Below are 113354 nucleotides of genomic sequence, written 5' to 3'. Positions count from 1 at the left end.
AAAAAGTTGCTGCAAGAAGGAGATAGAAGAGCTCATGAACTGAATGACTTAGTCGATGAATTGCTTCGCGGGGAAGAATCGTGGTTACGTCCGAGCGCTGTATATCAATTCTTTCCTGCACAAAGTGAAAATCAAGATGTTTTAATTTATGATCCAGAAGATCAGGGTCGTGTATTAGAACGCTTTACATTCCCAAGACAAGGAAAAGCACCGCATCGCACGCTTGGTGATTATTTGCGCCCAGTTGGAGATGAAATGGATTATGTTGCTTTTCTAGCTGTAACGGTTGGGAAAGGTGTCCGTGCCGTAGCAGAAAAGTGGAAAGAACAAGGCGATTACTTGCGTAGCCATGCGATTCAATCACTTGCGCTGGAACTTGCAGAAGGATTAGCTGAAAAAACACATATGCTCATCCGTGATCGCTGGGGATTTCCAGATTCACCAAATATGACGATGGAAGAGCGGTTCCGCACAAAATATCAAGGAATTCGCGTTTCTTTTGGTTATCCTGCGTGTCCAGAGCTTGCTGATCAAGAAAAGTTATTCCGGTTGCTTCGCTCTGAAGAAATTGGAATTTCCTTAACGGAAGGGTTTATGATGGAACCAGAGGCTTCTGTATCGGCTATGGTGTTTGCTCATCCAGAAGCACGTTATTTCAGTGTGTTATAATTAAAAGTAAAACTTTTACTAAAAGGAGACATAGACATACTGTGAAGACGATTATATTTACAGGCGGAGGTTCTGCTGGTCACGTTACGCCGAACTTAGCACTTATACCACATTTTCAAAAGAGCGGTTGGAAGGTGTGTTATATTGGTTCACATAATGGAATCGAAAAGACGATTATTGAAAAAGAAGGGATTTCTTATTATGGAATAGCGAGCGGAAAGCTTCGCCGTTATTTTGATTTAAAAAATATAAAAGACCCCTTTCTTGTTATGAAAGGGGTTATGGATGCGTATTTCCTTATTCGAAAGTTAAAACCGGATGTTATTTTTTCAAAAGGCGGCTTTGTGTCTGTACCAGTTGTAATTGGAGCGTGGCTAAACCGTGTTCCTGTTTTTTTACACGAGTCTGATATGACGCCTGGACTTGCAAATAAAGTTGCTCTTCGCTTTGCTTCGAAAATATTTGTTACGTTTGAAGAAGCGAAAAAACATTTACCGAAAGAAAAAACAGTATTTACTGGTTCACCTGTGCGAGAAGAGGTATTGCAGGGAAGTCGAAACAAAGGACTGCAATTTTTACGATTCACTGCATCAAAACCAGTTATTACGGTTATGGGAGGCAGCTTAGGAGCACGACGCATTAATGAAGCAGTACGCGGTGCGTTACCGAACCTCCTGCAAAACTATCAAATTGTTCATTTGTGCGGGAAAGGCAATATTGACGAAAAACTTGAGAATACACCGGGATACAAGCAATTTGAATATGTTCACGATGAACTTCCTGATATATTAGCGGCAACGGATATTGTCATTTCTCGTGCAGGATCCAATGCTATTTTTGAGTTTCTAACATTACAAAAGCCAATGTTATTAATTCCTCTTCCAAAATCTTCGAGCCGAGGAGATCAAATTTTAAATGCGCAGTCTTTTGAAAAACAAGGATATGGACGTGTGTTATTTGAAGAAGACATAACAGAAACGTTGCTAATTGAACATGTAGAAGAACTGTATAAAAATCGTTTGCAGTATAAAAGATCGATGCAGCAATATAACGGACAAGAAGCTTTGCAAACGATTATTGATTATGTAACGAAAGCATGATTTCATAGAAATCATGCTTTTGGAGCTGTTTGGAAAGCTGTTAACACCTTTTTTGCTTAATCTAATTCGCCTATAAACCATATTTCTTTGTCATTGTAATCAGGGTGAGTAAAAATTTCTGTATATCCTTTTACTTGTAATTCTTTAGGTATATGTAAGCCGAATTCTTTTTCGATATCGCGTTCTTGTGGTAATGAAATCCACTGTGGTCCATCCATGTATCTACGTAGAAAGCCTTCAAAAAATCGTTCTATCCCTTGTTTGCTAAATACAATTAAGATATGAGAAGTGTGTAAGTTAGGAAAAGAGACACCAAAATAAATACGATATTCTTTTTCAGTCACAGTTTTTAGATGGATTAAATGTTCTACTCGATTGATTGCTGTCTGTAAATAAAATCGTTTAATTGAGTTTGAATTACATTTTGCATGCATATAAGAAGGATTGAAGGGAAGATGAATAGACCAGCAACCTAAAGCAGAATGGTCGTTAGCATTTGGTAAAGAGCTTGTATGTATAGTCGTATACTTAAGGAAATTTCGGAATGCGCGCCTTAGACCACGGGTTTTCTTTTTTGAGTCATTGTTCCAAATCGATTGTTTCAAAGTAACACCTCGTAAACAATATTTTCTAGTTAAGCTGAAAATTCGAGTGGGAATGCTATTTGTTACTATAATAGCAGAAATTGGAGAATATCAGGAAAAATTTTCTTAAAAAATGAATAAACTAATAGTATGATGTAGTTAATTGGAAATTAGACCAATTATAGGTGCGTTACTATTTTAGCAGCATGATTAGAGGGGGGAGAGAATGAAACAGGATTTAAACAAAAAAATAGAAGCTCTAGAAACGGCAATTGATACAATGCAGGAGACGCTCTATGAGTTAAGAGCACAGCAAAGAGCAATGGACGAAGAAAGAGTTCAACAAGTAAAGGCACCAATTGAGAAGAAACAAGAAATTAGTATCCCTGTGCAAAATGTACGACAGGAAGAAAGAGTCATTAGCAAAGAAAGTGTGAAGGAACCGGAGATAAAGCAGGTAGATATATCTGCATTTAAGCCTGAACCATTTGACATTATAAAATTTTGTCAAACATGGCTACCACGTATTTTCGTTGCCATTATGCTGCTTGGGGTAATTTGGCTATTTAAAGCGGGAGTAGATGCAGGATTACTTACTCCAGCAATTCGTATTGTATTTGGCGTAGCATTATCAGTTGTTTTGTATTATGTAGGTGATATACAAATAAAAAAAGAACGTCAAGCGTTAGGTTTAGTATTAGCTGGAGGAAGTATTACAGGTATTGTTTTAACGACATTCGCTGCGCACTATTTGTATCATTTCTTTCCGGCAAGCATTGCATTTATATTCAACATTATTTGGATTATCCTCGGTATCTATTTAGCTAAGCGATATCAATCAGAGTATCTCGCTATATTTGTATCTGTAGGAGCCTTTTTTGTACCGTTCTTATTAAATAGTACGACACCTAATTCTTACATCTTCTTTGGATATGAAACAGTGTTAACGATTAGTTTATTATGGTATGCGTATAAAAATCGCTATCAATATTTATATATGGTATCTTACTCTGTTTCTGTACTTGTAACGTTTGTCTTTTTTGTAATTATGACCGTGTTACTAGGGAATTTACAGGTACAATTAACAATCATTTATGGATTAATTCATATTCTGCTTTTCTTGCATATGTTTATTGATCGAAGTTTTATTTATCAACCTAGAATGGCTTTGTTTAGTGCCAATGCAATCTTCTTTATTATGGCAATTGCGAAAATCCCGGATTTTACAACATGGGGATTGTTAATGAGTACAATAGTACACACTGTAATGTTTGTAACTGACTATATGAAAAATAAAAAATCGTCATTTACAGATCTTTTATTTGGTTTTGCGATGGGGTCGTTTAGTTTAGCGATTTTATATGAATTTAGTTTAGTAAATGGAGCAATTGTATTGATGTTACAAGGTTTTTTAGGTATTGTTACTTCTGCGAAATTAAAACAAGAAATCAAGTTTTATATCAGTGCGGTTATTTATGTAATCGGTATGTTGCAAACGCTTGTTAGTCCATTTGAGACATTCATGTCAGCAGCTTTTGTAGCCCATCTCATTTTAGTTGGAACATTTTATTATGGAATGATGAAAGTGAAACCAATGTTGCAACATTTTGGGAAATATGTGTATTCGATTACGTTATATGGCTTTATGATGCTTGTATTTATTACGATTACTAGAATAGGAGAGGTTCTTTCAACAGACGGAAGTATTATCAGTGTATTTGTCTCTCTTCTATGGATGATATATGCTTTAGTTTCAGTTTGGTTTGGACGTAATAGAGGAATGAATGAAATATTATACGCTGGATTAGTTGTGTTAGTTGTGACAGTTATTAAGTTATTCTTCTTAGATTTACCAGAAGTATCAATGATGATTCGTGCAGTATTATTCTTACTTATTGGTGGGCTAGGGATTGTTATTTCTAGAATGTTTTTCTCGAAAGAAAAAGGTGAGTAGTAAAAAAAGCAATCCATTTAGGATTGCTTTTTAAGATAGAGATAAAAGCACACTTTATGTTACAATAGCATAGATTTGACAGGGGAATTCTAATTGTTGATGCGTGTAAATATGGATGAGATTAGGAGTGACTACATTGGGGCTAAGTCTCTATGAAAATATTGCTCTAGTTGTTTGTTTAATATTGTATATTGGTAGTATTATAGTTTATATGGGACGGAACTTTTCACAAGAACGCAAATTAGAACAATCAGAAATTACAGCTGAATTAGATATGTTAAATGATAAGATGAATAAAAAAGCAAAAAAAGAGTCGTAAATGTCTTTTTTTAAAAAATTTTCCTGCCTATTTTTATATATGAAAGAGAGAGGTAGTATGAAATTTTACATCGCTTCAACATTTACAAATAAACAAATTGTCCGCCTTGTAGCAGATAAACTGAAGCAAGCAGGGTGGATTCATACATATGATTGGACAAAAAATGAAAAAGCAACAAATAGATTAGAATTACAAAGTATTGGACAAGCAGAAAAACAAGCTGTACGAGACGCAGACGTTTTTCTGCTTTTATTAAATGGAGGAAAAGGAAGTCATACCGAATTCGGTATGGCGCTTGCTTGGGAAAAGAAAATATTTGTATATAGAGGAAACAGTCCTTTGGATACAACGTTTTACCATTTACCGGAAGTGCATATAGTTGAAGGAAGTATAGAAGAATGTATAGAAGAAGTGTTAGGTGTTTCACAAGTTTGATTTTAGTTGCCACAAAATATATATTTAAAAATAAAGGATGTATAAAAGGAGCTATAAAACATGCATTTAGAACAAGGATGGAAAACGAATTTCTTAACAGTTGTACAGCAAAGTGAATATAAGAAAGGTGCAACTTTAGCACAATTACTATTTGAAGATGGGGAAGAAGTAGAAGAACTTGTTGATGATTATGGATATGAAGAGATTATTAATCGTGAACATGATGAGGAATTAGAAGAGATTTTAGGTGAAGACTTATTTTATGAACTTGAGCGTAACGTCTTTCTATCATCGCAGTCAAAAGAGAAGTTCATCTCTTTTATAAATGGACTAGGATTTCAGTTATTAGACTACATTGTGTTATTAGAATCAGAATTTCGTGTAGATAGTGCGATGTTTTTATCTGATACAATCAAGAAAATGGAGAAACGTTTTCCAAAATTCCCTTATGTAGAAGGTAGCCAAACAATTTTTGAGATGACATTAGAAGAAGCGATTGAGTTAATAGAAAATGTGTCGGGTCTTCAGATTAAAGACAATATGAATGTATAAAAAGAACGTGCTTGGCACGTTCTTTTTTATAGAATAATTGTATGTTTTGCGTTTGTATATTGCTTTTCAATGATTGCATTTAATCGCTCAACCTTTCGGATGCAAGATTGTATATGCTTCTCGACTTCTTGCAATTCTGTAAGGTGATGCGTTTCAATAGGATGAATTTGTAAGCTGAATTTTTCAAATTGAGCACTATATGTGATTTCTGCATAACCACTCATAATATCTGCCCTGTTTTGAAACAGATATTGTTTTGTTTTTTCGCAATATGTTACATTTTGAAATCCATATGATTGTAAAGTTTCGATGATTTTTGTAATTGTTACTGTATTCATTGTTTTTCCTCTTTAAGAAATTCGACTTAATCTCGCTATTTGCGGGCATTAAGCTCTCCACATTAAGACTGTGAGAAAGCCAAAATGATTGTTAAGAATAAATGCTGGTAAAAAACGATGCATGAAATTGATCATTAATGGAGCAGCCTTTTGATGACAAATTGACTGTATTAGTATAACATGAGCCTATTCAAGAAAGCGCTATCAATTTATTTTGAACATGAATTTTTATGTGTATTTTATAAAATTAAAATAAATGAAAAATAATTGTAATAAAGTAAAAAAATAGAGGACTCTTTCGTTGTTTCATCATATACATAGATAAGTAGAGCAAATGAAAGAGGTGAAGATGTTGAACTTTGATATTACAGGACAAAAAGCATATGTAAAAGATGGACCGTATCGAAATCAAATAGGGACCATAAAACGAAATAGCACGGAGAACGGTGCAAAATATGTGATTGTAATTGACGGCATGGATATTGATATTGAATTAAAAGATATTGTTTTAATTGATGTAGATGTTCGGCAATTTCATGATTGGTGTGAAGAGCAAGGTTATTTGTGAAATAAAAGATGTGGATGGTATTGAACACGCTTAAAATAGCGTGTTTTTTATTTATGCTGTAAGTATTATGATCTTTGATAAAAAATCTGAATTAATATCAGAATTAATTGACTATTAAGGTGTGGTGTAATAAATTATATGGTATAAAATGGTTATAGGTGTTGGGAGTAGTAAATTTATTTAAGATATCGCAGTTTAATATGCCTTATTAATAGGGAATCGTTTATGAAAAATCTTTAAATTGATATTACTACTGCTTTCTGCATTGCTTTCTCAACTTTGTTTTACTTTATTTCATTTTCCAAGTTGGATTACAATTCAAAAGACCCCAATGATGTTGATTATTGTGACATTTTTAAATGTATTGATGTGTGGTATCCTTTATCTTTTTGCATATATTAGAACAAGGAATTTATATGTGCCGATATTTATACATTTGTTATTCAACTTCCATACTCCTTTATTTCTCCCTCCACCAAGTATGTCTTTAGAATTATCTAGTTTAGTTCAGTTTTATAGTGTATTAATTTTGATATTTTGGCCGAAATTATTTAAACAAGAGAAAGTTGATTTTGAATCAGAAGAATTATTGGTTTTGGATAAAAAGAACATAAAATCTTTTTAATAAGTTGATGTAGTGAGGCTAGAACATATAATTTTCATTTTACCTACCATCTAAAAATTAGATGGTTTCTGTCATTATAAGAAAAACAAGAAAAACACCCTGGCAATCCAGGGTGTTTTCTTATAATGCAACTTCTTCAGTTTTATCGACTGCTTCATTGTACGTATTTACATCTAACTCTCCAAGCCATTTGCTAGAAATAAGACCAGCTGTCATAGAGCCGCTCACGTTTAAAGCTGTGCGTCCCATATCAATTAATGGTTCAACAGAGATTAATAGAGCGACAATTTCAATCGGCAAGTTCAGAGTAGAAAGTACGATAAGTGCTGCAAATGTCGCTCCGCCTCCGACACCAGCAACGCCGAATGAACTAATTGCAACAACAGCGATTAACGTTAAGATAAATTGCGGCTGCAGCGGGTCGATGCCAACAGTTGGCGCAACCATCATGGCAAGCATAGCAGGATAAATACCTGCGCATCCGTTTTGACCAATTGATACACCAAAGGAAGCAGCGAAGTTTGCAATTCCTTCTGAAACACCGAGCTTTTCTTTTTGCGCTTCAATATTTAACGGCATCGTACCTGCACTTGAACGTGATGTAAACGCAAATGTTAAAACGGGGAATGCTTTTTTCAAATATTGCACTGGGTTTAAACCAGAAAGAGCGATCAGTAATAAGTGAATAATAAACATAACAATAAGTGCTACATAAGATGCCAATACAAAATTACCAAGTTTTAAAATAGCTTGCACGTCACTTCCTGAAACGGTTTTTGCCATAAGAGCAAGTACGCCGTATGGAGTAAGACGTAAAATTAATGTGACCATACGCATGACGACAGCATATACGGCATCTAGCATATTCTTAAATTGTTCTGCTTGTTCTGGATATTTCTTTTTCACTCCTAAGAAGGCAATCCCAATTAATGCGGCAAAAATAACAACAGAAATGGTTGATGTTGGACGAGCACCTGTTAAATCTAGAAATGGATTTACAGGAAGTAGTTCCAATAATTTTTGCGGAATCGGTGTTTGCTCAATAGAAGTAAATTTTTCTTGTACTAATTTTAAGCGAGCTGTTTCTGCGCTGCCTTGCTGTAAGCCCGTTGCTTGTAAGTCAAAACCAGCACTTGCAGCAATTCCGACTGCAGCGGCAATTCCAGTTGTAAGAAGTAAAATGCCAATAATAAGACCGCTAATTTTCCCGAGATTATTAGTTAGTTTTAATTTTGTAAACGCTGAAATAATTGAAACTAAAATAAGCGGCATAACGATCATTTGTAATAACTTAACATAACCACTTCCAATTAAGTTAAACCAATTATTAGATTGGATGATGACCTCGGAAGTTGGTTTATAAAAAAGTTGTAAAATAAGTCCAAATATAATTCCGAGTCCGAGTGCGGTAAATACACGTTTATTAAAAGAAAGGTGTTTCCGTTGCATATAATACAATACACCGAGTAATAGGAGCATAATGATGACGTTTATGCTAACTAACAATGTACTCATACTGTTTTCCCCCTTCAAATCTGTTACAAATAAATATATTCCAATAAAACCTATAAGTCAACTATGAAATGGGGAGGGTATAAAAAAAGATGGCATATATGCCATCTTAATGTCCAATTCCTGGTGTAAGAAGGAATGTCGTATAGTATGTAAACCCAATGAAGAAGACTGTTAAATATGCGCCAAATACATAAATGTACATACGCTCTGTTAATTTTAAATAACTTAAAAGTACAAAAAATCCTGTTTGTCCTAAAAATAATAGTGCTGTCCCATACATATCCCCTAAATAAAACATTACGGAAAAAATACCAGTCCAAAAGCCGAGAACGCGAAACATGCGCTCCATCCCATTCCCCTCCCTTTGTATGAACTCAATACTCTCCTTAATTATAATGCACTTTTCTAACTATTGTAAACATTTACAAAATAATAAGAAGCCAGTATAATCTGGCTTCTTATTTTACACATGAAGATGATAATTACAAGACTTACAACCTGTTTCGAACATATTATCATTATGTGTTAATTCCATGTTCGGAAATAGAACTTCAAAGATCCCTTTCATCATATCGACATGCATGTTACAAACTTCTTTTGGATGATGAATGGCAACTTCTTTAAATGGGCAATTGTATACGTCATAGAAAATTTTTGATCCATCGGTGCTTAGTTCAAATTCTGGAGATAAGCCCGCTGTTGTTAAAGCCTCTTTGGCAATTTGTACTTTTTGTTCAACCGTTAATTCATTTTCATTAATGTTTAAGCGATTTAGCTGTTGTTCCATTAATTCTTTACCAAACTTTTTACCCGTTTCATAAAGTGCTTTCTCACCAACTTCACCTAAGCTAAGTAATGTATTGCAAGCAATTTGTGCTAACAATTGATAATCGCGAAACGGAAATTGCAGTTGAATGACATCATCTGATAAGACATATAACCGGCTAGGTCTGCCGCCTTTACCTGTTTTTTTTGTTTCCGATTTTAACATATTTACATCTTCTAGCTTTGAAAGATGTAAACGCGCAACATTCGGATGAATATCAAATTCGTCAGCAATTTCTTGTACGGTTACCTCAGCGTGTTTTTGAGAAATATATTTATAAATATAATAGCGTGTTGGATCAGAAAGTACGTTTGTAATTTTTAAAGCTTGTTCCATGAGAATCGCCACCTTTATCGGTTTATCTGAGATAACAATATTATAATATAGATAACGTTGTATAACATGTTTTTGGGCAATGATTCATTAATTGTTCATAAATTCACAAACTTTCTTGGTATAAAAAATCAGAAAATATCTCCATGAAAATAGAAAATTTGCCATTTTTCTTTTCATGATGGTCATGATATATAAAGAGTGAGGAGGCGATAACAGTGAATGCTGTCGAACAATTTGCCGACACAATTATGAAAGAAGCATGTAGGTTGCGGGCATCAGATCTTCATATTGTGCCGCGTCATGAAGATGCTGTTGTACAATTGCGTATTGGAAAAGATTTAGTAACAAAGCATCATACTTCAAAAGAATTTTGTGACCGACTTGTATCACACTTTAAGTTTTTAGCAGCTATGGATATTGGTGAAAGGAGAAAGCCGCAAAATGGTGCATTGCAGATGAAAGTTGATGATGAGGAGGTATATTTACGCCTTTCTACTTTGCCAACTGTGCATCATGAAAGTCTCGTAATTCGGTTGCACTTACAAACTGCGGTACCGAACCTCTCTCATCTTTCATTATTCCCAAATTCCGCAAAAATACTTCTCTCTTTTTTACATCATTCGCACGGGTTAATTATTTTCACAGGACCGACAGGATCGGGGAAAACGACAACGATGTACGCTCTTTTAGAAGTAGCAAAGAAGGAACAGACTCGCCGCATTGTGACACTAGAAGATCCAGTGGAAAAGAAAAAAGATGGACTATTACAAATTCAAATTAATGAAAAAGCGGGTATTACGTATGCAACTGGATTAAAAGCGATTTTACGCCATGACCCAGATATTATTTTAGTAGGAGAAATCCGAGATGAAGAAACAGCAAAGGTGGCGGTTCGAGCAAGTTTGACGGGACATTTAGTTATGACAACATTGCATACGAATGATGCAAAGAGTGCAGTGCTACGTTTAATGGATTATGGTATTTCACTCTTAGAAATTGAACAATCTCTACTAGCAGTAGCAGCGCAGCGACTCGTGGAATTAAAATGTCCATTTTGCAAAGGGAAATGTTCGCCGTTATGTAAAAAAATGCGTCACGTACGCCGAGCGAGCATTTATGAACTATTGTACGGTGATGAATTGAAAGAAGTCATCTATGAAGCAAATGGAAAACAAGCAACGTACCAATATACAACGATCCAAGATGAATTAAGAAAAGGGTATGCACTAGGATTTATTGAAGAAGATGTTTATGTTTAAGAAAGAAAAGTGGCGGTTACATGAACAAGCATTGCTGCTGCGAAGGCTTGGCGAACTTTTAGAGAAAGGATACTCTTTATTACATGCATTAGAGTTTTTACATTTTCACTTAACCCCGCGTAAGCAAATACAGCTTCAAGATGCTGCTGAAGAATTTAAAAAGGGAAGCAGCTTACATGATGTATTTTATAAACTTGCATTTCATCCCGATATTTTAAGTTATTTATTTTATGCAGAGCAGCATGGTGACATTGCCTTTGCCTTGCAGCAAGGGAGCTCACTCCTTGGCAGAAAAGATAAACATCAAAAAAATATGATGAAAGTGCTGCGCTATCCATTTGTTCTTTCTTTGTTTTTATTAGGTATTCTCCTTGTATTTAACCTAGTTCTTCTTCCACAGTTCTCTACTTTATACCGTTCACTCCGCGGATCATCTACTTCATTTACAGACAGTATTTTAACAGTTATTCAAGCACTTCCGTATGTTATGGGAGGCGTTGTTGTTGCAATTGGCACTGCAGTACTCATCTATATGCTGTATGTAAAAAGGTTGCATCCGGTTACGAGAATGGATATTTGTATGAGAGTGCCTCTTATAAAAATGTTTTTTAAATTAACGAACTCACACTATTTTGCAATTCAATTAAGCGGCCTTTTACAAGGTGGGTTATCTATATTAGAAGCGCTAACGTTAATGAAGGAGCAAAAGCATCATTTGTTTTTTCAATGTGAAGCTCTCAAAATACAGGAGTTATTAACGGTAGGTGAACATCTAGATTCTATTATGATGAATCGTTCGTATTATGAACAGGAGCTCGCTTACATTATTAAACATGGACAAGCAAATGGAAATTTAGCAACTGAGCTTGCCGACTATAGTGAAATGACAGTAGAAAAAATCGAAGAGAAAATTAATCGTATTTTATTTGTTATACAGCCCCTTTTGTTTGCATGTATCGGAATGGTTGTTGTGCTTATGTATTTAGCGATGATTATGCCAATGTTTCAAATGATGGATTCTATTTAGGAGGCGAGTTCCGTGAAAAATGAAAAAGGCTTTACACTGTTAGAAATGTTGCTTGTTATGGTTGTCATTTCTGTGTTACTACTGCTTATTATTCCAAATGTAGTAAATCAACGTTCTTCTGTACAAGGAAAGGGATGTGATGCCTTTGTAAAATCAGTTGAATCACAAGTACAAGCATATCAATTAGAATATAATAAAATCCCAACAGTGGATGATTTATATACGGGAAAGTATATTACATCTAAAACTTGTCCAAAAGGGGAGAGTATTACAATTGATACTGCAAATGGAGAGGTTAAAGTTGTAGGGAAATCGTGAAGAAAAATGGTTTTACTCTATTAGAAATGCTCATCGTATTAAGTGCTATTTCTACTTTAAGTGTAGTAACGTATTTTAATTTAACGTCGATTTATGAAAAACAAAAGATGAATCAGTTTATGCAGCAGTTTTCTCAAGACATCCTTTTCATGCAACAAGTAGCGATGAGCCGCCATAACCGTCACACATTACGGTGGTTTCCTAATCAAGCTTCGTATACCATTACATCGTCAGGAGAAACAAATCCTGTTCTCGTTCGTTACTATCCATCTGATATACAGGTGAATGTAAACACATTCCCTAATCCAATGAGTTACGGGCCGGACGGTAATATTAATAGAGGCGGAACAATTATTATTTCTTATAAATCCAAAACGTACCATGTTGTATTTCAACTTGGGAGAGGAAGATTTACGTATTATGAAGTGTGACAAAGGTTCGGTTATGCTAGAAATTCTTGTGTCTCTTAGTTTATTAATGATGGCGGTTTCGCTTTTGCTTCCGCAAACGCTTCTTATTATGCAGGAAAGAAAAAATATCCAGTTAAGGTACAAAGCGCAGCTACTTTTGAAAGAAGCGGCAGCAGTATATATGTATGATCATATCGTTTCGCCAGTAATCGAAAAGCGATATGAACATACGGTATACACAATTCAATGGAAGAGCGAAAAGGTGTGCGTAATGTGGAAAGATAGTAAACAGCGTGAGAATGAACGGTGTCGTTATGTTAAAAAATAAACAAGCCGGGTTTACGTTATTAGAAGTTATGATATGTTTTCTGTTTGTATCTGTATTTTTTCTTCTTCTCCCGCGTCTTCAAGTCCTCTTTATAGAACCTCCGTACCCTAAACAAATTACGAATTGGGAATGGAACGTTTTTTTAGAGCAAGTGCAAATTGAGTTTCGTGATGTAGAGGAAGGAAATAGTGGAGAAGGGAAAGTGGTTTTCAAAACAAAGGCAGGAGAACATATCACATATGTTAAGTCTGGAAATAATGTTGTTCGGAAAGTAAATGGAGCAGGACACGAAGTTCTTTTACAAAAAGTAGAGGGCATTTCTTATCAATTAGCAGCTCATACATTAATGATACGTGTACAGGATATAAGCGGTAAAGTATACGATGGTGTTGTGACCCGTTATTCTGCTGTTGAGGTGAAAGGATGAAATCGGAAAGTGGATTTACAATGCCGGGAACAATGATCCTCCTATTTTTACTCATGTCTTTTTTTCTATATGAGACGAGTATATTTTTATCAGATCAAAAATTTTATACAGAAGCAGAAGAATTATTTATATTAGAAGAAATAATGAACCAAGCTGTTGTAGATGTGAAACAAGAATTAAAAGCCCCAATGGGAAAACGAGAATTTTTTTATACGTATGAAACAGGAGAAGCAAAGGGAGATTACACAATGGTAGACGGGAATGCTTTTATTACTTTACAATGTACGACAAAACGAAAGCGCGCAAGTAAAGTTAGCTTTCGTTATAATATAAATAACGAAGCGATTACGAATTGGCAAGAGGAGAGAGGATGACATGCAAACATTATATATAACAGGTTTTATGGGATCGGGGAAAACAACAGTTGGTAAAGCGTTAAGCAGTGCACTTCATATGACGGTTATTGATACAGATCAATGTATTGAAGAAAAGACAAAGAAACTGATTCGGGATATCTTTTCAGAAGAAGGAGAAGATGAGTTTCGAAAGTATGAAAGTGAAATGCTGCAATCATTACCGACACATGATTGTATTATTACAACTGGAGGAGGAATCGTTGAAAAAGCGGAGAATCGAAAGTGGATGAAAGAACATGGAACTGTAATTTATTTGTACTGTGATCCATATGTCATTGCGGAACGAATTGCTGGGGATACAACAAGACCGTTATTTCAAAAAGAGAATATCCAATCGTTTATCGAGAAATTTGAAAAGCGCCAAGCTTATTATGAAGAAGCAACGGTGAAGATCGACACGACAAATAAAAGTATTGAAGCAATTGTTCAAGAAATTCAAGGGCTGATTAATAAATAAAAAAGTGGACATACTAATCTAGTAGAGGTGATAGATATGTCTACAAATGATTATATAAGATATGTCACACAACAATTTGTATCGTATATGGATGCTCCAAAAGAGGACCGAAAACAAAAACGGCAACAGCGCCGTGAAGAGAGAGAACCATTTTTAAATCGTTGGTTTGGTATGTTACCGGTAAGTGCTGCAATCTTTTATCGTCAAATGAAGAAAAAGAAATCGAGTTAAGTATTGCCATGGAATCATTTACAACTAGAAAAGGGTTTCATGTCATAGTACAATTTCTACGGCAAGTTGAACACGCCGTATATTCGGCAATATGACCTAGAAAAGAAGCTCCCCTGCTTACAAGCAGTGGAGCTTCTTTTTTATGCGTTAAACTTCAGCTTCAGTCACCTGTTTAATTTTATTACTAATCCAAAGGAACCCAGCTCCAATTCCTATTGAAATGCACCAACCAACTCCTGTCATAATCGCTTTCATTTCTCCATATCCGTCTACTCCAAATTTAGAAATCATATAGATCTTAATACCGCTAAGTACAATAAATTGTAAGCCAAAAAAGAAAGTAAAGTATTGGAACGATGAAAAGAGGCGTGGGTCACGATATAACAATTGCGATTTCTTTCGATCATCCCCTTGCAATGCAGCAAGGTCAGCTGCGAAATATAGCATGAGGGGTTGTTTGATAAAAATAGTACATATCACAACAATACCAAGTACAATGTGATAGTACACGTCGTTCCATAACATTTTTTCAGCTGAGCCGGAAAGTAAATCTACGCTTGTATTTACAATCATCGTAATGAGGATAAAAAAGCCGGTCACATGAAATTGCCGTTCTTTCTTAAAACAATACAGTGTATAAAAAATGCCCGGCACAGAAGAAAGGAGCATGGCATAATATGCATCCATATATTGTTTGCCGAATTTCCAAATAACAAATGGAAAGATGAGATAAAAAATAATATCGTAGATAGCTTTTTTGTTTTGTTTCATTGAACTCCTCCTTTTTTGTATTGTACAATAAAATTTCTGAATATTAAACTTGTTTATATAATGATTAAAACGCTTTCATTTTTTTAGGTTTGTTCACAAAATTGTCTAAAATACACTTTGATACTATGGTAATGTTGCTTTATAATGGAACTAAACATCTATACATGCATACATTAATTGTGAAATAAATAACATATTGAGTTTATATAAATGTAAACGTTATCAAAGGAGAGGTGGTACAAATGAGTAAATTTTTCTTCGATCAAAATCCTGCAACACTTGAGGATGGAAGATTAATAGAATATGCAGAAACGATTTATGGAAAGGGCGGCCGTTCTGTATTAGAGAACTTAGTTTTAAAGGCATCTATTCGACTGCGCGATCGTTATCCTCATAAGTCAGATGAGCAGATTTCTTACCTTGTGAATCAAGAGTTGCATGATATGTTTCAAAAATATGTGTAAGGAGAGGGAATTCCCTCTCCTTATTTTTTGTATAAGGGGAATGTTGATTGCGAAAACTAATGCCGAAGTATATACGAGTGGGGTGAACAAAATGAGTAACGGAGCAGGCGGTTCAAAGAAGAATAAAGAAACGGATGCAAATCATGTAAGTGCAAAAGATAGAGAATATCAAAAGAGAATGACAAAGATTCATCAGCAAGAACATAACGATGGCCGAAAATATAATGGGAAAATCTAAAACGAACTGTTACTGTCTAACATAAAAAAGCTCCTTGTAGAAGGAGTTTTTTTACGTTAGAAAATGATTCGCTGTTACATAAAAGAGGCCACCGTTTATAATTTGCATCGTAATGCGCGGCTCATATTGTTCTTGCAAGGCTCGTTTTTCTATTTCGTAGCTTTCTGGTAATTCATCACTTTCTTCGTAAAAACGGTTTAATAGTTGTAAATCGTGATTCCAACGAATATTTGCTTCTTCAGCCCATGAGTGATCGTCTGATGCAATGATACGTTTCATAGCTTCTTCAATTCTAGTTAGCCCGCTTTGCGGTTTAATAATTGGCGTTAATGTAAAGCAAAAATCAGGGATTTTTGGTGTAAGACGAAGCGCTGTTAATGCCTCGTGAAAATTTGCAATCATCGCACCGGAAATAAGGTGAATCCCAATGGAATGCAGCATATCTTTTTTTCGATCACACTGATAGGAGACCTTTATATTGACGCCAAGCCAAGGGTGAAGTGGAGTGTTTGTTTTTCCATTCGAGTGTACATCTTCAAATAAACGAATATAAGCACCTAATTCTTTCGTTGCTTGAAAAATTTGATGTAAGCGCGGAGAACCGTAGTGAATGAACTCGCCTTCTTGCTCCTCATGTTTTGCATCAGTAATGAATGTAAGACGCATCGGATTTGGTATCCCGCCCGTTTTCTCAAGATAATGCCAGTAAAATGGGCGGTTCATCAGTAGTTTGTCCATTTCAATCGTTAATTGAACGTCTAATAAATGAGGAAAACGCTGCAAAATTTCACAGCCGTTTGCCTCAAAAAAACAATGTAAATAATGATGAATTTCATTTTGCTGCATAGCCATGCACCCCGGCATCATTTCGTTTGGCAAATTCAATAATAGACGTTAAATTTTCCATTTTAATTCGGATTTCCCCTTCGTTTTTGGAATGAGCAAAAATATCATGAATGTGTGCATCGATATTTTTCATATTAATTCTTGTTAAAATTTCATCTAAATCACCAATGACGCGCTCAAATAAGTCAATTTTTTCATACAACAGTTTTAAAATATGTTCTTCTACTGTATGTTTCGTTGCCAAATTATAAATATGAACGTCATGCTTTTGCCCAAGGCGATGAATCCGTCCAATTCTTTGTTCAAGGCGCATCGGATTCCAAGGAAGATCATAGTTGATCATGTAATTACAAAATTGTAGATTAATGCCTTCACCGCCTGCTTCTGTCGCAATTAATACTTGGGCATGGTTTTGAAATAGTTCTTTCATCCAATCTTTTTTACCACGTTTAAATCCGCCGCGAAATGGTACAGACGAGATGCCGTGCTGCTTTAAAAACCATTGTAAATACATTTGAGAAGCACGGTATTCTGTAAAAATGACAACTTTATCATTAATTTCTTTTATGATTTCTAATGCTTTATTTGCTTTTGAATTAGCGGAAATACCATTAATTTTCTCCATTAACACGTCTATGTATGGATCTACTGTATACTGCTCATTTTCTTTTTGCCGCTTTTCTACATGTTTTTTGAGTGAGAAATAAACAGCTTCGCGGCTGCTACATGCTTCGCGTTTTAATGTTAACGCAGAAAATGCTGAGGTAAATACATCTTGTCTTTTCCATCCTTCAATTGCATTGTATAAAGCTTTTTCTTGTTCATTGAAGTCGACAAAGAGCGTATGAACGTGTCGTTTTGGCCATTCGATGCCAGTGTCGTGTCGTCGATTCCGTACCATTACTTTATTAATGAGTTCTTTTAAATGTTCATCTGTTTCAGCTGTGCGATTTTTTGAAGCGTAATATTCTTCAAAATTAGATTGGTTGCCAAGATGGCCGGGTTTTAATAACGAGACAAGATTAAAGATTTCATCAATGCGATTTTGAACAGGTGTTGCGGTAAGTAATAAACAAAATTTTTTCTTTAATAGTTGCGCAAATTCATAGTTTTTCGTTTTGTTGTTTTTTAGTTTATGTGCTTCATCAATAATAATGAGGTCATATTCTAAATTTAAAACGATATCACGATGCGGAGAGCGCTTTGCTGTATCGATAGATGATACAATAACGTCAGCTTGCTCCCAGGAATAACTTTTTCGCTGCATGGCGGCTGGAATGAAAAATTTTGTATTTAGTTCATAGGCCCATTGTGAAACGAGAGATGCAGGTACAAGAATAAGTACTTTTTTCACAAGTCCGCGCACCATATATTCTTTTAAAATAAGTCCAGCTTCAATTGTTTTTCCAAGACCAACTTCATCTGCTAAGATTGCTTTTCCGTTCATTTGTTCAATGACAGTTTGCGCTACTTCTAACTGATGAGGAAGTGGCGTGAAATTAGGTAAATGCTTAGGCGCCTGTAGCCCGTCAAATGTTGGAATGAGAAGGGACTGTTCAGTTTGATATGCGAGATGAAATAGTTCCCAGTTTGTCCACGGACCATCTTCTTCTATTCGTTTTAAGAAGTTTTCTTGCCAAGAACGTTCTATTGAAATTTCGACATTCATGGATTATATCTCACCTTCTATAAATTCTAAATTATTTTTTTAGCTAGAATATTGATGAAACGACTCGAAAAATGTTAGGATAATGGTGTGAAATGTGTGGAATCTTTCGTATTTTATCCAAGAAAGCACTTTTTTATTTACGCTTTCATAAAAAAATAGAGCGAGATTCCGTATATCCCATCTTTTCAGTATTGAAAATGTTTAGAAATGGGAAGCCAACTTTTATTGATTTGTCTTAGAAAGCGTAAGGGGGAGAGAACATGATTACGTTACAACGTACACCGCTATTTGATGTATACGCGAAGTATGGTGGGAAAACAATTGATTTTGGTGGTTGGGAATTGCCAGTTCAATTTTCAAGCATTAAAGAAGAACATGAAGCTGTTCGTACAGAAGCAGGTCTTTTTGATGTTTCTCACATGGGAGAAGTAGAAGTAAAAGGTGCAGATAGTTTAGCATTTTTACAACGTGTAGTTACAAACGATGTCTCTATCTTAAAGGTAGGCGGAGCACAATATACGGCAATGTGTTACGAAAATGGTGGTACAGTAGATGACTTATTAATCTACAAACGCGGCGAAGAAGACTATTTACTAGTAATCAATGCATCAAACATTGATAAAGATTATGAGTGGTTAGTTTCTCATGTAAGCGGCGATGTGCAAGTAGTCAACGTTTCTAGTGAAATTGCACAACTTGCAATTCAAGGACCAAAAGCAGAGGGCATTTTACAAAAAGTTGTATCAGAAGATTTGAAAGAAATTAAGTTCTTTAAATTTAAAGATAATGTTCTTGTAGATGGTGTAGAAGCACTTGTATCTCGTACTGGTTATACAGGTGAAGATGGATTTGAAATTTACTGTAAGAGCGAAGAGGCTGCAAAGCTTTGGGGAAAACTTCTTGAAGTAGGCGAAGAAGACGGCTTAAAACCATGTGGCTTAGGAGCGCGTGATACACTTCGTTTTGAAGCAACACTACCTCTTTATGGTCAAGAGTTATCAAAAGATATTACACCAATTGAAGCTGGAATTGGTTTTGCAGTAAAACCAAATAAAGAAATGGACTTCTTTGGAAAAGAAACGTTAAAGGAACAAAAAGAAAACGGTGCACCTCGTAAATTAGTCGGCATCGAAGTAATTGAACGTGGTATCCCGCGCACGCATTACCCAGTATATGTGGGCGAAGAAAAAATCGGGGAAGTTACAAGTGGTACACAATCTCCAACGTTAAAGAAAAGTATCGGTTTAGCGTTAATTGATGTGAAATATGCAGCAGTTGATACAGAAGTGGAAATTGAAATTCGTAATAAACGCGTCAAAGCAGTTGTTGTTCCAACACCATTTTATAAACGTTCAAAGTAACGGGGAGAGGGGAAAATTTCATGTTGCATCGTTATCTTCCAATGACAGAAGAAGACAAAAAAGAAATGTTACAAGCGATCGGCGTTCAAACGATTGATGAGTTATTTTCTGATATTCCAGAAAGCGTTCGTTTCCAAGGAAATTTAAATATTAAACAAGCAAAATCAGAACCAGAACTTTTAAAAGAACTGTCTGAGCTTGCTGGTAAAAATGCAAACTTAAAAGACTACGCTTCTTTCTTAGGAGCAGGTGTATATGATCATTATGCGCCAGTAATTGTAGATCATGTTCTTTCTCGTTCAGAATTTTATACAGCTTATACACCGTACCAACCAGAAATTTCACAAGGGGAATTACAAGCAATCTTTGAATTCCAAACAATGATTTGTGAACTAACAGGTATGGATGTAGCAAACTCTTCTATGTATGACGGAGGTACATCGTTAGCAGAAGCGGCAATGCTAGCAGCGGGTCATACTCGTAAAAAGAAAATTCTTGTTTCTAAAGCAGTTCATCCGGAATCAAGAGCAGTTCTTGAAACATATGCAAAAGGTCAACACCTTGAGGTTGTTGAAGTTGATTATAAAGATGGTGTAACAGATTTAGACGTATTACAAAGCGAAGTGGATGATACAGTAGCTTGCGTAATCGTTCAATATCCAAACTTCTTTGGACAAGTAGAGAAACTAGCTGATATTGAGAAAATCGTTCATCAGCAAAAATCATTATTCATCGTGTCTTCTAATCCATTATCATTAGGAGCATTAACACCGCCTGGTAAATTTGGTGCGGATGTTGTTGTAGGCGATGCACAGCCATTTGGTATTCCAACACAGTTTGGCGGCCCGCACTGCGGTTATTTTGCAACGACGAAAGCATTTATGCGTAAAATTCCAGGACGCCTTGTTGGACAAACAGTGGATTCTGAAGGACAACGTGGTTTCGTATTAACGCTGCAAGCACGTGAGCAACATATTCGCCGTGATAAAGCGACGTCTAATATTTGTTCAAACCAAGCGTTAAACGCATTAGCAGCTTCTGTTGCAATGACAGCACTTGGAAAACAAGGTGTGAAGGAAATGGCACGTCAAAACGTTTCTAAAGCACAATATGCAAAACGTCAACTTGAAGCAAAAGGCTTTACAGTAACATTTGCTGGACCGTTCTTCAATGAATTTGTTGTAGATTGCAAACGTCCAGTACAAGAAGTAAATGATGCATTGTTAGCAAAAAATATCATCGGTGGTTACGACCTTGGTCGTGATTATAAAGAACTTACAAATCATATGCTTCTAGCTGTAACAGAGTTACGCACAAAAGAAGAAATTGACACACTTGTAAACGAAATGGGGGCTATCCAATGAAGAACCAAGATCAAGCACTTATTTTTGAGATGAGTAGAGAAGGACGCATAGGATATAGCTTACCCCAATTAGATGTAGAAGAAGTAAAATTAGAAGACGTATTTGAGAGCGAGTATATTCGCACGGAAGATGCAGAGCTTCCTGAAGTATCAGAACTTGATATTATGCGCCATTACACAGCACTTTCAAACCGTAATCACGGTGTTGATTCTGGATTCTATCCATTAGGATCTTGTACGATGAAGTACAATCCGAAAATTAATGAAAATGTAGCGCGTTTCCCTGGCTTTGCACATGTTCATCCGCTTCAAGATGAAAAGACAGTGCAAGGTGCAATGGAATTAATGTATGACTTACAAGAGCATTTAAAAGAAATTACAGGTATGGATACTGTAACGCTTCAACCAGCAGCAGGAGCGCACGGTGAATGGACAGGATTAATGTTAATTCGTGCATATCACGAAGCAAATGGCGATTTTAAACGTACGAAAGTAATCGTTCCTGACTCTGCTCACGGAACAAACCCAGCTTCTGCAACAGTAGCAGGGTTTGAGACGATTACAGTACAATCTAACGAAAATGGTCTTGTTGATTTAGAAGACTTAAAGCGTGTTGTGAACGAAGAAACAGCAGCGCTTATGTTAACAAACCCCAATACACTTGGTCTATTTGAAGAGAACATTTTAGAAATGGCAGAAATCGTCCATAATGCAGGCGGTAAATTGTACTATGACGGTGCAAACTTAAATGCGGTATTAAGTCAAGCTCGACCAGGGGATATGGGATTTGACGTTGTGCATTTAAACCTTCATAAAACATTTACAGGTCCGCATGGCGGCGGTGGTCCAGGTTCTGGTCCAGTAGGTGTAAAAGCAGATTTAATTCCGTTTTTACCAAAGCCAATTTTAGAGAAAACAGAGAGCGGTTACCACTTTAATTACGATCGTCCACAAGCAATCGGACGCGTAAAACCGTTCTATGGTAACTTTGGTATTAATGTTCGTGCGTATACGTATATTCGTTCTATGGGGCCAGATGGACTTCGTGCAGTAACAGAATATGCAGTATTAAACGCGAACTATATGATGAGAAGATTAGCTCCATTCTACGATCTTCCATTTGACAGACATTGTAAACATGAATTTGTTTTATCTGGTCGTCGTCAAAAGAAACTTGGCGTACGTACGCTTGATATTGCAAAACGTCTGCTTGATTTCGGCTACCATCCACCAACAATTTACTTCCCATTAAATGTGGAAGAATGTATTATGATTGAGCCGACAGAAACAGAATCAAAGGAAACATTAGATGGATTTATCGATACGATGATTCAAATCGCAAAAGAAGTGGAAGAAAACCCAGAGGTGGTTCAAGAAGCGCCGCATACAACAGTAATTAAGCGTCTTGATGAAACAATGGCAGCACGTAAGCCGATTTTACGCTATCAAAAACCATCTATGGTACAAGTTTAATAATTAATAATAATTTGTAGAGAACTCGCTATATGCGAGTTCTTTTTATATATAAATACAAATTGAAAAACTGACAGAAAAGCATTTTTTTAAATGGGCGAGAGGGACTAGCCGTGCATAGGAGCGGTCAGGGCCTTTTTTTACCACATGCGAAGTGAAAACAAGGAGAGAAAGCAAAGTGCATGCTTCTTTTTTCTTCGTAGCAGCGACTTATATGTTGAAAAATCAAAATAGATTTATATATTATGACCAAAAATGTCATTACCTAAAAAAGATGTTACAAAATCGCAGGTTTTATGTAAGATTGGAGAATTATCACACTTTCTCAACATTTTTGTTGAAAAAGTCCCTTTGATAAAAGTGTGTATTTTTGTTAGAATTTTATTGAAATTAAAGTAAATGGGAAGCAGAAATGTCAATTTTTCATACATATGTGAACGAATGAACAAGGGGATGAAAAAGATGGGCTATAAGCGTTGTAGGATGGTGTACCATTTAGAAAATGGTGATATGATTAAGGATATTAAAGAGTTTTATTACCAAGATACAGAAAAAATGTTAGAGAGAGTGAAGCATCACGTATTAGATAACAAGAGTGTAACAGCAATTGATAGTAAAGGAACACTTATTCCAATTGCTTGTCATGATATTGTGAAAGTTGAGTTAGATCATTTACAGGAAAGTTAGCCTTGAGTCGTAGGGGATAATTCGTTACAATAAATGAGTAATTAGAGAGGAGTTCGTTATGGGTAGTAAAAGACATTTCTATATGTTTATTGTTGCGTTTTTACTTGTTGCAGCATTAACGGTATATTTAATTATTGATAGCCATTGGTATAACACAGTACATCCAGCATTTCTTATTTTTATGTATGTTGGAATTGCGATTGTAAGCTTTGGTATGAGAGATGAGATGTTAAATCGCTTTGAGAAGTGATACATATATGAAAGACCAACAGGGAATTGTTGGTCTTTTTTTGTTGCCAAAAATAGAGAAGTGTGTATATACTGTATATATAAGATATGTACAGTATATACACACTGTGGAGGTAAATATGAATATTATTATTTCAAACTCTTCACCAGATCCTATTTATGAACAGATTAGTAAACAGCTTCGGCAGCTAATTTTAAATGGGAATTTACAAGGTGGAGAGCAATTACCGTCTATCCGAAGTTTAGCGAAGGAATTACAAATTAGCGTCATTACGACGAAACGAGCGTATGAAGAGCTTGAAAAAGAAGGGTATATTGAGACAGTTGCTGGAAAAGGGACGTATGTTTCTGTGCAAAATAATGAGCTCATACGAGAACAAAGGTTGCGATTGTTGGAAAGTAAAGCTGAAGAAGTAGTAAATGAAAGTAAACTTCTCCAGCTGTCTCTTGAAGAGTTGCAGCATATGATTGCGTTTCTATATAAGGGGGAATAAGACACATGCTAGAATTAAAAAATGTTTGTAAAGACTATCAAGGTTTTTCTATCCGAAATGTAAATTTTAAACTGCCACGCGGATATATTATGGGGTTTATTGGAGCAAACGGATCAGGAAAAAGTACTACAATTAAAATGATTATGAATTTAGTAAAACGAAATAGTGGTGAAATTTATATTTTCGGTAAGGACAATCAAAAACATGAAAAAAAAGTAAAGCAAAATATCGGCTTTGTATACGATGAAAATCATTACTATGAAGATTTAACGTGTGAACAAATGAAACGGATTGTTGCCCCGTTATATAAAAAGTGGGATGAAGCACAATATGAATCTTATATGGAACGATTGCAAGTTCCGAAAAACAAAAAGATTAAACAGCTATCAAAAGGAATGAAAATGAAATATGCCATCGCAATGGCGCTGTCACATCATGCTGAGCTTATCATTATGGACGAACCAACAGCAGGGTTAGATCCGGTTGTCCGAAGCGAGCTGCTTGATATATTGCAAGAAATTGTAATGGAAGAGGAAATATCCGTGTTATTTTCTACACACATTACAACGGATTTAGAAGGAATTGCCGATTATATTACATTTATCAATGAAGGTGAAATCATATTTACTGGAGAGAAAGACGAACTACTGGAGAATTACATCATCGTAAAAGGAAGCAATGATTTGTTAGACGAAGAAGGAAAAGAACTGTTTATCGGTTTAAGAAAAAATAAATATGGATTTGAAGGATTGGCGCGTGATAAACAGGCAGTTGTAGATTGGTTCGGCCAAGAAGTTGTATTGGAAAAGCCGACGCTTGATGAGATTATCGTGTATACGGCGAAGGGGAGAAAGAGAAATGCGTCAGCTTGTATTTAAAGACTTGTATTTTCTACGCACCATGTGGATATTTTGTTTGGTGTTTTCGGCTTGCTTGTTTATAACGAATCCATCTGATCCAACCGTTTTTTCTGCAAGCTGTTTAATATCAGTAATGGTATCTCTTCAGTTGTCCATAGCAGCGGATGAAAAGAATGGCAGTGAAAAAATCATTGCTAGTTTACCAATAGACTGGAATAATATTGTTACTTCAAAATATATAACTTTTATAATTGTAACAATTATAGCGATTGTACTAACAACAACAGTCGTTTGGAGCATGAGAGGAATGACTGTAATTGAAGATATTCGTGTATACCATCCTTATTTCTATATCGAACTCAAGTGGTATACAGTGCTAAGAAGTATTATAACGCCTTTTACATACATTGCATTATTCTTACCTGTTTATTATGGAACTGACTCAAAAATTATCCGAGGTATATGTGCAATAGGATTAATTATACCTACTACGCTTATACCGTTATTTGTTATAGATGGAGGAGAAAATCGTGTGGAGGATTCATTTGGTGATTGGATCATGAATCTGTCACATGTAGGCATATGCATGGTGGGGTTATTCGGGTTGGCAGTTATGTATATTGCTTCTATGTTTATTGCAATAAAATTATATGAAAAAAGAGATATATAAAGGAGAGAAGGGATTATGCGACAGTTAGTTTGGAAGGATTTTTTCTTACAACGAAAAGTTTTTTTTCTTTATCTTATATTGCCAATTTATTGTGCATTAAAACAATCTGTTGACCCGTTTCAGATTGCGGTCGTTTGTTTTGCTACTTGTAGCTTATTGATATTTGTACCATTACAGGTTGAAGATAAAAATGAAACAGATAAATTATTAATTAGTTTTCCATTTGTTAGAAAAGATATTGTCATTGCGAAATATATATCGACAATTCTCTTTATTGGATGCGGGATAATTACCACTTTAATCATTGCTATTTTACCTAAATTTTTGTTAGGTAAAGCTATAAATATTCCATGGTATGCAATTTTTATAGGTGTCTTTCTCTCGGCTCTTTATGCAATTATGCTATTTCCTTTGAAGTATGGAGGGAGCAAACAAATAGTTACTATTTTTAATGTGGTTGTTATGTTTCCGCTAATCGGCTTGTTGGGGTTAATGTGTAATGTTCTTGGTGAGGAAAGGCTCATGTTAATGTTTTTTCACTCTTCAAATCTTATGTTTATCATAAGTATGTTAAGTATTGGAGTATGTATTGTGTATTTTGTTTCTATGTTTTGTTCTATTTCGTTTTTTCAAGATAGGGAATTTTAAAAGAGTAGGCTGAAGATGAATAAGGAAAAGTGTTATTTTTCTCCGTTTTCAGTATAATATATAGATTTTCAATAGAAATTGTAGGAGAAGATGGGTAATTCTATAATCTTTAATAAATATTTAGAGTTAATGAATAAACAAGGTTATTTTGAAATACCTTTTGACAGATTAAGGACTGAATGTATTTAGTTTATGCTACGAATGATTGTTAATCTTTTTATTAGTATTAATAACATTTGACTTTGTTGATAAAAAATTAGAGGTCTAAGGGAGGAAGAATTATTGGGGAATGTAGTAGTGAAATTAGAAAATGTTCATAAAAAAATAGGTAGTGCTGAAATTATTCGTGGGCTTTCTTTTGAAGTACAGGAAGGGGAAGTATACGGCTTTTTGGGACCGAATGGGAGCGGGAAGACGACGACAATTCGGATGATGACAGGGCTGATTTCAGTAACGGAAGGCGATATTACAATTTGTGGTCATAGTATACGTAATGATCGTGAAAAGGCGTTAGAGAACATTGGAGCGATTGTAGAAAACCCAGAACTATATGAATATATGACGGGAATGCAAAATTTAAAGCATTTTGCGAATATGGCCGTTACGCCAATTCGTAAAGAACGAATTGCTGAGATTGTAAAGCTTGTTGAATTAGAACATGCAATTCATAAAAAGGTAAAAATATATTCACTTGGTATGAAACAACGTTTAGGGATTGCACAAGCACTATTACATAATCCGAAAATTTTAATTTTAGATGAGCCGACAAATGGTTTAGATCCAGCAGGAATTCGTCAAATTCGCGATTACTTACAGCGTTTAGCAAAAGAAGAGAACATTGCAGTCATTGTCTCCAGTCACTTATTAAGTGAGATTGAGCTGATGTGTGATCGTGTCGTTATTATTAAGGATGGACAATTTGTACAAGAATATAGTTTACGTGAACAAGTAAAAAGCGACGATAAAATTGTAGTAGCGTTTGAAGTGGATCAAGTAGAGAAAGCGGATGAGCTGATAAAAGGAACCGTACAAGAAAAGAAAATTATTGCATCTGTCATGAAAGAAGAAATTCCGCAGCTTGTGAAAAAATTAGTGTATGCTGATATTCGCGTGTACAGTGTAGCAGTTCAAAATAAATCATTAGAAGATGAATTTTTAGCAATCACAGGGGGAGTGAAAGCATAATGATGAAATTAATCCAAAATGAATTTTTAAAGTTACATGCGAAAAAGGGTATGTATATTTTGTTAGGATTCCTAGCGATATTAGAAATTGCAGGGGTAGCTATTATAAAATGGACTCTGCCTGAAATGAAAATGGAAGGGTTTATTATGTTTGCAGAGCAAAATATAGGATTGATTGCGAAATTTGCGACGGTTTTTGGAATTACGTTAGCATCTCGCACAATTACAGAAGAATTTCAAAAGGGGACAATTAAACAATTATTAATTCGTCCAAGAAAGCGCATTACAATATTATTTTCAAAGTACATTGCAGTTCTTTTAGCTATTTTTTTTGTATGTATTACTTCTTTACTTACAGCAATGTTAATTGGTTTTATTGCCTTTGGCGGAGGCATTGGAGAGGTAACTTTTGCGATTTTATTAAAAAGTTTTAGCTATAATATGTTGCCAATATTATTTTATCCAACAATTACATTGGTATTAGCTAATATTTTTAGAAAATCAATTTTACCACTAGTTATTACACTCTTCTTCTTTTTTCTAGAAGGAACGTTCGAAATGTTAGTATCCCAATTTGCCCAAGGGGTAGCAAAGTATGTTGTAATGTTTCATCTAAATTTAAATGTGTATGATAGTAATGAATTTCTCAATCAAGGAGCAAAACCGATGTTTGCAGAATTTACATTTACAACTTCATTGTTATTTGTTTTAGCTCATTTTGTTGTTTTACTCGTTATTTCAAGTGCATTGTTTCAAAGGCGCGATGTTTTATAAAAGAAAATAAATTACTCGCTAACCTATTCGGTACTGTTTTCGTGACGACAGGAAATGTAATTAGAAAAAAAGAAAATTATACGTTATAGAAGGTGTCTCATCTTGAGACACCTTCTTCAATGCAACAAACTATGCATAACAATTTTATAAACCGACACAACACTCGGTGAGTAAACAGGTACGTTATATGTATGTAAGAGGAAACTAAAAAACACAACAAACATAATAAAGACGAAAAATAGCAGTAAAATCTGCTTATGTACAGAAATTTGCATATGATCAGCTCCTTTTTTCGTAGTATGTCCAAAGAAGGAAATCATATGAAAAAAAGACAGTTACTTCTTGTTTGAAGAACTGTCTTTTGAAAAGAGCTTATTCCATAGTTTTGCAATACTCCAAATGATAATAATCCCAACCGAAGTGACCTCAAGAGCCATGTTAGGCAGAAGCATGAGGATTGCCAATGCTTTATGAAATAAACATTCTGCAATATGGAATATATATGAATCCATTTTCATTTTTCGACATATTAGATTGCGGCTATGCAAAAGGAGCCTGCACTTGCTTTCTCCCTTTGTTTTACCTTGCATGTGGCAGGAAAGAGAACTGACCGCTTCTATGCATGGCCAGATGCTCTCGCCCATTTAAAAAAATGCTTTTTTGTCATTTTTTCATAAAGTAACTGAGTAGTTACAATTTGGATTTATATAGCTTGCATTCATCTCGTTAACTCATTAATTTTAACCCAACTGCACCGCACAAGATGCAGCTTAAGAAAGCAAGGCGGCGCCAATCAGCGGATTCGCGGAAAATGAGTATACCAAGTAGTGCACTTCCCGCAGTTCCGATTCCAGTCCAAATTGCGTAAGCCGTTCCCATTGGAAGTGTATCCATTGCGAGGGATAAGAAGAAGAAACTTACACCGAAGTTGGCAATTAACATCAGTTTTGGTGTCCAGCCTTTTTTTTCATTGGCTATCTTCATAAAGATAACACCGGTAACTTCACAAATACCAGCAATAATTAAATATACCCATGCCATGTTATGCGGCCTCCTTCTGTTCTTCTTCACCTGTTACTCGTTTTAAACCGATAACACCTACGAAAATTAATCCAATAAATAAGATTTTTATTATTGAAAATGGTTCACCAAATATAAAGATTTCTGTTAGTACAATACCTCCAGCTCCAATGCCTGTGAATACAGCATATACCGTTCCAACAGGAAGCTTTGCATAAGCTTTAAATAAAAGGAAAAAGCTTACAGCAATTGCAAGTGCAACACCAACCCATTCTATTGGTGTTGTGGCATGTTTTAAACCAATTACCCAAACAATTTCAATGAGTCCTGCGATAACAACATAAATCCATTCCATCATTCATTCTCCTTCCTACCAGTCGTTAGGCTTAGGGCAAGAAAATGACGTATTGCTTGTGCAATCCGTCAGCTTGATAATCCTCGCCAAAATACTTTCCAAGATGCGTATAATCGATTTTCAAATGGTTGTATTCCAGCAAATAAAAATTCAACCATTAATCCGTCAAGTAAACATAAATAAGCTGCAACAGCTTCTGTAACTTCAATGCCGCAAAATACTTTCTTTTCTTGTGCCTGTTCAAATATAGGTACTAAAAGCTGCCCGATGCTTTCGATGTATGCATTTGCTTTTTCGACAATTTGTTCGCGAAAGGCATCTGGTGGAAAAAATGAAGTGCGTAACCAAAACATAGCTTCAATACTTTCTTGAAAGCGATGACCATAATCTTTAAGAAGATGAAATAAAAAATCTCCAAAGGGAGTTTCTTCTGACTTCTGCACATACTGTTTAAAGAATGCAAGATCCTTTTGTAAAGATTCTTCTAAGCAAATAAAATAGAGCTCTTCTTTTCCTTTAAAATGCGCATATATGGACGGTTTCTTAATGCCAACTTCCCCGGCAATGTTTGCTAGTGAAGTGCCTTCATAGCCATAGCGTGCAAAGTGTGAAAGTGCAACAGATTTAATACGGTTTGCTGTCATGTTCATCCCCTACCTACCGTTCGTTAGTTTAAGTGTAAAATAAAACAAGGATATAGTCAAGAAGGGCAATCATCCAAAATGAATAAAAGCTCCAGTAATAGGAGCTTTTACACTGTTCCTCGTTCAATGAGACGAAACGGTAACTCTTCAGAAGTCCCTGTAATTTGTTCTTGTTGTACTTGTTCATAAAATAGTGAAAAAGCACGATTTCCCATTGCTAAGCCTGGGTTTTCAATCGTTGTTATCTCTAACGCTTCAGAAATAGGATGGTTATCAAATCCTAAGATTGCTAAATCTTCTGGTACTCGCAGTCCCTGTTTTTTCGCTTCTGTTAATAATCCCGAAGCAACTTGATCGCTTGCGGCAAAAAGAGCGGTAGGGCGATTTTTCATCGTTAGTATGCTTTGAATGACATTTGCACCATCTTGAATAGTGTAGCATTGATAAAACTGCCAGTCTGTATGCGATCGTTTACCTGCTGCATGTAGAGTATCAAAGAATGCTTGCTCACGCTGCTTCGTACTCACGCTTTTTTTACGTGCTAAACAAAATCCAATCCGTTCGTGTCCATTTTGTAATAAATATTCTGTTCCAATCCGAAAGCCATCGTAATGATTCACATAGACAGACGATATAAGTGGATGCAACAGTTTTTCGCACGAGATGATCGGTGCAAATTTTGCATAAGGTTCAATGGCTTCCCATGGGCTCGTTCGGGAGCAAATAATCATGCCATCAAATTGTTTCATTTTCATCATTTCAAGGACACGCATTTCTTCAATGCTGTCGTAGTTAGTTTGACAGAGATTAATGCGGTACCCAGCTTCAAGTGCTTTCGTTCCAATCCCTTCAATAATTGTACTAAAGTACGGCAGATTAATAAAAGGAAGCATGACACCAATTGTATGTGTTTTTCCTTTTAGAAGATGCACCGCATTTACATTTTTTGCGTAATTCAATTCTTCAACAGTTTCTAGAACGCGTTGTCGTTTTTCTTCACTGACATATGGATGCTCATTTAAGACGCGTGAAACAGTCGTAACGGAGACCCCAGCCGTTTTCGCGATTTGTTTTATATTTACCATATGTTTCACCTCTATTTCTATTATACAAGAAAAGGAGAAAAGAAATAGAGGTGAAACTCTTGACATGAAAAGCGTTTCATAATCTATCTTGTTAATAACGCTTTTGCTATTCGCGTAACGATTAAATTCGGCGTGAGAATAGGGAAGCGTTTTTGTCAAATTGTGTGAGATAAAAGGGGAAAGTTTTCAAAGGTAGAGCGGTAGGAAAAGGAGAATATGAACATAACATACGAAAGCCTGAAAAGAGAATGTTGAGAAAGGGCGGATACAAGTTGAAAAAACGAATGATATGTTTCGTATTTTCTAGTCTGGTGTTAAGTGCATGTTCTTTTCAGCAAACGATGGTCGAAGAAAAAAAGTTTGCGGCAGATTTAGAGGCAAGTGAAGATATGATGTCTGATCCAATGCCGGTACAGTCTGTAAAAAACGTTCTTCCTTTTTCTTTTTACACACCATCATTTTTACCATATGAATCAACAGATAATCCAAAAGCAGTAGTTCGAAAAATGGGAGATAAGCGGATTGCTCTTGATATTAAATATGAACGGCAAGAAAAAGGCCTGCGGGATTATATTGAATTAACAGTTGCAAACTTTTCATACAATTTTCCTTATAGCGTAGAACAAAATCGTTTTCAGGAGAAAGTAAAACTTGCAAATGGTATAACGGCCTACTTTAAAAATAGTAACGAAGAAGTGGACGGAGAAGATATGGCAACGCTCACATGGAAAGAAAAGAATGTGGAGTATCAGTTGCTTTATCGAAATGTTCGTGATCAAAATAGTGAAGATGTCAAACAAAATTTAGTATATGTTGCGAGTAAAATGCAATAGCTAGCTTGTGTTCGACAAGCTAGCTATTTATTATGAGTTTTTCTTTTTCACTTTACCAGACCAAGTTTTAAAGCCGCCTTGTAACTGATAAAATTCTTTAAAGCCGTGTTTCTTTAAAAATTGTGCTGCACGGCCTGTTCGGAAACCGTTTTGGCAATACATATAAATCGGTTGATCGGTACGAAGTTCTTTGTAACGAAGACGTATTTGGGAAATCGGAATATTGCGCGCTCCTAAAATGTGACCAGCATTATATTCGTCCGCTTCACGAATATCGATAAGCTGTGCTTTACGGTACCCAGCGCGAAATTCTTCTTCTGAGAGTGTTTTAATTAGTTTTTTCTGATAGAAATACATCCATACAGAATAGCCGATGAATCCTACAGTTATGGCTAGTAAAATAATAACATTTGTTGACACGATTATATCGCTCCCTTTTTCTTATCCTACCCTCCATATTATAATGCCCATATGTATTTATGCAACAAGTTCATTTTATCTTAGAAGAAATTTCGTATTCTTTCACAAATTTTATCGAATTTGATAGACTAGAGGATGTGAAAAAAATTAGTTATATGAGGTGTGGGATGGAAAAGGAAAAATGGTGTTATATAAATTCCGGTAAATGCTCTCCGGCGTTTAATATGGCGTTAGATGAATGTTTGTTAAATTGGCAAAGTGAAAAGAAAATGCCGCCAACAATTCGCTTTTATGAATGGGAAGTTCCGACGTTAACAGTCGGTTATTTTCAGCGTGTTTCAAAAGAAATTGATATGGATGCAGTACATAGTAATGGTTTTGGTTTTGTACGTCGTCAAACAGGTGGACGAGGCGTTCTTCATGATAAAGAATTAACGTATAGTGTTATTGTGTCTGAAGAGCATCCAAACATGCCAAAAACAGTTACAGAAGCATATCGCGTTATTTCACAAGGATTATTAGATGGATTTAAAGCGTTAGGTTTAGACGCATATTTCGCAGTACCAAAAACAGCTGAAGAGCGCGATAATTTGAAAAACCCACGTTCAGCAGTTTGTTTTGATGCTCCGTCATGGTATGAAATTGTTGTAGAAGGGCGCAAAATTGCTGGAAGTGCACAAACGAGGCAAAAAGGCGTTATTTTACAGCACGGTTCCATTCCGTTAGACATCGATTTAGATATGCTGTATGATTTGTTCCTGTTTCCAAATGAACGTGTGAAAGAACGCATGAAAAAAATGTTCTCTTCAAAAGCAATTGCAATTAATGAATTAACGGATCGTACTTTTACTATTCAGCAACTTATCGATGCATTCCATATTGGGTTTGAAAAAGGATTAAATGTGGAACTTGTACCGTATGAATTAACAGAAGAACAACTTCATGAAGTGCAAACATTAGCAAAAGAAAAGTATGAAAGTGATGAATGGAATTACAAGAAATAAGGAGATGGATAGCCATCTCCTTTTTTATATGAATGAGAACTTTCCAGCGGGGAAAGCTTTGTTATTTACAATAAGTTCAATACTTTTTCCACTTTAATTCCTTTTTGCTTTAATGAACGCAAACGGTTTACAACATCCATAATTTCTGCATCGAATGCTACCGATATTCCTTGTTTTTGTAACTCATTTTTTAAGTTCTCGATAGAATCATCAACGTCCATCCCAAGTTCATAATCTTGACATACATCTATAGCTTGTTTTACAAGACGAACATATTTTTCCTGTAATTCAGAATTTTGTTGATTTGTCACAGGTTGTTTAACTGAAGGTGTTGGCTTCGCTGTAGTTGATACAGTTGCCTCTTTTTGTACTGTAGTTGGTGCCACTACTTCTTTTTGTACAGGTTTTGGTGTAGTTTTAACTACAGGTTCTGGACGCACCGGTTTTGGAATTGGTGCTTGTGTAGGTGCGACATTGCTAACTGGTTTTGTTACAGGCGTCACTTCTTTTGAAGTTTCAACAATTGTTTCTTTCTTCGGAGTTGGCGTTTCGACAACGGATAATGTATTGTCTTCTAATTCTGCCATTTCTTCTTTTGTTTCTTTACTCCACATCACGCGTTCAATTTGCAGTGAAACATTGTTTTTGTTCATGGCGCTTAAAGTCACTTTTCCAACTTCAGCATTGCCAGTAAAATCGACAATTTTATAAATAACGCTCTTGTTCCAATCTACTTTTCCGCTCAAAAATAATTCTTCGTTACATTTTGGCGTTAAGCCCTCGATTTTAATTTCTGCGTTTACACCGTTTTCACTGTATACCATAATTAGCGAAGCATTTACATCTTCATCTGCTAACATTAGTTCACGTACCATTTTGCCGGTGCGTACTTGCGTTTTCTTCTTAAGTGACATCAAATTTCCCCTCTCAAAAATTCAGTAATAATAAAAAAATCGTATAACGAAAAATAATTGCTCACGAAGAAATATGATACCGATAATAAAAGCATCACGTCAACAATTTACTTTAATTATTTTGCATTTTTCTTTTTTGTTTATGAAATTTTTTAATTTGTAAATTTAGACAAACGAAAAAACAGCCCTCTGAAGAGCTGTTAAAATTCAGAAATCTTATATAATAATTTATAAATAATATAAAATAAAACAGCAATTAAAGTACTTTGCCAAACTGTTAAATTGTAGGAGAGGTAAGAATTTTGTTTAAAGTATATATTTGAGAATACAGATAAAGAAAATGGTATTGCAATTGTTAAACCAAGTGTAATTTTTTGTTTCCAAGATGATAATATTGTGAAAGAATAACGTCTTAACAGGAAAAGTGTTAAAAAAACGCCAATTGTTAAGATGCTAGCAGACAATATAGTTCCAGGAATACTAAATGGAATCGTTGGTTTATTCGTATTTGTAAAAAGAATCTGTATGCATGTAACAAATGTATCATATCCAAATTGGATAGCTAATAATAAACTAACTGCAAAACCAATAACCGTAAATTTCTCCAAAGAAGTTTGGTGTTGAGAGGCGATAATTAATTCATCACAATAAGCTTTTAAATCTTTTCCAAAAATATCGTAAGCATTTCTCCCTTGTTTTTGTGCTTCTAAAAGGTGATCTAATATTTCTAATAATAGTTCTTCCATCTGTTTTTGTGGAACACTAGTTAAACGTAAATATATGAGCATATCTCCATAAGTAACTTCGTTTTCAGGTGTGAGAAGCTCGCGTTTTTTATTGTTCAATTCGACCATATCTTTCGCCTTCATCTATTTCACTCTCCCTTTAACAAATCATTTACTGTGGTTGATACCATATCCCAGCTTTTTTTAAATTCCTCCAGCTGTTCAAATCCTTTTTTTGTCACGTGATAATATTTACGCTTCGGTCCAAGGCTGGAGGCTTTTAATGTCCCTTCAATGAGCTTTTCTTTTTGCATGCGTAACAATAGGGGATAGATACTCCCTTCACTTACGAATGTAAAGCCGTGTTGATGTAATTTTGTACTGAGTTCGTATCCATACACTTCTTCTTGTGAAATGATATATAAAATACACCCTTCCAGCACACCTTTTAACATTTGACTGTGCATTATGTTAGCACCTCCAGGTAACTTGCTGTGCAAGATAGTTGTAATTTGGATTATAGCATCCAGTAACTTGCCTTGCAAGTTACTAAAGCGGGTAACCAGCAAAAAAGTAATTCAGCAGCGTTATCCAAATACAAAGCGCGATACGGAATTGGAAAATATGTTAATCCAAAAGATGAGGCAACGAGATTAGAAGAAACAATTAGAGATTATATTTATTAATATTTGTAAATTCATTTTTTTCATATAGACTGTTACTATACAAACAGGGCAGGAGCCTGCACGTGGCAGGAAAAGGCTCTGACCACTCCTATGCATCGCCAGTTCCTCTCGCCCATTAAAAAAATGCTTTTCTGCCTTTTTTATAAAGTAACTGAGTAGTTACTGACGTGGGTTCTTTTATGTGTTGCGGAAAATGAGGTCGTTTATCCCCTTGTCACAACATCCTTTCTGTTGTATCATTTTATTGATTGCTTAGTGCGGAATTTATAAACTGAATTGGATGGAGGAAAACGATGCCTACTCCTAGTATGGAAGATTATATCGAACAAATTTATTTGCTGATTGAAGAAAAGGGATATGCCCGTGTATCTGATATTGCGGAAGCGCTTAGTGTACATCCATCCTCTGTAACAAAAATGGTCCAAAAACTTGATAAAGATGAATATCTAATTTATGAAAAATATAGAGGGCTTGTATTAACAACAAAAGGGAAAAAGATTGGTAAGCGCCTTGTTTATCGTCATGAATTGTTAGAGCAGTTTATGCGTATTATCGGTGTAGATGAAAGTAAAATTTATAATGATGTAGAAGGAATTGAGCATCATTTAAGCTGGGAAGCTATCGATCGTATCGGCGATTTAGTGCAGTATTTTGAGCAAGATAAGCAACGCATTGAAAAGCTTCGTAGTGTGCAAAAGACAAATGAAGAACAAGCACAGTAATTGAATGTATTGAATAAAAAAGAAAGACCACACTTCTTAAAAAGAAGCGCGGTCTTTCTTTTTGCCTTTTTTACCTTCAATAACTGTTAAATGAGATTGCTTTCTTTTTCGTTTTAGGAAGGAAGTATTTTCTTTCTTTCCTTTCGTATCGGAAGCATTTTTCTTTAACAAATTGTTACTTAGGGGTGCTACATTTTGTTTTCCGTATTTTCGGTTCGATTGTTTCGCAGCACGTTTGTAGGAAGATTGTGAGTTATTAGCTGAACTGCTCGAACTTGTAAGCATTTTATAAAGTAAATAAAAGACTCCAACAACACCGAGTATGATCATAATGTTTTTTACAACTCCCATTGGGTCTTCAATTGTGAATGATACAAGGTTAAATATTGCCAATCCAACAATTACAACAAATAGAGCGAACATAAAAGAGCGACCGTTCATAAGGAACACCTCCTAAAATGAAAGATATTTTAATTAGTTTATTAACGAAAGGTTACGGAATTGAATAACATTACGAAAAAGTTATTGCTGTTTACCTTCTAGACGCAGTAGTTCTTCAAATGATGCAATTGCTACTTCAACTTGATCATCTGTTGGTTCTTTCGTTGTTAATAGCTGAAGCCATAAGCCAGGATACCCTAATGCACGGAGCACTGGAATACCTCGTAAGCGGTTTGTAAATTGCAACACTTCAAATGAAATACCTAGCACTACAGGAATGAGCAAAATACGATTTACAACGCGAACCCAAAGAGGATCGGTTGGAACGAGAAAATATACAAACATTCCGATAATAACAGTAAATAAAATAAAGCTGCTGCCGCACCGATAATGGAGACGAGTTTGTTTTTGTACGTTTTTTACTGTCAATGGAAGATTGTTTTCATAGGCGTTAATTACTTTATGTTCTGCTCCGTGATATTGAAACACACGTTTAATAAGTGGAGTCAATGAAACAAAATAAATGTAACTAAGCAATAACATAAGTTTAATAATACTCTCAACAATGATTTGCCCTGCATGAGATGGAAAAACAGGTCTTGTTAGTTCTGCTAAAAGTGCAGGAGCTGCCGTGAAAATCACCTTTCCGAAGATAAAGGATAAAACACCGACTGCTGCAACGCTAAGTATCATCGTTAACTTCGACTGCTCTTCTTTTTTCTGAGCGAATTGTGCATCCTCTGAAGGGTCTACATCAAAGCGTTCTGAAGCAAAATTTAAATGCTTTGCTCCGTTTGCACTTGCATCAATAATTGCTGCGATTCCGCGTAGAAATGGAATTTTTTTAAACATAGATGATACTTTATTACGAACGCGAGGTAATCGATAAAATTCGATAGATTTATCTTTACGACGAATCGCTGTAACAGTATATTCTCTACCGCCAAACATAACTCCTTCTACTACCGCTTGACCGCCGTAGATTTGTTTTGTCTTCTCTGTCATGTCAACACCAACCCGTATTTGTTTCTCTCTTATCAGAAAAGAGGTAGCGACTCTAGGTGATGTCATTATATTGTATGACATCACTACAGTTTCCTTTATTTTATCGACAAAAGTGCACTTCTGACAAGGAAAATCAGCAGGTTAGGCAGACATTTTCTATTCTTTTTATAGACAAATTTCGCAGTATTTAAACATGCTTTAAATAAGTTTCGGACATACTAGTAGGCGGAGGTGTGGATGTGAAACAAGAACAATCTGTCACGAAAAAAATTATCCAAATTGGTGTGTTTGGAGGTTTGTTTTGGGGAGCTGTTTGGTATTTTCTCCATATTTTTTCTTTTACTGCCCTGGGACCTAATTATTTGTTGCTTCCGTTTGCGTTAGGGGATTGGAAAGAAGGGGTATGGGGTAACATAGCTGCTATTATATGTATGGGGATACTTTCAATTCTTGTGGCATTTATATATAAAGCCGTTTTGAGTAAATTTGAAGGTCTAATTCCAGGTATTATATATGGGCTTTTGTGGTGGGGATTATTATTCTTTGTAATTGCTCCTGTTGCACCAGTTATAAAAAGTATGATGAAAATGCCAAAGGAAACAATTGTAACGACAGCGTGTATTTTTATTTTATATGGTGTTTTTATCGCATACTCCGTTTCATTTGAGGTGAATAACAATAATACTAGTAAAACGGATGAGTAAAAGACAAACTATTCAAATAAGTAAGAGGTATGGTAAAATATTATATAGACATTTTTTTTATTAAGGAGTTAGATATATGGAGAAGTTGCTCCTCGTTAACGGTCCTAATTTAAACCGTCTTGGTGTGCGAGAGGTTAATGTATATGGTACGGGGACGTTAGCGTCGTTAGAAACAGATATGAAGCAACAGGCAGGACATTTGGGAGTGGGGCTAGAGTGTTTCCAATCTAATCATGAAGGTGCCATTATTGATATTATTCATGAGGCTGAGGGTACATATAAAGGAATCATTCTAAATCCAGGAGCATTTACGCATTATAGCTATGCAATTCGTGATGCAATTGCGAGTGTTTCCATTCCTGTTATTGAGGTACATATTTCAAATATTCACCAGCGCGAATCGTTTCGCCACGTGTCTGTTACAGCACCAGTCACAGCGGGACAAATTGTAGGATTCGGTTTGTATGGTTATCATTTAGCGTTACTTGCATTAGTGGAGAAAATTCGGGAGGCGTAATTCATGGAGAAACTTACAAAATTAAGAAGTGCATTTGGAGAAGCGGGTATTGATGGTATTTTATTAACGAATCAACATAGCCGTAGATATATGACAAACTTTACAGGAACAGCAGGCGTTGTATTAATTTCAAACGAACGCGCTTTATTTATTACAGATTTCCGTTACGTCGAACAAGCACAAAAACAAACGGCTGGTTATGAAATCGTACAGCATACAGGTACGATTATTGAAGAAGTTGCCAAACAAGTAAAAGACTTAGGAATTCAAAAGCTTGGCTTTGAGCAAGATACTCTTACATACAGTTCTTATACGGCGTATAAAGGAGAAGTTGATGCAGAATTTGTTGCAACTTCTGGTATTGTAGAAAAGTTACGCTTGATTAAGACTGATTCAGAGATTAAGATATTAAAGGAAGCTGCACAGATTGCAGATGCTGCCTTTGAACATATTCTATCATTTATTCGCCCGGGAGTATCTGAGATTGAAGTGTCAAATGAACTTGAATTTTTTATGAGAAAGCAAGGAGCAACCTCGTCTTCGTTTGATATTATCGTTGCTTCGGGACTTCGTTCAGCATTGCCGCACGGCGTGGCATCTGAAAAATTGATAGAAAAGGGAGATTTTGTTACATTAGACTTCGGTGCTTACTATAAAGGATATTGTTCCGATATTACTCGCACAATTGCAGTAGGTGAGCCGTCTGATAAGTTAAAGGCAATTTATAATATCGTATTAGAAGCACAATTACGTGGTGTAAACGGTATTAAAGCAGGTTTAACTGGTCGTGAAGCAGATGCATTAACACGTGACTACATAACTGAAAAAGGATACGGTGAGTATTTCGGGCATTCTACAGGTCATGGAATTGGTCTTGAAATTCATGAAGCACCAAGTTTAGCATTCCGCTCTGAAACGGTACTTGAGCCAGGAATGGCAGTCACTGTAGAACCGGGAATTTATATTCCAAATGTAGGCGGAGTTCGCATTGAGGATGATATTATAGTAACAACTGAAGGTAATGAAGTGTTAACTAAATCTCCAAAAGAACTTATCATTTTGTAATACACAGGAGGATTTTTTGCATGATTTCAGTAAATGATTTTCGTACAGGATTAACAATTGCGGTGGACAACGGCCTATGGCAGGTTATCGATTTCCAACACGTAAAACCAGGTAAAGGTGCTGCGTTCGTTCGTTCTAAATTACGTAATCTTCGCACAGGGTCTGTTCAAGAAAAAACATTCCGTGCTGGTGAAAAAGTAGAAAAAGCGCATATCGAAAACCGTCGTATGCAATATTTATATGCAAGCGGTGAAGCTCATGTATTCATGGATAACGGAACATACGAGCAAATCGAACTTGGTGAAAAGCAAATCGAACATGAATTAAAATTCTTGAAAGAAAACATGGAAGTAGCAATCATGACATACCAAAGCGAAGTACTTGGTGTAGAACTTCCAAACACTGTTGAGTTAAAAGTTGTTGAAACTGAGCCAGGTATTAAAGGTGATACAGCTTCTAACGTAACAAAACCAGCTAAATTAGAAACTGGTCTAGTTGTACAAGTACCGATCTTCATTAATGAAGGTGAAATGCTTATTATTAACACAGGAGAATCAAAATACGTTTCTCGTGCGTAATAAAAAGAACACTCGTGGAATTGATAATCCACGAGTGTTTTTTTATGTGAAATAAGGTAGGTAATAAATGACAGTAATAATAAAGCTAATAGTAAGTAGCAGAAGAGTCCCTGTCATATAGGGATTCATTCGGATTTGAAAAGGTGTTATTTCTCCGCTGTTAACCCCCGACAAATTTTTTGTAATGGTACGATCTATATTCGCGTTTCGGTTCATATTTAAAAGAAAAAGCCATGTGAGACCGAAAATGGCCAAACTTCCTAAAAAGAAACTTTCCATAAATGTCCAATTAACAAATTTGGCAAATAAGAAAATAATAGCCACTTCTATAATAAGTGTAAGTATTGTTTTTAGAATCTTCATAAAGTTCTCCTTTTTGTTTAAATATAACATATTTTTACAAAAAATAACTTTATTTTATTTGATGATTAAAAAATTCCTTTTTCACTTCTGAAATAGACAACCTGTGCATATGGTTGTACAAACGTACTCTTTCATCTTGTTTAACAGGATATATGTGTGCTGTTAGGACGGTGTAAGGATAACGAGAGAAGGTGAGAGGATGAAACAGTGGCTAGCGGCATTTGAAACGTCTGTGCTCGTAATGGCGCTTCTTCGAATTTTCTCGGGAAGTATGGAAATTTTCGCCGCTTTGCTTATGTTGTATTTCAATGATGCCAAAAAAGCTTTGTTTGTAAATGGCATGCTTGCATTTGTTGGCCCAACGGTTTTAATTGTAACGATGTCAATTGGAATTGCGAGCGTTACGAATGAAATTTCTTTTTTGAAATTATTTTTTTTGGCGCTTGGAATTGGCTGTATTTTTATTGCGGTATTGAAATAGCGATGTGATGGGGAGAGAGCTATGAAAGAAGTATTAGAGATGTTGCCAAAGCAGATCGAACATTTTATACAAGATTATAAAGAATGTGACGGATTGGAAGAAATACGAATTCGGATCGGAAGGCCGCTTGAATGTATTGCGCGCGGAGAAGTGCATTTTTATAACTATATTGTGACGAGAGAAGACGCAGCCTATTTGCTGAATAAGCTGAGTCAATATTCACTTTATACGATGGAAGAAGAGTTAAAGCGAGGGTATGTTACACTGCGCGGAGGACATCGCGTTGGTTTAGCGGGCAAAGTCATTATGGAAAAGGGCGCAGTGAAAATGATTCGAGATGTGGCGTCATTTAATGTCCGAATTGCTCGGCAAAAAAAGGGGATTGCTGATCCGCTTATACCATATTTATATGAGAAGCATTGGCTGAATACAATGATTATCGGTCCGCCGCAAACAGGAAAAACAACATTGCTGCGTGATGTAGCACGCCTTATGAGTGCAGGTGTTCCGAGGCAACAGATTCCATCTTCTAAAGTTGGTATTGTAGATGAAAGATCAGAAATTGCGGGGTGCGTGAAAGGTGTGCCGCAATATGAGTTTGGAACAAGAGTGGATGTACTAGATGCATGCCCAAAAGCAGAAGGTATGATGATGATGATTCGCTCGATGAGCCCCGATATATTAATTGTTGACGAAATTGGCCGGCCAGAAGATAGTGAAGCAATTATGGAAGCTGTTCATGCTGGTGTTCAATTGTTTACGAGTGTGCATGGACAAGGATATGAAGATGTACTGAAACGACCTTCGTTAAGAAAAATTATAGAACTTGGCGTATTTGAACGCTTTATCGAGCTTTCCAAAATAAAAGGACCAGGAACGATTATGAATATGAAGGATGGCAGCGGAAAATCAATTCGCCGCGGAGAGAAGGTGCTGAGCGTATGATTAAATTTTTTGGTGCGGCACTTATTGTGGCTGTATCAACATTTTTTGGCTTTTCATATGCGAAGAAATATAGTGAACGTCCTCGTCAATTACGGCTGTTAAAGGCAGCGCTGCAATCACTTGAGGCGGAAATTATGTATGGACATACCCCGTTGTCAGAGGCGGCGGCACGTCTTGTAAAACAAATGCCAAAGCCTTTGAACTGGTTGTTTCATAGTTTTCATGAACGATTAGAAAGAGGAGAGCAGACGGTTCGGGAAGCGTGGATGGATAGTTTACAAGAAAATTGGAAACTTACAGCATTAAAGCAAACAGAATATGAGATTTTACAGCAATTTGGAGAAACGCTAGGGCAACATGATCGTGAGTCACAGCAAAAGCATATTCGCTTATGTATTACACATTTAGAGAGAGAAGAAGGAGAAGCAAAGGAAATGCAAATTCAGTACGAAAAGATGATGAAAAGTTTAGGAGTATTAGCAGGCTTACTTATCGTAATTTTACTGTTGTAAGGGGGAAAGGTGATGTCGATTGACGTTGGATTAATCTTTCAAATTGCTGGAATTGGTATTATATTAGCCTTCATTCATACTGTGCTGAAAGAACTAAAGCGGGAAGATATTGCCAACTGGGTGATTCTCGTTGGCTTTATCGTAATTTTATTCCAAGTTGCCTTTTTAATTAACAATTTATTTGACAAGATTAAAAGCGTCTTTCTTTTTCAGTAAAGGGGGCGATTCGAATCGAAATATTACAAATTGTAGGGCTAGGGCTCGTAGCGACTTTTTTGGCTGCAGTATTGAATCAGCATAAATCGAGTGTAACTTCATTGTTTGTTGTATTTGTTAGTAGCGTTATGTTTTTACTTGTAATTGATCAAATTCATTCTATTTTAACGATGATTGAGCGTATTGCAAATGAAGCGAAAGTGAGCAATGTGTATGTGGAAACGCTGCTGAAAATTATTGGGATTGCTTATATTGCAGAATTCGGTGCACAAATTACGAAAGATGCAGGGCAAGGAGCAATCGCTTCAAAAATTGAATTAGCGGGAAAAATTTTAATTTTAGTGATGGCGATTCCGATATTAACGGTTGTAATTGAAACGATTCTCGGTTTTTTACCAACCGGATAAAGGAGGGATGAATTGTGCGCCCATTTGGAATAAAGCTTTTATTTGCTTTTTTCCTCTTTTTTTCTTTTCCAATTATCGTACAAGCTTCTCCTGTAGAACAAAATGTCGTAGATGAACAGCTAGGAAAGCTTGGGATAGAGGATGTAAAGAAATATTGGGATGACCTTGTTGCGAAGTACGGCGGATATTTACCGGAAAGCCAAAAAGGAAGTTTTACGGAGTTTGTTAAAGGGGAAAAAGAGTTTTCGATTAAAGAGTGGATGATTGGATTACTAAAGTATTTATTTCATGAATTAGTAGCGAACGGAAAGCTGCTTGGGACACTCATTATGCTTACTATTTTCAGTGCGCTTTTGCAGTCGCTTCAATCTGCTTTTGCAAAAAGCAGCGTCGGGAAAATAGCGGATGCTGTTGTATATATGGTACTTATCGTCTTTGCTTTAAACAGTTTCTACGTTGTTATGACGTACACAAGAGACACCATTCAAACAATGATCGATTTCATTTTAGCACTCCTTCCAATTTTGTTGGCGCTTATTGCGACAGGAGGCGGTGTTGTATCTGTTTCTTTCTTTCATCCAATTATTGTTTTTCTTATGAATACAAGCGGGATGCTTATGAATTATATCGTTTTACCGCTTCTGCTCCTTGCTACAATTTTAAGTATTGTCAGTACAATGAGCGATCAATATAAAGTTACAAAATTGTCCAAGATGCTGCAAAATGTTAGCGTTAGCATCATTGGGATTTTTTTAACAATCTTTCTTGGAGTGCTTTCAGTGCAGGGGACGACAACGGCGGTTGCAGATGGAATTGCTGTGAAAACAGCAAAGTTTGTAACGGGGAACTTTATCCCAGTTGTCGGCCGAATGTTTACTGAAGCAGCAGACACTGTACTTAGTGCATCGGCTTTATTAAAAAATACAGTAGGGATTGTTGGGGTTGTCATTTTATTACTTATCGTTGCTTTTCCTGCGATTCAAATTTTCTGCATTGCATTCATTTATAAATTTGCGGCAGCAGTGCTGCAACCTGTTGGTGGAGGAACAATTATTCAATGCCTGGATATTATCGGAAGAAGTATTATATACGTGTTTGCTTGTCTGGCTATTGTATCATTTATGTTTTTTCTAAGTATCACGATTGTTATCGCAGCTGGAAATATTACGTTAATGATGCGTTAGGAGTTGAGAAGGTTGCAATTTGTCGTAGAGTGGATTCGAAATATAATTGTGTTTCTCTTATTAGCAACGATGCTTCATATGTTACTTCCTAATTCAAATTTACAAAAGTATGTCAAATTTGTTGTAAGTTTGCTTCTAGTCGTTCTCATCTTAACCCCCTTATTTAAATTATTTCAAACAGATATTCAAGATGTGATTGCTAATGCTAGTCAGGACAAGTATATAGCAAATGGATCAATAGAAAATCAAATTAATGAAAAGAAAAAAGAAATACAAGCCTCACAACGTGCATATATTTTAGAACAGATGGCTGTCCAAATGAAAAAACAAGTTGGAAAAGAACTAGAAGAACAATATGGTATGGCCGTTACGAGTTTACAGATAAAAGTACCAGAAGACAAAAAGGAAGTGAAATCCCAGCAGGATATTCAGTCTGTTGTTGTATCGCTTCAGGCAAATGAACGAAGTCGAAAAGGAGCTATTGAAACGATCCAAAAAGTAGAAGTTAATGCGAAAGAACCTCAAAAGACGTCAGAACAAAATGCAGCCGAAATGAAACAATTTTTCTCAAACAAATGGCAATTAGAAGAGAACAAAATTAAGGTTCAGATGGAAGGGGGGATAGGGAAAGGAAATGAATAATAAATTTCAATTTCTGCGCAACTTTTTTAAAGGAAACGAAAAAGACGAGAAAGAGAAAAAAATATCTGCAAAATTTTTAATCATTTTACTCGTACTTGGGATTATTCTTATGTTTTCTAGTAACTTTTTCCAGGTAAAAAAACCAGAAGTACCTGTTCTCAAATCGCAAACTGAACAAGTAAATGATGTACCGACATTTGGACAAAAGAATAGCGATAGTAAATCTATTATTGATAAATATGAAAAAGAATATGAACAGCAATTAAAAGAAGCATTAGAAAGTGTTGTAGGTGTAAAAGATGTAACAATTGAAGTTAATCTCGATTCATCAGAAGAAAAAATACTTGATAAAAATACAGTGAAGCGATCGCAAACGACAGATGAAACAGATAAAGAAGGTGGAAAGCGCAAAGTTGAAGATGAATCGACTGATAAAAAAACAGTGATTGTACGCCAAGGTGATAAAGAAGCTCCGATTGTGCTCCGAGAAGATAAGCCGAAAGTTCGCGGTATTCTTGTTGTAGCGAGAGGAGTGGATAATTTACAAGTGAAACAGATGGTGATAGAAGCTGTTACGCGAATGTTAGAAGTTCCAAGTCACCGTGTAGCTGTCTTACCAAAAAAGAATTAGGGAGGAAATAAAGTGTTAAAAAAACAAACAGTTTGGTTATTAACAATGCTAAGTTTGGTTATTGTACTTTCGGTTTACTATGTGATGACGCCAGATAATAAAACTAGGGAAGTGGCAACATCGTTAGGAGAGGGAACAAAGGAGAAGCAAGGATCTGAAAAGGAAACTAGTAAAAAAGAAACAGGTAAAAAAGAAGGGAAAGTAACGAGTCATTCTGCAAGTGATGATAGTTTCACAGCACTTCGTTTAAAAATGGAGGATCAGCGCAGTGAAGTGAAAGAAAAATTACAAGACGTAATGAACTCAACAAACGCTTCTGCTGAAGAGAGAAATAAAGCAAAAAATGAATTTGATGCATTGACTGATTTAGCGGCAAAAGAAACGTTATTGGAAACCTTAATTAAATCAGAAGGCGGCTATAAAGATACGCTTGTACGTAAAGATGGAACTGATATTAAAGTAACAGTAAAAGCAGCAAAACTTTCCGCAAAAGAAGCAAATAAAATTATACAGCTTGTAAAAAGTGAGACGGGTTTAATGGCAGATGTTCGATATGAAATAGCAAAGTAAAAAGCTATCGATTTTTTCGATAGCTTTTTTTATCTACTAGAAGTTCATCAAGCAATTGTAGTTCCGCTTCTGTTGTTTTAATAGGAGAAATTTGTTGTGAATGAAAAATCATTGGTTCTTGACGACGGCGGTTACTTTGTCCGCATTTCATATGAATACAGAGTGCTGCGCCCCAAATAATAACAGCTGGTAGAAAGAGAATAAGCCAAATGTTCATATCTCACACCTCACTGTGTATGATTCTATTTTTACGATACTATTTTTATATGAAGGGAATATGAAGTGGATGTAAATAAACTTCAAGTATTTAGTAAAAAATATAAATAAATGAAAATAAAAACCCTTTTCTTTTTCGAGGGGCGAGAGCGTCTGGCCGTGCATAGAAGCGGTCAGGGCTTTTTCCTGCCACGCGCTAGATTTAAAACAAAGGGAGTAAGCGAGAGAAGGTCATGTTTTGTTCTGCATAGCCACGACCTATATGTTGAAAAAACAATATGGATTTATATAAATGTAAATTGAAAATCAACATCCCCCCTTTTTTTAGGGGAGGGCGAGAGCGTCTGGCCGCGCATAGGAGCGGTCATGTTATATTCTGCATAGTTACGATTTGTGTGTTAAAAAATCAGAATGGATTCATATAAATGAAGGGGATGAGGGTATTTTTTAGGAAGTGGTCTTGCCAATTTTGAGTGAAACTTGGTATTATTACTAGGTAGTAAAATGGCATACTGTTATTTTCACAGGAATTTTCATACATCATACAGAGGAAATAAAATTGGAATGTTAAAAATATTTATCGTAAGATGAGTATATATATAAATACATTTTGATTTTCCAACATAATAAGTCACTGTAATGTAAAACAAAAGTAACCAGCACTTGTCTTTTCTCTTTGTTTTCATATTGCACGTGGCAGGAAAGGGATCTGACCGCCTCTATGCATGGCCAGGTGCTCTTGCCTAATTAAAAAAGTGGTCTTTATATAGGTTTTTCAACTTGTATTTATATAGTATGAAACTTCATAGTAGTTTTTCATTAACAGTACGAGAAGAAATTTATGATGGACTGTTTTAGCTCATTAAGTAAGTCGTATTACTGATTAATGATTTGAGCTGTTACAACAGGAAAAACAAGTATATAGGAGTGGATTTTACATGTTTAAAATTCAAGAAGTTCGTGAGTTAATTAAGTTAATTGATGATTCTAATATTGATGAATTCGAATACAAAAAAGATGGTACGACAATTAAGATGAAAAAACGTGGTAATGAAGTAATTGCTGTACAGCCTGCCACAGCAGTGCAAAAAGCTGTACAAGCTGTAGCGCAAGAAGTAGTTGCTGCACCAGCTCAAGTTGAAGCTCCAAAGCAAGAAGAGAAACAAGCATTACAAGATGAGAACTTATTAAAAATTACTTCTCCGATGGTTGGAACGTTCTATGCATCTCCATCACCAGATGCCTCGGCATATGTAAATGTAGGAGATCGCGTAACAGAAGGGAAAATTGTTTGTATCGTAGAAGCAATGAAACTCTTTAATGAAATTGAAGCGGAAGTGAATGGAGAAATCGTTGAAATTCTTGTGAATAACGGTCAGCTTGTTGAATATGGACAACCGCTATTTCTTGTAAAAGCATAATAAGGGAGTCTGGAATCATGATTAAAAAAGTATTAATTGCGAACCGTGGGGAAATTGCGGTACGAATTATTCGTGCTTGCAAAGAAATGAATATTGAAACAGTTGCAATTTATTCTGAAGCAGATAAAGAAGCGCTTCATGTACAAATTGCGGATGAAGCATACTGCGTTGGTCCAACCGTATCAAAGGAAAGTTATTTAAACTTAACAAATATTATTAGCGTTGCAAAATTAACAGGTTGTGATGCAATTCACCCTGGATATGGATTTTTAGCTGAAAATGCTGATTTTGCAGAGCTTTGCCGTGAATGTAACTTGATTTTTATCGGTCCAAGTCCAGAAGCTATTTCAAAAATGGGCACAAAAGACGTTGCACGTGATACAATGAAGGAAGCAGGGGTTCCGATTGTACCGGGTTCACAAGGCATTATTAAAAATATCGAAGAAGCAGTAGCACTTGCGGAGAATATTGGATATCCTGTTATTATTAAAGCAACAGCGGGCGGCGGCGGAAAGGGAATTCGCGTTGCACGTACAGAAGAAGAGCTTGTAAAAGGAATTCAAATTACACAGCAAGAAGCAAGTACCGCTTTTGGAAACCCTGGTGTATACTTAGAAAAGTATGTTGAAGATTTCCGTCATGTAGAAATTCAAGTGATGGCAGATAATCATGGTAACGTCATTCATTTAGGAGAGCGTGATTGTACAATTCAGCGTCGTTTGCAAAAATTGTTAGAAGAGTCACCATCTCCAGCTTTAGATGCTACTATCCGTCAACAAATGGGAGCAGCAGCAGTAAAAGCAGCAGCAGCAGTAGATTATACAGGCGCTGGCACAGTTGAGTTTATTTACGAATATAAAACGAAAAATTTCTATTTCATGGAAATGAATACGCGAATTCAAGTTGAGCATCCTGTAACTGAAATGGTAACAGGAGTAGACCTTATTAAAGAGCAAATTCGTGTCGCATCAGGAGAGCAGTTATCACTACAGCAAGAAGAAGTACAATTTAACGGTTGGGCAATTGAGTGCCGAATTAATGCGGAAAACCCTGCCAAAAACTTTATGCCATCTCCAGGAAAGGTAGAAATGTATTTACCGCCAGGAGGATTCGGTATTCGCGTCGATTCAGCTGTATATCCTGGGTATACGATTCCGCCTTATTACGATTCGATGGTTGCAAAGCTTATTGTTTATGGGAAAACACGTGAAGAAGCAATTGCGAAAATGAAACGAGCGTTAAGTGAATTCGTCATTGAGGGTGTACATACGACGATCCCGTTTCATTTACAACTTCTTGACCACCCTGAATTTGTACAAGGTGAATTTAATACGAAGTTTTTAGAACAGCATGATTTAACGGCGCACTGATACATTTAAAGGAGGTTTTTTTCATGGCTGAACATATGTTAGACATGGGACAAGATACAACTCTTGGGAAAGTAGAAATCGCACCGGAAGTAATTGAAGTAATCGCAGGTATTGCTGCTTCTGAAGTAGAAGGTGTAGCAGCAATGCGTGGTAACTTTGCAACGGATGTTGTTGAGAAGTTAGGAAAGAAAAATCATGGAAAAGGCGTAAAAGTAGAATTAGCAAATGATGATATTATCGTTGATGTATACGTATTAATGTACTTTGGTGTAGCAATTCCAGTTGTTGCACAAAACATTCAAGATAATATTCGTCAAGCGCTGTTTACAATGACAGGCCTTGAACCGAAAGAAATAAACGTTCATATCGTTGGTGTAACATTTGAGACACCAAAGACAGAAATCGAGCCAGTGTAATACTGAAAAAGGTGCCTTGTAATTCAGGCACCTTTTTTATCGTCTGTATTCTTCATGTTTAAACAGAAAGATATTATATTATTTAAAAAAATGAAAAAATAATAAATGTAAACTTGTGTTTTTGGAAATAACGTACATTGTGGTATGATATGGAACTTGAAGTTAATCTTTTTATTATTTTTCCGTTAGGGAACTCGTGTATGAAACGATAAATTGTGGTATTATCATTGTATTATAAGATTGAAAGCTGGGCAAAAATTATAAAGAATAAGTAATTCGATGGCTTATAAATTATAATAATATAACAAAACATAAGAAAGACTTGAAGCACAAAGGAGAGTTACAATGAAACGTAGGACGGCTAGAGAAAGAGCGATGCAGGCACTCTATCAAATGGATATTACAGGAGACTACAATCCGAAAGCAGCAGTAGAAAACACACTTGAAGAAGGCGAAAATACAAATGAATTTTTAGAAGCACTTGTCTGCGGATGTGTGGAGCATAAAGAAGCAATTGATGAGCTCATTCGTCAAAATTTAAAAAAGTGGAAATTAGAACGCATTAGCATTGTTGACCGCAGTATTTTACGAATTGCTGTGTATGAAATGAAGTACATGGAAGATATTCCACATAACGTAACTATTAATGAGGCAATTGAAATTGCAAAAGCATATGGGGATGAGGAATCTCGTCGTTTTATTAACGGCGTTTTATCTAGCATACAGTAAAACTTTCTTGGGCGTGGAAGTTTCATCATAGCTTAAGAAAGCTCTTACTGATTGAGCTTTTACGGGCAGTTATCTTTCATCTTTATTCTTTCATTTTTAGAATGTTAATGTGGAAGCTATACTGCCCGTTAGAGCGGGAGAAAAAGTAGCTTTGTCATTTTTAAAGGGGGAATTTTGATATGGTAGCAGTAATCATCAAAGGAAATGAAGTAGCAGAGAAAAAGAGAGCACAGTTAAAAGAGAAAGTTGCAGAACTAAAAAAACAAGGAATTGTACCAGGGCTAGCTGTTATTTTAGTCGGGGACGATCCGGCTTCTCATTCGTATGTAAAAGGGAAAGAAAAAGGCTGCGAACAAGTTGGGATTTATTCTGAGTTAATTACATTTCCAGATTCCATTACACAAGATCGTTTATTAGCGGAAATTGACCGTTTAAATAATGATGATCGTATTCATGGTATTTTAGTGCAATTACCGTTGCCAAACCATATTGAAGAGAAAGCTATCATTGAAAAAATTTCTCCTGAGAAAGATGTGGATGGTTTCCACCCAATTAGTATTGGTCGTATGATGACAGGACAAGATACGTTCCTTCCATGTACGCCGCACGGTATTTTAGAACTAGTAAAAGAAACAAACCTTGATATTACAGGGAAACACGTTGTTGTTATCGGACGAAGTAATATTGTTGGAAAACCAGTAGGACAACTGTTTTTAAATGAGAATGCAACAGTGACGTATTGTCATTCAAAAACAGCGAATATAAAAGAATTAACGAAGTTAGCGGATATTTTAATTGTTGCAGTTGGAAGAGCGAAAATGGTAACAGCTGATTACGTAAAAGAAGGCGCAGTTGTAATTGATGTCGGAGTAAACCGTTTAGAAACAGGAAAACTATGCGGTGATGTTGATTTCGACGATGTCTTAAACGTTGCAAGTCACATTACACCAGTACCGAAAGGTGTAGGCCCAATGACGATTACAATGCTATTAGAAAATACAGTATTATCTGCACAGCGCGCAGGTGTTGTTTGTAAATAATTGCATGGCGGCTATGAGGTGAGAGAGATGGAAAAGCAATATTTAACCGTTACAGCGTTAACTCGTTATATGAAAACTAAAATAGAGTATGACCCTCATCTACAGTCTGTTTGGTTAAAAGGAGAAATTTCAAATTTTAAATATCATAGCCGCGGTCATATGTATTTCACATTAAAAGATGAAAATGCAAGAATTGCTGCGGTTATGTTTGCGAGTCATAATCGCAATATAAAGTTCAGACCAGAAGACGGGATGAAAGTACTTGTAAAAGGTAAAATATCTGTTTATGAAGCAAGTGGTTCATACCAAATCTATATTCAAGATATGCAGCCAGATGGAGTAGGGAATCTTCATTTAGCGTATGAGCAATTAAAAACTCGTTTAGAAGAAGAAGGGCTGTTCTCACAAGTATATAAACGAACAATTCCTGCTTATCCAACAACAATTGGTGTGATAACCTCACCAACGGGTGCGGCAATTCGTGATATTATGACGACAATTGCCCGCCGTTATCCGATTGGAAAAGTAATTGTATTTCCAGTACTAGTACAAGGGGAGTTTGCAGCTCCCTCAATTGTACAAGCTATCGAAAAGGCGAATGAAATGCATGCTATCGATGTGTTAATTGTTGGGCGCGGCGGAGGCTCAATAGAAGAACTATGGGCGTTTAATGAAGAAACAGTAGCCCGGGCAATTTTTGCGAGTCAAATCCCAATCATTTCTGCTGTGGGCCATGAAACAGATTTTACAATTGCAGATTTTGTTGCGGACTTAAGAGCTCCAACGCCAACAGCGGCAGCTGAACTGGCAGTTCCTCACATTCTTGAATTAGAAGAAAAAGTGATGCAGCGTACACTTCGCTTGACGCGAGTGATGCGTGAGATGTTGAACTCTAAGCAGGAACATTTGCAAGCATTACAAAAATCATATGCGTTTCGCTATCCAAAGCAATTGTATGAGCAAAAGGAAGAACAATTGGATCGTACAATTGATAAGTTGATACAAACGAAAGAGCGATACATAGAAAAGAAGACGAATCAACTTCAACAATTGTCATTTTATTTAGGTAAGCATCATCCCGCGCAAAAAATTGAACAAACGAAGCTTACGTTAGACACATTGCAAAAGCAATTGCAACGTGAAATGCAGTCTCTATTGCAAGGAAAAGAGTTTGCTTTTACAAGAGCGATAGAGAAGTTAGAAACGTTAAGTCCGCTTAGAGTGATGATGCGAGGCTACGGTCTTGTTTATAATAATGAGAAACAGGTCCTAAAAAGCATAAAAGAAATTGAGCTTGGAGATGAAGTTACAGTGCATATTCAAGATGGTGTACTAGACTGTAATGTATGGGGAATAGAGGAGCGTGAACTAGGCGATGGAAAATAAAGTGAGCTTTGAAGAGGCGATTGCAAAGCTTGAACAAATTGTTTCCAAGCTCGAACAAGGTGATGTTCCGCTTGAAGAAGCAATTTCGTATTTCAAAGAAGGTATGGAACTTTCTAAACTGTGCGATGAAAAATTAAAAGATGTGCAAGAACAAATGGCTGTCATACTTGGTGAAAATGGTGAACTGCGTCCGTTTTCTACTTTAGGAGAGGAAGTATAATGACGCATTTAACTTTTGATGCTTTTATGAAAGAAAGTAAAGCATTAGTAGAAGAAAATCTTGTGCGTTACGCAAATGCCTTACAATGTCCAAGGGTACTTCGTGAGGCCATGATGTATTCATTAGAAGCGGGCGGAAAGCGTCTCCGTCCGTTACTTTTATTTGCGACGCTGCAAGCGTTTGGAAAAGATAGAGAATTAGGGATAGGTACAGCTTGCGCATTAGAAATGATTCATACATATTCTTTAATTCATGATGATTTACCTTGTATGGATGATGATGACTTACGCCGCGGGAAACCAACAAATCATAAAGTGTTTGGTGAGGCGATGGCAGTACTAGCTGGTGACGGGTTGTTAACGTATGCATTCCAAGTTGTAACAGAGCAAGACAATAAAGAAATTACTTCTGAAACAAAACTACGCATCGCACTAGAACTCGCTAAAGCAGCAGGACCAGAAGGAATGGTTGGTGGACAAGTTGCGGATATGGAAGCGGAAGGAAAGCAATTAAACCTTCGTGAGTTAGAATATATTCATAAGAATAAAACCGGACGTTTATTAGAATTTGCCGTATTAGCTGGCGCGTTATTATCAGGAGCTACGGCTATGCAACAAGAAAAACTACTTGCCTTTGCGAAGTATGTCGGACTTGCTTTTCAAATTCGTGATGATATTCTAGATGTAGAAGGAATAGAAGAAGAGATTGGGAAACCGGTCGGAAGCGATATGACAAATGAAAAAAGTACATATACAACGTTATTTACAGTAGAGGAAGCGAAGCAAATTTTAGAAGAAACAATTACGAAAGCAAAAGAGGCTATTTCTTCTTTACAATTACAAGATGAATATTTGTTAGTAATTTGTGATTTAATTGCAAAGCGCAACCACTAGTATAAGAATGTTTTCATTTGTTGAGCCATTTAAGATTTTATGGTATAAATGTAGACAAAGGTTTTTCTTTTCTTTTTTTGGCAAAAATATACGTAGATTACATTGCCGTTATCACTTTGTGTTAGCGGCTCTTTTTTCATCGTATAAAGTGAAACTTCCATCAGTGGGGGTCTTACTGCCCACGAATAGCGGGATAAAATAAAGAATATGCTTGATTTTTGTAATACAATTAAGTGCAACTATATTTTACGGATGTATAGTAGTTGACAAGATGACAGATTATGAAACGAAAGTGAGTGATCCTGGTGGATCTGACGCAAATTCAAAATCCTAGTTTTTTGAAGGATATGTCTATAAGCGAACTAGAAGCATTAAGCGAAGATATTCGAAAGTTTTTGATTGAAGAGCTTTCTCAAACAGGTGGACATATTGCTCCAAATCTAGGTGTAGTAGAACTCACAATTGCTTTGCATAAAGTATTCGATAGTCCAAGAGATAAATTTTTATGGGATGTAGGACATCAATCCTATGTACATAAAATTTTAACGGGGCGTGCAAAGGAATTTGGCACATTAAGACAATATAAGGGTTTATGTGGTTTTCCGAAGCGTTGTGAAAGTGAACATGATGTATGGGAAACAGGACATAGCTCTACTTCCTTATCTGCTGCCATGGGAATGGCGCTTGCTCGTGACTTAAAGAAAACGAAAGAGTACATTGTTCCTATTATTGGTGATGGTGCATTAACAGGTGGCATGGCGCTTGAAGCGCTTAATCATATTGGACATGAACAAACAGATATGACAGTTATTTTAAATGATAATGAAATGTCGATTGCACCAAACGTTGGTGCATTGCATAACGTACTTGGACGTTTACGTACAGCAGGGAAATATCAGTGGGTAAAAGATGAGCTAGAGTACTTATTAAAGAAAATTCCAGCTGTCGGTGGTAAAGTAGCTGCAACTGCCGAAAAAGTAAAAGATAGCTTGAAATATTTACTTGTTTCGGGTGTGTTTTTTGAAGAATTAGGCTTCACCTATTTAGGGCCTGTTGATGGGCATGATTATGAAAGTTTATTTGAAAATCTTCAATACGCCAAGAAAACGAAAGGCCCTGTTCTTGTTCATGTCATTACGAAAAAAGGAAAAGGCTATAAGCCAGCTGAAAGTGATGTAATTGGAACTTGGCATGGTACAGGACCGTACAAAATTGAGTCTGGTGATTTTGTGAAGCCGAAAGAAGCTGCACCGGCATGGAGTTCAGTTGTTAGTGAAGCAGTTCGTAAATTAGCGAAGAATGATCAGCGTATCGTTGCTGTGACGCCAGCAATGCCGGTTGGATCAAAGCTTGAAAAATTCGCAAAAGAATTTCCGAATCGTATGTTTGATGTAGGGATTGCTGAACAACATGCGGTAACAATGGCAGCTGGTTTAGCAACGCAGGGCATGAAGCCGTTTTTAGCGATCTATTCTACATTTTTACAACGCGCTTATGATCAAGTTGTTCACGACGTATGTCGTCAAAATTTAAATGTCTTTTTTGGGATTGATCGAGCGGGATTAGTAGGAGCTGACGGAGAAACACATCAAGGTATATTTGATATTGCATTTTTACGTCATCTTCCAAATATTGTTTTGATGATGCCGAAAGATGAAAATGAAGGTCAACATATGGTATATACAGCAATCAATTACGAAGATGGACCAATTGCACTTCGTTTCGCACGTGGAAATGGACTTGGTGTGCCTATGGATGAAGAGTTTAAAGAAATTCCGATCGGTACATGGGAAACACTTCGCGAAGGATCACAAGCGGCGATTCTAACATTTGGTACGACAATTCCGATGGCCATGGAAGCAGCAGAGTCACTTGAAAAGAAAGGGATTTCTGTAAAGGTTGTAAATGCTCGTTTTATTAAGCCGATGGACGAAGCATACTTGCATGAACTATTAGGAAAGAATATGCCGATTTTAACAATTGAAGAGGCGTGCTTAATTGGAGGATTTGGTTCTGGTGTGTTAGAGTTTGCTAGTGAACATGGATATCATAATGCGCTAATTGAGTGTATGGGTATTCCAGATCATTTCATCGAACACGGTAGCGTTTCTAAGCTTCTTGAAGAAATTGGTTTAACAACAGAAGATGTTGTTGAACGTATTTGTACAATGATTCCATTAAAACAAAAAAGGGCGTAACAAATGAGCGGAAAAAAAGAACGAGTAGATGTACTATTAGTAGAACGAGGACTTGTTGAAACAAGAGAAAAAGCAAAGCGTGCCGTTATGGCAGGTCTTGTATATGCAAATGAGATGCGTTTAGATAAACCTGGTGAAAAAATACCGCAAGATACAGAGCTAACATTAAAAGGACAAGTAATGCGCTATGTAAGCCGTGGTGGATATAAGTTAGAAAAGGCGTTAGAGACGTTTCATATAGATTTGCAAGATAAGGTTATGCTGGATATTGGTTCATCAACGGGTGGATTTACGGATTGTGCTTTGCAAAATGGTGCAAAGCTATCATACGCTTTAGATGTAGGGTACAACCAACTTGCATGGAAATTAAGACAGGACGAGCGTGTTGTCGTAATGGAACGGACGAATTTTCGTTATGTAACACCTGCTGATTTGCAGAAAGGCTTACCACAATTCGCAAGCATTGATGTATCATTTATATCTTTAAAATTAATTTTACCTGTATTGAAAACGATGTTAACACCTGGTGGGGATGTTGCAGCGCTTATTAAGCCGCAATTTGAAGCTGGACGGGAGCAAGTCGGGAAAAAGGGAATTGTTCGAGACCGTAAAGTACATGAAGCAGTTATAGAAATGATTGTCGATTTTGCGCTAGCAGAAGGGTACGATGTTCAAAACTTAACATTTTCTCCAATTACAGGTGGAGATGGAAACATTGAATTTTTAATACATTTAAAATGGTATGGTGAGCGTGAACAAGGGGAAAATCAATCTCCGGTTCGAGCGGAGGAAGTTGTGACGGAAGCTCACGAAGCCTTGAAGCAAAAAGGAAAAGAGGAATAACAATTGTTGTTCCTCTTTTTGCTCATATAGAAAGTTAGAATTGTATAACGATTGTAAAAACAATTATGTACAAGTAGCCGATTATGCGTTAACATAAATAAGTGAAGTATAACTATGGTAAAACTACGGTAAGAGATAGTGCGAGGTGCAAAAATATGAATAAAGGGCAGCGCCATATTAAAATTCGAGAAATTATAGCAAATAAAGAAATTGAAACACAAGACGAGCTAGTGGATATTTTACGTAATGAAGGTTTTAATGTAACACAAGCGACGGTATCGCGAGATATTAAAGAATTACATTTAGTAAAGGTACCGCTTCATGATGGACGCTATAAATATAGCTTACCAGCTGATCAACGTTTTAACCCACTTCAAAAATTAAAACGCAATCTTGTTGATTCGTTTGTTAAATTAGATACAGCTGGGCATATGCTTGTGTTAAAGACATTGCCGGGTAATGCACATGCTCTCGGTGCGCTGATTGATCATTTAGAATGGGATGAAATCATTGGCACAATTTGCGGTGATGATACGTGTTTAATTATTTGTCGTACACCTGAAGATACAGGGGTTGTATCGAATCGCTTTTTAAATATGCTGTAACAAAAAAGAATCTTGTTTGCTTTTTTACTCAAAAGAGTAAAAAGTAGACAAGATATTTTTGTTATAGAGGCATAAAAATCTCAGAATAGCATGTGAAATTGTGAATTTCTAGATAGGAATGTCATTATTGTTACATTGACCGTAAAAACAAATGTTTGGTACAATGAAGCAGGTTACATAACATATTCTTCATCAAAAAGAAGTAATGGAAGAATGTATATGTGAATAGTTTAAGCCTCCCGTGCGGAGTGTGAATGAAATAACGAGGTGAATGGGGCATTGTTATCGGAATTATCGATTAGAAACTTTGCTATTATAGAATCATTAAACATTTCTTTTCAAAAAGGGCTCACGGTTTTAAGTGGTGAAACGGGCGCAGGGAAATCCATCATTATTGATGCGATTAGTCTTCTTGTTGGGGGACGCGGCTCAGCGGAATTTGTACGCTATGGGACAGATAAAGCTGAAATTGAAGGTTTATTTTATATTGAAGATGAACAGCATCCTTGTGTTATGAAAGCGGAAGAACTTGATATTGAAATTGAAGATGGCATGATTATTTTAAAACGAGATATCTCTGTGAATGGAAAAAGTGTATGCCGCGTCAATGGAAAGCTTGTTACATTAAGTACGTTAAAGGAAATTGGAAAAACACTTGTTGATATTCATGGGCAGCATGAAACGCAGGATTTGATGAATGAAGATCGTCATTTATTTATGCTGGATCATTTTGAGGGAGATCATATTTTAGTTCAGTTAGAAAAGTATCAAAATGGGTATAGGGAATATGAGCAATTAAAAAAACAATTGAACTCTTTAACAGAGAATGAACAACAAATGGCGCATCGTCTAGATTTAATTCAATTTCAACATGAAGAGATTCGAAATGCGGATTTGAAAATAGATGAAGAGCAAAATTTATTAGAAGAACGATTGAAGATTTCAAACTTCGAAAAGATTTATAAGGCATTGGGGGATTCATATCGTTCTTTAACAGAAGAACGTTCTGGTTTAGATCATGTTCGAAATGCAATGAATCAAATGGAGAGTATTACGGATTTGGATACTGCATATCAAGAGAACTACGATGCGATTGCCAATAGTTATTATTTATTAGAAGAAGTAGCTTATCAGCTCCGCGAAAAGTTAGATATGATGGAATATGATCCCAATCGTTTAGATGAAATTGAAACACGTTTAAATGAAATTCGTATGTTAAAGCGCAAATATGGAAATACTGTAGAAGAGATTTTAGCGTATGCGGATGAAATTGAAAAAGAGATATTTACGATTGAAAATAAAGATGTACACATTGAAACGACGAAAAAGAAACTAAAAGAAATCGAACAGCTTATAGTGAAAGAGGCGACGTTACTAAGTGATATGCGCCATAATCTTGCGAATCGATTAACAACGGCTATTCATCAAGAATTAAAAGAGCTATACATGGAAAAAACAAAATTTGAAGTAATGATAAAGAAAAAAGAAGGAACAATTGACGATCCTCTTGTTGAGGGAGCTCCTGTCAAAATGACGCAAGTTGGGTATGACAATGTAGAATTTTATATTTCCACGAATCCAGGAGAACCGTTAAAGCCACTTTCTAAAGTAGCTTCGGGAGGGGAATTATCCCGTATTATTTTAGCGTTAAAGAGTATTTTCTCTAAACATCAAGGAGTTGCCTCTGTTATTTTCGATGAGGTAGACACTGGGGTAAGCGGGCGTGTTGCGCAGGCGATTGCAGAAAAAATTTATCGTGTTTCTGTCAATTCGCAAGTGTTATGTATTACGCATTTACCACAAGTCGCATCCATGGCAGATGCTCATTTATTTATTCGTAAACAAATTGCGAATGAACGCACAGTTACATCTGTTACTGTACTCAGTCAAAATGAAAAAGTAACAGAAATTGCTCGTATGATTTCTGGTGTGGAAATTACGGACTTAACGACAGAGCATGCAAGAGAGTTGCTCTCACAGGCGCATCGTTTTAAACAAGCAGCAGAAGCTATCCAATAATGGGTAGCTTTTTTGTTAACAACAATGATTTCTTAATTCTTCCGGTTATAAAGAGATGATAGCAAGGAGACATTAAATAATGAAGCCGCTTGGCTGAATGTGGGTTAGGAGCGAGGAGAGTGAAAAGATTGAAATTAGAGCAATTTCGAAAAATCATAGGGATCTGTCTCCTTGTTTCACTTGTTTTTATCGGGTGTTATAAACCGATTCGTGAGTTTATTTCATTTCCAAAGCAACTTGTTATATTTCAAAATCAAGATTCAAAAGTATCTTCTTTGCCTGTATTTCAAACAAAATCAACTGATGAAACGATATTTACGATTGCTTCTGGGCGTGCTAGTGAAAAAAACATTTCAGTAAATGCGCATCAAAGCGGTGAAGCTGATATGGTTTATGAGCTTGCAGGATTACCTGTGAAAAAAGTAAATGTGAAAGTGCTGAAAGATTTTAAAGTAATTCCGGGCGGGCAATCAATTGGTGTGAAATTAAATGCAAAAGGGGTACTTGTTGTAGGACACCATTTAATTCAAACAGAAAAAGGAAAAGTATCTCCAGGTGAGCTTGCAGGTGTACAAGTAGGGGATATGATTACTGAAATAAATGGCAAGACAATTGAACGAATGAGTGATATTGCACCATTTATTCATAACAGCGGGAAAACGGGAGAATCGCTTAATCTTGTTTTGTTAAGAGATGGAAAATATATTCGAACAAAATTAACTCCGCAAAAAGATGGTGGAGAACAGTCGTATCGAATTGGATTATACATTCGCGACTCAGCTGCAGGTATTGGAACAATGACATTTATTCATCCAGAATCAATGAAATACGGTGCGCTTGGTCATGTAATTTCTGATAACGATACGAAAAAACCAATTCAAGTTGAAGATGGACAAATTGTTCGTTCGACAGTAACATCTATTGAACGTGGTAGCAATGGAGATCCTGGTGAAAAATTAGCAAGATTTTCACCAGATCATGAAGTTATTGGTAATATTACAACGAATAGTCCCTTTGGTATTTTTGGTAAATTAAATACAGAAATGAAAAATGGGATTATGGATGAATCGCTTCCGATTGCCCTTTCTCATCAAGTGAAAGAAGGGCCTGCGAAAATTTTGACAGTTATTGATCAAGACAAAGTGGAATCGTTCGATATAGAAATTATGAGTACAGTTCCGCAAAAATTTCCTGCCACAAAAGGAATGGTTGTAAAGATTACAGATAAACGCTTGTTAGAAAAGACAGGTGGAATCGTCCAAGGCATGAGTGGTAGTCCTATTGTACAAGATGGAAAATTAGTTGGGGCTGTAACACACGTATTCGTCAATGATCCTACATCTGGATATGGTGTTCATATTGAGTGGATGCTACATGAAGCAGGGATTAATATTTATACAGATCAGAAAAAAGCAAGCTGAACTTGTATTCAGCTTGTTTTTTTTGTTACCTTTAAATGTGGAAGAGAGAAGAAGAAATCTCATTATTGATAATAATTTTTCTTGTAAAGCCGTTGAAATGTTACAAAAGTTTCGCAACGGGTGTTTTTTGTTGTAAAATAAAAGTAGAGTATGTATATTCAGCTGTAATCATATGATGGAATATGTAAAAGAACACTAAGAAATGGACGATAAAAATGTTTTTTTGTGATTTTTTCGGAATTTAAGAAAGTTTTAAAGGGGATTTTCACATAATTGTCGAACAATTCATGTAGCCTAGAAGGTAATACTTTATGCCGGGAGAAACCATTAGTAGGGAGGAAAAGGTGTGGAGAAAATTAAAGTGTGTCTCGTGGATGATAATAAAGAACTTGTATCGATGTTAGAGAGTTATGTTGCTGCTCAGGATGATATGGAAGTGATTGGGATAGCGTATAATGGTCAAGAGTGTTTAAATTTATTAAAAGAGAGACAACCGGATGTACTTGTTCTCGATATTATTATGCCACATTTAGATGGTCTCGCAGTACTAGAAAAAATGCGTCATATTGATCGTTTTAAACAGCCGAATGTTATTATGTTAACAGCATTTGGACAAGAGGATGTGACGAAAAAAGCTGTTGATTTGGGGGCGTCATATTTTATCTTAAAACCATTTGATATGGAAAATTTAACAAGTCATATTCGTCAAGTTAGCGGAAAATCAAGCTCTACCATTAAACGACCGCTATCGGCTTTTCGTTCTGTAACAACGTCTGATGGAAAACCGAAAAATTTAGATGCAAGCATTACGAGTATCATTCATGAAATTGGCGTACCAGCTCATATTAAAGGATATATGTATTTGCGCGAAGCGATTTCTATGGTCTATAACGACATTGAACTGCTTGGATCAATTACAAAAGTACTATATCCAGACATTGCAAAGAAATATAATACAACAGCGAGCCGTGTGGAACGTGCAATTCGTCATGCGATTGAAGTTGCGTGGAGCCGCGGGAATATCGAATCCATTTCTTCTTTATTCGGCTATACAGTATCTATGTCAAAAGCAAAGCCGACGAATTCAGAATTTATTGCGATGGTTGCGGATAAGTTAAGGCTTGAACATAAGGCGAGTTAATCACCGGTTAAATTAAAAACCTTCTAGCTATTGAAATTTTTATTCCAATAGCTAGAAGGTTTTTGTTGTATGAATAACTTTCAGATGAATGTTGAAAACTTTTTACTCTATTGTGATGCAAAGCATTTAAGTATGAAAACAATTCGGTCATATGACCAAACATTGAAGTTGTTTGCTACGTATTTAGAAGGGGAATTAAAAGAAATACTAATCACCAAAGTATTGACCTGGTTGCTAGTCTAGAAAAATTAGCTTCGTTCTAATGGTTTTTTACGTTCTGCAAGGAATGTGAAAGGGATAAAAAGTCTTATATTAATGAGGTGGGGGGAATCTTGTACCATCTAACAAAGAGGGAATGTCTAAAGGAAGACAGGTCACTGTTACAGAACATATTTTAGGTGGGTATCGTAAAGGTGGAAAAAACAATAGTCCATATACGAGTTTTTCTATAAATAACAGTCCAAGGATAGAATACTTAAGTGTTATAGGTCATTGTCGTAATGAATGGAAGGTTATATATGTAAGTAGCTTCGGATCTTATAAGAAAAGCCCTGTACATAACAGGACTGCCTATTCTTTCTCTTGATTTTGTTTTTCTAATTCAACAAGTTTTTGAATTAAAATATGCTGAGGCATATGCATAAGTTGTTCAAGTGGAACGCCGAGAGCTTTAGATAACTTAATAGCTGTCTCTGGTGAAAGTTGTAATGGTCTCATAGAAGTACCTCCTTTTTTGGTATATAAATCCAAATTAAAAAACGACATAAAATTATTCTTTTTCGGTGGGTGAGAGCATCTGACCATGTATAGAAGCGGTCAGTGTCTTTTCGAAACAAAGAGTGAAAGCGGGTACAGGCTCTTCGGTGTAGCCGCAGTCCATATGTCGAAAAATTAAAATGGATTCATATAGTATAACATAAAGTGAAATAAGCCTTAGTGTAGAGACAACGATAGTAGTGCTCATATAATTATGTAAATGCCAGTTGAAAAAAACATTGCTAAATTTACAAGTTGCAACGATTTTTGGATAACTTTTACAGTGAAATGAAATTTGAGGTGAGAAGATGACGCTTATTTTTGGGCACCGCGGAGCTGCAGGGACGTATCCGGAAAATACGATGGTTTCTTTTCGCGCGGCGGAGAAATTTGGGGCTGATGGGATTGAATTAGATGTGCAGTTCACAAAAGATAACAAAATTGTTGTTATTCATGATGAGACGGTAAATCGAACGACGAATGGAAAAGGTGCTGTTCGAAATTTTTTATATACAGATTTACGTGCGCTAGATGCGAGTTATACATTTTATGATAAGGTCGGTGTGCAGTCCATTCCTTTGTTGGGAGAAGTGTTAGAGTGGCTGAAAACAAACAACCTTTTTCTTAATATTGAATTTAAGAATAATAAGGTGCCGTACCATGGTTTAGAAGAAGAGGTAATTACTCTTATTCGAAAATATAGTCTGGAGGAGCGAGTGATTCTATCTTCCTTTAATCATCATAGTATGAAAAAGTGTCATATGATGGCTCCTGATATTGAGACGGCGATTTTATACAAGGAAGGCTTGCATAGCCCGTGGGCTTATGCGAAAAAGATGGGGGCGAGTGCTATCCATCCAAACTATCGGTATATTTCGGATGGAATTGTAGAATTAACGATGGCAAATGGTGTATTTGTGCGTCCGTATACAATTAATGATGAGGAAGCGATAAGAAAGTTTTTGAAGATGAATGTGACAGCTATTATTACAGACTATCCAGAGCGGGTAAAAATGATCTTGCAAGGTGCAAAATGAGTCCTTTCTATATGAAGGGACTCATTTTTTTATCCCGCTATTTGCAGTAAGTCCCCTCCTTGGGATTGAAAGAGAAGATAAGGGGAGAAGTGGTGGATCCCCACTGATGGAAATTTCGATTTACTTTCGAAATCGAGCTTGTACTTTATTGCGTTTTCGGTCGCGATATAAAACGAAGCCACCAAAGATGTAAAAGCCAATTGCAAAACAGAGTACTCCAATTAAAAATTGTAACCACAATGCAGGGATTGGAGAGCAAAGAATACCAAAGACAGTATCTCTCATCAGTTTAATGCCTACTACAGCTAGCGAGATAGGGAGAACTGCTAATAGGAGAGCGAGATAACGTTGCATAAGGAAGACTCCTTTTCAGACAATTTAGTATATACAAAATGATGTTACAATTCGTGTCCGTTTGTCAAGAGGTTTTGGAAGAAGTAAGATAGAGGTGTGAAAAATTTTGCAGAGATGCTGCGGGAGGATTGGTAGCATATGAAACAAAAAGCGTTAATTATTGGAGCGGGTGCTGGGGGGAGTGCAATTCTAGGTCTGCTGCAAAAATCGAATATATTTGAAGTAGTTGCAATTGTGGATATTGATGAAAAGGCAAAAGGGATTCAACTTGCAAAGAGCCTTTATATTTCTACCGGGAGTAACTGGGAAGTGTTTATATGTGAGGATGTTGATGTCATCTTTGATATGACAGATGATTATAGTGTGTACGAAAAGGTTTTAGCGAAGAAAAAAGAGGATGTACTGCTTGTCCCGGGGAATGTTGCGAATATTGTTGTAAAGCTTGCGCATGAAAAAGAAATGTTGATTGGGAAATTAAGAGATCAAACGCAGCAGCGAGATCTTATTTTAAATTCGACGCATGATGGTATGATTGTTGTTGATCAAGAAGGGCATGTATTATTGTTCAATAAAAGTGCGGAACGGATGACGGGATACAAAAGAGAAGAAGTTGTTAATAAATATATTTTAGAAGTGATTCCAACAAGTAAGTTGCTTCGGATTATTCGTACGAAACAAATTGAGATTAATCAAGAATTAACATTAGATAATGGGAAAAAAATTATTTCAACGCGTATTCCGATTTTAAATGAAATTGGAGAGGTACAAGGGGCGTTTGCGGTTTTTAAAGATATTACTGAAATTGTAAATTTGGCCGAAGAAGTAACGGATTTAAAGGAAATTCAAACATTGCTAGAAGCGATTATCCATTCTTCTGAAGAAGCAATTTCTGTTGTTGATGAACAAGGGCGAGGGCTTGTTATAAATCCAGCTTATACAAAATTAACAGGTCTTTCAGAAGAAGATATTATTGGTAAGCCAGCGACAACAGATATTGTAGAAGGAGAAAGTATGCATATGAAGGTGCTGCGGACGCGCCGGGCAGTACGTGGTATTCATATGAAGATTGGGCAAAAAAAGAGAGATGTTATTGTAAATGTAGCGCCGGTTATTGTTGATGGGATTTTAAAGGGAAGTGTCGGGGTAATTCGCGATGTATCCGAGATTCAAAAATTAACAGATGAATTAAATCGAGCAAGACAAATTATTCGTACGTTAGAAGCAAAGTATTCATTTGAAGATATTGTTGGAACGTCAGAAGGAATTGTGGCAGCGGTTGAGCAAGCAAAACTAGGGGCGAATACGCCGGCGACGGTACTGCTTCGGGGGGAGTCAGGAACTGGAAAGGAATTGTTTGCGCACGCTATTCATAATGGGAGCAATCGGAAGTACAATAAGTTTGTTCGGGTAAACTGTGCAGCAATTTCTGAATCGTTATTGGAGAGTGAACTGTTTGGTTATGAAGAAGGTGCGTTTTCTGGAGCGCGCCGCGGGGGGAAACGTGGTTTTTTTGAAGAAGCGAACAATGGGAGTATTTTCTTAGATGAAATTGGAGAATTGTCTGCGAATACACAAGCGAAGTTACTTCGTGTGTTGCAAGAAAAGGAAATCGTGAGAGTTGGAGGTACGAAGCCAATTCCAATGAATGTTCGAGTTATTGCTGCAACGCATGTAAATTTAGAAAAGGCAATTTTAGATGGTGATTTTCGAGAAGATTTATATTATCGGTTAAATAAAATTCCGATTCATATTCCATCACTTGGTCAGCGTAAAGAAGATATTGGTGAAATTGCTGAGCGATTAATTCAAAAGATTAATCAAGATTATGGACGTAATGTTGAGGGGTTAACGGAATCGGCGGTGCAGTATTTACAAACGTATGATTGGCCGGGGAATGTTCGTGAGCTTGAAAACATTTTAGGGCGAGCAATTATTTTTATGAATTATAACGAGATGTATATTGATGTTCATCATTTACCGCCGTTACATCATGAGGATCAACATGAACTTATAGGGAGTAATTTACTTCCTGAATTAGAAGAAAGGCCTCTTGAGGATTTAGTGGCTGAATTTGAGGGGAATATTATTCATGAGTGTTTGTCTAGATTTAATGGAAATAAAACAAAAACAGCACAAGCGCTAGGGATTTCGGTTCGGAATTTGTATTATAAGCTAGAAAAGTACGAGTGTGCAAAAAATAGCATGCAATAATTTTCATACCACGCAATATTTTGCGTGGTATGTGCAATGCGACGATAATAGACAGAATTTTTTGTGTAGTAACAAAATGTTGATTTTTCTACGTTTTGAAGGCGTTTTCAAAAATATTTAAACGGAAATAAAAAGTTGGCACGATATTTGCTTTAATATATAAGCGAGGGACGACGAGGAAGGGTTGATTACAAAATATGAAGTTACAAACTTTAATTGATCAAGCAGCAAAGCAACCGAAAAAAACAGTTGCTGTTGCAGTAGCTGAAGATCATGAAGTAATTGAAGCCGTTACAAAGGCTGTACAATTACAGTTAGCTCAATTTCGTCTATATGGAAATCAAGAAACAATTATAAGTATGTTACAAGAGCATGGATTAGGGCCTTCAGAACATATTGAAGTAATTTCTACTACATCTAGCACAGAAGCTGCTGAATTAGCAGTAAAAGCTGTAAGAGGTGGAGAAGCGGATGTACTTATGAAAGGCAACATTCCAACGGCTAACATTCTGAAAGCAGTATTAAATAAAGAGTGGGGTCTTCGTAAAGGCGGTGTGTTATCACACGTTGCAGCTTTTGAAGTACCGAATTACGATCGCTTTATCATCGTAACGGATGCAGCGATGAATATTGCTCCGGATGTACAGCAAAAAGCGGCGATTGCGCAAAATGCAGTTGAAGTTGCCCGGGCAATAGGAGTAGAAGTACCGAAAGTAGCTCCAATTGCTGCTGTAGAAGTTGTAAATCCTGCAATGCAAGCAACGATTGATGCAGCGATGTTAACGCAAATGAATCGCCGGGGTCAAATTAAAAATTGTATCGTTGACGGACCGCTTGCTTTAGATAATGCTGTTTCACAAATTGCAGCAGAGCATAAAGGAATTCAAAGTGATGTCGCTGGTAAAGCAGATATTTTACTCGTCCCAACAATTGAAGCTGGAAATGTATTATATAAATCGCTTGTATATTTTGCAGATGCAAAAGTGGGAGCGATTATCGCTGGAGCAAAAGCACCAATTGTGTTAACATCTCGTGCAGATTCAGCAGAAACAAAAGTGTATTCATTAGCATTGGCAGTTGCGACTGCTTCTAAATAAACTTTCTTGCAATACATGTTTTATTTTCATTAATGATTAAGGAAATGAATCCGGTATAACGGACTAAAATTGAAAATGGTAAACATATCAAGGGGGAAATTACAATGACATTAGAAATCTTCAAATACTTAGAAACTTACGATTACGAGCAAGTTGTGTTCTGTCAAGATAAAGAATCAGGATTAAAAGCAATTATTGCAATTCATGACACAACTCTTGGACCAGCTCTTGGTGGAACAAGAATGTGGACATATGATTCTGAAGAAGCTGCGATTGAAGATGCTCTACGTCTTGCAAAAGGTATGACATATAAAAACGCAGCAGCTGGTTTAAACTTAGGCGGTGCAAAAACAGTTATTATCGGCGATCCACGCAAAGATAAGAGCGAAGCAATGTTCCGTGCATTAGGACGTTACATTCAAGGATTAAATGGTCGTTACATCACAGCTGAAGATGTTGGTACAACTGTAGATGATATGGATATTATTCATGAAGAAACAGATTTCGTAACAGGTATTTCACCTTCATTCGGTTCTTCTGGTAACCCATCTCCAGTAACTGCTTACGGCGTATACGTTGGTATGAAAGCAGCTGCAAAAGAAGCGTTTGGTACAGATAGCTTAGAAGGTAAAGTAATTTCTGTTCAAGGTGTAGGGAATGTAGCTTATCACCTATGCAAACACCTACATGCAGAAGGTGCAAAATTAATCGTTACAGATATTAATAAAGAAGCTGTACAACGTGCTGTAGAAGAGTTTGGTGCAACTGCTGTTGAGCCAAATGAAATTTACGGTGTAGAATGTGACATCTATGCACCATGTGCACTAGGAGCAACAGTAAACGACGAAACAATTCCACAATTAAAAGCGAAAGTAATTGCTGGTTCTGCAAATAACCAATTAAAAGAAGATCGTCACGGTGATATCGTTCATGAAATGGGTATCGTATATGCACCAGACTATGTTATTAATGCGGGCGGCGTAATTAACGTAGCGGACGAGTTATATGGATACAATAGAGAGCGTGCATTAAAACGTGTAGAAGCAATTTATGACACAATTGAAAAAGTAATCTCAATTTCAAAACGTGATGGTGTGCCAACATATGTAGCAGCAGATCGTCTTGCTGAAGAGCGCATCGCAAGCTTAAAAAATACACGCAGCACATTTTTAACTAACGGCCATAACATTTTAAGCCGTCGCTAATTTATAAAAAAATTAATGTGAAAGCAGTAGCGACTTCAATTAGCAGTTGCTACTGTCTTTCTAAATAAATGATGGAGGGAGCAGCCTTGTCCGTGAATCGAATTCTTGTCATTAATCCTGGTAGCACATCTACGAAGATTGGTGTTTTTGATAATGAAAGACCTGTTTTAGAAGAAACAATTCGTCATGACGAAGAACAGATTGGGAAATATAAGCGTATTATTGATCAATATGAATTTCGTAAACAAACTATTTTAGAAGTACTTCATTCTCATGGCATTAATATTTCTAAGTTAAATGCTGTATGTGGTCGCGGCGGACTACTTCGTCCGATTGAAGGCGGTACGTATACGGTAAACGAAGCGATGCTAGAAGATTTGAAGAATGGTTATAGTGGTCATCATGCTTCTAATTTAGGTGGAATTTTAGCATATGAAATTGCTTCTGGACTTAACATTCCAGCGTTTATTGTTGATCCAGTAGTTGTAGATGAAATGGAAGATATTGCTCGTATTAGCGGGATAGCTGGCATGGAGCGAAGAAGTATTTTTCATGCGCTAAACCAAAAAGCAGTAGCTCGTAAAGTTGCAAAAGAGCTCGATCGTAAATATGAAGATTTGAATTTAATCATTGCACATATGGGCGGCGGTATTTCGGTTGGTTCTCATAAAGAAGGAAAAGTTATTGATGTAAATAACGGTTTAAATGGAGAAGGACCATTCAGCCCAGAGCGTGCAGGAACGGTTCCAGTAGGCCAGCTTGTGGAAATGTGTTTCTCTGGTGAATATTACCGTGATGAAATGATGAAAAAAATCGTTGGGCAAGGTGGCTTAGTAAGCTTACTTGGTACAAATGATGCAATTAAAGTAGAGAAAATGGTAGAACAAGGCGATCCGGAAGCGACGCTTGTTTATACGGCAATGGCATATCAAGTTGCAAAAGAGATCGGCGCGGCAAGTGCAGTTCTTCATGGTAAAGTAGATGCTGTTGTTTTAACGGGCGGGCTTGCATATAGTAAAATTCTTGTTGATGAAATTAAAGAACGCGTTCATTGGATTGCAGATGTCATTGTGCATCCGGGTGAAGATGAATTACAAGCATTAGCAGAAGGTGCACTTCGTGTACTTCGTGATGAAGAAACTGCAAAAGAGTATGCTGTACGTGAAAAAGAAACAGTAGCTAGGGGTTGAGTGATATGGCAAAAGAATACGATTTAGTCATCGTTGGCGGTGGTACAGGCGGATATGTGGCTGCTATTCGTGCATCACAATTAGGATTAACAACAGCGCTTGTTGAAAAAGAAAACCTAGGTGGTACTTGCTTACACAAAGGATGTATTCCTAGTAAAGCGCTACTTCGTAGTGCTGAAGTGTTTGCAACTGCAAAAAAAGGTGAAGAATTCGGCGTTGTAACGAGCAATGTAGAATTAAATTTTGCAAAAGTACAAGAACGTAAAGAGAAAATTGTTAGCCAACTTCATAAAGGTGTTCAGCATTTAATGAAGCAAGGGAAAATCGATGTATATGAAGGAATTGGTCGTATTCTTGGCCCATCTATTTTTTCACCGATGCCAGGAACGATTTCTGTTGAATTAGCGAGCGGAGAAGAGAATGAAATGCTTATTCCGAAAAATGTAATCGTTGCAACAGGATCACGCCCAAATTCTTTACCAGGACTTGAACTTGATGGTGAATATGTAATGTCATCTGATCATGCCCTAAAAATGGAAACGCTTCCTAAATCTATCATTATTGTTGGCGGCGGCGTAATTGGTATTGAGTGGGCATCTATGCTTGCTGATTTCGGCGTGGAAGTAACTGTACTTGAATATGCAAAACATGTTCTACCGCTTGAAGATCAAGATGTTTCTAAGGAAATGCAACGTTTACTTAAGAAAAAAGGTATTAAAGTTGTAACTGGTGCAAAAGTGTTACCAGAAACTTTAGTAAAAGATAACGGTGTAACGATTCAAGCTGAACTGAATGGTGAAAATAAAGAATTTAAAGCTGAAAAAATGCTTGTATCTGTTGGAAGACAAGCAAACACACAAAATATCGGCTTAGAAAATACAGATATCGTTGTTGAAAAAGGTTATATTCAAACGAATGAATATTATCAAACGAAAGAATCACACATTTATGCGATTGGTGATGTAATCGGTGGCTTGCAGCTTGCACATGTTGCTTCTCATGAAGGGATTGTAGCGGTTGAACACATTGCTAGAAAAGAACCGATGCCAATTGATTATTCTATGGTATCTAAATGTGTATATAGCAGCCCGGAAGTTGCTTCTGTCGGTTTAACAGAGCAAGAAGCAAAAGAAAAAGGCTACAAATTAAAAGTAGGTAAATTCTCGTTCCGTGCAATCGGTAAGGCGCTTGTATATGGAGAATCTGATGGTTTTGTAAAACTTGTTGTTGATGAAGAAACAAATGATATTCTTGGTGTTCATATGATTGGACCACATGTAACAGATATGATCTCAGAAGCAGGTCTTGCAAGAGTGTTAGACGCAACGCCATGGGAAGTTGCACATACAATTCATCCACATCCATCATTATCAGAAGCAATTGGTGAAGCTGCGTTAGCAGTGGATGGAAAAGCGTTACACGGGTAAAATTGAACCATTAGGAATGGATAGTGTATCGTTCTTGCTTTATAATAGAGCGGGGTAAAAAGGATTTAGGAGGGTGTTAATATGGCTGAAGTAAAAGCAAAACGCCATGAAGAGCTTGGTTTAAGCGATGAGCAAGTATTAGAAATGTATCGCACGATGTTACTTGCACGTAAAATTGACGAGCGTATGTGGTTATTAAACCGTGCAGGGAAAATTCCTTTTGTAATTTCTTGTCAAGGACAAGAAGCTGCACAAGTAGGAGCAGCATTTGCACTTGATCGTGAGAAAGACTATGCACTGCCATATTATCGTGATATGGGTGTCGTGTTAGCATTTGGTATGACAGCAAAAGAGCTTATGTTATCTGGATTTGCTAAAGCAGAAGATCCAAACTCTGGCGGACGTCAAATGCCTGGACATTTTGGACAAAAGAAAAATCGCATCGTAACAGGTTCTTCACCAGTTACAACGCAAGTACCACATGCAGTAGGTATTGCGTTAGCAGGACAAATGGAAGGAAAAGATTTAGTAACATTTGTTACATTTGGTGAAGGTTCTTCTAACCAAGGTGATTTCCATGAAGGTGCGAACTTTGCAGGAGTACACAAATTACCTGTTATTTTCATGTGTGAAAATAACAAATATGCAATCTCTATCCCTGTTGAAAAACAATTAGCATGTAAAAATGTATCTGACCGTGCAATTGGTTATGGTATGCCAGGATACACAGTAGACGGAAATGACCCGCTTGAAGTATATAAAGCTGTAAAAGAAGCAGCAGATCGCGGACGCCGTGGTGAAGGTCCAACATTAATTGAAACGGTATCTTATCGTTTAACAGCACACTCTAGTGATGACGATGATCGTGTATACCGTGACCGAGAAGAAGTAGAAGAAGCAAAGAAAAAAGATCCAATCTATACATTTGCAAATTACTTAAGAGAAGTAGGTATTTTAACAGAGGAATTTGAAAAACAAATGTTAGATGACGTAATGCATATCGTAAACGAAGCAACAGAATATGCAGAAAATGCTCCGTATGCAGATCCAGAGTCTGCATTAAAGCACGTATACGCGGAATAAGGGGGAACGTTTCATGGCTGTAATGTCTTATATTGACGCGATTACATTAGCAATGCGCGAGGAAATGGAACGCGATAAGAAAGTATTTGTATTAGGAGAAGACGTTGGTAAAAAAGGCGGCGTTTTTAAAGCGACAACTGGATTATATGATCAATTTGGTGAAATGCGTGCGCTTGATACACCACTTGCAGAATCGGCAATTGCTGGGGTAGCAATCGGTGCAGCGATGTATGGAATGCGCCCAATTGCAGAAATGCAATTTGCGGACTTCATTATGCCAGCAGTGAACCAAATTGTTTCCGAAGCAGCAAAAATCCGTTATCGCTCTAACAATGATTGGACTTGCCCGGTAACAATCCGTGCACCATTTGGCGGCGGTGTTCATGGTGCGCTGTATCATTCACAATCTGTAGAAGCGCTTTTTGCGAACCAACCTGGTTTAAAAATTGTAATTCCTTCTACACCGTATGATGCAAAAGGTTTATTAAAAGCAGCAATTCGTGATGAAGATCCGGTATTGTTCTTTGAACATAAACGTGCATATCGCTTAATTAAAGGTGAAGTGCCGGAAGATGATTATGTATTACCAATTGGAAAAGCAGACGTAAAACGTGAAGGTGACGATATTACTGTTATCACATACGGATTATGTGTTCACTTTGCTCTTCAAGCTGCTGAAAAATTAGCACAAGATGGCATCTCTGCTCACGTTCTTGATTTACGTACTGTATATCCTTTGGATAAGGAAGCAATTATTGAAGCAGCTTCAAAAACAGGTAAAGTTCTTCTTGTAACGGAAGATAATAAAGAAGGAAGCATTATGAGTGAAGTAGCGGCAATTATCGCAGAAAATTGCTTATTTGATCTTGATGCACCAATTGCTCGTCTTGCAGGTCCAGACGTTCCAGCAATGCCATATGCACCAACAATGGAGAAATTCTTTATGGTGAATCCAGATAAAGTGGAAAAAGCAATGCGCGAACTTGCGGAATTTTAATCGGGGGGACTATACATGGCTGTAGAAAAAATTACAATGCCTCAGCTTGGGGAGAGTGTAACAGAGGGTACAATTAGTAAATGGCTTGTTTCTGTTGGTGATCACGTAAATAAGTATGATCCGCTTGCAGAAGTAATGACAGATAAAGTAAACGCAGAAGTACCTTCCTCTTTCAGCGGGGTTGTTACGGAATTAATCGCTGGCGAAGGTGAGACACTAGCTGTCGGTGAAGTGATTTGTATGATTCAAGTTGAAGGTGCAAATGAAGTAGCTGCAACAGCTGTAGAAGAGAAAACAGAAGAGGTGTCAAAAACAGAGGTAGCTGCACCGGCATCAGCACCGAAAGCAAAGCAACCAACCGATGGTAAACCGCGTTTTTCACCAGCTGTATTAAAACTTGCAGGTGAACATAATATTGACCTAGATGCAGTAGTAGGTACAGGAGCAAATGGTCGTATTACACGCAAAGATATTTTAACATTAGTTGAATCTGGAAATATTCCACAAGCAGGTGCACAGAAGGAAGCTGCAGCTGCACCAATTACACAAGAAGCACCAGCAGCACCAAAAGCTGCGCCAGCACCTAAAACAGAAGCGGCAAAACCGGTATCTGTACCGACAATGCCTGGTGATATTGAAATTCCAGTGACTGGTGTTCGTAAAGCGATTGCTGCAAATATGCTACGCAGTAAGCATGAAGCACCGCATGCTTGGATGATGATTGAAGTGGATGTAACAGATCTTGTTTCATACCGTAATTCAATTAAAGGTGAATTTAAAAAGCGTGAAGGCTTTAATTTAACATTCTTTGCCTTCTTCGTAAAAGCTGTTGCACAAGCTTTAAAAGAATACCCACAAATTAATTCTATGTGGGCTGGCGATAAAATTGTTCAGAAGAAAGATATTAATCTTTCTATTGCAGTTGCAACTGACGATGAATTATTCGTTCCAGTTATTAAGCATGCTGATGAGAAAACAATTAAAGGTATCGCTCGTGAAATTACTGAGCTTGCAACGAAAGTACGTACGAAATCGTTAAAAGCTGACGAAATGCAAGGTGGAACGTTTACGATTAATAACACAGGGTCATTTGGTTCTGTTCAATCTATGGGTATTATTAACTATCCACAAGCGGCAATTTTACAAGTGGAATCTATCGTGAAACGTCCAGTAATTATGGATAACGGTATGTTCGGTGCACGTGATATGGTTAACCTATGCCTATCTCTTGATCACCGCGTATTAGATGGATTCATTTGCGGTAAGTTCTTAGGACGCGTAAAAGAAATTCTTGAAAATACATCTGCAGATAATACTTCTGTATATTAATGATAAAAAAGCTCGCCAATTGGCGGGCTTTTTTTGTATACAAATTCACTTTAATTTTTCTCTATATAAGTCGCTGCATGCAGAATACAACATAACCCATCTTCGCGTCCTCCTTTTGTTTTTCACGCTGGAGGTGGGAGGAATAGGACCTGACCGCTTCTATGCATGGCCAGCTGCACTCACCCATTTAAAAAAGAGGTTTTTATATGTTGTTTTATCCCCTTTAATATATTTGAGTTACAGTTGAAACCTTATAATGTTTTTTACATAGACAGTATAGATAAACGCAAACTAAAAGGATTACTTTTAGTAAGGGGTGCCGTCTATTATGCATATGCACATGTTTGAAGGGGCAAAGCATCTGTCGAGTTTGGAGTGGATGTTCCGTGCTATATTGGCATATGTTTTTTTAATTATTGTTGCAAAAGCGATGGGACAACGCTCTATTGCCCAGCTTCGTTTTTTAGATCTTGTTCTCGTGCTATTGTTAGGGGGAAATCTATCGAATGCATTGTCTGATGAAAAAGTAGGTCTTCTTGGTTCTATGATTACAACGTTTATTCTTGTTGTACTTCATATCGTAAGTTCCATTTTGACATTAAAATGGGATCGATGGAGACGTTTTTTAGAACCTGCTCCCATTATTCTTATACATAATGGTTCTATTCAGTTTAATAATTTAAAGAAAGCGCGGATTACAGTAGAGTATTTATTTTCTGAGCTGAGATTGCAAGGTATTACAGATATTCAAACTGTCAAACTAGCCTTATGGGAAGCGAGTGGAGTTGTTTCTGTGTTTCAGTACGCAGCGTATGAAAAAGTATCTCGAAAAGATATGAAAGTATATGCAGAACAATCACCTATTACATTTATTCTTGTGAAGAACGGAAAGATTCAAAAGGATGTTCTTTCTTTATTAGAAAAAACGGAAGAGTGGGTAAGAGCAGAGTTGCAGCAGGAAGTACCGATTCAATCCATTCAATTAGCGACAGTAGATGAAAAGGGACAAATAAATATTTTGCTTAAAAAGTAAAAAAATGAGCATTTTTCCATTTTATACATATGATACAATGGTGTGGACAAGCAAATAAAAAGAAAGGTTTGTTGAAATGGGATATGTGGAGGAATTACGGAAAATAGTTGGGCATCGCCCTTTAATTTTAGTGGGTTCAGTTGTTCTTGTATTGAATAAAGATGGAGAAGTATTATTACAACAAAGACAAGAACCGCATGGGAAATGGGGACTTCCTGGTGGATTAATGGAGCTGCGGGAATCACCGGAAGAAACTGCATACCGTGAAGTGTATGAAGAGACCAGCATTCGCGTGAAGAATTTGCAGCTCATTAATGTGTTCTCAGGTGCAAAACATTTTGTGAAACTAGCAAACGGTGACGAGTTTCAAGCAGTAACGACTGCCTATTATACGCATGAATATGAAGGAGAACCTACTGTAAACAAAGAGGAAGCAATACAATTAAAGTTTTTTCCGATTACAGAATTACCAGAGTATATTGTAGGATCGCATAAAAGAATGATTGAAGTATATGTAGAAATGATTCAAAATAAGTTAAAATTGTAATATAATGGTGATAGAGATGCGAAATTACAGTTCCGGTTGGTAGTCCGGACGCATAATTTTTTTAATCCCGCTACTAACGGGCAGTAACCCCCTACCTCAAAATTCAGAGAAAGCAAAGAGGGGATAACTTCCCGTAAGAGCCGATTGGTTCAACTAACCATCAGTTAGGGATGGAAAAACTTCTACTTATGGAAGTTTCACTTTATGTCAATAACCTTCCCCTCCGGGATGTCCAGCATTTCTGAATATGTTTGTAAAGGAGGGACTGTCAGTGAAATTGACAGTATATCATGACGGTCAGTATTTTGTAGGAATGATTGAACAAGAAAAAAATGGGAAGTTGTATGCAGTACGGCACATTTTTGGTACTGAACCGTCTGATGAAGAAGTGTTTTTGTTTGTAAATGATACGTTGTTACCGTATTTTAATCGCTTTGCAAAATGCGGAGTAAAGGTTAAACAGCAAAAACGTCCGAAAAATGTAAAACGCATGATTCGACAAGCAGCAAGAGAATTAAACACTTCAAAATTTACGAAAGCACAAGAAGCGATTCAGTTGTCGTATGAAGTGCATAAAAAAGAGAAGCAAGTGCAATCGAAAGAAATGCGGGAAATAGAAAAGCGGAAAAAGCGTGCCTTAAAAGTGCAAAAAGCGAAACAGAAGCATCGTGGTCATTAAGGAAAACGTCTTCGAGCGAGGTCTCGAAGACGTTTTTTAGTGAATTATGGCTACAAAGCAAGTAAGTTTACTTGTATTTTTGAAATGGTTATTGGTAAGATACAGTTAGAGATATGTGAGGAGGGAAAGCTTTGATTAACTTCAACTTTTTTATGAATGACGTTGTTCGTCAAGCTCGCGAAGAAATCGTAGCAGCTGGTTATACAGAATTAACAACGCCAGAAGCTGTAGATGAAGCATTGCAAAAGAAAGGCACAACACTTGTAATGATAAACTCTGTATGCGGCTGTGCAGGGGGGATTGCTCGTCCAGCAGCAGCTCATTCTATTCATTATGATAAACGTCCAAATCATCTTGTTACTGTATTTGCAGGTCAAGATAAAGAGGCAACAGCACGTGCTCGTGAATATTTTGAAGGATATCCACCATCTTCTCCATCGTTTGCACTATTGAAAGATGGAAAAATCGTAACGATGGTTGAGCGTCATGAGATTGAAGGCCATGAGGCAATGCAAGTTATTGCTAAATTACAATCGTACTTTGAAGAACATTGTGAGGAAATGTAATATACGTTTTTAGAACCGTTAAGAATGTAATCTTAACGGTTCTTTTTTATGTATAATATGAGTTATTTATGCAAATAAATATGCAGTATATATTTGTTTATTTACGTTGTATAAAGAAAAATAAATTTATTTTTATTTTATTTATTGCATAAAAATAAATTTATTGCTACAATACATTCATCGAATAAAAATTCTATAAAATAATTAAATATACATTAACTAGGAGGAAAAGTAATGAAGAAATTTTTATCAGTTTCACTTGCACTTATTTTAATCATGAGTATATTCACTGCTTGTAGTAAGGGTGGAAATGCAGGGAATGATAATAAAAAGAAAGTGTTAGTTATGGGAACGTCTGCAGATTACAAACCGTATGAATATGTAGATGCAAAAAAGAGTGAAGATGTTATCGGTTTCGATATCGATGTTATGAATTATATTAGTAAAGAACTAGGCTATAAAGTGAAAGTCAAAGATATGGACTTTGGTGGGTTGTTAGCATCATTAGAGGCTGGAAAAGTTGACTTTGTCATGGCGGGAATGACGCCGACAGCAGAGCGTAAGAAAAATGCAGATTTTACAGATATTTATTTTGTTGCTAAAAATGTAATCATTTCTAAAGAAGGTTCAAATATTAAAACATTACAAGATCTAAAAGGAAAAAAAGTAGGAGTACAAACAGGATCTATCCAAGAAGAAAAGGCGAAAGATTTGCAAAAACAAGTAGCGTTCCAATCTGAAGGACGTGACCGTGTACCAGAACTCATTCAAGAAATTCAAGCAGGACGTTTTGATGCAATTATTTTAGAAGATACAGTAGCAAAAGGATATTTAGAAAAAAATAAAGAGTTAAAGAGTGTGGAAATTCCAGAAGCTGCAGATGAAGCTGGTTCAGCAATTGCGCTTCCGAAAAATAGTGATAAGACAGCGGAGTTTAATAAAGTAATTAAGAAAATGAAAGAAAATGGAGAAATGGATAAATTAGTGAAGAAATGGTTTGGCGGCGAGAAATAAGCCGCCTTTCCATCTTCTAGGGAGGACTGACTTAGGATGAACTTGGATTTTTCGCAAATAACGCCTTCAATACCATATATATTAAAAGGTTTAGAAGTAACATTAAAGATTGTAGCTGTCGCTTCTTTGCTTGGTTTTGCGCTAGGGACGTTATTAGCGCTTTGTAAAATTGCTAGAATAAAAGTTTTGAGTATAATTGCTGATTTTTATACATCTCTTTTCCGCGGTACACCGCTTGTACTACAGTTAATGCTTATTTATTACGGTCTTCCGCAAATTACAGGATATGATATTTCAGCATTTTTAGCAGCTGTGTTAGCATTTAGCTTAAATTCAGGCGCATACATGTCAGAAGTGATTCGTGCTGGAATTCAAGCAGTTGATAAAGGACAAACAGAAGCGGCAATGGCACTTGGTATTCCATATGGAAAAATGATGCGAAATATTATTTTACCGCAAGCATTAAAAAATATTTTACCTGCATTAGTAAATGAATTTGTTACATTAACGAAAGAGTCCGCAGTAGTTACTGTAATCGGTGCAACAGATTTAATGCGCCGTGCGTATATTGTTGGCGGCGAGACATTGTCTTATTTTGAACCGCTATTATTTGTCGGTATGATTTATTACATTCTTGTTATTATTCTTACATTCATTGGGAAAGCGGTTGAAGGGAGAATGAAGAAAAGTGATTAAAATTAATGACCTTCACAAATCATTTGGAAATAACGAAGTATTAAAAGGGATCACAACAACAATTGGACAAGGCGAAGTCGTAGCAATTATTGGGCCGTCCGGTTCAGGGAAATCAACATTTTTACGTTGCATGAATTTACTAGAAATACCAACGGGCGGACAAATTTGTATTGGTGATCAGGATGTAACGAATCCAAATACAAACATTATGGAAGTTCGTCAGCATGTTGGAATGGTGTTTCAGCATTTCCACTTATTTCCTCATATGACAGTGCTAGAAAATATTACGTATGCTCCTCTTACTGTAAAAGGTACTGCGAAGGAAGAGGCAGTAAAAAAAGCTGAAGAATTATTAGAAAAAGTGGGATTACTTGAGAAAAAGGATGCTTATCCAAATCGCCTTTCAGGTGGACAAAAACAGCGTGTTGCAATTGCGAGAGCATTAGCAATGGAACCGGACGTTATGCTATTTGATGAACCGACCTCAGCACTAGATCCAGAGATGGTGAAAGAAGTATTAGAGGTTATGAAATCTCTTGCAACGACAGGAATGACAATGGCAATCGTTACGCACGAAATGGGTTTTGCTAAAGAAGTAGCCGATCGGGTTCTTTTTTTAGATGACGGGAAACTAGTAGAAGATACGAAGCCAGAACAATTTTTTACAGCGCCGGAAAGCAAACGTGCCCAAGAATTTTTGCAAAAAATGTTGTAACATGTAAACGTTACGTGAATAATAAGGGAAAAAGGATGACATTGTGTCATCCTTTTCTTTATACTTAAATTGAAAATAGATCGTACATAATAGGAGCGTTAACATGTTTAAAATTGGATATCGAACAGTGAAAACAGCAGCTGGAACCGCCTTGGCTGTGTGGATTGCTCAATTACTTCATTTGGAATTTAGTAGCACAGCCGGCATTCTTGTCATTTTATGTGTACAAAATACAAAAAGAAAATCATTAGAAGTATCTATTCATCGCTTTGTAGCTTGTTTACTTTCTATGTTGTTTGCATTTTTTATTTTTGAATCGATAGGCTATACACCGTTAGCACTTGGAATTTTATTACTTCTGTTTATTCCAAGTGCAGTAATGCTTAAGATTCAAGAGGGGATTGTTACAAGCTCTGTTATTGTTTTTCATTTATATTCACTGCAAAAAATTACATGGCCCATTGTTGGAAATGAGATTGCGATTTTAACGGTTGGAATTAGTGTTGCTTTGCTAATTAATTTGTACATGCCAAGCGTTGAAGGTGAGCTAAAAGAGTATCAACAAAAAGTGGAATCTAATTTTAAGACGATTCTATTTGAAATGGCTACCTATTTAAGAAATCGTGAAAGTGTGTGGAATGGAAAAGAGCTAATTGAAACGGAAACATTACTTGAGAGGGCAAAAGAAGTATCTTTTATAAAGCTGGAAAATCGGTTTATGCGTGAAGATGATTATTACTATCGTTATTTTCAAATGCGCCAGCAACAGTTCGAAATTTTAGAAAGAGTTATGCCGCTAGTTGCTTCATTATCTTGGTCATATGAACAAGCGGGTATGGTGGCGGATGTAATTGAAAATGTCGGGAATGGCATTCGCCCAGAAAGTACAGGGGTTATATCATTAAGACAGCTTCAAGAGATGCGAGAAATCTTTCGAGAAATGCCGCTTCCAGAAACACGAGAAGAATTTGAAACGCGTGCTAAGCTCGTTCAGCTCGTTTATGAAATAGAGCAATTTTTACTCATTAAAAGTCGATTTATAGGGAAATATAACATTAAAGAATTAATATAAGAAGGACGGAATGAGGTATGTCATATCTTCTTTCATTCATATTATTTATTTCCCTATCGCCTCTTTGGCCGCTAGGTGATAATCCGCGTGTTGGCGATCCGCTTATTATCGTTAATAAACAAACGAACCGACTTGCATATATTCAAGATGGAAAGATACAAAATACATTTCCAGTTGCAACAGGTAAAACGAATGATTTAACGCCAGAAGGTACATTTGATGTTGTGATGAAGGCAAAAAATCCGTATTATATTGCGAAGAATATTCCAGGTGGTTCACCGGAAAATCCGCTCGGTTCAAGATGGATAGGTTTTAATGCCAGGGGTACTGATGGTAGTAAATATGGGATACACGGGACAAATCAGCCAAGCTCCATTGGCAAGTACGTTTCACAAGGATGCATTCGAATGCATAAAAAAGATGTAGAGTATTTGTACGATCGTATTCCCATTGGAACAAAAGTATGGATTGTGAAATCAAAAAAATCATTTGAGCAGCTTGCGAAAGAAAAGGGTGCAATTGCTTACGAAGAAAGCCAGCAGGATATGTTGGCTTTTTGTTATATTATATCTTGTCTTGACATGTGTACATATAACATGCGTTAATGAGGATAACAAAAAATGAAATTTCCATTAGGAGAACTAGTACTATTCGTGAATATATAAATAAAGATTATGTGAAAAGGAGTTGCTGTTATGTATATGAATCATAGATTACCATACATTCAGTTCTTCATTGGTGCTCTTGCACTTATTACTTTCATATTGGCAACTTTTAATATATGTCCATTTTCATTAGCGGTCTTTTCTATTGCTCTTCTTAATTTTACTTTTGCATTAAGTGCTTATAATGAGCGGCAATATCCAAACTTTGTTCTTTCACTTGGAATGGGAATTGCGTTTAGTATTGCAGGACTTATTATTATGGCAACATAAAAGGGAGAGAACATCTCCCCCCTTTTTTTTACCAAAACATGCTTATACCAGTAAGTAATGTTGTAACAAGCATTGAAATTAACATGACATAAACCATAATTTTTTGCATTTTTTTACTCATCTTTAGATCCTCCTTGCGAATCTCCTCAATCTTATTGTATATACAAATGAAATTTGGTACAAGGGTCTATTATGAGACATTTTCTACATACATCCGTTTTAGTTTTTCAACATCTTTGTCTAGCTCTGCCTCCTAAGCCCTCATGTCTAAGAACCTTCCACACGAGAAGGTAAAAAATACCTTCTGTGTGAAAGAACCTTAGCCAACGGGCCTAAACAGTCGGCTCCGCTTTTCTTTATAAGTCGTTGCTATGTAGCAATATAACATGACCTGCACTTGCTTCCTTCTTTCGTTTTTACCCTCATACGTGGCAGAAAAAGGCCCTAACCGCTACTATGCATAGTCAGGTACTCTCGCCCACTTAAAAAAAGAGTTTTTATACACGGGGCTTAACCTGTAAAGTTTGAATTGTATAATTAGCAAGGAAAAGTTTCAACTAATCAAAATTTCACTTTATATATCTTCTCCTTCGAAACTTTTACAGAATTCTGTTATAATAGTCATTGTTACATACATAACGCAGGAGGCGCATTCTCATGATTAATCAAGAACGTTTAGTGAATGAATTTATGGAACTTGTGCAAGTAGACTCTGAAACAAAATACGAAGCTGAAATTTGCAAAGTGTTAAAAGAAAAATTCTCTTCTTTAGGCGTTGAAGTATTTGAAGATGATACAATGGGTGAGACTGGTCACGGTGCTGGTAACTTAGTTTGTACATTACCAGCAACAAAAGAAGGCGTAGATACAATCTACTTTACTTCTCATATGGATACAGTTGTTCCAGGTAAAGGAATTAAGCCTTCTATTCAAGATGGTTATATCGTATCTGACGGTACAACAATTTTAGGTGCTGATGATAAAGCTGGACTTGCATCTATGTTTGAAGCAATTCGCGTGTTAAAAGAGAAAAACATTGCGCACGGAAAAATAGAATTCATCATTACAGTTGGTGAAGAATCAGGTCTTGTTGGTGCAAAAGCATTAGATCGTGAACGCATTACAGCGAAATATGGTTATGCATTAGACAGCGATGGAAAAGTTGGAGAAATCGTTGTTGCAGCACCAACACAAGCGAAAGTAAATGCAATTATTCGCGGGAAAACAGCTCACGCTGGTGTAGCACCAGAAAAAGGTGTATCTGCAATTACAATTGCAGCAAAATCTATCGCAAAAATGCCACTTGGCCGCATTGATTCTGAAACAACTGCGAATATCGGTCGTTTTGAAGGTGGTACACAAACAAATATCGTTTGTGACTATGTAGAAATCTTTGCTGAAGCACGTTCTTTAGTAGACGAAAAAATGCAAGAGCAAGTTCGCAAAATGAAAGAAGCATTTGAATCTACAGCGAAAGAAATGGGCGGGGAAGCAGAAGTAGAAGTAAAAGTAATGTACCCAGGATTTAAATTTGCTGATGGCGATCACGTTGTAGAAGTTGCAAAACGTGCTGCTGAAAAAATCGGTCGTACACCATCTCTTCACCAAAGCGGTGGCGGCAGCGATGCAAACGTAATTGCGGGTCATGGTATTCCAACAGTAAACTTAGCAGTTGGATATGAAGAAATTCATACAACAAACGAAAAAATTCCTGTTGAAGAACTAGTGAAAACAGCAGAGATGGTTGTTGCGATTATTGAAGAAGTAGCGAAATAATCAAAGAAGAGGCTAAGTTGAAACGCATGGGGAAATTCCCCATGCGTTTTTAAATAAATCCATTTTAATTTTTCAACAGATAAGTCACTGTTATGCAGAATACAACATGATCGCTACTTGCTTTCTCCTTTTGTTTTAAACCTTGCATGTGGCAGAAAAAGGCCCTGACCGCTTTAAAGTGTACCCTTTGTAAAGGACATTTTAAAAAAAGCCTAGGCAGTTTTAAGAAGATGATTCCTGAATTGAATAGGGCTCATCTTTTTTAAATTCCATTGGCATCTGTCGTGATTGTAATATTTCATATATTGCTTTATTTCATGTTTTAGTTCAGCTAGGCTTGTACAGGATTTAATAAAGGCTTCGTCTTTAAAATGTCCAAAGAATGATTCTTGAGGAGCGTTATCCCAACAGTTCCCCTTTCTTGACATGGATTGAAGTAGCCCTAGTTTTTTTACTAACTTTTGGAAGCTTGGGTGTGTATAGTGAACTCCTTGATCTGAGTGAATTAAGGCATCTTTTGTCTTCTTGAACTTTCTGTTTTTCTTTAACCTTAAAAGGGTGTCTGTTGCTAAGTCAATGGTCAGACGATTTGAAACATTATAAGCTACTATTTCATTGGTGGAACTGTCCATAATCGTTGATAAATAAGCTTTTTTCCCTTTACCGTAAAATAAATATGTTATATCAGTTAGAAGTGTTTTTCCAGGCACACCTTGCTTAAATTGGCGGTTTAATAAGTTTGGAACAACTCGATGTTCTTTTGTAGCTTTCATTATTCTTTTATATGGATTAGCCTTTCTAATAGGACAAATAATGTCGTACTTTCTCATGATTCTTCTGATACGTTTCAAATTGTAGACAACCTTAAATTGACTCTCCAAAGTCATTTTGATTTGGCGTGCCCCTTTTCTTCGCTTTTTGAAATGTAATGCCTTTAAGATGATCTCTTTTGTAGTTTCATCTTCTTCATCTTTTCTCTTTCTTTGTTTTTGTGACTTCATTGAGAAATAATTATAATAACCACTTCTTGAAACTTCCGCTATTTTACACAAGTAACTCACCATATGCTTTAATTGATATTTTTCAATCACCGAGCGAATTAGGATATATTTCTGGGAAGGGATGAGAATTACTTGTTCATCCTCCTTTCTGCAAATCGAATCTTTTTTAATAGTTCATTTTCTGCTTTTAATAAATTAATTTGTGCTTCCAGAAGAGCATTTTTCTTCTCTAGAGTAAGATCCTTTGCCATAAATCGACCTAAACTATCAGCTCTTCTGTCACGTAAACCACTTATCCCGTTTTCATCGTAAGCCTTTTTCCATCTCTTACTAGCAGCCTTAATTCTATCCATTCCCAGAATTTCAACATCAAAGCTACACTCTTCAAAGATTTGTCTTGGAAACTTGCCTTTTTCTTTCTCTATGATAAATAAACGTTTAAATTCATCTGTATAAGTAATTCCCTTTGGTCTAACTGATTTTACATATTTATTAGATGATAGTAACTGCATTTCTTTTTCTGTAAAAATCTTTTTGCTCATTTGTTCTCCGTCTCCATGTTTTATTTTCAAGTTTTGTATTTCTTAATTATACAAAAATGTACCATACAGAGAGAGACTTTTTTAGTGTCTACTCTATAGGGTACATTTTACTTCTATGCATGGCCAGATGCTCTCGCCCGCCTAAAAGAAAGGAAGGGGTTATGTTGATTTTTTATTTGGATTTATATAGCTTAACAATGCAATAGCTCTTTTAGTGTTTTTACATTTTGGTGAAATATTTGCGGAGATGGCCAATTTAGATAGCTGTTAGGCAATTGAATCGTTTCAATCTCGTTGTTTTTTTGTGCAATTGCAGTTAAGTTATGTATATAATCGATTACTTGTAAGAAATTAATCTTTGTACCTACTGAGCCATGACCTGGTATGGCTATATCAATATCCATTCTTTCAACCTCTTTTAAAATATGAATCCAATTTTGCGGATTTGATTCTTCAAAAAATGTAGGGTGGCAATCAACAAATAATAAATCACCCATGAATATTACTTTATCTTCTGGAATATACAGCATAGCATCGCAATGGGAATGTCCGTCGCCTAATGTGAAAAGCTTTGCACTGCGCTTCGTTCCATGGAAGATGACTTCATCTATAAATGTTTGTTGTGGTAGTACTAACTCTAGTGTAGGTAATGAGATTTCTAGTTCACTTAAAAAATTAATTTGATGTTCTAAGTTCATATCATAAGTTTGCGTTAATTGATCCTGTAAAGATTGAATATAATTTTTTAGACCATGAATATCATTTTTTTGTTTATTGATTCGTGATGGATGAGCAGTTTTCATTTTGTCGTATGTCATTTGACTTGAAATAATGGTACTTTCCTTAAACGTTTGGTTCCCCCGAATGTGGTCTCCGTGCCAATGACTATTTATTACCCACGTAACGGGCTTATTTGTTATCGTTTCTGCTGCATATTTTAAATCTTCAGAAGCTTGTTGTGTATTAAATGTATCAAAAACAATAGTTGTATCCCCTAAATCAATAAAACCAGCATTTGCTGCAGCACCGCCACCTTCTTTTGCAATTGCTGCATATATCCCGTTACGAATTTTTTCGAGTCTAAAATGTTTGCTATCAAATGTTTCATTCATTTTCTTCTCTCCTTAAAAGTGTTAGCTATTTTGATTCTACTGCCTTCACAAGGCGAATAAACCAGTACAGAAAGATCCATGGAAGAATGTACAAAGTCGAAAATGACAGTAGAGACGAAAGAAGCCCATAAGCATCAATGCCTATGATTGGAAGTAGGAAATAGATGAGCAACAAAAAGAAAATAACTAGTAAAATTAGATAAAGTGGTTTTAGATGTGTAGTCATTTCTTCTTTTTACCTCCCCCTTGGATTTCGTATGTGGACATACTTCTATATAGTAACGATTCCATCCTTTCAAATATTGATTTTTTCACAAGTTTTTTGATAAAATAAAGAACAAACGTTCCTTTGGTGGTGAGAAAGATGCGTGAAATGTATCCGAAAAATGGCCGTGTCATTTTGCATGTTGATATGAATTGTTTTTATGCATCTGTTGAAATTGCACGTGATGCATCGTTGCAAGGAAAACCATTAGCGATAGCTGGTAATGCGAAAGACCGTAAAGGCATTATTGTAACGTGTAGTTATGAAGCAAGAGCGAAGGGAGTACGTGCAACAATGCCTGTTTGGGAAGCGAAGCGGCTATGCCCAGAACTTATTGTTAAGCATCCAAACTTTGAGTTATATCGGGAGGCTTCTTTTGCATTGTTTCAAATTCTGGCACGGTTTACAGAAAAAATTCAACCAGTCTCAATTGATGAAGGATATATAGATATAACGGATTGTTATGGGCTCGGTTCGCCGCTAGAAATTGCTCAAATGATTCAACAAACATTACTTACAGAATTACAGCTTCCGTGCAGTATTGGAATTGCTCCCAACTTATTTCTAGCCAAAACAGCCTCTGATATGAAAAAGCCACTAGGTATTACAGTACTTCGTAAACGTGATATACAAAAGCAGCTTTGGCCGCTTCCAGTTGAAAAAATGCATGGAATTGGAAAGAAAACAGCAGAAAAATTACAAGATGTACATATACATACGATAGGGGATTTAGCTACTGGAACAGCTCCTATTATTCGTTCTGTAATTGGAAATCATGGATTGGATTTACAAAAACGTGCAAATGGTATCGATAATAGAGAAGTTGATCCAAGTCAAATGGGGCAGTATAAAACGATCGGAAATTCTATAACGCTGCCAAAAGATGTAGATGAAGAGCAAGAGTTGTTAGGTACGTTAGAGCGCTTGTCTCAATCTGTTAGCCGAAGATTACAAAAACGTACCCTTGTTGCATATAATATTCAAATTACAATTAAATACTATAATCGCCGAACGATTACACGCAGTAAAATGTTAGACAATGCAATTTGGGAATGGCGCGATATTTTTCAGGCGACAATACGATTATGGAAAAAACATTGGGATGGTGATCCTGTTCGATTACTCGGAATTACTGCTTGTGAATTAGAATGGAAAACAGAGGCGATTAAGCAGCTTGATTTATTTTCATTTGAAGAAGATGCGAAGGCAGAACCGCTATTGAGTGTGATGGAGCAATTAAATAATAAATATGGAACGAAGATTATTCAGCATGGTAGTCAAGTATTTCGGCAACAGGAGAGAACGTTTCAACAAAAATTAGAGAATAAATTTACATGAAAGCTCATTTCCTTTTAGGGGAGGATGAGAGCATCTGGCCGTGCATAGAAGCGGTCAGGGCCTTTTCCTGCCACATGCGAGGTTTAAAACAAAGGGAGAAAGCAAGTACAGGTCATATTATATTCTGCATAGCAGCGACTTATATGTCGGGAAATTAAAATGTATTTATATAAAACAAAATCGCGCAGGTTGTATCTTCTGCGAGATTTTGTTTTATATTTGTTCTTTTTAAGAAATATAATAAATTTTTTATTTGTGTTTGGCTAATATCAGTTATATTAGTATTTTTTTTTGTTATTTGGAGTTATTTCATTAGCAATTTCCATATTCGCCAAATTTAAATTTGTTGGCATGATTGCCCTATTTTGCAGGCCCCGGAATAACAGCTGGAATGATCTCATCATATTGAACTTTCGGCTTGCTGCTAACCCAAAAACTGTTCCTATACCTAGTAAAGAAATCCAAATCCAATTTCTATTATTCCGTCTAATTCCAAACAATTGAAACACTCGCTGCGTGCCTCTTCCAAAATTGAATAATGATGTCAACCAATTTAAAATATTCATTTTCGACTCCTTGTAGAAAAAATTAGGGATAGATCATTAACGCCGTTCCCTATGGTTTATATTGTTGATATTTATATGGATTTATGATGGCAACTTATGTTAATCATTTATATTACTCTTTCCGATACCTTTTTATGTTTTAAATAGAAGAACTTTCGTAAATTACAATGTCTGTATTGGTTGGAGTAGAAATGCGCTGTGCGTAATATGTGATGGAAGAAGGAATATATTCTGGTACGGTTTGAACGGTATGCAATGCTATATATTCATGAATTAACTCTTTTAATGTGGACCAATGCAATTCTGATGGTGTTTCAGAAATGAATAAACTTACCCAACGATCAAAAGAAGAGGAGAAGTCAGTTTGCAAACGAAATGCTTCTTTCATTGTTTTAGCCACCTTCTATAAATGATAATATCATTTTACTACAAGACACGACTGGATGTTAGCTTTCGTTTTATACGGGGTTCATTTGCCATTTTTGCTTATATTCCGTAAGATAACAATAGAGATTATGAAATGCTTGGAGGATGCAACGTGGAATTTGTGTTTTTAGGAACAGGAGCTGGTGTTCCTGCAAAGGGAAGAAACGTATCAGCGATAGCTTTGCAATTATTGGAAGAGAGAGGTGCAACGTGGTTATTTGATTGCGGCGAGGCAACGCAGCATCAAATTTTACACACATCAGTGCGTCCGCGTCGCATTGAAAAAATATTTATTACACATTTACATGGGGATCACATTTTTGGATTACCTGGTTTGTTAGGAAGCCGCTCTTTTCAAGGAGGAACAACTCCGTTAACTGTATATGGACCAAAAGGGATTAAACAGTTTATTGAAGTTGCCTTGGCAGTAAGTACAACACATGTGAAATACCCACTTGAGATTATTGAAATTACTGAAGAGGGTACTGTATTTGAAGATAAACAATTTCTTGTGGAAACGAAGCGATTGTCGCACGGTATTGAATGTTTTGGCTATCGCATTGTAGAAAAAGATATTCCAGGGCATCTTCTTATAGATAAATTGTTAGATGAAGGGGTTAAACCAGGGCCACTCTTTAAGCGATTAAAAGATGGGGAAACGGTAGAGCTTGAAGATGGACGCGTACTTTGCGGGAAGGATTATATCGGGCCACCCCAAAAGGGCCGAATTATTACAATTTTAGGAGATACGCGTTATTGCGAAGCGAGTATTCAATTAGCCCAAGATGCTGATGTGTTAGTACATGAAGCAACGTTTGGTGCAGAAGATTCACAGCAAGCTCATGATTATTATCATTCTACAACAGAACAAGCAGCAAATATTGCTGTGCAAGCAAATGTAAAACAAATGATTTTAACTCACATTAGTTCTCGTTATCAAGGAGAAGCGTGGAAAATACTTCTCGAAGAAGCACAACAAGTATTTCCAAATACGGAGATTGCAGCGGATTTGAAACGTTTTCCTGTATCAAGGTAAGGGAAAAGAATGACAGAGATATCGCCTACATCTGTCATTCTTTTTTTATTCTCGTAAAACCGAAAAAATGTCCTTAATTTGAAATATTAAAAAATTTAAATTCTGCAAAAAAAGAGATATAATGAAAGCGTATTCATTGTATTTGTACAGTATAAATTTACACTTTGTATGTTTTTGTAAAAAAATGTAGTAAATCAAAAAGTGACAAGAGAGCACTTATATATTATGATAGCTGATGGTGTGTATATTATATGAATCCATTTTAATTTTTCGACATATAGATTGTGGTTATGCGGGATACAACATGTCCGCTACTGACCCGCTCTTTTTGTTTCACACATGGCATGTGGCAGGAAAAGGCACTGACCGCTTCTATGCATGGACAGATGCTCTCGCCCACCTATAAAAAGATGGTTTTATGTCGGTTTTTTAATTCGTATTTATATAGTTTGTTGAATGAATTCTATAAATTTATTAGTACAAATAGAAAAACAAAGAAAGCATCAACTTAATAGATTATTAGTAAGTAACTTTTTTCATAATGAAGATTTAGGGGGAACTGTTATGAAATATCGTTCAGTTTTTGATATTATCGGTCCGGTTATGATTGGACCATCTAGTTCGCATACAGCAGGTGCAGCAAGAATGGGGCAAGTTGCTCGTCAGCTGTTTCGTCATGAACCAGAGAAAATTATTATTTCGTTATATGGTTCGTTTGCGAAAACATATCGAGGTCATGGCACCGATGTAGCACTTGTGGGGGGAATATTAGGATTTGAAACGGATGACCCTCGCATTCCTCAAGCACTTGAAATTGCACAGGGGCGCGGAATTGACGTTACATTTATTGAAGAAGAAGCGCAAGCGGTCCATCCAAATACAGCGAAACTTCGTTTGTATAAAGGTGAGGATGAAATTGAAGTTGTTGCTTGTTCAATCGGCGGCGGGAAAATTGAAGTTGTGGAGCTCAATGGATTTGATTTGCAATTAACAGGTACAAGTCCCGCGCTTCTAATTGTAAATAATGACCGTTTCGGAACAATTGCTTCTGTTACATCTATACTTGCGAAGCACGAAATTAATATTAGTATGATGAGTGTTTCACGTAAGGAAAAAGGAAGAAAAGCGTTAATGGTTATTGAAACGGATGAGTTGTTAGCAGATAAAATTATCGATGAAATTAAAGCGCAGCAAAATATTTGTCAAGTAACAATTATGGATTAATAGCAGGGGGGACACAACATGTTTCGGAATGTAGCGGAACTAGTTGCACAAGCAGAAGAGAAAAATGTAAAAATCGCAGAGATTATGATTCAATGTGAAATGGAAACAAGAAACCTTTCTCGTGAAGCAGTAATTGCTGGAATGGAAAAAAACTTAGTTGTAATGGAAAAAGCAGTTGAGCGCGGAATTCAAGGTGTAAAATCTCCAACTGGACTTACTGGTGGAGATGCAGTGAAAGTACAAGCGTATATGAAAAGTGGAAAAGGTTTATCAGGGGATACAATTTTAGATGCGGTAAGTAAAGCTGTTGCAACGAATGAAGTAAATGCTGCGATGGGAATTATTTGTGCGACGCCAACAGCTGGTTCAGCAGGAACGGTACCAGGTGTGTTATTTGCACTAAAAGAAAAATTAAATCCAACGCGCGAAGAAATGATTGAATTTCTATTTACAGCTGGTGCATTTGGTATGGTTGTAGCAAACAATGCTTGTATTGCTGGTGCAGCCGGTGGGTGCCAAGCGGAAGTTGGTTCAGCAAGTGGAATGGCGGCAGCAGCTGCTGTTGAAATGGCTGGCGGTACACAAAAGCAGGCAGCAACAGCGATGAGTATTGCACTTAAAAATATGCTTGGATTAGTATGCGATCCTGTTGCAGGACTTGTAGAAGTACCTTGTGTAAAACGGAACGCAGCTGGTGCATCAAATGCGATGATTGCAGCTGATTTATCATTAGCTGGTGTAACGAGTATCATTCCCTGTGATGAAGTTATTGAAGCGATGTATCGCATCGGACAAACGATGCCAAGTGCGCTTCGTGAAACAGCAGAAGGCGGTCTTGCAGCAACGCCGACAGGACGTCGTTTACAGGAAGAAATTTTTGGGAAGAAAAGTGAATAAGAGAAAAACCTTGCTTACGCAGCAAGGTTTTTTTATTGTTCATTTACAAACTTCTCTAACGTTTCACCAAGCTCGCGAGAACGCTTTGTTGCTTCTGTAATACATTGAATCAATGCTTCTTGAAATTGAAAGCTTTTCAACACTTCAATGCCAGCTTCTGTCGTTCCTCCTGGCGATGTAATTTCTTTTCTTAATATAGAAGGGTGCTTTTCGTTTGTTTTTAACATCTCTGCCGCGCCAATCATTGTTTGGAGAATAAGTGATTTTGCAACAGTTTCCTCTAAGCCGATTTGTTTTGCTGCGTTTTCCATTGCTTCTACAACGTAATAAATATAAGCTGGACCACTTCCTGATAAAGCGGTGACAGCATGCATATGCTTTTCTTCTACAACAGATACAACACCAATTGTTTCAAAAAGCGTTTTTGCAAGCAATATATGTTCTTCTTTTGCATGAACAGAAGGAGAAATGGCGGTAGCAGATTTTAAAATTGCTGATGATGTATTTGGCATTGCTCTAATAATAGGAACATTTTTTTTCAGTAAATTGACAATGGATGTCGTGGATACACCGGCTAATAATGAAATGATTAGTTGATTACTCGTAATATAATCTCGTAATGGAGTAAGAGCTTCCACAACATCTTTTGGTTTCATTGCTAAAAATATAATATCAGCGTGAGCAATCAGCTCTTTTTTATCATGTGTACCATGTACACCGTATCGGTGGTGCAATTCTTGCAGTCTTCTTTTATTAGAGTGATTACTTACAGTGATTTGTTCTCCTTTTACAACTTGGGCTTGTAATAATCCAGCAATTGTAGCTTCGGCAATTGAGCCGGCACCGACAAAAGCGATTTTTTGTAATGACATGATGTGTCCCCCTTTTACTATGCATATGAGAATAACTTTTATAAATTTACATACATTCGGCTCTTCGTAGAAAATTCCTTCTTTTTATCTGAAAATAATGACAAATTATTGTGTTAGATGTAAACTGAAGGAAGATTCATTTTTTGAAACGGAGAAACAGAGGGGGCGTATAAGTATGACAGTTATTCATAGACTTGAAATTCCTGTTCCATTTGCGGTAGAAATCGTTAATATTTTTTTAGTAGAGGGAGAAACACTTACATTAATTGATACAGGAACGAATACAGAAGAAGCAAGACTAGCATTAGAGAAGCAATTAAATGCATTAGGATATAAGATAGAAGATATTGAAACAGTTGTGCTGACACACCACCATGCCGATCATTGTGGATTATTGGATATATTCCCTAATCAAACAAATATTGTGGGCCATCCGTGGAATGAACCGTGGATTACACAAGATCCGCAATTTCTAAAGCGATATCAACAATTCTTTTTAGATGAATCTAAACAATTTGGAGTTCCAGAAACATTTTTAAAGAAAAGTGCATCGTTAACGAAAACAATGATTTACTCCTGTAAACGTTCGCTTACACATACTGTAAGGGAAGGAGATCGCATTGCTTCGTTGCCGGAATTTACGGTAATTGAAACACCAGGTCATGCTTCTACACATATTTCTTTATATCGTGAAAAGGATGGATTGTTAATTGGTGGTGATGCCTTAATTGGGCATATTTCCTCTAATCCAATTTTAGAACCGCCATATGAAGGAGAAACAGAACGAGCGAAGCCGATGCTGCAGTATAATGAAACATTAAAGCGCTTAGCTAGTATGAATATTTCACGTGTTTTACCTGGGCACGGAGAAGATGTTACTGATGTGAAAAAATTAGTAAATGAGCGTCTCCAAAAACAAGAGGCACGTGCCTTTAAAGTGTTAAATTTATTAAAGGAACAACCGATGACAGCATTTGAAGTATGCGTCAAACTATTTCCTGTGCTATATGAAAAGCAGTTACCGCTTACAATCTCTGAAACGGTTGGACAATTAGACTTTTTAGCATATAATCAACAGGTGATGATTGATAAGTCATCAGAGAAGTGGATTTACTATGCAAAGTAGGTGACAGCCATGAATAGGCGTTTACAAGATAAAGTAATCGTCATAACAGGAGCTTCAAGTGGAATTGGGGAAGAGTTAGCGATGCAAGTAGCGGAGCAGGGGGCAATCCCTGTACTAATCGCTCGCACAGAAGAAAAGTTACGAGAGCTCAAACAAAAAATTGAAACCACATATCGTACTTCTTGTCATTATTATATTTTGGATGTTAGTAATGAAGCCGAAGTGAAGCGTGTTTTTACACAAATACTTCAGGATATAGGACAGATTGATATATTAGTCAATAATGCTGGTTTTGGTGTGTTTAAAACGTTTGTCGAGGCATCTGTGCAAGAAGTAAAGGATATGTTTGATGTAAATGTATTCGGCTTAGTAGCGTGCACGAAAGCAGTTTTACCTTATATGATTGAACGAAATAGTGGACATATTGTGAATATCGCTTCACTAGCAGGAAAAATTGCAACGCCGAAATCAAGTGCATATGCAGCAACAAAGCATGCAGTATTAGGGTTTACAAATAGTTTGCGCATGGAGCTGGCGAATACAAACATTACTGTAACAGCAATTAATCCAGGTCCAATTGATACAAACTTTCATACGATAGCTGATGAATCTGGTACATACGTAAAAAGTGTCGAACGTTACATATTAAAACCAAACTATGTAGCGCAGCAAATTGTAAAAGCAATCGAAATGAAAAAGCGTGAAGTAAATTTACCGAAGTGGATGAATTTAGGGCCGATTATTTTTTCCTTGTTTCCTGGTTTATTTGAACGTGTTGCTGGAAAATCATTAAGTAAAAAATAGGAGATTCTCAAAAAGAGAATCTCCTATTTTTTGTTGATTAAATCTTCTATGGCTGATACTAATTCAGTATTTTCTTTGTAATAATATCCGTTAATTTCAGAAGTCGTGAAACTGCCTACTTTTCCGTCTTTGTTATACATCTTTACGGAATATAAATATCCGACTTTTTTTTCTTGGTTTTCTTCTGGTGTAAATGTAATAGACTGCATGCGATTGATCCATTCATCGATATGTGCTTGATTTGTAATAATTGTATTTTCTCCATTGCCCTTCGTTACTTCTACTTTTGTTACATGAACATGAGGATAAATGCCTGTGAAATTTATGGTGTTATTTTGGCAAGCTGCTAAAAAGAAAGTAAGTAATCCGAGAAGAATAAAAACTTTTTTCATTTTTTATAATCTCCTTTTCATGCTTTATATTCCTTTAACATGTTATAAGTTTCTCAATGTTTACGATAACGTAATATACTCATACACGACATCTTCTACAGCCTCATATAAATCAATCTCCGCATGGTTAGAAAACATATTTTGAATACGTTCTATGAGCGTTTCATAGTCTTCTTGTGAAGTTGGCGTACATTGATATTGTTGAAAACTTTTTGTAATCATTTTTTTAATTAATTTTTCATTCATGATTTTTCTCACCTATATGTGTATATGTATTGTTTTCATTGTACTTGAATAAGAAAAGAAAATCTCTACATTGTTGATTTGTGTATAAAAATTCATTTGTCTTAAAGTTTTATTAGTAAAATAACTTTAAAAATAAGGTTTTTTTGTAGTGTTAAATTTATAAATATTTAGTTGACTCTATAAATATACAATACTATAATCGTATTTAAATCTAAAAGGTAATGAGGAGGAATTATGAAAGCGGCAATTATTGGGGCGACTGGATACGGAGGACTTGAGCTTTTACGGTTATTAACACATCACCGAAGCTTTACAGTGACATCAGTTCATTCTTTTTCGCAAATTGGAGAAGTGATGACAATCCCTTATCCTCATTTATCTACTTTTGTTTCTCATACATTAGCAGAGGTAGATGTTGAAGAGATTGCGAAAGAAGCGGATTTTGTGTTTTTAGCAACACCGGCTGGGGTGTCAGCAAATTTGACGCCGAGTTTACTAGACGCTGGTGTAAGAGTTATTGATTTATCAGGAGATTTTCGAATTCGAGAGCCGTTTATCTATGAAGAGTGGTATAAAAAAACAGCTGCAAAAGAAGAAGTATTACAACAAGCAGTGTACGGATTAACGGAATGGAAAAAAAGCGAGATCGCAACTGCAAATTTAATTGCGAATCCAGGATGTTATGCAACTGCCACTTTGCTTGCGGCAGCTCCATTAGTAAAAAACGGAATCATTGAAGTGGATTCACTTATTATTGATGCGAAATCAGGAGTATCTGGGGCAGGGAAGACACCGACAAGTATGACGCACTTTCCGGAAATTCACGATAATTTATACATTTATAAAGTAAATGAACATCAGCATATCCCGGAAATTGAGCAAATGTTGCGAGAATGGGATGAGAACATGAAACCAATCACGTTTAGTACACATCTGATTCCGATTACGAGAGGGATTATGGTCACGCTCTATGCAAAGGCGAAACAGGAAATAACGGCTGATGTGCTTCAGCAGCTTTATGAGGAAAGTTATTTTCATTCACCGTTTGTAAGAATACGAGAAAAGGGAGTTTTTCCAAGTCCGAAAGAAGTAAGGGGATCTAACTTTTGTGACATCGGAACGGCTTATGATAAACGAACAGGCCGAATTACGATTGTAGCAGTTATTGATAATGTAATGAAGGGTGCAGCTGGGCAGGCTGTGCAAAATGCAAATATATTAGCAGGGGTGGAAGAGACGGAGAATTTACACTTTATGCCGTTATATCCGTAGGGGGGAGAAAACATGATTGAAACAGTAATATGTACGAAGATAGAAAACGGTTCAATTGTAACACCAAAAGGATTTGCCGCGATTGGGATTCATGCAGGGTTAAGAAAAGAGAAAAAAGATATGGGAGCAATCGTATGTGAAGTACCGGCGAGCTGCGGGGCTGTTTATACGAAAAATCAATTTCAAGCAGCTCCTCTTATTGTTACGAAAGAAAGTATTGCTGCTAAGCAAAAATTACAGGCTATTGTTGTGAATAGTGCAAATGCGAATTCTTGCACAGGTGCAAAAGGACTGCAGGATGCATATGAAATGCGTGCATTAGCAGCTAAGCAGTTTCATGTTGAGGAGAATGACGTTGCGGTAGCGTCTACAGGAGTTATCGGAGAGCTTCTACCAATGGAGAAAGTACGAAGTGGTATTTCTTCGTTACAACCATCAACAGAAGTAGAGATTGCGACATCGTTTTATGAAGCAATTTTGACGACAGATTTAGTTGCGAAACAATCATGTTACAAGTTTTCAATTGATGGGAAAGAGGTTGCTATTGCCGGAGCTGCGAAAGGCTCGGGGATGATTCATCCAAATATGGCAACGATGCTCGGGTTTATTACGACTGATGTGAATATAGAAAGTGAAACATTACAAAGAGCTTTATCCCAAATTACAAATCATACATTTAATCAAATTACAGTCGATGGAGATACGTCTACAAATGATATGGTACTTGTGATGGCTAGTGGGTTATCCAATACAACTGCAATATGCGAAAAACATCCTGAATGGGAGAAGTTTTTATTTGTACTTGAAAAGGTATGTGAAGATTTAGCAAAGCAAATTGCAAAAGATGGAGAGGGAGCGACAAAGTTAATTGAAGTAAATGTGCATGGTTCGCGAACTGTAGAAGAGGCAAATATGATTGCGAAGCAAATTGTCGGTTCCAATCTTGTGAAGGCAGCTGCATATGGTGAGGATGCAAATTGGGGCCGTATTATTAGCACAATCGGACAAAGCGGCATTGTGATTGAACCGAGTGCGGTTAATATTTATATTCAGTCGATTGCAGTATTGAAGGATAGTGAACCTCAATATTTTTCAGAAGAAGAGATGAAACAAATGTTACAACAAGAAGAGCTTATTATTGATGTATATCTACATCTAGGAAAGTCGAGCGGAAGAGCATGGGGATGCGACTTAAGTTATGAATATATAAAGATTAATGCTTGCTATCGTACATAAGGAGAGAAGAGATGAGAGAACGTATTGTAATAAAATGCGGCGGCAGTATGTTGGATCGTTTAGGTGAAACATTTTTTCAATGTATGAAACAAATTGCGCAAATGTATGATGTGATTGTTGTTCATGGCGGCGGGCCTGAAATTGATGCGATGCTAAGGAAATTAAGCATTCCAATTGAAAAGAAAGATGGATTACGTGTGACAACAGCAGAGGTAATGAAGATTGTACAAATGGTGTTATGCGGCAGTACAAATAAGACATTTGTTTCAAAATTAAATGAACAAAAACTTGAAGCGATTGGACTATCTGGTTGTGATGGGGGATTATTGCAAGTCGCTCCGCTAGAAGCACAATTTGGTTTTGTCGGTGAAGTAAAATTTGTTCGAACAACAATATTACAGTGTTTGTTAGCAAATCAGTTTATTCCCGTTGTTGCACCCGTTGGAGTAATGGATGGACAGCTATATAACGTGAATGCAGATACAGCAGCAGCGGCGATTGCGACAGCCATCAATGCGAAAAAATTAATTTTTATTACAGATGTAGATGGCGTTATAAATAAGGAAAAGCTCATTGAGAAAGCAAATAAACAGCAGCTTCTTGAACTTATAGATATGGGAACGATTACTGGTGGAATGATTCCGAAAGTGAAAGCTGCACTAGCATCATTAGAACTAGGAGTAAAGGATGTTGTAATTGTGAATGGTACACAAAGTTTTTTGACAGATAAAGGAGAGTGGATTGGAACAATAGTAACAAAAGGGGGGAGAGGTAGTGGGACAGCATGTTTTTCCAACATACAGTAGACGAAATATTGAAATTGTGAACGGAAGCGGTACAAAGGTTACAGATAAACAAGGAAAGCAATATTTAGATTTTACTTCTGGCATTGCGGTATGTAATTTAGGGCATTGTCATCCAGCAGTGGTAAATGCTGTAGAAGAGCAATTACAAACGATATGGCACATTTCTAATTTATTTCCACATACTGTACAAGAAGAAGTTGCTAAGTTATTAACAAAGGATCGAGAGTTATACTATGCATTTTTTTGTAATAGCGGAGCGGAAGCAAATGAGGCAGCGCTGAAGTTAGCCCGTAAGTATACAAAGAAATCCGTTGTGATTACGTGTAAACAATCATTTCACGGACGAACTTTTGCGACGATGAGTGCAACAGGGCAATCTAAAATTCATGATGGGTTTGGACCACTTCTTCCAAGTTTTCTACACCTCCCTTTTAATGATATTGCTGCGTTTCAAGAAGCGGTGAATGAAGAAATTGCAGCGGTTATGGTGGAAGTTGTACAGGGGGAAGGCGGTGTTTTTCCAGCAGATGTTCCATTTTTACGTGAAATTGAGAAGTTGTGTCATGCAAACGGTGCACTTTTCATTGTAGATGAAGTCCAGACCGGAATTGGAAGAACAGGGACGTTATTTGCGTATGAACAAATGGGTATTTCACCTGATATTGTCACGGTTGCAAAAGCACTTGGAAATGGTATTCCGATTGGAGCGATGCTTGGTAAAGAAGAGTTAGGATCTGTTTTCACTCCAGGAACACACGGTTCGACGTTTGGCGGGAATTTTATTGCGATGGCAGCTGCAAAAGAAGTATTACAAATTGTTTCACAACCTTCTTTCTTGCAAGAAGTACAAGAAAAAGGAACGTATTTTTTACGGAAATTACAAGAAGATCTGCAGGATAAGGAGTGGATTATTGATATTCGCGGGAAAGGACTCATGATTGGGGTTGTATGCAAAGGGGAAGTTAGTGCGATGGTAGCGGCGTTAGAGAAAGAAGGCCTTCTCGTTTTGCAAGCTGGACCAAATGTACTGCGAATATTACCGCCGCTTATTGTAACGAAAGCAGAAATAGATGAAGCGGTGCATATGATGAATCATGTATGTAAACAAGCACTGCTAAAATAGAGGGGGAATTTATATGCAAACAGTTTCTGTACCAAAACTGCAAACAAAGGATATTTTAACATTAGAAGAATTATCACAAGAAGAAATCATTGCAATTATTGAGTTTGCGATGTATGTAAAAAAAGAAAAAACGTTGCCACTCTTAAACGGAAAAATTTTAGGATTAATCTTTGATAAACACTCTACTCGTACACGTGTATCTTTTGAAGCTGGAATGATTCAGCTTGGAGGGTATGGTATGTTTTTAAACGGAAAAGAACTGCAACTTGGAAGAGGAGAAAGTATAGCGGATACGGCAAAAGTGCTATCACAATATATAGATGGAATTATGATCCGAACATTTTCACATGCGGAAGTAGAAGAATTAGCAAAGGAAGCGACAATTCCCATTATTAATGGGTTAACAGATGATCACCATCCGTGTCAAGCATTAGCAGATTTAATGACGATTTATGAAGAAGTGAAGACATTTAAAAATATTAAGCTTGCTTACGTTGGTGATGGAAATAATGTTTGTCATTCACTGCTCCTTGCAAGTGCAAAAGTAGGTATGAACATTACAGTTGCAACGCCTTTAGGATATGAAGCAAATGAAGAAATTGTGAAACGTGCAATTGAAATTGCGAAGGAAACAGGAACTACAATTGAAATTACATATAATGCAAAAGAGGCTGTCAAAGAAGCAGATTTTATTTATACAGATGTTTGGATGAGTATGGGGCAAGAAGATAATAAAGAGAAATATAAACTGTTTCAGCCATATCAAGTGAATGAGCAACTTGTCCAAGAAGCGAAATCAACTTATCGATTCTTACACTGTCTACCAGCTCATCGCGAAGAAGAAGTCACCGCAGAAATCATTGATGGTCCACAATCAATTGTGTTTCAACAAGCTGGAAATCGCCTGCATGTACAAAAATCATTATTAGTCAGTTTATTACAAGATGAACAACCTTCTTCATAATAGAAGGTTGTTTTCGATTCGAAATGTCTTATCTAGATTTCGCATTTTCTCTTTATATACTTTATAATAGTAAGCAACAGAAAAATATAAGAGAGATGATGTCGATGCGAGTAAATAAGAAAACATATTCATTCTTTCAGCGTATTTGGCGGGGAATGAAGTTAAATTATTATAGATTATTGCGTGCACCAGAAGGCGCAAAAATTGTATCACGAGGATTTGCTGTGGGGTTTGGAATGGAGATGTTAGTTATTCATACGGCTTCGCTCGTATACCTTATTTTTTATCCTCTTGTTCGATTACTGAAAGGTTCATTTCCAGCAGCTGTGATCGGTAATATTATTGGGAAATTAACATTTTTACCTGTTATTTTAATTCCTTTCGCGCATGCACTCGGAAAACTCATTTATCCTTTTCATGTAAAAAAAATACCGCTTCACCATTATACAATAGGAGACATTTTTTCAAGTAATGGGTTAACAATCTTAAGAAGTCTGTTACAAAGTGAAGTATATGTAATAATAGGCATGACAATTTTAGGAATTGGACTTGGAATAATTGCTTATTTTGTTATGTACTATTTATACGAGAAAAACCGTAAATTACGATTGACGAAAAGAAAGAGACAAATAAAAAGACCAATTGCACAACTATAATGAATGCACATCAAATTTCCTTTTTGAATATGCTTCTAAAAAGGAGGAAAGCTGATGTTTTTTTCTTATTATGACCCTAGGTATTACCCGCAGGTTGTATATTATCCTGTTTCTTACGTAAGACAGACTGTTCAACCATCACAAGAAAGTAAGCCGTATTTAACTACTTGGCCGTATTCAAATGTATATTATGGAAACTATTATGAATCATAAAGTGAAACTTCCATCAGCGGGGAGCTTCATCCCCCACCTATCTTCTTCGCTTCTCTCTTCCTCTTGAGGTGGGGGTCTTACTGCCCGTTAATGCGGGATAAAGCTGCTTCTCTTTAGAAGCAGCTTTATATATTTGCTTTCATAATTAAATTTTGGATTGTTTGCAAGGAATGGGTTAACTGCTCCCGATCGCTTGCTGATAATGTTTGTAAATTTTCTTTTAGCTTTTTTAAAAGGAATTGTTTGTATTGATTGACTAATGATTTTCCTTCGGCTGTAAGAGACATTAAAATAACCCGTCGATCTTTTTCGCTATAATGGCGCTCTACAAGATCTTCTTGAATGAGTTTATTTAGCAATGGTGTCATATTCGGCCTTGAAATAGCTAATCGTTTGCCGATTTCTGAAACTGCTAATGTATCTCGCTCATGCAATAACAATAACACCTGCGTATGTGATGGTGGCATGTGTCGCTGAGAAGAGAACTCTCCAGGAAGCATAAACTTGCGATAAAAAAGAGGTACTAGCGAAAGAAGATGATCAACGATGCGTTCCCACTCACGTGAATCCATATAACAGGCCCCCTTCTGTTCTTATTGTAACAAAAAAACATAATGTTATAAAAATAGAATGATTTTTGTGTGAAATCAGGAAGAAGAACCGCCTGTAAGGGCCCGATTAGTTCAACTAACCATAAGTAGAAAACCCGTCTACTTATGGAAGTTTCACTTTATCCCGCCCAAACAGGCGGTAGCTTGTGTAAAATTGGGAGGGAGAACCGCCTGTAAGGGCCCGATTGGTTCAACTAACCATAAGTAAGAAACCCACTTACTTACGGAAGTTTCACTTTATATGACAACACTTGTTTTGCAAATGATTCTGCAATTATTTCATATCCTTTGTCATTTGGATGAACTTGATCATACAGTAAGTCTTTTTGATCATTTGGTAATAATTTGCGAATTGGTAAGACGAGTGAAGGTTGGTTTTCTTTTGAAATCGAATATATTGTTTTGTTCCAATTGTCTAAGAAAACATTTGCGTAAGAAGCAATGGAATCATCCAGTTTTAATGGGTTATAGAGTTCAGATAAAATGATGAGTGCGTTAGGATTAGCGGCACGAATCGTTTTTACGATGTTTTGTAAATCTTGTTCAAAATGATCTTTTTCTTCATTTAATAATTTCATTCCTTCAATAACACCGACGTCTCGCTTTATGTGTAAAACGTTATTCCCGCCAATACTAATTGTAATCATGTTAGCTTCTTTTATTTTTTTCCTCATTTCGTCGGTTTGTATCATTTGCAGTAACCGGTCTGTTGTTAAGCCATTTATTGCAAGATTATCGACTATAATTTGTTTTTGTAATTGTGTTTCTAATGTATGAGAAGCAACTTGTACATATCCGCCTTGTGTAGACCCGTAACCTTTGGCAAGAGAATCACCTAGGACAAGATGATGAAGCGTCGCATCAGTTTGTGTATCAATCCAGTGCGGAACGGTTGTTGCTGGGGATTCTTTTTGAATATTTGTCTCATTATTCTTGTCACAATACAAAAGTGTAATGATAAGAAGGAGGAGACAAACTGTAGGTAAAAGAAGTTTTTTCATTATGTTATCCTCCTTATAAATGGTTATTGTATCATATTCATGATGAGAAGCAATGGAAGAAATATTACGTCTTCACGAAAATTTTACAATGCTTTTACAGAAAATTTGTAGAAGAACGTCAAAATTTGTTGACGATTGTAACGACTGTTCGTTATGATAAATTCCAGATGGGTAAATTTATCCAAATTGCAACAGAAGTAGGACAACTAACGTCTTGGCAATTTGGATGATTAAGAAGTAGGGACATTGATCCCATCGTATATTTTATAACTGGGGATTATGCTATAGGGGGGATTTTTTGTGAAGAAATCAACAAAAACGTTGACTGGTGCTACACTTGCATTGGGTGTTATTGCTCCGCAAGTATGGGCTACGCCTGCATATGCAGAGGAAAGTGCTGTAAAACTAAGAATACTAGAAACATCTGATATTCACGTAAACTTAATGAACTATGATTATTATCAAACAAAAACAGATAATAAGGTAGGATTAGTTCAAACAGCAACTCTTGTTAATCAAGCACGTGGAGAGGTAAAAAACTCTGTTTTATTTGATGATGGAGATGCACTGCAAGGGACGCCGCTTGGCGATTATGTAGCAAATAAAATAAAAAAAGAAGATCCAAGCTATGTGCATCCGTTATATCGTATGATGAATTTAATGAAGTATGACGTCATCTCTCTTGGAAATCATGAATTTAACTACGGTTTAGATTATTTAAAAAAAGTGACTAGCGAAACAAAGTTTCCTGTAATTAACTCGAATGTATATGATGCAAAAACTGGTGAAAATTATTTCAAACCATATTATGTTTTTGAAAAAGAAGTAGAAGATGAAGCTGGACAAACGCAGAAAATAAAAATTGGAGTTATGGGCTTTGTACCACCGCAAATTATGGGATGGGATAAAGCGAATTTAGAAGGAAAAGTAATAGCAAAAGATATTGTAGAAACAGCAAAAGAAATGGTGCCGAAAATGCAAGCAGAAGGCGCAGATGTTATCGTTGCGTTAGCTCATTCGGGTGTTGATAAAAGCGGTTACAATTCTGGGATGGAGAATTCATCCTATTATTTAGCAACAGAAGTTCCTGGTGTTGACGCAGTGCTGATGGGGCATTCTCATGCAGTAGTAACGGACAAGTATAAAGATGTTCCTGTTGTAATGCCAGGTGTTTTCGGAAATAATTTAGGTATGATTGATATGGAATTAAAGCAAGTGAACGGAAAATGGGAAGTACAAAAAGATAAATCGAACCCTACTGTTCGTCCAATTGCAGATAGTAAAGGAAATGCTTTAGTAGAATCAGACCAAAAATTAGTAGACGAGATAAAGGATGATCATGAAAGAACAATTAAATATGTAAATACACCAGTTGGTGAAACGACAGCGCCAATTAATAGTTACTTTGCGCTTGTACAAGATGATCCATCTGTTCAAATTGTAACGAATGCACAAAAGTGGTACACAGAGCAGAAGATGAAGGGTACGAAATTTGAAGGGCTGCCAATTTTATCAGCAGGTGCACCGTTTAAAGCAGGCGGACGTAACGGCGCTACATATTATACAGATATTCCGGCGGGGACGCTTGCAATTAAAAACGTTGCGGACTTATACGTATATCCAAACACATTATATGCAGTGAAAGTAAACGGGGTTCAGTTGAAAGATTGGTTAGAAATGTCTGCAGGTCAATTTAATCAAATTGATTCAAAGAACAAAGATGAGCAAAAATTAGTCAATATTAACTATCCAACATACAATTTTGACGTATTAGACGGCGTGAAATATGAAATTGATGTAACGCAGCCTGCTAAATATGACAAAGATGGAAAAGTTGTAAATGAAGGTGCAAACCGTATTGTGAACTTAACGTTTGACGGAAAGCCAGTGACGGATAGTCAAGAGTTTGTTGTAGCAACGAATAACTATCGTGGTAGCAGTAAAACATTCCCAGGCGTAAGTAATGGGGAAGTACTTTTACAATCTCCTGATGAAACTCGTCAAATTATTGTAGAATATATGAAACAAATAAAAACAATTAACCCGACAGCAGATAAAAACTGGTCATTTAAACCAATTGCTGGTGAGAAATTGAATGTTACATTCGATTCTTCTCCAAATGCCAAAAAATATATAACAAAAGACGGCAAAATTTCTTACGTTGGCCCATCAGAAAATGAATTTGCCAAATATGCAATGGATTTAACGAAAAAAGATGAACCAACTGGTGGAGAGAAGCCAAATGGCGGCGATAATGGAACGGATCAACCGAAAACGCCAACAGATAATAACAATGGCGGAGACCAGCCGAAAACAACAGAAGATAATAAAAACAGTGCAGAGAAGCCAGAGGCAACAGATTCAAGTAAAGAGCAAGCGAAAACAGACAACAACTTGCCAAACACAGGAGCGAATGTGTTTACGACATTAGGCGCAGGTCTTGCGTTTATTGGTGCAGGTGCAATAGCATTATTTAGAAGAAAGAAATTAAATAAATAATAAAGAATAAAGTCCACTGCTAAGGCAGCGGACTTTTCTTTATATTCTTTCTCCCGTGATAGGCCAAATCCTGTGAATCCGACAAATAAAGTGATGAGTGGACAAAGTAAACAGAAAACGGTATATGGCAGGTAGCTCATCGTATTTTTCTGCAAATGCTTGACTCGGTAAGATGATTGATAAGTATTGTTCACCGAGCAAAAAGTTAACGCCCCTGCAACAATTATTTTTAAAGTTGTATGATAGAGAAATAGGGTACAAATTATCTATTTGTTCGTTATAATGAATTTAAGGAGGCGAAATATGAAGATAAAAATCATAATTATTTCAATGTTGTTTACAGTCATTGGTGGTGCTGGAATTTATACAGCATTTGCGTCATCTCCTAATTCAGTAAAGAAAAGTGTTGAAAAGCCAAAAGAAACAGTAAGACAAGATGAAGAAGAAAAAATGAAAAAAACAGCAGATAAATTCGGGATTTCTACAGAAGGAAAAACAAAAGAACAGATTCAAAAAGAAATAGGTGCAGTGCGTTCTGAAAAGCGCCAAGAGCTTCTTCGAGAGCATGCAAAAGAGCTTGGGATTGAAGTAGAAGGTAAAACAGACGAACAATTGATTCAAGAAATTGGTAAAATTCAGCATGAAAAATAGGGCGACTTATCATAGGATAAGTCGTTCTTTTTTTAGAATAGGATTCTATGAAAAAGAATTGACAGTATTTGTTTTTTAATGTTAACCTTTAAATAAAATAAGTTAACATTAGAGGTGGCAATCATGACTGTGAGGAGCATGGAACTTACATATGAGGAATTAGCTCAAAAAAATAAAGAGTATGTGTGGCATCCTTTTACTCAAATGAAAGATTATTTGGAAGATGATCCTGTCATTATTGAACGGGGAGAAGGAAGAAAATTGTATGATGTGAATGGGAAAGGCTATTGGGACGGTGTATCTTCTATTTGGCTTAATGTTCATGGTCACCATGTTCAAGAGTTAGATGATGCGATTCGTGAGCAATTGAATAAAGTTGCACACTCTACATTGCTAGGTATCGCGAATGTACCAAGTATTTTATTAGCCGAAAAAATTATTGAAATTGTACCGAATGGACTGAAGAAAGTTTTCTATTCTGATTCTGGTGCGACATCAGTTGAAATTGCAATTAAAATGGCCTTTCAATATTGGCAGCATAAAGGAAAGGCGAAAAAGAAGAAATTTATAACGATGAAAGAAGCGTATCATGGCGACACAATTGGAGCGGTATCTGTCGGGGCGATTGATATGTTTCACCAAGTGTATAGTACGCTTTTATTTGATACGTTAAAAGTACCATATCCGTATACATATCGTTCTCCTTATGGGGAAGATGGGCAAATGATTGTAAAAAAGCATTTAGAAGAAATGGAAGATTTATTGCGAGGCAATCACGAAGAAGTAGCAGCTGTTATTGTTGAACCACTTGTCCAGGGGGCGAGCGGGATTATTACTATGCCAGATGGTTATCTAAAAGGATTAAGAGAGCTTTGCACAGCATACAATGTTCTTCTTATTACAGATGAAGTAGCAACGGGATTTGGCAGAACAGGAAAAATGTTTGCTTGCGAGCATGAGGGAATTACGCCGGATATTTTAACTGCCGGAAAGGGGCTAACAGGTGGATATTTACCAGTTGCCATTACCGTAACGACAGATGAAGTTTATCGAGCATTTTTAGGTGATTATGAGGAACAAAAAACGTTTTTTCATGGTCATAGTTATACAGGGAATCCACTAGGCTGTGCAGTAGCACTTGCAAATTTGAAATTATTCGAAACGACTAATCTTATAGAAGCTGTTAGTCATAAATCGGAATACATCGCAAAACGCTTAGAAGTTTTGCATGGGTTTAAGCATGTAGGAGATATTCGTCAGCGCGGCTTTATGATTGGTATTGAGCTTGTGCAAAATAAAGAAACGAAGGAAGCGTATTCTTGGCAGGAACGAGTTGGGGTGAAGGTTTGCAAAAGAGCACGTGATTTAGGAATGATTCTTCGCCCACTAGGAAATGTTGTTGTCTTTATGCCGCCGCTTGCTTCTACAATAGAAGAATTGGATGATATGATTGTGATTTTACAGCAAGCCATTCAAGAGGTAACGGAGGGAGAATGATGAGTGGTTTCTTTGTGACAGCAACTGATACGGAAGTAGGAAAAACGGTTGTAACAGGTGCATTAGCAGGTGTGCTTCGCGAGCGCGGGTATAATATTGGTGTCTATAAACCATTGCAAAGTGGTCATCTTTCCTCACATCCAGAAGGAGATGCTGCTCGGTTGAAAGCAGCTGCTGGTGTAACAATATCATGCGAAGAGATTTGTCCATACTCAGTTCAAGAACCGCTTGCACCTCGCTTAGCAATGAAGCGGGCGGGAAGGAAAGTGTTATTATCAGATATTACTAGTCATTACGAAGAATTATCGAAACAATTTGACTCTTTACTTGTAGAAGGTGCTGGTGGACTCGTAGTTCCCTACACAGACGATGCCCTCGTTGCCGATTTTGCTAAACAATTGCAATTACCATTGCTTATTGTAGCAAGGCCAACACTTGGGACAGTGAATCATACGATTTTAACAATTTCTTATGCAAAAGCACACGGCTTATCAGTTGCGGGGATCATTTTATCTGGATGCCGAGAACATGAAAAAGAAAGAGTGCTAGAAAATAAAGAAATGATAGAAGAATTAAGCGGCGTACCGGTTATTGGATTGCTGCCTGCGCTTCGTGAAGAATTTACAAGAAATGAACTATTACAAGCAGCAGAAGAGAGTATTGCAATCTCAAGGTTAGAGGAGCTTTTACGCAATGAATCCAGTGTGGGAAACTCATTTTCAGTCTAGGTTATCGAGTTTTATTGAAACATCACAGCACCGAAAATTATTTGCAACGGAGCACGCCGAACAAGCGTGGCTCGTTCGAAATGGAAAGAGATTATTAAATTTAGCTTCAAACAATTACTTAGGATTAGCTGGTGATGAACGATTAAAAGAAGCAGCAATAGAAGCGACAAAAAAGTATGGGACCGGAGGGACGGCATCCCGTCTTGTTGTAGGGAACTATCCGTTATATGAAGAAATCGAACAGCATATATGTGCTTGGAAAGAAACTGAAAAAGCACTAATTGTGAATAGCGGTTACACGGCAAATATCGGAGCAATTTCTTCACTTGTAAGTCGTCATGACATTGTGTTTAGCGATAGGCTGAATCACGCCAGTATTGTAGATGGTATCGTATTAAGCGGTGCCGAGCATAAGCGCTATCGTCATAATGATTTAGAACATTTAGAGCAATTACTGAAATCTGCAAAGGTAGAAAAACGAAAACTTATTGTGACGGATACCATTTTTAGCATGGATGGAGATAGAGCTCATTTAAAAGATTTAGTGATGCTGAAAGAAAAATACGGAGCGCTTCTTATGGTTGATGAGGCACATGCTGGCGGAATATACGGGAAAAACGGAGCGGGTCTTGCTCATGAGCATCCCCAATTAGCTAAGTCAATCGATATTCACATGGGTACATTTAGTAAAGCAATGGGCTGTTATGGTGCGTATATTACTGGAAGTACTGTTTGTATCGAGTATTTGATCAATACGATGCGCAGTTTTATTTTTACAACCGCTTTACCTCCAGGAACGCTTGGAGCAATTGGGAAAGCAATTGACATTGTGAGAAAAGATGAAACAGATCGTTATAGATTAATAGAAAATGGCCGATATTTTCGAACAACTCTGCAAGAAGCTGGTTTTCATATTGGAGACAGCACGACGCATATTGTTCCGGTTATCGGAGGTTCTAATGAAGCAGTGCTCCGTTTTAGCATGAAATTGCAAGAAGCAGGAATAGCGGCAATTGCGATTCGGCCGCCTACTGTTCCGCAGCATAGTTCCCGCATCCGCTTTGCCGTAACAGCTCATCATACGAATGATGATTTACAATGGGCAACGCAGCAAATTATACAAATTGGAAAAGAAGAAGGGGTGATTTCATGACGCGACCTAGTCTTATTCTTATTCCTGGGTGGGGTATGGAAGAACAGGTTTGGGAAGCATTCCTTCCGTATTTACATGATTTTCCCGTGCATGTCGTTCATTGGCGCAATCTTGAAGATGAGCAGGGCTTTCAACGCCGAATTATAGAGGTAGCGCAAGATAAAGAAGTAATTTTAGTTGGCTGGTCACTTGGGGCATTGGCCGCTCTTCAAGTGCACCATTTATTGCAAACGAAAGGGATTGTGTTACTAGGAGGAACAGCGAAATTTACAACAGAATCCGATTACATACATGGCTGGAAACACTCTTTTGTCGACCGAATGAACCGAAATCTTTTGAAACAAAAAGATGATACGTTGAAACGGTTTTATGTAAGTATGTTTTCCAGGGCGGAGCAGGAAAGCGGACAAGACAGGGCATTTCTGAAGATAGCTGAACAATTTCAAGGTGATTCGAGTCATTCTTTGCAATGTGGGCTCCATTATTTAATGGAAACAGATGTTAGAGAACAGTTATTGCAAATAGATGTGCCAGTATTACTTCTTCATGGGAAAGATGATGTGATTTGTCCTCTCTCTGCGGCGGAGTATATACAAGGAAAAATAAACGCATCACTCACGATTATAGAAGATGCTGGACATGCACTTTGTTTTACACAAGCAAAGCGATGTGCACAAGAAATGATACAGTTTGTAAAGGGGATAGAGCAAAATGATTAACAAGACGTTGTTACAAAAGCGATTTAATCAAGCTGCTGTATCTTATGATCAATATGCAACTGTTCAAAAAAAGATGGCAGATCAGCTGCTTGCTCATATGAAAGAACATTACGACGAATCGGCACAAATTCATATTTTAGAACTTGGCTGCGGCACAGGTTATGTAACGGAGCAACTAGCAACATTCTTTCCGAAGGCAACGATTACAGCCGTTGATTTTGCAGAAAGTATGATTGTGAAAGCAAAAACAAGGTGTAATGTAGAGTCTGTTACATTTCAATGTGAAGACATTGAACGTATTACACTTCAGGAACAATACGATGTAATAATCTCCAATGCAACCTTTCAATGGTTAAATGATTTATCAGCTACGTTAGTACATTTATATAAAAATTTACGTGAAGATGGCGTGCTGTTGTTTTCGACATTTGGAAATGAAACGTTTCATGAGCTTCATACATCATTTCAGCGTGCGAAAACAGCGTATGCAATAGAGGATGTTACAACTGTTGGGCAAAGATTTTTTACAGGATTACAGCTGCAACAATTATGTAAAAGAATAACAGGGGATATACAGATTACTGAAACATGTTACATAGAAACGTTTGCTGCAGTTCGTGAATTTTTACAATCGATTCGTAAAGTTGGAGCAACGAATAGCAATGAAGAATCTTATTGTCAAAGTCCTTCTGTCTTTCGCAGTATGCTTCGCATATACGAACGGGATTTTACAGAAGGTGAACGAATTGCAGCAACATATCATGCTTTATTTTCTTATATGAAAAAAGAGGGGAAGAGAAGAAATGAAACATGTACAAACGAAAACAGATTGGAAGCAAATCGCATTTGAAGTATTAGAGGGAAGAGATGTAACGAAAGAAGAGGCACTAAGTATTTTACAAGCAAATGACGAAGAAGTTTTAGAAATTATGAATGCGGCGTATGTCATTCGTCATCATTACTTCGGGAAAAAAGTAAAACTAAATATGATTATTAATACGAAGTCAGGTTTATGTCCAGAAGATTGTGGGTATTGTTCTCAATCAATCATATCCGAAGCTCCGATTGATAAATATGCTTGGTTAACACAAGAGAAGATTGTTGAAGGTGCACATGAAGCCATTCGTCGTAAGGCGGGCACATATTGTATCGTAGCTTCTGGCCGTCGCCCAACTAATAAAGAGGTAGATCATGTTATTGGAGCGGTAAAGGAAATCCGCGAAACGACTGATTTAAAGATTTGTTGTTGTTTAGGATTCTTAAATGAAGATCAAGCAGAACGTCTTGCAGAAGCTGGCGTGCATCGTTACAATCATAATTTAAATACGCATGTAGATAATTACGAAAGCATTTGCTCAACTCATACGTATGACGATCGTGTTGATACGGTTGAAAAAGCGAAGCATGCAGGTATATCACCGTGTTCTGGTGCTATTTTCGGAATGGGTGAAACGGAGGAACAACGCGTAGAGATTGCATTTGAATTAAAGCGTTTAGATGCGGATTCTATTCCATGTAACTTCCTTGTTTCTGTAAAGGGAACACCGTTAGAAGGACAAAAAGAATTAACACCAATGCAGTGCTTGAGAGTATTAGCGATGATGCGCTTTGTGAATCCGTCAAAAGA

136 protein-coding genes and 3 pseudogenes (2 of these 139 cut by a window edge) are annotated in these 113354 nt (G+C 36.6%); 103 read left to right on the top strand and 36 right to left on the bottom strand.

The genetic code is table 11. The features are described 5' to 3' along the window. Window positions 1-669 carry the 3' portion of a methionine synthase gene (gene metH / locus Q9306_RS01330; protein WP_306194475.1) on the top strand. Its footprint begins 2733 nt before the window's first position, so 669 of the gene's 3402 nt are visible here — the last part of the coding sequence; its start codon lies beyond the left edge, outside the window; the stop codon is at window positions 667-669. 41 nt (window positions 670-710) lie between these two features. Further along, the gene (gene murG / locus Q9306_RS01325) at window positions 711-1769 is read left to right on the top strand and encodes an undecaprenyldiphospho-muramoylpentapeptide beta-N-acetylglucosaminyltransferase (RefSeq protein ID WP_306194473.1); all 1059 of its coding nucleotides are present in this window, start codon (window positions 711-713) and stop codon (window positions 1767-1769) included. Window positions 1770-1825: 56 nt separating this feature from the next. Here murG and Q9306_RS01320 read toward each other — a convergent pair whose 3' ends face one another. Beyond that, window positions 1826-2374: a DUF3916 domain-containing protein gene (locus Q9306_RS01320; protein ID WP_306194471.1), complete on the bottom strand. Its 549-nt coding sequence runs from the start codon at window positions 2372-2374 to the stop codon at window positions 1826-1828. Between the two features lie 205 nt (window positions 2375-2579). Between Q9306_RS01320 and Q9306_RS01315 the strand changes: the two genes are divergently transcribed. From Q9306_RS01315 to Q9306_RS01300, 4 genes are all read left to right on the top strand, one after another. Then, on the top strand, window positions 2580-4307 hold the full coding sequence (locus Q9306_RS01315; protein ID WP_306194470.1) for a DUF2339 domain-containing protein: 1728 nt from the start codon (window positions 2580-2582) through the stop codon (window positions 4305-4307). A gap of 115 nt (window positions 4308-4422) precedes the next feature. Further along, complete coding sequence (locus Q9306_RS01310; RefSeq protein WP_306194468.1) at window positions 4423-4626, top strand: DUF3966 domain-containing protein; 204 nt, start codon at window positions 4423-4425, stop codon at window positions 4624-4626. Window positions 4627-4683: 57 nt separating this feature from the next. Then, window positions 4684-5061, top strand: a complete 378-nt coding sequence (locus Q9306_RS01305) for a nucleoside 2-deoxyribosyltransferase (RefSeq protein WP_306194465.1) — start codon at window positions 4684-4686, stop codon at window positions 5059-5061. Between the two features lie 60 nt (window positions 5062-5121). Next, entirely contained in the window at window positions 5122-5613 is a 492-nt protein-coding gene (locus tag Q9306_RS01300) for a hypothetical protein (RefSeq protein ID WP_306194463.1), read from the top strand. Between the two features lie 26 nt (window positions 5614-5639). On the opposite strand, the gene Q9306_RS01295 is transcribed toward Q9306_RS01300, so the two are convergent. Next, entirely contained in the window at window positions 5640-5951 is a 312-nt protein-coding gene (locus Q9306_RS01295) for a hypothetical protein (RefSeq protein WP_306194461.1), read from the bottom strand. A 352-nt stretch (window positions 5952-6303) separates the two neighbouring features. Between Q9306_RS01295 and Q9306_RS01290 the strand changes: the two genes are divergently transcribed. Both Q9306_RS01290 and Q9306_RS24545 read left to right on the top strand, forming a co-directional pair. Beyond that, window positions 6304-6519 (top strand): DUF3912 family protein, encoded by a 216-nt coding sequence (locus Q9306_RS01290; protein ID WP_306194639.1) that lies wholly within the window; start codon window positions 6304-6306, stop codon window positions 6517-6519. Window positions 6520-6760: 241 nt separating this feature from the next. Continuing rightward, window positions 6761-7144, top strand: a complete 384-nt coding sequence (locus tag Q9306_RS24545) for a CPBP family glutamic-type intramembrane protease (protein ID WP_371932288.1) — start codon at window positions 6761-6763, stop codon at window positions 7142-7144. Window positions 7145-7264: 120 nt separating this feature from the next. On the opposite strand, the gene Q9306_RS01285 is transcribed toward Q9306_RS24545, so the two are convergent. From Q9306_RS01285 to Q9306_RS01275, 3 genes are all read right to left on the bottom strand, one after another. After that, window positions 7265-8659, bottom strand: a complete 1395-nt coding sequence (locus tag Q9306_RS01285) for an L-cystine transporter (protein ID WP_306194459.1) — start codon at window positions 8657-8659, stop codon at window positions 7265-7267. Window positions 8660-8765: 106 nt separating this feature from the next. After that, the gene (locus Q9306_RS01280; protein WP_230574913.1) at window positions 8766-9008 is read right to left on the bottom strand and encodes a DUF2626 domain-containing protein; all 243 of its coding nucleotides are present in this window, start codon (window positions 9006-9008) and stop codon (window positions 8766-8768) included. Between the two features lie 114 nt (window positions 9009-9122). Next, complete coding sequence (locus tag Q9306_RS01275; RefSeq protein ID WP_306194454.1) at window positions 9123-9821, bottom strand: helix-turn-helix transcriptional regulator; 699 nt, start codon at window positions 9819-9821, stop codon at window positions 9123-9125. Between the two features lie 215 nt (window positions 9822-10036). Here Q9306_RS01275 and comGA point away from each other — a divergent pair, with 215 nt between their 5' ends. The 9 genes from comGA to Q9306_RS01230 are packed head-to-tail and all read left to right on the top strand — an operon-like array spanning window position 10037 to window position 14694. Beyond that, window positions 10037-11080, top strand: coding sequence for a competence type IV pilus ATPase ComGA (gene comGA / locus Q9306_RS01270; protein ID WP_306194452.1), 1044 nt, complete (start codon window positions 10037-10039; stop codon window positions 11078-11080). Next, window positions 11067-12107, top strand: a complete 1041-nt coding sequence (gene comGB, locus Q9306_RS01265) for a competence type IV pilus assembly protein ComGB (RefSeq protein ID WP_306194450.1) — start codon at window positions 11067-11069, stop codon at window positions 12105-12107. The genes comGA and comGB overlap by 14 nt, the downstream gene beginning before the upstream one ends. A gap of 12 nt (window positions 12108-12119) precedes the next feature. Continuing rightward, the gene (comGC, locus tag Q9306_RS01260; protein WP_306194448.1) at window positions 12120-12425 is read left to right on the top strand and encodes a competence type IV pilus major pilin ComGC; all 306 of its coding nucleotides are present in this window, start codon (window positions 12120-12122) and stop codon (window positions 12423-12425) included. Then, on the top strand, window positions 12422-12856 hold the full coding sequence (gene comGD / locus Q9306_RS01255; protein WP_306194446.1) for a competence type IV pilus minor pilin ComGD: 435 nt from the start codon (window positions 12422-12424) through the stop codon (window positions 12854-12856). The genes comGC and comGD overlap by 4 nt, the downstream gene beginning before the upstream one ends. After that, window positions 12846-13163: a type II secretion system protein gene (locus Q9306_RS01250; RefSeq protein WP_306194444.1), complete on the top strand. Its 318-nt coding sequence runs from the start codon at window positions 12846-12848 to the stop codon at window positions 13161-13163. The genes comGD and Q9306_RS01250 overlap by 11 nt, the downstream gene beginning before the upstream one ends. After that, the gene (gene comGF, locus Q9306_RS01245) at window positions 13150-13590 is read left to right on the top strand and encodes a competence type IV pilus minor pilin ComGF (protein WP_306194442.1); all 441 of its coding nucleotides are present in this window, start codon (window positions 13150-13152) and stop codon (window positions 13588-13590) included. Before Q9306_RS01250 ends, comGF begins: the two co-directional genes overlap by 14 nt. Further along, window positions 13587-13964: a competence type IV pilus minor pilin ComGG gene (gene comGG, locus Q9306_RS01240; RefSeq protein ID WP_306194440.1), complete on the top strand. Its 378-nt coding sequence runs from the start codon at window positions 13587-13589 to the stop codon at window positions 13962-13964. Before comGF ends, comGG begins: the two co-directional genes overlap by 4 nt. 1 nt (window position 13965) lies before the next feature. Further along, window positions 13966-14463 carry a shikimate kinase gene (locus tag Q9306_RS01235; protein ID WP_306194438.1) on the top strand — a complete coding sequence of 166 codons (498 nt, stop codon included), beginning with the start codon at window positions 13966-13968 and terminating at the stop codon, window positions 14461-14463. A 36-nt stretch (window positions 14464-14499) separates the two neighbouring features. Next, window positions 14500-14694 (top strand): YqzE family protein, encoded by a 195-nt coding sequence (locus tag Q9306_RS01230; protein ID WP_306194437.1) that lies wholly within the window; start codon window positions 14500-14502, stop codon window positions 14692-14694. Window positions 14695-14841: 147 nt separating this feature from the next. On the opposite strand, the gene Q9306_RS01225 is transcribed toward Q9306_RS01230, so the two are convergent. After that, window positions 14842-15465 carry a VC0807 family protein gene (locus Q9306_RS01225; protein ID WP_306194435.1) on the bottom strand — a complete coding sequence of 208 codons (624 nt, stop codon included), beginning with the start codon at window positions 15463-15465 and terminating at the stop codon, window positions 14842-14844. 242 nt (window positions 15466-15707) lie between these two features. Here Q9306_RS01225 and Q9306_RS01220 point away from each other — a divergent pair, with 242 nt between their 5' ends. After that, window positions 15708-15929 (top strand): hypothetical protein, encoded by a 222-nt coding sequence (locus Q9306_RS01220; protein WP_306194433.1) that lies wholly within the window; start codon window positions 15708-15710, stop codon window positions 15927-15929. 91 nt (window positions 15930-16020) lie between these two features. Beyond that, on the top strand, window positions 16021-16167 hold the full coding sequence (locus Q9306_RS01215; RefSeq protein WP_306194431.1) for a hypothetical protein: 147 nt from the start codon (window positions 16021-16023) through the stop codon (window positions 16165-16167). 51 nt (window positions 16168-16218) lie between these two features. Here the strand turns inward: Q9306_RS01215 and Q9306_RS01210 are convergent, their stop codons facing one another. Further along, entirely contained in the window at window positions 16219-17013 is a 795-nt protein-coding gene (locus Q9306_RS01210) for a YqhG family protein (protein WP_306194429.1), read from the bottom strand. Beyond that, window positions 17000-18682, bottom strand: coding sequence for a DEAD/DEAH box helicase (locus Q9306_RS01205; RefSeq protein ID WP_306194428.1), 1683 nt, complete (start codon window positions 18680-18682; stop codon window positions 17000-17002). The genes Q9306_RS01210 and Q9306_RS01205 overlap by 14 nt, the downstream gene beginning before the upstream one ends. A gap of 260 nt (window positions 18683-18942) precedes the next feature. On the opposite strand from Q9306_RS01205, the gene gcvT reads away from it, so the two are divergent. From gcvT to Q9306_RS01150, 11 genes are all read left to right on the top strand, one after another. Then, on the top strand, window positions 18943-20043 hold the full coding sequence (gcvT, locus tag Q9306_RS01200) for a glycine cleavage system aminomethyltransferase GcvT (protein WP_306194426.1): 1101 nt from the start codon (window positions 18943-18945) through the stop codon (window positions 20041-20043). A gap of 20 nt (window positions 20044-20063) precedes the next feature. Next, window positions 20064-21407: an aminomethyl-transferring glycine dehydrogenase subunit 1 gene (gcvPA, locus tag Q9306_RS01195; RefSeq protein ID WP_306194424.1), complete on the top strand. Its 1344-nt coding sequence runs from the start codon at window positions 20064-20066 to the stop codon at window positions 21405-21407. Then, window positions 21404-22879 (top strand): aminomethyl-transferring glycine dehydrogenase subunit 2, encoded by a 1476-nt coding sequence (gene gcvPB, locus Q9306_RS01190; protein WP_306194421.1) that lies wholly within the window; start codon window positions 21404-21406, stop codon window positions 22877-22879. Before gcvPA ends, gcvPB begins: the two co-directional genes overlap by 4 nt. 462 nt (window positions 22880-23341) lie before the next feature. Continuing rightward, on the top strand, window positions 23342-23566 hold the full coding sequence (locus Q9306_RS01185; protein WP_098914792.1) for a DUF3929 family protein: 225 nt from the start codon (window positions 23342-23344) through the stop codon (window positions 23564-23566). A 58-nt stretch (window positions 23567-23624) separates the two neighbouring features. Beyond that, entirely contained in the window at window positions 23625-23816 is a 192-nt protein-coding gene (locus Q9306_RS01180; protein WP_020061612.1) for a hypothetical protein, read from the top strand. Window positions 23817-23934: 118 nt separating this feature from the next. Beyond that, complete coding sequence (locus Q9306_RS01175; RefSeq protein ID WP_306194418.1) at window positions 23935-24309, top strand: GntR family transcriptional regulator; 375 nt, start codon at window positions 23935-23937, stop codon at window positions 24307-24309. 5 nt (window positions 24310-24314) lie between these two features. Continuing rightward, window positions 24315-25187 (top strand): ABC transporter ATP-binding protein, encoded by an 873-nt coding sequence (locus Q9306_RS01170; protein ID WP_306194414.1) that lies wholly within the window; start codon window positions 24315-24317, stop codon window positions 25185-25187. Next, entirely contained in the window at window positions 25168-25839 is a 672-nt protein-coding gene (locus Q9306_RS01165; protein WP_306194411.1) for an ABC-2 transporter permease, read from the top strand. The genes Q9306_RS01170 and Q9306_RS01165 overlap by 20 nt, the downstream gene beginning before the upstream one ends. A gap of 15 nt (window positions 25840-25854) precedes the next feature. Beyond that, on the top strand, window positions 25855-26487 hold the full coding sequence (locus Q9306_RS01160) for an ABC-2 transporter permease (protein ID WP_306194408.1): 633 nt from the start codon (window positions 25855-25857) through the stop codon (window positions 26485-26487). A gap of 282 nt (window positions 26488-26769) precedes the next feature. After that, the gene (locus Q9306_RS01155) at window positions 26770-27672 is read left to right on the top strand and encodes an ABC transporter ATP-binding protein (protein ID WP_306194405.1); all 903 of its coding nucleotides are present in this window, start codon (window positions 26770-26772) and stop codon (window positions 27670-27672) included. Next, window positions 27672-28445, top strand: coding sequence for an ABC transporter permease (locus tag Q9306_RS01150; protein WP_306194403.1), 774 nt, complete (start codon window positions 27672-27674; stop codon window positions 28443-28445). The genes Q9306_RS01155 and Q9306_RS01150 overlap by 1 nt, the downstream gene beginning before the upstream one ends. Before the next feature lie 116 nt (window positions 28446-28561). On the opposite strand, the gene Q9306_RS01145 is transcribed toward Q9306_RS01150, so the two are convergent. The 6 genes and pseudogenes from Q9306_RS01145 to Q9306_RS01120 form a co-directional block, all read right to left on the bottom strand. Then, window positions 28562-28720: a hypothetical protein gene (locus tag Q9306_RS01145; RefSeq protein ID WP_306194400.1), complete on the bottom strand. Its 159-nt coding sequence runs from the start codon at window positions 28718-28720 to the stop codon at window positions 28562-28564. A 60-nt stretch (window positions 28721-28780) separates the two neighbouring features. Next, window positions 28781-28942, bottom strand: a pseudogene (locus Q9306_RS01140) (DUF3975 family protein); the annotation flags it as partial. A gap of 229 nt (window positions 28943-29171) precedes the next feature. Next, window positions 29172-29486, bottom strand: coding sequence for a DMT family transporter (locus Q9306_RS01135; protein ID WP_090913855.1), 315 nt, complete (start codon window positions 29484-29486; stop codon window positions 29172-29174). A gap of 1 nt (window position 29487) precedes the next feature. Continuing rightward, window positions 29488-29820 carry a DMT family transporter gene (locus Q9306_RS01130; protein WP_306194395.1) on the bottom strand — a complete coding sequence of 111 codons (333 nt, stop codon included), beginning with the start codon at window positions 29818-29820 and terminating at the stop codon, window positions 29488-29490. 68 nt (window positions 29821-29888) lie between these two features. After that, window positions 29889-30470, bottom strand: a complete 582-nt coding sequence (locus tag Q9306_RS01125) for a TetR/AcrR family transcriptional regulator (RefSeq protein WP_306194393.1) — start codon at window positions 30468-30470, stop codon at window positions 29889-29891. Window positions 30471-30571: 101 nt separating this feature from the next. Continuing rightward, window positions 30572-31549 carry a LacI family DNA-binding transcriptional regulator gene (locus tag Q9306_RS01120; protein ID WP_306194391.1) on the bottom strand — a complete coding sequence of 326 codons (978 nt, stop codon included), beginning with the start codon at window positions 31547-31549 and terminating at the stop codon, window positions 30572-30574. A 248-nt stretch (window positions 31550-31797) separates the two neighbouring features. On the opposite strand from Q9306_RS01120, the gene Q9306_RS01115 reads away from it, so the two are divergent. Next, window positions 31798-32382: a DNA polymerase III subunit delta gene (locus tag Q9306_RS01115; protein WP_306194388.1), complete on the top strand. Its 585-nt coding sequence runs from the start codon at window positions 31798-31800 to the stop codon at window positions 32380-32382. Between the two features lie 30 nt (window positions 32383-32412). Here the strand turns inward: Q9306_RS01115 and Q9306_RS01110 are convergent, their stop codons facing one another. Further along, complete coding sequence (locus Q9306_RS01110) at window positions 32413-32802, bottom strand: rhodanese-like domain-containing protein (RefSeq protein ID WP_306194385.1); 390 nt, start codon at window positions 32800-32802, stop codon at window positions 32413-32415. Between the two features lie 167 nt (window positions 32803-32969). Here Q9306_RS01110 and Q9306_RS01105 point away from each other — a divergent pair, with 167 nt between their 5' ends. Continuing rightward, the gene (locus Q9306_RS01105; protein ID WP_306194382.1) at window positions 32970-33806 is read left to right on the top strand and encodes a lipoate--protein ligase family protein; all 837 of its coding nucleotides are present in this window, start codon (window positions 32970-32972) and stop codon (window positions 33804-33806) included. A 65-nt stretch (window positions 33807-33871) separates the two neighbouring features. Here Q9306_RS01105 and Q9306_RS01100 read toward each other — a convergent pair whose 3' ends face one another. From Q9306_RS01100 to Q9306_RS01090, 3 genes are all read right to left on the bottom strand, one after another. Further along, window positions 33872-34720 carry a hypothetical protein gene (locus tag Q9306_RS01100; protein WP_306194379.1) on the bottom strand — a complete coding sequence of 283 codons (849 nt, stop codon included), beginning with the start codon at window positions 34718-34720 and terminating at the stop codon, window positions 33872-33874. Between the two features lie 200 nt (window positions 34721-34920). Further along, window positions 34921-35589, bottom strand: a complete 669-nt coding sequence (locus Q9306_RS01095) for a DUF1129 domain-containing protein (protein ID WP_306194376.1) — start codon at window positions 35587-35589, stop codon at window positions 34921-34923. 5 nt (window positions 35590-35594) lie between these two features. Further along, window positions 35595-35912 (bottom strand): PadR family transcriptional regulator, encoded by a 318-nt coding sequence (locus tag Q9306_RS01090; protein ID WP_098914777.1) that lies wholly within the window; start codon window positions 35910-35912, stop codon window positions 35595-35597. A 512-nt stretch (window positions 35913-36424) separates the two neighbouring features. On the opposite strand from Q9306_RS01090, the gene mntR reads away from it, so the two are divergent. After that, window positions 36425-36853, top strand: coding sequence for a transcriptional regulator MntR (gene mntR, locus Q9306_RS01085; RefSeq protein ID WP_306194372.1), 429 nt, complete (start codon window positions 36425-36427; stop codon window positions 36851-36853). 36 nt (window positions 36854-36889) lie between these two features. Here mntR and Q9306_RS01080 read toward each other — a convergent pair whose 3' ends face one another. After that, complete coding sequence (locus tag Q9306_RS01080; protein ID WP_306194370.1) at window positions 36890-37294, bottom strand: SA1362 family protein; 405 nt, start codon at window positions 37292-37294, stop codon at window positions 36890-36892. An 81-nt stretch (window positions 37295-37375) separates the two neighbouring features. After that, window positions 37376-38299, bottom strand: coding sequence for a DUF1385 domain-containing protein (locus tag Q9306_RS01075; RefSeq protein ID WP_306194367.1), 924 nt, complete (start codon window positions 38297-38299; stop codon window positions 37376-37378). 239 nt (window positions 38300-38538) lie between these two features. Between Q9306_RS01075 and Q9306_RS01070 the strand changes: the two genes are divergently transcribed. From Q9306_RS01070 to efp, 4 genes are all read left to right on the top strand, one after another. Further along, complete coding sequence (locus tag Q9306_RS01070) at window positions 38539-39003, top strand: YqhR family membrane protein (RefSeq protein ID WP_306194364.1); 465 nt, start codon at window positions 38539-38541, stop codon at window positions 39001-39003. A gap of 76 nt (window positions 39004-39079) precedes the next feature. Continuing rightward, entirely contained in the window at window positions 39080-39520 is a 441-nt protein-coding gene (aroQ, locus tag Q9306_RS01065) for a type II 3-dehydroquinate dehydratase (protein ID WP_306194363.1), read from the top strand. A gap of 3 nt (window positions 39521-39523) precedes the next feature. Continuing rightward, a complete protein-coding gene (gene pepQ / locus Q9306_RS01060; protein WP_306194361.1) occupies window positions 39524-40585 on the top strand; it encodes a Xaa-Pro dipeptidase in 1062 nt (353 codons plus the stop codon). A 20-nt stretch (window positions 40586-40605) separates the two neighbouring features. Further along, window positions 40606-41163 carry an elongation factor P gene (gene efp / locus Q9306_RS01055; RefSeq protein ID WP_306194359.1) on the top strand — a complete coding sequence of 186 codons (558 nt, stop codon included), beginning with the start codon at window positions 40606-40608 and terminating at the stop codon, window positions 41161-41163. A 42-nt stretch (window positions 41164-41205) separates the two neighbouring features. Here efp and Q9306_RS01050 read toward each other — a convergent pair whose 3' ends face one another. Then, window positions 41206-41526 (bottom strand): hypothetical protein, encoded by a 321-nt coding sequence (locus Q9306_RS01050; RefSeq protein WP_306194357.1) that lies wholly within the window; start codon window positions 41524-41526, stop codon window positions 41206-41208. Window positions 41527-41725: 199 nt separating this feature from the next. Here Q9306_RS01050 and Q9306_RS01045 point away from each other — a divergent pair, with 199 nt between their 5' ends. Genes Q9306_RS01045 through Q9306_RS01005 form a run of 9 tightly spaced genes read left to right on the top strand, consistent with a single transcriptional unit; the run spans window position 41726 to window position 47114 of the window. Further along, window positions 41726-42007 (top strand): YqhV family protein, encoded by a 282-nt coding sequence (locus Q9306_RS01045; protein ID WP_035429538.1) that lies wholly within the window; start codon window positions 41726-41728, stop codon window positions 42005-42007. A gap of 21 nt (window positions 42008-42028) precedes the next feature. Further along, on the top strand, window positions 42029-42952 hold the full coding sequence (gene spoIIIAA, locus Q9306_RS01040) for a stage III sporulation protein AA (RefSeq protein WP_306194353.1): 924 nt from the start codon (window positions 42029-42031) through the stop codon (window positions 42950-42952). After that, window positions 42949-43464, top strand: coding sequence for a stage III sporulation protein SpoIIIAB (gene spoIIIAB, locus Q9306_RS01035; protein WP_098914762.1), 516 nt, complete (start codon window positions 42949-42951; stop codon window positions 43462-43464). The genes spoIIIAA and spoIIIAB overlap by 4 nt, the downstream gene beginning before the upstream one ends. A 12-nt stretch (window positions 43465-43476) precedes the next feature. After that, a complete protein-coding gene (gene spoIIIAC, locus Q9306_RS01030) occupies window positions 43477-43680 on the top strand; it encodes a stage III sporulation protein AC (RefSeq protein ID WP_306194349.1) in 204 nt (67 codons plus the stop codon). A gap of 8 nt (window positions 43681-43688) precedes the next feature. Next, on the top strand, window positions 43689-44087 hold the full coding sequence (spoIIIAD, locus tag Q9306_RS01025; protein ID WP_306194637.1) for a stage III sporulation protein AD: 399 nt from the start codon (window positions 43689-43691) through the stop codon (window positions 44085-44087). An 11-nt stretch (window positions 44088-44098) separates the two neighbouring features. Next, entirely contained in the window at window positions 44099-45271 is a 1173-nt protein-coding gene (gene spoIIIAE, locus Q9306_RS01020; RefSeq protein WP_306194635.1) for a stage III sporulation protein AE, read from the top strand. Between the two features lie 12 nt (window positions 45272-45283). Further along, complete coding sequence (spoIIIAF, locus tag Q9306_RS01015; protein ID WP_306194347.1) at window positions 45284-45913, top strand: stage III sporulation protein AF; 630 nt, start codon at window positions 45284-45286, stop codon at window positions 45911-45913. Next, window positions 45906-46544 (top strand): stage III sporulation protein AG, encoded by a 639-nt coding sequence (spoIIIAG, locus tag Q9306_RS01010; RefSeq protein ID WP_306194345.1) that lies wholly within the window; start codon window positions 45906-45908, stop codon window positions 46542-46544. Before spoIIIAF ends, spoIIIAG begins: the two co-directional genes overlap by 8 nt. A gap of 12 nt (window positions 46545-46556) precedes the next feature. Beyond that, window positions 46557-47114 (top strand): SpoIIIAH-like family protein, encoded by a 558-nt coding sequence (locus Q9306_RS01005; RefSeq protein WP_306194343.1) that lies wholly within the window; start codon window positions 46557-46559, stop codon window positions 47112-47114. Between the two features lie 4 nt (window positions 47115-47118). On the opposite strand, the gene Q9306_RS01000 is transcribed toward Q9306_RS01005, so the two are convergent. Next, a complete protein-coding gene (locus Q9306_RS01000) occupies window positions 47119-47331 on the bottom strand; it encodes a DNA recombination protein RecO (protein WP_306194341.1) in 213 nt (70 codons plus the stop codon). Window positions 47332-48268: 937 nt separating this feature from the next. Here Q9306_RS01000 and accB point away from each other — a divergent pair. From accB to Q9306_RS24765, 16 genes and pseudogenes are all read left to right on the top strand, one after another. After that, window positions 48269-48751, top strand: coding sequence for an acetyl-CoA carboxylase biotin carboxyl carrier protein (gene accB, locus Q9306_RS00995; RefSeq protein WP_306194339.1), 483 nt, complete (start codon window positions 48269-48271; stop codon window positions 48749-48751). 17 nt (window positions 48752-48768) lie between these two features. After that, window positions 48769-50121 (top strand): acetyl-CoA carboxylase biotin carboxylase subunit, encoded by a 1353-nt coding sequence (gene accC / locus Q9306_RS00990; protein ID WP_306194337.1) that lies wholly within the window; start codon window positions 48769-48771, stop codon window positions 50119-50121. 23 nt (window positions 50122-50144) lie between these two features. Then, complete coding sequence (locus Q9306_RS00985) at window positions 50145-50537, top strand: Asp23/Gls24 family envelope stress response protein (protein ID WP_020061574.1); 393 nt, start codon at window positions 50145-50147, stop codon at window positions 50535-50537. A gap of 345 nt (window positions 50538-50882) precedes the next feature. Further along, on the top strand, window positions 50883-51266 hold the full coding sequence (gene nusB / locus Q9306_RS00980; protein ID WP_306194334.1) for a transcription antitermination factor NusB: 384 nt from the start codon (window positions 50883-50885) through the stop codon (window positions 51264-51266). A gap of 179 nt (window positions 51267-51445) precedes the next feature. Beyond that, window positions 51446-52306 (top strand): bifunctional methylenetetrahydrofolate dehydrogenase/methenyltetrahydrofolate cyclohydrolase FolD, encoded by an 861-nt coding sequence (gene folD / locus Q9306_RS00975; protein WP_306194332.1) that lies wholly within the window; start codon window positions 51446-51448, stop codon window positions 52304-52306. 27 nt (window positions 52307-52333) lie between these two features. Next, complete coding sequence (gene xseA / locus Q9306_RS00970; protein WP_306194329.1) at window positions 52334-53692, top strand: exodeoxyribonuclease VII large subunit; 1359 nt, start codon at window positions 52334-52336, stop codon at window positions 53690-53692. Beyond that, entirely contained in the window at window positions 53682-53912 is a 231-nt protein-coding gene (locus Q9306_RS00965) for an exodeoxyribonuclease VII small subunit (RefSeq protein ID WP_098914750.1), read from the top strand. The genes xseA and Q9306_RS00965 overlap by 11 nt, the downstream gene beginning before the upstream one ends. Next, a complete protein-coding gene (locus tag Q9306_RS00960) occupies window positions 53912-54805 on the top strand; it encodes a polyprenyl synthetase family protein (protein ID WP_306194325.1) in 894 nt (297 codons plus the stop codon). Before Q9306_RS00965 ends, Q9306_RS00960 begins: the two co-directional genes overlap by 1 nt. A 305-nt stretch (window positions 54806-55110) precedes the next feature. Continuing rightward, window positions 55111-57003 carry a 1-deoxy-D-xylulose-5-phosphate synthase gene (gene dxs, locus Q9306_RS00955; RefSeq protein WP_306194323.1) on the top strand — a complete coding sequence of 631 codons (1893 nt, stop codon included), beginning with the start codon at window positions 55111-55113 and terminating at the stop codon, window positions 57001-57003. Window positions 57004-57006: 3 nt separating this feature from the next. Next, window positions 57007-57846, top strand: a complete 840-nt coding sequence (locus Q9306_RS00950) for a TlyA family RNA methyltransferase (protein WP_306194320.1) — start codon at window positions 57007-57009, stop codon at window positions 57844-57846. 155 nt (window positions 57847-58001) lie between these two features. Beyond that, window positions 58002-58451 carry an arginine repressor ArgR gene (gene argR / locus Q9306_RS00945; protein WP_028411221.1) on the top strand — a complete coding sequence of 150 codons (450 nt, stop codon included), beginning with the start codon at window positions 58002-58004 and terminating at the stop codon, window positions 58449-58451. Between the two features lie 279 nt (window positions 58452-58730). Next, the gene (gene recN / locus Q9306_RS00940; RefSeq protein ID WP_306194315.1) at window positions 58731-60470 is read left to right on the top strand and encodes a DNA repair protein RecN; all 1740 of its coding nucleotides are present in this window, start codon (window positions 58731-58733) and stop codon (window positions 60468-60470) included. Between the two features lie 119 nt (window positions 60471-60589). Further along, window positions 60590-61891 carry a SpoIVB peptidase gene (gene spoIVB, locus Q9306_RS00935; protein ID WP_306194313.1) on the top strand — a complete coding sequence of 434 codons (1302 nt, stop codon included), beginning with the start codon at window positions 60590-60592 and terminating at the stop codon, window positions 61889-61891. Between the two features lie 346 nt (window positions 61892-62237). Then, on the top strand, window positions 62238-63032 hold the full coding sequence (gene spo0A, locus Q9306_RS00930; protein WP_306194311.1) for a sporulation transcription factor Spo0A: 795 nt from the start codon (window positions 62238-62240) through the stop codon (window positions 63030-63032). Between the two features lie 69 nt (window positions 63033-63101). After that, entirely contained in the window at window positions 63102-63275 is a 174-nt protein-coding gene (locus Q9306_RS00925) for an integrase (protein WP_306194309.1), read from the top strand. Window positions 63276-63357: 82 nt separating this feature from the next. Beyond that, window positions 63358-63486: pseudogene (locus Q9306_RS24765) on the top strand (pre-toxin TG domain-containing protein); the annotation flags it as partial. A 116-nt stretch (window positions 63487-63602) separates the two neighbouring features. Here the strand turns inward: Q9306_RS24765 and Q9306_RS00920 are convergent. Next, complete coding sequence (locus tag Q9306_RS00920; RefSeq protein ID WP_081904752.1) at window positions 63603-63749, bottom strand: YycC family protein; 147 nt, start codon at window positions 63747-63749, stop codon at window positions 63603-63605. Window positions 63750-64096: 347 nt separating this feature from the next. On the opposite strand from Q9306_RS00920, the gene Q9306_RS00915 reads away from it, so the two are divergent. Further along, a complete protein-coding gene (locus Q9306_RS00915) occupies window positions 64097-64825 on the top strand; it encodes a glycerophosphodiester phosphodiesterase (RefSeq protein WP_306194307.1) in 729 nt (242 codons plus the stop codon). A 120-nt stretch (window positions 64826-64945) separates the two neighbouring features. On the opposite strand, the gene Q9306_RS00910 is transcribed toward Q9306_RS00915, so the two are convergent. After that, window positions 64946-65179, bottom strand: a complete 234-nt coding sequence (locus Q9306_RS00910; protein WP_306194305.1) for a DUF2627 domain-containing protein — start codon at window positions 65177-65179, stop codon at window positions 64946-64948. Between the two features lie 138 nt (window positions 65180-65317). Here Q9306_RS00910 and Q9306_RS00905 point away from each other — a divergent pair, with 138 nt between their 5' ends. From Q9306_RS00905 to Q9306_RS00820, 18 genes are all read left to right on the top strand, one after another. Further along, window positions 65318-67390: a sigma 54-interacting transcriptional regulator gene (locus Q9306_RS00905; protein WP_306194304.1), complete on the top strand. Its 2073-nt coding sequence runs from the start codon at window positions 65318-65320 to the stop codon at window positions 67388-67390. Between the two features lie 197 nt (window positions 67391-67587). Next, the gene (yqiS, locus tag Q9306_RS00900; protein WP_306194302.1) at window positions 67588-68487 is read left to right on the top strand and encodes a phosphate butyryltransferase; all 900 of its coding nucleotides are present in this window, start codon (window positions 67588-67590) and stop codon (window positions 68485-68487) included. A gap of 104 nt (window positions 68488-68591) precedes the next feature. Continuing rightward, window positions 68592-69692: a leucine dehydrogenase gene (locus tag Q9306_RS00895; RefSeq protein WP_306194301.1), complete on the top strand. Its 1101-nt coding sequence runs from the start codon at window positions 68592-68594 to the stop codon at window positions 69690-69692. A gap of 86 nt (window positions 69693-69778) precedes the next feature. Beyond that, window positions 69779-70882, top strand: coding sequence for a butyrate kinase (buk, locus tag Q9306_RS00890; RefSeq protein WP_306194299.1), 1104 nt, complete (start codon window positions 69779-69781; stop codon window positions 70880-70882). 5 nt (window positions 70883-70887) lie between these two features. Then, entirely contained in the window at window positions 70888-72309 is a 1422-nt protein-coding gene (lpdA, locus tag Q9306_RS00885) for a dihydrolipoyl dehydrogenase (RefSeq protein ID WP_306194297.1), read from the top strand. An 81-nt stretch (window positions 72310-72390) separates the two neighbouring features. Then, window positions 72391-73392: a 3-methyl-2-oxobutanoate dehydrogenase subunit alpha gene (gene bfmBAA, locus Q9306_RS00880; protein WP_306194294.1), complete on the top strand. Its 1002-nt coding sequence runs from the start codon at window positions 72391-72393 to the stop codon at window positions 73390-73392. Between the two features lie 13 nt (window positions 73393-73405). Next, window positions 73406-74389, top strand: coding sequence for a 3-methyl-2-oxobutanoate dehydrogenase subunit beta (bfmBAB, locus tag Q9306_RS00875; protein WP_306194291.1), 984 nt, complete (start codon window positions 73406-73408; stop codon window positions 74387-74389). Between the two features lie 15 nt (window positions 74390-74404). Then, a complete protein-coding gene (locus Q9306_RS00870; RefSeq protein WP_306194290.1) occupies window positions 74405-75718 on the top strand; it encodes a dihydrolipoamide acetyltransferase family protein in 1314 nt (437 codons plus the stop codon). Between the two features lie 328 nt (window positions 75719-76046). Beyond that, the gene (locus Q9306_RS00865) at window positions 76047-76751 is read left to right on the top strand and encodes a DUF421 domain-containing protein (protein ID WP_306194287.1); all 705 of its coding nucleotides are present in this window, start codon (window positions 76047-76049) and stop codon (window positions 76749-76751) included. Between the two features lie 76 nt (window positions 76752-76827). Then, window positions 76828-77298, top strand: a complete 471-nt coding sequence (locus tag Q9306_RS00860) for an NUDIX hydrolase (RefSeq protein ID WP_306194285.1) — start codon at window positions 76828-76830, stop codon at window positions 77296-77298. Window positions 77299-77569: 271 nt separating this feature from the next. Continuing rightward, the gene (locus tag Q9306_RS00855; protein ID WP_306194283.1) at window positions 77570-77977 is read left to right on the top strand and encodes a YjdF family protein; all 408 of its coding nucleotides are present in this window, start codon (window positions 77570-77572) and stop codon (window positions 77975-77977) included. Window positions 77978-78129: 152 nt separating this feature from the next. Beyond that, window positions 78130-78543 carry a BrxA/BrxB family bacilliredoxin gene (locus tag Q9306_RS00850; RefSeq protein ID WP_306194633.1) on the top strand — a complete coding sequence of 138 codons (414 nt, stop codon included), beginning with the start codon at window positions 78130-78132 and terminating at the stop codon, window positions 78541-78543. 234 nt (window positions 78544-78777) lie between these two features. Beyond that, the gene (locus Q9306_RS00845) at window positions 78778-79557 is read left to right on the top strand and encodes a transporter substrate-binding domain-containing protein (protein ID WP_306194281.1); all 780 of its coding nucleotides are present in this window, start codon (window positions 78778-78780) and stop codon (window positions 79555-79557) included. Window positions 79558-79593: 36 nt separating this feature from the next. Further along, window positions 79594-80253 carry an amino acid ABC transporter permease gene (locus tag Q9306_RS00840; RefSeq protein ID WP_020059482.1) on the top strand — a complete coding sequence of 220 codons (660 nt, stop codon included), beginning with the start codon at window positions 79594-79596 and terminating at the stop codon, window positions 80251-80253. Then, complete coding sequence (locus tag Q9306_RS00835; RefSeq protein WP_306194278.1) at window positions 80246-80968, top strand: amino acid ABC transporter ATP-binding protein; 723 nt, start codon at window positions 80246-80248, stop codon at window positions 80966-80968. The genes Q9306_RS00840 and Q9306_RS00835 overlap by 8 nt, the downstream gene beginning before the upstream one ends. Before the next feature lie 103 nt (window positions 80969-81071). Then, the gene (locus Q9306_RS00830; RefSeq protein WP_306194276.1) at window positions 81072-82040 is read left to right on the top strand and encodes an aromatic acid exporter family protein; all 969 of its coding nucleotides are present in this window, start codon (window positions 81072-81074) and stop codon (window positions 82038-82040) included. A 17-nt stretch (window positions 82041-82057) separates the two neighbouring features. Next, complete coding sequence (locus Q9306_RS00825; RefSeq protein WP_306194273.1) at window positions 82058-82645, top strand: L,D-transpeptidase; 588 nt, start codon at window positions 82058-82060, stop codon at window positions 82643-82645. A gap of 90 nt (window positions 82646-82735) precedes the next feature. Further along, a complete protein-coding gene (locus Q9306_RS00820; RefSeq protein ID WP_306194270.1) occupies window positions 82736-82975 on the top strand; it encodes a DUF3894 domain-containing protein in 240 nt (79 codons plus the stop codon). Window positions 82976-83003: 28 nt separating this feature from the next. On the opposite strand, the gene prli42 is transcribed toward Q9306_RS00820, so the two are convergent. Then, window positions 83004-83096, bottom strand: a complete 93-nt coding sequence (gene prli42 / locus Q9306_RS00815; RefSeq protein WP_090914459.1) for a stressosome-associated protein Prli42 — start codon at window positions 83094-83096, stop codon at window positions 83004-83006. A 536-nt stretch (window positions 83097-83632) separates the two neighbouring features. On the opposite strand from prli42, the gene Q9306_RS00810 reads away from it, so the two are divergent. Further along, complete coding sequence (locus Q9306_RS00810; protein ID WP_090913962.1) at window positions 83633-84751, top strand: tripeptidase T; 1119 nt, start codon at window positions 83633-83635, stop codon at window positions 84749-84751. Between the two features lie 212 nt (window positions 84752-84963). Here the strand turns inward: Q9306_RS00810 and Q9306_RS00805 are convergent. The 3 genes from Q9306_RS00805 to Q9306_RS00795 all read right to left on the bottom strand — a co-directional run bounded on the left by Q9306_RS00805 (window position 84964) and on the right by Q9306_RS00795 (window position 87632). Then, window positions 84964-86294, bottom strand: a protein-coding gene (locus Q9306_RS00805; protein ID WP_306194265.1) for an IS3 family transposase whose coding sequence is annotated in 2 segments (ribosomal slippage) — window positions 84964-85907 and window positions 85907-86294 — 1332 coding nt in all. Because the reading frame shifts where the segments join, the coding sequence is not laid out codon by codon here. Window positions 86295-86485: 191 nt separating this feature from the next. Next, a complete protein-coding gene (locus Q9306_RS00800; RefSeq protein ID WP_306194262.1) occupies window positions 86486-87406 on the bottom strand; it encodes an MBL fold metallo-hydrolase in 921 nt (306 codons plus the stop codon). 25 nt (window positions 87407-87431) lie between these two features. Beyond that, on the bottom strand, window positions 87432-87632 hold the full coding sequence (locus tag Q9306_RS00795; protein WP_090913966.1) for a hypothetical protein: 201 nt from the start codon (window positions 87630-87632) through the stop codon (window positions 87432-87434). A gap of 138 nt (window positions 87633-87770) precedes the next feature. Here Q9306_RS00795 and Q9306_RS00790 point away from each other — a divergent pair, with 138 nt between their 5' ends. Continuing rightward, window positions 87771-89009: a DNA polymerase IV gene (locus tag Q9306_RS00790; RefSeq protein ID WP_306194259.1), complete on the top strand. Its 1239-nt coding sequence runs from the start codon at window positions 87771-87773 to the stop codon at window positions 89007-89009. A 278-nt stretch (window positions 89010-89287) separates the two neighbouring features. On the opposite strand, the gene Q9306_RS00785 is transcribed toward Q9306_RS00790, so the two are convergent. Together Q9306_RS00785 and Q9306_RS00780 are read right to left on the bottom strand one after the other, a co-directional pair. Continuing rightward, window positions 89288-89575, bottom strand: a complete 288-nt coding sequence (locus Q9306_RS00785) for a hypothetical protein (RefSeq protein WP_306194257.1) — start codon at window positions 89573-89575, stop codon at window positions 89288-89290. Window positions 89576-89714: 139 nt separating this feature from the next. Then, complete coding sequence (locus tag Q9306_RS00780; protein WP_306194254.1) at window positions 89715-89963, bottom strand: DUF3932 family protein; 249 nt, start codon at window positions 89961-89963, stop codon at window positions 89715-89717. A gap of 150 nt (window positions 89964-90113) precedes the next feature. On the opposite strand from Q9306_RS00780, the gene rnz reads away from it, so the two are divergent. The 3 genes from rnz (at window position 90114) to sdaAA (ending at window position 93158) form a co-directional block, all read left to right on the top strand. Further along, a complete protein-coding gene (gene rnz / locus Q9306_RS00775; protein ID WP_306194252.1) occupies window positions 90114-91037 on the top strand; it encodes a ribonuclease Z in 924 nt (307 codons plus the stop codon). 564 nt (window positions 91038-91601) lie between these two features. Further along, window positions 91602-92261: an L-serine ammonia-lyase, iron-sulfur-dependent subunit beta gene (sdaAB, locus tag Q9306_RS00770; RefSeq protein ID WP_306194250.1), complete on the top strand. Its 660-nt coding sequence runs from the start codon at window positions 91602-91604 to the stop codon at window positions 92259-92261. Between the two features lie 18 nt (window positions 92262-92279). Next, entirely contained in the window at window positions 92280-93158 is an 879-nt protein-coding gene (gene sdaAA, locus Q9306_RS00765) for an L-serine ammonia-lyase, iron-sulfur-dependent, subunit alpha (protein WP_306194248.1), read from the top strand. A gap of 32 nt (window positions 93159-93190) precedes the next feature. Here sdaAA and proI read toward each other — a convergent pair whose 3' ends face one another. Beyond that, entirely contained in the window at window positions 93191-94030 is an 840-nt protein-coding gene (gene proI, locus Q9306_RS00760; RefSeq protein WP_306194246.1) for a pyrroline-5-carboxylate reductase ProI, read from the bottom strand. A gap of 175 nt (window positions 94031-94205) precedes the next feature. Between proI and Q9306_RS00755 the strand changes: the two genes are divergently transcribed. Then, window positions 94206-95156 carry an MBL fold metallo-hydrolase gene (locus Q9306_RS00755; RefSeq protein WP_306194245.1) on the top strand — a complete coding sequence of 317 codons (951 nt, stop codon included), beginning with the start codon at window positions 94206-94208 and terminating at the stop codon, window positions 95154-95156. Between the two features lie 9 nt (window positions 95157-95165). Continuing rightward, window positions 95166-95960, top strand: coding sequence for an SDR family oxidoreductase (locus Q9306_RS00750; protein WP_306194243.1), 795 nt, complete (start codon window positions 95166-95168; stop codon window positions 95958-95960). Window positions 95961-95983: 23 nt separating this feature from the next. Here the strand turns inward: Q9306_RS00750 and Q9306_RS00745 are convergent, their stop codons facing one another. Then, window positions 95984-96352 (bottom strand): hypothetical protein, encoded by a 369-nt coding sequence (locus tag Q9306_RS00745; protein WP_306194241.1) that lies wholly within the window; start codon window positions 96350-96352, stop codon window positions 95984-95986. A gap of 60 nt (window positions 96353-96412) precedes the next feature. After that, on the bottom strand, window positions 96413-96598 hold the full coding sequence (locus Q9306_RS00740) for a YqzH family protein (protein ID WP_306194240.1): 186 nt from the start codon (window positions 96596-96598) through the stop codon (window positions 96413-96415). Window positions 96599-96832: 234 nt separating this feature from the next. On the opposite strand from Q9306_RS00740, the gene argC reads away from it, so the two are divergent. The 7 genes from argC to Q9306_RS00705 all read left to right on the top strand — a co-directional run bounded on the left by argC (window position 96833) and on the right by Q9306_RS00705 (window position 102868). Next, window positions 96833-97870: an N-acetyl-gamma-glutamyl-phosphate reductase gene (gene argC / locus Q9306_RS00735; RefSeq protein WP_306194238.1), complete on the top strand. Its 1038-nt coding sequence runs from the start codon at window positions 96833-96835 to the stop codon at window positions 97868-97870. Window positions 97871-97882: 12 nt separating this feature from the next. Further along, the gene (argJ, locus tag Q9306_RS00730; RefSeq protein ID WP_306194235.1) at window positions 97883-99106 is read left to right on the top strand and encodes a bifunctional glutamate N-acetyltransferase/amino-acid acetyltransferase ArgJ; all 1224 of its coding nucleotides are present in this window, start codon (window positions 97883-97885) and stop codon (window positions 99104-99106) included. Window positions 99107-99117: 11 nt separating this feature from the next. Beyond that, complete coding sequence (gene argB, locus Q9306_RS00725) at window positions 99118-99912, top strand: acetylglutamate kinase (protein ID WP_306194233.1); 795 nt, start codon at window positions 99118-99120, stop codon at window positions 99910-99912. Beyond that, window positions 99881-101035 carry an acetylornithine transaminase gene (argD, locus tag Q9306_RS00720; RefSeq protein WP_306194230.1) on the top strand — a complete coding sequence of 385 codons (1155 nt, stop codon included), beginning with the start codon at window positions 99881-99883 and terminating at the stop codon, window positions 101033-101035. The genes argB and argD overlap by 32 nt, the downstream gene beginning before the upstream one ends. Before the next feature lie 13 nt (window positions 101036-101048). Further along, window positions 101049-101999: an ornithine carbamoyltransferase gene (argF, locus tag Q9306_RS00715; RefSeq protein WP_306194228.1), complete on the top strand. Its 951-nt coding sequence runs from the start codon at window positions 101049-101051 to the stop codon at window positions 101997-101999. Window positions 102000-102097: 98 nt separating this feature from the next. Then, complete coding sequence (locus Q9306_RS00710) at window positions 102098-102655, top strand: DUF2062 domain-containing protein (RefSeq protein WP_371932283.1); 558 nt, start codon at window positions 102098-102100, stop codon at window positions 102653-102655. Between the two features lie 54 nt (window positions 102656-102709). After that, window positions 102710-102868 (top strand): hypothetical protein, encoded by a 159-nt coding sequence (locus Q9306_RS00705; protein WP_306194222.1) that lies wholly within the window; start codon window positions 102710-102712, stop codon window positions 102866-102868. Window positions 102869-102993: 125 nt separating this feature from the next. Here the strand turns inward: Q9306_RS00705 and Q9306_RS00700 are convergent, their stop codons facing one another. Together Q9306_RS00700 and Q9306_RS00695 are read right to left on the bottom strand one after the other, a co-directional pair. After that, window positions 102994-103440, bottom strand: coding sequence for a MarR family winged helix-turn-helix transcriptional regulator (locus tag Q9306_RS00700; protein ID WP_306194220.1), 447 nt, complete (start codon window positions 103438-103440; stop codon window positions 102994-102996). Between the two features lie 260 nt (window positions 103441-103700). Beyond that, window positions 103701-104480, bottom strand: a complete 780-nt coding sequence (locus Q9306_RS00695) for a GDSL-type esterase/lipase family protein (RefSeq protein ID WP_306194219.1) — start codon at window positions 104478-104480, stop codon at window positions 103701-103703. A 300-nt stretch (window positions 104481-104780) separates the two neighbouring features. Here Q9306_RS00695 and Q9306_RS00690 point away from each other — a divergent pair, with 300 nt between their 5' ends. Further along, window positions 104781-106979, top strand: coding sequence for a bifunctional 2',3'-cyclic-nucleotide 2'-phosphodiesterase/3'-nucleotidase (locus tag Q9306_RS00690; protein WP_306194217.1), 2199 nt, complete (start codon window positions 104781-104783; stop codon window positions 106977-106979). Between the two features lie 44 nt (window positions 106980-107023). On the opposite strand, the pseudogene Q9306_RS00685 reads toward Q9306_RS00690, so the two are convergent. Continuing rightward, a pseudogene (locus tag Q9306_RS00685) lies at window positions 107024-107192 on the bottom strand (Na+/H+ antiporter NhaC); the annotation flags it as partial. A gap of 69 nt (window positions 107193-107261) precedes the next feature. Here Q9306_RS00685 and Q9306_RS00680 point away from each other — a divergent pair. The 7 genes from Q9306_RS00680 to bioB all read left to right on the top strand — a co-directional run. After that, window positions 107262-107630, top strand: coding sequence for a hypothetical protein (locus Q9306_RS00680; protein WP_306194631.1), 369 nt, complete (start codon window positions 107262-107264; stop codon window positions 107628-107630). Window positions 107631-107753: 123 nt separating this feature from the next. Beyond that, entirely contained in the window at window positions 107754-109127 is a 1374-nt protein-coding gene (gene bioA, locus Q9306_RS00675) for an adenosylmethionine--8-amino-7-oxononanoate transaminase (protein WP_306194215.1), read from the top strand. Then, on the top strand, window positions 109127-109855 hold the full coding sequence (gene bioD, locus Q9306_RS00670; RefSeq protein ID WP_306194214.1) for a dethiobiotin synthase: 729 nt from the start codon (window positions 109127-109129) through the stop codon (window positions 109853-109855). Before bioA ends, bioD begins: the two co-directional genes overlap by 1 nt. After that, window positions 109821-111008 (top strand): 8-amino-7-oxononanoate synthase, encoded by a 1188-nt coding sequence (gene bioF / locus Q9306_RS00665; protein WP_306194210.1) that lies wholly within the window; start codon window positions 109821-109823, stop codon window positions 111006-111008. The genes bioD and bioF overlap by 35 nt, the downstream gene beginning before the upstream one ends. Further along, window positions 111005-111727 carry an alpha/beta fold hydrolase gene (locus tag Q9306_RS00660; RefSeq protein ID WP_306194208.1) on the top strand — a complete coding sequence of 241 codons (723 nt, stop codon included), beginning with the start codon at window positions 111005-111007 and terminating at the stop codon, window positions 111725-111727. Before bioF ends, Q9306_RS00660 begins: the two co-directional genes overlap by 4 nt. Beyond that, window positions 111720-112577 (top strand): malonyl-ACP O-methyltransferase BioC, encoded by an 858-nt coding sequence (gene bioC, locus Q9306_RS00655; protein ID WP_306194206.1) that lies wholly within the window; start codon window positions 111720-111722, stop codon window positions 112575-112577. Before Q9306_RS00660 ends, bioC begins: the two co-directional genes overlap by 8 nt. Continuing rightward, window positions 112531-113354 carry the 5' portion of a biotin synthase BioB gene (bioB, locus tag Q9306_RS00650; protein ID WP_306194203.1) on the top strand. Its footprint extends 175 nt past the window's final position, so only the first 824 of its 999 coding nucleotides appear in the window; the start codon lies at window positions 112531-112533; its stop codon lies off the right edge, out of view. Before bioC ends, bioB begins: the two co-directional genes overlap by 47 nt.

Origin of the sequence: Bacillus multifaciens, from assembly GCF_030756675.1 — a bacterium.
Lineage (GTDB): Bacteria > Bacillota > Bacilli > Bacillales > Bacillaceae_G > Bacillus_A > Bacillus_A multifaciens.
The sequence above is the reverse complement of the archived record's forward strand: the minus strand, read 5'-3'. Positions and strand labels throughout refer to the sequence as shown.

Excerpts from the sequence above, each read along its gene's own strand:
- Q9306_RS00865 (WP_306194287.1), top strand. The coding sequence starts at position 76,047 with ATGCATATGCACATGTTTGAAGGGGCAAAGCATCTGTCGAGTTTGGAG.
- Q9306_RS01130 (WP_306194395.1), bottom strand. The coding sequence starts at position 29,820 with ATGGAATGGATTTATGTTGTTATCGCAGGACTCATTGAAATTGTTTGG.
- nusB (WP_306194334.1), top strand. The coding sequence starts at position 50,883 with ATGAAACGTAGGACGGCTAGAGAAAGAGCGATGCAGGCACTCTATCAA.
- aroQ (WP_306194363.1), top strand. The coding sequence starts at position 39,080 with ATGGAGAAGTTGCTCCTCGTTAACGGTCCTAATTTAAACCGTCTTGGT.
- Q9306_RS01235 (WP_306194438.1), top strand. The coding sequence starts at position 13,966 with ATGCAAACATTATATATAACAGGTTTTATGGGATCGGGGAAAACAACA.
- Q9306_RS01170 (WP_306194414.1), top strand. The coding sequence starts at position 24,315 with ATGCTAGAATTAAAAAATGTTTGTAAAGACTATCAAGGTTTTTCTATC.
- Q9306_RS00960 (WP_306194325.1), top strand. The coding sequence starts at position 53,912 with ATGACGCATTTAACTTTTGATGCTTTTATGAAAGAAAGTAAAGCATTA.
- bioD (WP_306194214.1), top strand. The coding sequence starts at position 109,127 with ATGAGTGGTTTCTTTGTGACAGCAACTGATACGGAAGTAGGAAAAACG.
- Q9306_RS00800 (WP_306194262.1), bottom strand. The coding sequence starts at position 87,406 with ATGAATGAAACATTTGATAGCAAACATTTTAGACTCGAAAAAATTCGT.
- prli42 (WP_090914459.1), bottom strand. The coding sequence starts at position 83,096 with ATGAGTAAAAAAATGCAAAAAATTATGGTTTATGTCATGTTAATTTCA.
- Q9306_RS01135 (WP_090913855.1), bottom strand. The coding sequence starts at position 29,486 with ATGGCATGGGTATATTTAATTATTGCTGGTATTTGTGAAGTTACCGGT.
- Q9306_RS00810 (WP_090913962.1), top strand. The coding sequence starts at position 83,633 with ATGATTAATCAAGAACGTTTAGTGAATGAATTTATGGAACTTGTGCAA.
- Q9306_RS01205 (WP_306194428.1), bottom strand. The coding sequence starts at position 18,682 with ATGAATGTCGAAATTTCAATAGAACGTTCTTGGCAAGAAAACTTCTTA.
- Q9306_RS01315 (WP_306194470.1), top strand. The coding sequence starts at position 2,580 with ATGAAACAGGATTTAAACAAAAAAATAGAAGCTCTAGAAACGGCAATT.
- xseA (WP_306194329.1), top strand. The coding sequence starts at position 52,334 with ATGGAAAAGCAATATTTAACCGTTACAGCGTTAACTCGTTATATGAAA.
- bfmBAB (WP_306194291.1), top strand. The coding sequence starts at position 73,406 with ATGGCTGTAATGTCTTATATTGACGCGATTACATTAGCAATGCGCGAG.
- Q9306_RS00820 (WP_306194270.1), top strand. The coding sequence starts at position 82,736 with ATGTATATGAATCATAGATTACCATACATTCAGTTCTTCATTGGTGCT.
- argJ (WP_306194235.1), top strand. The coding sequence starts at position 97,883 with ATGATTGAAACAGTAATATGTACGAAGATAGAAAACGGTTCAATTGTA.
- Q9306_RS01180 (WP_020061612.1), top strand. The coding sequence starts at position 23,625 with ATGGGTAGTAAAAGACATTTCTATATGTTTATTGTTGCGTTTTTACTT.
- Q9306_RS01095 (WP_306194376.1), bottom strand. The coding sequence starts at position 35,589 with ATGAAGGCGAAAGATATGGTCGAATTGAACAATAAAAAACGCGAGCTT.
- Q9306_RS00895 (WP_306194301.1), top strand. The coding sequence starts at position 68,592 with ATGACATTAGAAATCTTCAAATACTTAGAAACTTACGATTACGAGCAA.
- Q9306_RS01280 (WP_230574913.1), bottom strand. The coding sequence starts at position 9,008 with ATGGAGCGCATGTTTCGCGTTCTCGGCTTTTGGACTGGTATTTTTTCC.
- spoIIIAA (WP_306194353.1), top strand. The coding sequence starts at position 42,029 with ATGAAAGAAGTATTAGAGATGTTGCCAAAGCAGATCGAACATTTTATA.
- yqiS (WP_306194302.1), top strand. The coding sequence starts at position 67,588 with ATGAAGTTACAAACTTTAATTGATCAAGCAGCAAAGCAACCGAAAAAA.
- bioF (WP_306194210.1), top strand. The coding sequence starts at position 109,821 with ATGAATCCAGTGTGGGAAACTCATTTTCAGTCTAGGTTATCGAGTTTT.
- argC (WP_306194238.1), top strand. The coding sequence starts at position 96,833 with ATGAAAGCGGCAATTATTGGGGCGACTGGATACGGAGGACTTGAGCTT.
- Q9306_RS01120 (WP_306194391.1), bottom strand. The coding sequence starts at position 31,549 with ATGGTAAATATAAAACAAATCGCGAAAACGGCTGGGGTCTCCGTTACG.
- comGB (WP_306194450.1), top strand. The coding sequence starts at position 11,067 with ATGTTTATGTTTAAGAAAGAAAAGTGGCGGTTACATGAACAAGCATTG.
- Q9306_RS01045 (WP_035429538.1), top strand. The coding sequence starts at position 41,726 with ATGAAACAGTGGCTAGCGGCATTTGAAACGTCTGTGCTCGTAATGGCG.
- argF (WP_306194228.1), top strand. The coding sequence starts at position 101,049 with ATGCAAACAGTTTCTGTACCAAAACTGCAAACAAAGGATATTTTAACA.
- Q9306_RS01230 (WP_306194437.1), top strand. The coding sequence starts at position 14,500 with ATGTCTACAAATGATTATATAAGATATGTCACACAACAATTTGTATCG.
- Q9306_RS00825 (WP_306194273.1), top strand. The coding sequence starts at position 82,058 with ATGTCATATCTTCTTTCATTCATATTATTTATTTCCCTATCGCCTCTT.
- Q9306_RS00910 (WP_306194305.1), bottom strand. The coding sequence starts at position 65,179 with ATGCAACGTTATCTCGCTCTCCTATTAGCAGTTCTCCCTATCTCGCTA.
- spoIIIAC (WP_306194349.1), top strand. The coding sequence starts at position 43,477 with ATGTCGATTGACGTTGGATTAATCTTTCAAATTGCTGGAATTGGTATT.
- Q9306_RS00695 (WP_306194219.1), bottom strand. The coding sequence starts at position 104,480 with ATGAAAAAACTTCTTTTACCTACAGTTTGTCTCCTCCTTCTTATCATT.
- Q9306_RS00710 (WP_371932283.1), top strand. The coding sequence starts at position 102,098 with ATGTCGATGCGAGTAAATAAGAAAACATATTCATTCTTTCAGCGTATT.
- Q9306_RS01090 (WP_098914777.1), bottom strand. The coding sequence starts at position 35,912 with ATGCACAGTCAAATGTTAAAAGGTGTGCTGGAAGGGTGTATTTTATAT.
- Q9306_RS00750 (WP_306194243.1), top strand. The coding sequence starts at position 95,166 with ATGAATAGGCGTTTACAAGATAAAGTAATCGTCATAACAGGAGCTTCA.
- Q9306_RS01100 (WP_306194379.1), bottom strand. The coding sequence starts at position 34,720 with ATGTCACTTAAGAAGAAAACGCAAGTACGCACCGGCAAAATGGTACGT.
- Q9306_RS01305 (WP_306194465.1), top strand. The coding sequence starts at position 4,684 with ATGAAATTTTACATCGCTTCAACATTTACAAATAAACAAATTGTCCGC.
- proI (WP_306194246.1), bottom strand. The coding sequence starts at position 94,030 with ATGTCATTACAAAAAATCGCTTTTGTCGGTGCCGGCTCAATTGCCGAA.
- Q9306_RS00860 (WP_306194285.1), top strand. The coding sequence starts at position 76,828 with ATGGGATATGTGGAGGAATTACGGAAAATAGTTGGGCATCGCCCTTTA.
- Q9306_RS00780 (WP_306194254.1), bottom strand. The coding sequence starts at position 89,963 with ATGAAAGAAGCATTTCGTTTGCAAACTGACTTCTCCTCTTCTTTTGAT.
- Q9306_RS00755 (WP_306194245.1), top strand. The coding sequence starts at position 94,206 with ATGACAGTTATTCATAGACTTGAAATTCCTGTTCCATTTGCGGTAGAA.
- pepQ (WP_306194361.1), top strand. The coding sequence starts at position 39,524 with ATGGAGAAACTTACAAAATTAAGAAGTGCATTTGGAGAAGCGGGTATT.
- Q9306_RS01125 (WP_306194393.1), bottom strand. The coding sequence starts at position 30,470 with ATGAACATGACAGCAAACCGTATTAAATCTGTTGCACTTTCACACTTT.
- bfmBAA (WP_306194294.1), top strand. The coding sequence starts at position 72,391 with ATGGCTGAAGTAAAAGCAAAACGCCATGAAGAGCTTGGTTTAAGCGAT.
- Q9306_RS00965 (WP_098914750.1), top strand. The coding sequence starts at position 53,682 with ATGGAAAATAAAGTGAGCTTTGAAGAGGCGATTGCAAAGCTTGAACAA.
- Q9306_RS01225 (WP_306194435.1), bottom strand. The coding sequence starts at position 15,465 with ATGAAACAAAACAAAAAAGCTATCTACGATATTATTTTTTATCTCATC.
- Q9306_RS01185 (WP_098914792.1), top strand. The coding sequence starts at position 23,342 with ATGGGCTATAAGCGTTGTAGGATGGTGTACCATTTAGAAAATGGTGAT.
- Q9306_RS01295 (WP_306194461.1), bottom strand. The coding sequence starts at position 5,951 with ATGAATACAGTAACAATTACAAAAATCATCGAAACTTTACAATCATAT.
- Q9306_RS01285 (WP_306194459.1), bottom strand. The coding sequence starts at position 8,659 with ATGAGTACATTGTTAGTTAGCATAAACGTCATCATTATGCTCCTATTA.
- Q9306_RS00830 (WP_306194276.1), top strand. The coding sequence starts at position 81,072 with ATGTTTAAAATTGGATATCGAACAGTGAAAACAGCAGCTGGAACCGCC.
- Q9306_RS00705 (WP_306194222.1), top strand. The coding sequence starts at position 102,710 with ATGTTTTTTTCTTATTATGACCCTAGGTATTACCCGCAGGTTGTATAT.
- Q9306_RS01175 (WP_306194418.1), top strand. The coding sequence starts at position 23,935 with ATGAATATTATTATTTCAAACTCTTCACCAGATCCTATTTATGAACAG.
- Q9306_RS01150 (WP_306194403.1), top strand. The coding sequence starts at position 27,672 with ATGATGAAATTAATCCAAAATGAATTTTTAAAGTTACATGCGAAAAAG.
- Q9306_RS00985 (WP_020061574.1), top strand. The coding sequence starts at position 50,145 with ATGGCTGAACATATGTTAGACATGGGACAAGATACAACTCTTGGGAAA.
- bioC (WP_306194206.1), top strand. The coding sequence starts at position 111,720 with ATGATTAACAAGACGTTGTTACAAAAGCGATTTAATCAAGCTGCTGTA.
- comGF (WP_306194442.1), top strand. The coding sequence starts at position 13,150 with ATGTTAAAAAATAAACAAGCCGGGTTTACGTTATTAGAAGTTATGATA.
- Q9306_RS01215 (WP_306194431.1), top strand. The coding sequence starts at position 16,021 with ATGAGTAACGGAGCAGGCGGTTCAAAGAAGAATAAAGAAACGGATGCA.
- Q9306_RS01000 (WP_306194341.1), bottom strand. The coding sequence starts at position 47,331 with ATGAACATTTGGCTTATTCTCTTTCTACCAGCTGTTATTATTTGGGGC.
- Q9306_RS00740 (WP_306194240.1), bottom strand. The coding sequence starts at position 96,598 with ATGAATGAAAAATTAATTAAAAAAATGATTACAAAAAGTTTTCAACAA.
- Q9306_RS01075 (WP_306194367.1), bottom strand. The coding sequence starts at position 38,299 with ATGACAGAGAAGACAAAACAAATCTACGGCGGTCAAGCGGTAGTAGAA.
- Q9306_RS00920 (WP_081904752.1), bottom strand. The coding sequence starts at position 63,749 with ATGAGACCATTACAACTTTCACCAGAGACAGCTATTAAGTTATCTAAA.
- mntR (WP_306194372.1), top strand. The coding sequence starts at position 36,425 with ATGCCTACTCCTAGTATGGAAGATTATATCGAACAAATTTATTTGCTG.
- Q9306_RS01210 (WP_306194429.1), bottom strand. The coding sequence starts at position 17,013 with ATGCAGCAAAATGAAATTCATCATTATTTACATTGTTTTTTTGAGGCA.
- Q9306_RS00950 (WP_306194320.1), top strand. The coding sequence starts at position 57,007 with ATGAGCGGAAAAAAAGAACGAGTAGATGTACTATTAGTAGAACGAGGA.
- Q9306_RS00660 (WP_306194208.1), top strand. The coding sequence starts at position 111,005 with ATGACGCGACCTAGTCTTATTCTTATTCCTGGGTGGGGTATGGAAGAA.
- bioA (WP_306194215.1), top strand. The coding sequence starts at position 107,754 with ATGACTGTGAGGAGCATGGAACTTACATATGAGGAATTAGCTCAAAAA.
- Q9306_RS00925 (WP_306194309.1), top strand. The coding sequence starts at position 63,102 with ATGAATAACTTTCAGATGAATGTTGAAAACTTTTTACTCTATTGTGAT.
- lpdA (WP_306194297.1), top strand. The coding sequence starts at position 70,888 with ATGGCAAAAGAATACGATTTAGTCATCGTTGGCGGTGGTACAGGCGGA.
- Q9306_RS00905 (WP_306194304.1), top strand. The coding sequence starts at position 65,318 with ATGAAACAAAAAGCGTTAATTATTGGAGCGGGTGCTGGGGGGAGTGCA.
- efp (WP_306194359.1), top strand. The coding sequence starts at position 40,606 with ATGATTTCAGTAAATGATTTTCGTACAGGATTAACAATTGCGGTGGAC.
- spoIIIAG (WP_306194345.1), top strand. The coding sequence starts at position 45,906 with ATGAATAATAAATTTCAATTTCTGCGCAACTTTTTTAAAGGAAACGAA.
- gcvPA (WP_306194424.1), top strand. The coding sequence starts at position 20,064 with ATGTTGCATCGTTATCTTCCAATGACAGAAGAAGACAAAAAAGAAATG.
- gcvT (WP_306194426.1), top strand. The coding sequence starts at position 18,943 with ATGATTACGTTACAACGTACACCGCTATTTGATGTATACGCGAAGTAT.
- Q9306_RS01105 (WP_306194382.1), top strand. The coding sequence starts at position 32,970 with ATGGAAAAGGAAAAATGGTGTTATATAAATTCCGGTAAATGCTCTCCG.
- Q9306_RS00870 (WP_306194290.1), top strand. The coding sequence starts at position 74,405 with ATGGCTGTAGAAAAAATTACAATGCCTCAGCTTGGGGAGAGTGTAACA.
- Q9306_RS01160 (WP_306194408.1), top strand. The coding sequence starts at position 25,855 with ATGCGACAGTTAGTTTGGAAGGATTTTTTCTTACAACGAAAAGTTTTT.
- Q9306_RS01220 (WP_306194433.1), top strand. The coding sequence starts at position 15,708 with ATGAGTAAATTTTTCTTCGATCAAAATCCTGCAACACTTGAGGATGGA.
- Q9306_RS01250 (WP_306194444.1), top strand. The coding sequence starts at position 12,846 with ATGAAGTGTGACAAAGGTTCGGTTATGCTAGAAATTCTTGTGTCTCTT.
- Q9306_RS00795 (WP_090913966.1), bottom strand. The coding sequence starts at position 87,632 with ATGACTACACATCTAAAACCACTTTATCTAATTTTACTAGTTATTTTC.
- Q9306_RS01275 (WP_306194454.1), bottom strand. The coding sequence starts at position 9,821 with ATGGAACAAGCTTTAAAAATTACAAACGTACTTTCTGATCCAACACGC.
- argR (WP_028411221.1), top strand. The coding sequence starts at position 58,002 with ATGAATAAAGGGCAGCGCCATATTAAAATTCGAGAAATTATAGCAAAT.
- folD (WP_306194332.1), top strand. The coding sequence starts at position 51,446 with ATGGTAGCAGTAATCATCAAAGGAAATGAAGTAGCAGAGAAAAAGAGA.
- Q9306_RS00850 (WP_306194633.1), top strand. The coding sequence starts at position 78,130 with ATGAATGACGTTGTTCGTCAAGCTCGCGAAGAAATCGTAGCAGCTGGT.
- Q9306_RS01115 (WP_306194388.1), top strand. The coding sequence starts at position 31,798 with ATGTTGAGAAAGGGCGGATACAAGTTGAAAAAACGAATGATATGTTTC.
- spoIIIAB (WP_098914762.1), top strand. The coding sequence starts at position 42,949 with ATGATTAAATTTTTTGGTGCGGCACTTATTGTGGCTGTATCAACATTT.
- Q9306_RS00700 (WP_306194220.1), bottom strand. The coding sequence starts at position 103,440 with ATGGATTCACGTGAGTGGGAACGCATCGTTGATCATCTTCTTTCGCTA.
- Q9306_RS00790 (WP_306194259.1), top strand. The coding sequence starts at position 87,771 with ATGCGTGAAATGTATCCGAAAAATGGCCGTGTCATTTTGCATGTTGAT.
- Q9306_RS00845 (WP_306194281.1), top strand. The coding sequence starts at position 78,778 with ATGAAGAAATTTTTATCAGTTTCACTTGCACTTATTTTAATCATGAGT.
- Q9306_RS01165 (WP_306194411.1), top strand. The coding sequence starts at position 25,168 with ATGCGTCAGCTTGTATTTAAAGACTTGTATTTTCTACGCACCATGTGG.
- Q9306_RS01145 (WP_306194400.1), bottom strand. The coding sequence starts at position 28,720 with ATGCAAATTTCTGTACATAAGCAGATTTTACTGCTATTTTTCGTCTTT.
- Q9306_RS01310 (WP_306194468.1), top strand. The coding sequence starts at position 4,423 with ATGAGATTAGGAGTGACTACATTGGGGCTAAGTCTCTATGAAAATATT.
- argB (WP_306194233.1), top strand. The coding sequence starts at position 99,118 with ATGAGAGAACGTATTGTAATAAAATGCGGCGGCAGTATGTTGGATCGT.
- Q9306_RS01080 (WP_306194370.1), bottom strand. The coding sequence starts at position 37,294 with ATGAACGGTCGCTCTTTTATGTTCGCTCTATTTGTTGTAATTGTTGGA.
- Q9306_RS01300 (WP_306194463.1), top strand. The coding sequence starts at position 5,122 with ATGCATTTAGAACAAGGATGGAAAACGAATTTCTTAACAGTTGTACAG.
- sdaAB (WP_306194250.1), top strand. The coding sequence starts at position 91,602 with ATGAAATATCGTTCAGTTTTTGATATTATCGGTCCGGTTATGATTGGA.
- Q9306_RS01050 (WP_306194357.1), bottom strand. The coding sequence starts at position 41,526 with ATGAAGATTCTAAAAACAATACTTACACTTATTATAGAAGTGGCTATT.
- accB (WP_306194339.1), top strand. The coding sequence starts at position 48,269 with ATGTTTAAAATTCAAGAAGTTCGTGAGTTAATTAAGTTAATTGATGAT.
- sdaAA (WP_306194248.1), top strand. The coding sequence starts at position 92,280 with ATGTTTCGGAATGTAGCGGAACTAGTTGCACAAGCAGAAGAGAAAAAT.
- comGG (WP_306194440.1), top strand. The coding sequence starts at position 13,587 with ATGAAATCGGAAAGTGGATTTACAATGCCGGGAACAATGATCCTCCTA.
- Q9306_RS00785 (WP_306194257.1), bottom strand. The coding sequence starts at position 89,575 with ATGAATATTTTAAATTGGTTGACATCATTATTCAATTTTGGAAGAGGC.
- gcvPB (WP_306194421.1), top strand. The coding sequence starts at position 21,404 with ATGAAGAACCAAGATCAAGCACTTATTTTTGAGATGAGTAGAGAAGGA.
- Q9306_RS00915 (WP_306194307.1), top strand. The coding sequence starts at position 64,097 with ATGACGCTTATTTTTGGGCACCGCGGAGCTGCAGGGACGTATCCGGAA.
- accC (WP_306194337.1), top strand. The coding sequence starts at position 48,769 with ATGATTAAAAAAGTATTAATTGCGAACCGTGGGGAAATTGCGGTACGA.
- Q9306_RS00680 (WP_306194631.1), top strand. The coding sequence starts at position 107,262 with ATGAATTTAAGGAGGCGAAATATGAAGATAAAAATCATAATTATTTCA.
- Q9306_RS00840 (WP_020059482.1), top strand. The coding sequence starts at position 79,594 with ATGAACTTGGATTTTTCGCAAATAACGCCTTCAATACCATATATATTA.
- Q9306_RS00745 (WP_306194241.1), bottom strand. The coding sequence starts at position 96,352 with ATGAAAAAAGTTTTTATTCTTCTCGGATTACTTACTTTCTTTTTAGCA.